The sequence below is a fragment of the Streptomyces sp. NPDC036984 genome, from assembly GCF_055607665.1.
Window position 1 is genome coordinate 57672 of sequence record NZ_JBVJRL010000006.1, and the last position, 115343, is coordinate 173014.

At 71.6% G+C, this 115343-nt stretch carries 103 protein-coding genes, 3 pseudogenes and 1 riboswitch (2 of these 107 cut by a window edge); of the genes and pseudogenes, 21 read left to right on the top strand and 85 right to left on the bottom strand.

Annotated elements, in window-relative coordinates:
• The 3 genes from ACZ7DL_RS13740 to ACZ7DL_RS13750 form a co-directional block, all read left to right on the top strand.
• Positions 1–426: the 3' portion of a glycerophosphodiester phosphodiesterase gene (locus ACZ7DL_RS13740; protein ID WP_470774153.1), read on the top strand. Its footprint begins 351 nt before the window's first position; 426 of the gene's 777 nt are visible here — the last part of the coding sequence; its start codon lies beyond the left edge, outside the window; its stop codon occupies positions 424–426.
• A 56-nt stretch (positions 427–482) separates the two neighbouring features.
• The gene (locus ACZ7DL_RS13745) at positions 483–1826 is read left to right on the top strand and encodes an MFS transporter (protein WP_470774155.1); all 1344 of its coding nucleotides are present in this window, start codon (positions 483–485) and stop codon (positions 1824–1826) included.
• Between the two features lie 266 nt (positions 1827–2092).
• A complete protein-coding gene (locus ACZ7DL_RS13750) occupies positions 2093–2467 on the top strand; it encodes an RNA polymerase-binding protein RbpA (RefSeq protein ID WP_009187548.1) in 375 nt (124 codons plus the stop codon).
• A 134-nt stretch (positions 2468–2601) separates the two neighbouring features.
• Here the strand turns inward: ACZ7DL_RS13750 and fxsA are convergent, their stop codons facing one another.
• The 4 genes from fxsA to ACZ7DL_RS13770 all read right to left on the bottom strand — a co-directional run bounded on the left by fxsA (position 2602) and on the right by ACZ7DL_RS13770 (position 6681).
• A complete protein-coding gene (gene fxsA / locus ACZ7DL_RS13755; RefSeq protein ID WP_470774157.1) occupies positions 2602–3153 on the bottom strand; it encodes an FxsA family membrane protein in 552 nt (183 codons plus the stop codon).
• A gap of 68 nt (positions 3154–3221) precedes the next feature.
• Complete coding sequence (locus tag ACZ7DL_RS13760; RefSeq protein WP_470774159.1) at positions 3222–4016, bottom strand: polyprenol monophosphomannose synthase; 795 nt, start codon at positions 4014–4016, stop codon at positions 3222–3224.
• Positions 4017–4574: 558 nt separating this feature from the next.
• Positions 4575–6188 carry an amidohydrolase gene (locus tag ACZ7DL_RS13765; RefSeq protein ID WP_470774161.1) on the bottom strand — a complete coding sequence of 538 codons (1614 nt, stop codon included), beginning with the start codon at positions 6186–6188 and terminating at the stop codon, positions 4575–4577.
• A gap of 52 nt (positions 6189–6240) precedes the next feature.
• Positions 6241–6681, bottom strand: a complete 441-nt coding sequence (locus ACZ7DL_RS13770; RefSeq protein ID WP_470774163.1) for an Lrp/AsnC family transcriptional regulator — start codon at positions 6679–6681, stop codon at positions 6241–6243.
• 232 nt (positions 6682–6913) lie between these two features.
• Here ACZ7DL_RS13770 and ACZ7DL_RS13775 point away from each other — a divergent pair, with 232 nt between their 5' ends.
• Positions 6914–7348: a hypothetical protein gene (locus ACZ7DL_RS13775; protein ID WP_470774165.1), complete on the top strand. Its 435-nt coding sequence runs from the start codon at positions 6914–6916 to the stop codon at positions 7346–7348.
• 550 nt (positions 7349–7898) lie between these two features.
• Here the strand turns inward: ACZ7DL_RS13775 and ACZ7DL_RS13780 are convergent.
• Complete coding sequence (locus tag ACZ7DL_RS13780; protein WP_470774167.1) at positions 7899–9071, bottom strand: acyl-CoA dehydrogenase family protein; 1173 nt, start codon at positions 9069–9071, stop codon at positions 7899–7901.
• A gap of 331 nt (positions 9072–9402) precedes the next feature.
• Here ACZ7DL_RS13780 and ACZ7DL_RS13785 point away from each other — a divergent pair, with 331 nt between their 5' ends.
• The gene (locus tag ACZ7DL_RS13785; protein ID WP_470774169.1) at positions 9403–10635 is read left to right on the top strand and encodes a glycoside hydrolase family 18 protein; all 1233 of its coding nucleotides are present in this window, start codon (positions 9403–9405) and stop codon (positions 10633–10635) included.
• A gap of 55 nt (positions 10636–10690) precedes the next feature.
• On the opposite strand, the gene ACZ7DL_RS13790 is transcribed toward ACZ7DL_RS13785, so the two are convergent.
• From ACZ7DL_RS13790 to ACZ7DL_RS13810, 5 genes are all read right to left on the bottom strand, one after another.
• Positions 10691–11338: a TetR/AcrR family transcriptional regulator gene (locus ACZ7DL_RS13790; protein WP_470774171.1), complete on the bottom strand. Its 648-nt coding sequence runs from the start codon at positions 11336–11338 to the stop codon at positions 10691–10693.
• A gap of 78 nt (positions 11339–11416) precedes the next feature.
• Positions 11417–11656 (bottom strand): SCO1431 family membrane protein, encoded by a 240-nt coding sequence (locus tag ACZ7DL_RS13795; RefSeq protein ID WP_470774172.1) that lies wholly within the window; start codon positions 11654–11656, stop codon positions 11417–11419.
• 5 nt (positions 11657–11661) lie between these two features.
• The gene (locus ACZ7DL_RS13800) at positions 11662–13032 is read right to left on the bottom strand and encodes a peptidase C39 family protein (RefSeq protein ID WP_470774174.1); all 1371 of its coding nucleotides are present in this window, start codon (positions 13030–13032) and stop codon (positions 11662–11664) included.
• A gap of 235 nt (positions 13033–13267) precedes the next feature.
• Positions 13268–14794, bottom strand: coding sequence for an amino acid permease (locus ACZ7DL_RS13805; protein WP_470774176.1), 1527 nt, complete (start codon positions 14792–14794; stop codon positions 13268–13270).
• Positions 14795–14850: 56 nt separating this feature from the next.
• Positions 14851–15807, bottom strand: a complete 957-nt coding sequence (locus ACZ7DL_RS13810; RefSeq protein ID WP_470774178.1) for a hypothetical protein — start codon at positions 15805–15807, stop codon at positions 14851–14853.
• 259 nt (positions 15808–16066) lie between these two features.
• Between ACZ7DL_RS13810 and ACZ7DL_RS13815 the strand changes: the two genes are divergently transcribed.
• Together ACZ7DL_RS13815 and ACZ7DL_RS13820 are read left to right on the top strand one after the other, a co-directional pair.
• Entirely contained in the window at positions 16067–16687 is a 621-nt protein-coding gene (locus ACZ7DL_RS13815; protein WP_470774570.1) for a uridine kinase family protein, read from the top strand.
• Positions 16688–17116: 429 nt separating this feature from the next.
• Positions 17117–18979 carry an AAA family ATPase gene (locus ACZ7DL_RS13820; protein ID WP_470774572.1) on the top strand — a complete coding sequence of 621 codons (1863 nt, stop codon included), beginning with the start codon at positions 17117–17119 and terminating at the stop codon, positions 18977–18979.
• An 88-nt stretch (positions 18980–19067) separates the two neighbouring features.
• Here the strand turns inward: ACZ7DL_RS13820 and ACZ7DL_RS13825 are convergent, their stop codons facing one another.
• The 9 genes from ACZ7DL_RS13825 to ACZ7DL_RS13865 form a co-directional block, all read right to left on the bottom strand.
• Positions 19068–20156: a hemolysin family protein gene (locus ACZ7DL_RS13825; protein ID WP_470774180.1), complete on the bottom strand. Its 1089-nt coding sequence runs from the start codon at positions 20154–20156 to the stop codon at positions 19068–19070.
• Positions 20153–21487: a hemolysin family protein gene (locus ACZ7DL_RS13830; protein ID WP_470774181.1), complete on the bottom strand. Its 1335-nt coding sequence runs from the start codon at positions 21485–21487 to the stop codon at positions 20153–20155. The genes ACZ7DL_RS13825 and ACZ7DL_RS13830 overlap by 4 nt, the downstream gene beginning before the upstream one ends.
• Positions 21488–21651: 164 nt before the next feature.
• Positions 21652–22119, bottom strand: a complete 468-nt coding sequence (locus ACZ7DL_RS13835) for a PH domain-containing protein (RefSeq protein ID WP_470774183.1) — start codon at positions 22117–22119, stop codon at positions 21652–21654.
• A 15-nt stretch (positions 22120–22134) separates the two neighbouring features.
• Positions 22135–22992 carry an ATP phosphoribosyltransferase gene (gene hisG, locus ACZ7DL_RS13840; protein WP_470774185.1) on the bottom strand — a complete coding sequence of 286 codons (858 nt, stop codon included), beginning with the start codon at positions 22990–22992 and terminating at the stop codon, positions 22135–22137.
• Between the two features lie 51 nt (positions 22993–23043).
• Positions 23044–23316: a phosphoribosyl-ATP diphosphatase gene (locus ACZ7DL_RS13845; protein WP_061930286.1), complete on the bottom strand. Its 273-nt coding sequence runs from the start codon at positions 23314–23316 to the stop codon at positions 23044–23046.
• Between the two features lie 34 nt (positions 23317–23350).
• A complete protein-coding gene (gene ribH / locus ACZ7DL_RS13850) occupies positions 23351–23836 on the bottom strand; it encodes a 6,7-dimethyl-8-ribityllumazine synthase (protein WP_351028309.1) in 486 nt (161 codons plus the stop codon).
• A gap of 23 nt (positions 23837–23859) precedes the next feature.
• A complete protein-coding gene (locus tag ACZ7DL_RS13855) occupies positions 23860–25149 on the bottom strand; it encodes a bifunctional 3,4-dihydroxy-2-butanone-4-phosphate synthase/GTP cyclohydrolase II (RefSeq protein WP_470774187.1) in 1290 nt (429 codons plus the stop codon).
• Complete coding sequence (locus ACZ7DL_RS13860; protein ID WP_470774189.1) at positions 25146–25787, bottom strand: nicotinamide mononucleotide transporter family protein; 642 nt, start codon at positions 25785–25787, stop codon at positions 25146–25148. Before ACZ7DL_RS13860 ends, ACZ7DL_RS13855 begins: the two co-directional genes overlap by 4 nt.
• Positions 25784–26389: a riboflavin synthase gene (locus tag ACZ7DL_RS13865; RefSeq protein WP_470774190.1), complete on the bottom strand. Its 606-nt coding sequence runs from the start codon at positions 26387–26389 to the stop codon at positions 25784–25786. Before ACZ7DL_RS13865 ends, ACZ7DL_RS13860 begins: the two co-directional genes overlap by 4 nt.
• Before the next feature lie 162 nt (positions 26390–26551).
• Positions 26552–26682, bottom strand: a riboswitch (FMN riboswitch).
• A gap of 362 nt (positions 26683–27044) precedes the next feature.
• Here ACZ7DL_RS13865 and ACZ7DL_RS13870 point away from each other — a divergent pair.
• On the top strand, positions 27045–27791 hold the full coding sequence (locus tag ACZ7DL_RS13870; protein WP_470774191.1) for an SDR family oxidoreductase: 747 nt from the start codon (positions 27045–27047) through the stop codon (positions 27789–27791).
• Between the two features lie 223 nt (positions 27792–28014).
• On the opposite strand, the gene ACZ7DL_RS13875 is transcribed toward ACZ7DL_RS13870, so the two are convergent.
• Entirely contained in the window at positions 28015–29274 is a 1260-nt protein-coding gene (locus ACZ7DL_RS13875; RefSeq protein WP_470774193.1) for an ROK family transcriptional regulator, read from the bottom strand.
• Positions 29275–29412: 138 nt separating this feature from the next.
• Between ACZ7DL_RS13875 and ACZ7DL_RS13880 the strand changes: the two genes are divergently transcribed.
• Positions 29413–30627, top strand: a complete 1215-nt coding sequence (locus tag ACZ7DL_RS13880; RefSeq protein ID WP_470774194.1) for an MFS transporter — start codon at positions 29413–29415, stop codon at positions 30625–30627.
• Here the strand turns inward: ACZ7DL_RS13880 and ACZ7DL_RS13885 are convergent.
• Positions 30587–31045 (bottom strand): acyl-CoA thioesterase, encoded by a 459-nt coding sequence (locus ACZ7DL_RS13885; RefSeq protein WP_470774196.1) that lies wholly within the window; start codon positions 31043–31045, stop codon positions 30587–30589. The genes ACZ7DL_RS13880 and ACZ7DL_RS13885 overlap by 41 nt on opposite strands.
• Before the next feature lie 214 nt (positions 31046–31259).
• Between ACZ7DL_RS13885 and ACZ7DL_RS13890 the strand changes: the two genes are divergently transcribed.
• Positions 31260–32711, top strand: coding sequence for a uracil-xanthine permease family protein (locus ACZ7DL_RS13890; protein WP_470774198.1), 1452 nt, complete (start codon positions 31260–31262; stop codon positions 32709–32711).
• 77 nt (positions 32712–32788) lie between these two features.
• Entirely contained in the window at positions 32789–33475 is a 687-nt protein-coding gene (locus ACZ7DL_RS13895; RefSeq protein WP_470774200.1) for a DUF5995 family protein, read from the top strand.
• A gap of 71 nt (positions 33476–33546) precedes the next feature.
• Here ACZ7DL_RS13895 and ACZ7DL_RS13900 read toward each other — a convergent pair whose 3' ends face one another.
• The 14 genes and pseudogenes from ACZ7DL_RS13900 to fmt all read right to left on the bottom strand — a co-directional run bounded on the left by ACZ7DL_RS13900 (position 33547) and on the right by fmt (position 49241).
• A complete protein-coding gene (locus tag ACZ7DL_RS13900) occupies positions 33547–35244 on the bottom strand; it encodes a flavin monoamine oxidase family protein (protein WP_470774202.1) in 1698 nt (565 codons plus the stop codon).
• Positions 35245–35294: 50 nt separating this feature from the next.
• Entirely contained in the window at positions 35295–36083 is a 789-nt protein-coding gene (locus ACZ7DL_RS13905) for a carbon-nitrogen hydrolase family protein (protein ID WP_470774204.1), read from the bottom strand.
• Between the two features lie 386 nt (positions 36084–36469).
• On the bottom strand, positions 36470–36850 hold the full coding sequence (locus ACZ7DL_RS13910; RefSeq protein WP_470774206.1) for a DUF742 domain-containing protein: 381 nt from the start codon (positions 36848–36850) through the stop codon (positions 36470–36472).
• A gap of 7 nt (positions 36851–36857) precedes the next feature.
• The gene (locus ACZ7DL_RS13915) at positions 36858–37295 is read right to left on the bottom strand and encodes a roadblock/LC7 domain-containing protein (RefSeq protein WP_470774207.1); all 438 of its coding nucleotides are present in this window, start codon (positions 37293–37295) and stop codon (positions 36858–36860) included.
• A complete protein-coding gene (locus ACZ7DL_RS13920) occupies positions 37285–39882 on the bottom strand; it encodes a sensor histidine kinase (protein ID WP_470774208.1) in 2598 nt (865 codons plus the stop codon). Before ACZ7DL_RS13920 ends, ACZ7DL_RS13915 begins: the two co-directional genes overlap by 11 nt.
• 16 nt (positions 39883–39898) lie before the next feature.
• Positions 39899–40219 (bottom strand): annotated as a pseudogene (locus tag ACZ7DL_RS13925) (hypothetical protein); the annotation flags it as partial.
• Positions 40220–40299: 80 nt separating this feature from the next.
• A complete protein-coding gene (locus tag ACZ7DL_RS13930) occupies positions 40300–40752 on the bottom strand; it encodes an Lrp/AsnC family transcriptional regulator (protein ID WP_121789788.1) in 453 nt (150 codons plus the stop codon).
• Positions 40753–40779: 27 nt separating this feature from the next.
• Entirely contained in the window at positions 40780–42267 is a 1488-nt protein-coding gene (locus ACZ7DL_RS13935; RefSeq protein WP_470774210.1) for an amino acid permease, read from the bottom strand.
• Between the two features lie 483 nt (positions 42268–42750).
• A complete protein-coding gene (locus tag ACZ7DL_RS13940; RefSeq protein WP_470774211.1) occupies positions 42751–44193 on the bottom strand; it encodes a GuaB1 family IMP dehydrogenase-related protein in 1443 nt (480 codons plus the stop codon).
• A gap of 132 nt (positions 44194–44325) precedes the next feature.
• Positions 44326–44655 carry a barstar family protein gene (locus ACZ7DL_RS13945; RefSeq protein ID WP_470774212.1) on the bottom strand — a complete coding sequence of 110 codons (330 nt, stop codon included), beginning with the start codon at positions 44653–44655 and terminating at the stop codon, positions 44326–44328.
• 190 nt (positions 44656–44845) lie between these two features.
• Entirely contained in the window at positions 44846–45889 is a 1044-nt protein-coding gene (locus tag ACZ7DL_RS13950) for a sugar-binding transcriptional regulator (RefSeq protein WP_470774214.1), read from the bottom strand.
• Between the two features lie 90 nt (positions 45890–45979).
• A complete protein-coding gene (gene rpe, locus ACZ7DL_RS13955) occupies positions 45980–46666 on the bottom strand; it encodes a ribulose-phosphate 3-epimerase (protein ID WP_470774215.1) in 687 nt (228 codons plus the stop codon).
• Positions 46667–46800: 134 nt separating this feature from the next.
• Positions 46801–48228, bottom strand: a complete 1428-nt coding sequence (locus ACZ7DL_RS13960; protein WP_470774217.1) for an RsmB/NOP family class I SAM-dependent RNA methyltransferase — start codon at positions 48226–48228, stop codon at positions 46801–46803.
• A gap of 80 nt (positions 48229–48308) precedes the next feature.
• The gene (gene fmt / locus ACZ7DL_RS13965; protein WP_470774220.1) at positions 48309–49241 is read right to left on the bottom strand and encodes a methionyl-tRNA formyltransferase; all 933 of its coding nucleotides are present in this window, start codon (positions 49239–49241) and stop codon (positions 48309–48311) included.
• Between the two features lie 214 nt (positions 49242–49455).
• On the opposite strand from fmt, the gene ACZ7DL_RS13970 reads away from it, so the two are divergent.
• Entirely contained in the window at positions 49456–49998 is a 543-nt protein-coding gene (locus tag ACZ7DL_RS13970) for a hypothetical protein (protein ID WP_470774223.1), read from the top strand.
• A gap of 301 nt (positions 49999–50299) precedes the next feature.
• On the opposite strand, the gene ACZ7DL_RS13975 is transcribed toward ACZ7DL_RS13970, so the two are convergent.
• The 14 genes and pseudogenes from ACZ7DL_RS13975 to pyrR form a co-directional block, all read right to left on the bottom strand.
• Positions 50300–52447, bottom strand: coding sequence for a primosomal protein N' (locus tag ACZ7DL_RS13975; protein WP_470774224.1), 2148 nt, complete (start codon positions 52445–52447; stop codon positions 50300–50302).
• Positions 52448–52707: 260 nt separating this feature from the next.
• A complete protein-coding gene (gene metK, locus ACZ7DL_RS13980) occupies positions 52708–53916 on the bottom strand; it encodes a methionine adenosyltransferase (RefSeq protein ID WP_470774225.1) in 1209 nt (402 codons plus the stop codon).
• Between the two features lie 228 nt (positions 53917–54144).
• Positions 54145–55368 (bottom strand): bifunctional phosphopantothenoylcysteine decarboxylase/phosphopantothenate--cysteine ligase CoaBC, encoded by a 1224-nt coding sequence (coaBC, locus tag ACZ7DL_RS13985; protein ID WP_470774226.1) that lies wholly within the window; start codon positions 55366–55368, stop codon positions 54145–54147.
• Positions 55369–55482: 114 nt separating this feature from the next.
• Positions 55483–55755, bottom strand: coding sequence for a DNA-directed RNA polymerase subunit omega (rpoZ, locus tag ACZ7DL_RS13990; RefSeq protein ID WP_003982715.1), 273 nt, complete (start codon positions 55753–55755; stop codon positions 55483–55485).
• Between the two features lie 53 nt (positions 55756–55808).
• Positions 55809–56399: pseudogene (gene gmk, locus ACZ7DL_RS13995) on the bottom strand (guanylate kinase); the annotation flags it as partial.
• Positions 56400–56426: 27 nt separating this feature from the next.
• Positions 56427–56750, bottom strand: coding sequence for an integration host factor (locus ACZ7DL_RS14000; protein ID WP_003977346.1), 324 nt, complete (start codon positions 56748–56750; stop codon positions 56427–56429).
• A gap of 298 nt (positions 56751–57048) precedes the next feature.
• Entirely contained in the window at positions 57049–57894 is an 846-nt protein-coding gene (gene pyrF, locus ACZ7DL_RS14005; RefSeq protein WP_470774574.1) for an orotidine-5'-phosphate decarboxylase, read from the bottom strand.
• Positions 57895–57899: 5 nt separating this feature from the next.
• Positions 57900–59006, bottom strand: a complete 1107-nt coding sequence (locus tag ACZ7DL_RS14010) for a quinone-dependent dihydroorotate dehydrogenase (protein WP_470774228.1) — start codon at positions 59004–59006, stop codon at positions 57900–57902.
• Between the two features lie 66 nt (positions 59007–59072).
• Positions 59073–62381, bottom strand: a complete 3309-nt coding sequence (gene carB, locus ACZ7DL_RS14015; RefSeq protein WP_470774229.1) for a carbamoyl-phosphate synthase large subunit — start codon at positions 62379–62381, stop codon at positions 59073–59075.
• A complete protein-coding gene (gene carA / locus ACZ7DL_RS14020; RefSeq protein ID WP_470774230.1) occupies positions 62374–63531 on the bottom strand; it encodes a glutamine-hydrolyzing carbamoyl-phosphate synthase small subunit in 1158 nt (385 codons plus the stop codon). The genes carB and carA overlap by 8 nt, the downstream gene beginning before the upstream one ends.
• Positions 63528–64088 (bottom strand): PH-like domain-containing protein, encoded by a 561-nt coding sequence (locus ACZ7DL_RS14025; protein ID WP_470774232.1) that lies wholly within the window; start codon positions 64086–64088, stop codon positions 63528–63530. The genes carA and ACZ7DL_RS14025 overlap by 4 nt, the downstream gene beginning before the upstream one ends.
• Positions 64085–65371, bottom strand: coding sequence for a dihydroorotase (locus ACZ7DL_RS14030; RefSeq protein ID WP_470774234.1), 1287 nt, complete (start codon positions 65369–65371; stop codon positions 64085–64087). The genes ACZ7DL_RS14025 and ACZ7DL_RS14030 overlap by 4 nt, the downstream gene beginning before the upstream one ends.
• Before the next feature lie 5 nt (positions 65372–65376).
• Positions 65377–66414 carry an aspartate carbamoyltransferase catalytic subunit gene (locus ACZ7DL_RS14035; protein ID WP_470774236.1) on the bottom strand — a complete coding sequence of 346 codons (1038 nt, stop codon included), beginning with the start codon at positions 66412–66414 and terminating at the stop codon, positions 65377–65379.
• Between the two features lie 90 nt (positions 66415–66504).
• Complete coding sequence (pyrR, locus tag ACZ7DL_RS14040; protein WP_470774238.1) at positions 66505–67083, bottom strand: bifunctional pyr operon transcriptional regulator/uracil phosphoribosyltransferase PyrR; 579 nt, start codon at positions 67081–67083, stop codon at positions 66505–66507.
• A 254-nt stretch (positions 67084–67337) separates the two neighbouring features.
• On the opposite strand from pyrR, the gene bldD reads away from it, so the two are divergent.
• Positions 67338–67841, top strand: coding sequence for a transcriptional regulator BldD (gene bldD / locus ACZ7DL_RS14045; protein WP_014671524.1), 504 nt, complete (start codon positions 67338–67340; stop codon positions 67839–67841).
• Positions 67842–68053: 212 nt separating this feature from the next.
• Here the strand turns inward: bldD and nusB are convergent, their stop codons facing one another.
• From nusB to ACZ7DL_RS14110, 13 genes are all read right to left on the bottom strand, one after another.
• The gene (gene nusB / locus ACZ7DL_RS14050) at positions 68054–68482 is read right to left on the bottom strand and encodes a transcription antitermination factor NusB (protein WP_470774240.1); all 429 of its coding nucleotides are present in this window, start codon (positions 68480–68482) and stop codon (positions 68054–68056) included.
• Between the two features lie 2 nt (positions 68483–68484).
• Positions 68485–69051 carry an elongation factor P gene (gene efp, locus ACZ7DL_RS14055; protein ID WP_470774241.1) on the bottom strand — a complete coding sequence of 189 codons (567 nt, stop codon included), beginning with the start codon at positions 69049–69051 and terminating at the stop codon, positions 68485–68487.
• A 49-nt stretch (positions 69052–69100) separates the two neighbouring features.
• Complete coding sequence (locus tag ACZ7DL_RS14060; RefSeq protein ID WP_470774242.1) at positions 69101–70207, bottom strand: aminopeptidase P family protein; 1107 nt, start codon at positions 70205–70207, stop codon at positions 69101–69103.
• Between the two features lie 68 nt (positions 70208–70275).
• Positions 70276–71154 carry a Pro-rich N-terminal domain-containing protein gene (locus ACZ7DL_RS14065; RefSeq protein ID WP_470774243.1) on the bottom strand — a complete coding sequence of 293 codons (879 nt, stop codon included), beginning with the start codon at positions 71152–71154 and terminating at the stop codon, positions 70276–70278.
• 300 nt (positions 71155–71454) lie between these two features.
• Positions 71455–72546: a 3-dehydroquinate synthase gene (gene aroB / locus ACZ7DL_RS14070; protein WP_470774244.1), complete on the bottom strand. Its 1092-nt coding sequence runs from the start codon at positions 72544–72546 to the stop codon at positions 71455–71457.
• Positions 72543–73025: a shikimate kinase gene (locus ACZ7DL_RS14075; protein WP_470774575.1), complete on the bottom strand. Its 483-nt coding sequence runs from the start codon at positions 73023–73025 to the stop codon at positions 72543–72545. Before ACZ7DL_RS14075 ends, aroB begins: the two co-directional genes overlap by 4 nt.
• A 32-nt stretch (positions 73026–73057) precedes the next feature.
• Positions 73058–74242, bottom strand: a complete 1185-nt coding sequence (gene aroC / locus ACZ7DL_RS14080; RefSeq protein ID WP_470774246.1) for a chorismate synthase — start codon at positions 74240–74242, stop codon at positions 73058–73060.
• A gap of 196 nt (positions 74243–74438) precedes the next feature.
• Positions 74439–75278, bottom strand: a complete 840-nt coding sequence (locus ACZ7DL_RS14085; RefSeq protein ID WP_470774248.1) for a shikimate dehydrogenase — start codon at positions 75276–75278, stop codon at positions 74439–74441.
• Positions 75259–76923 (bottom strand): endolytic transglycosylase MltG, encoded by a 1665-nt coding sequence (gene mltG / locus ACZ7DL_RS14090; protein WP_470774249.1) that lies wholly within the window; start codon positions 76921–76923, stop codon positions 75259–75261. Before mltG ends, ACZ7DL_RS14085 begins: the two co-directional genes overlap by 20 nt.
• A gap of 122 nt (positions 76924–77045) precedes the next feature.
• Positions 77046–77510 carry a Holliday junction resolvase RuvX gene (ruvX, locus tag ACZ7DL_RS14095; RefSeq protein ID WP_470774250.1) on the bottom strand — a complete coding sequence of 155 codons (465 nt, stop codon included), beginning with the start codon at positions 77508–77510 and terminating at the stop codon, positions 77046–77048.
• Positions 77511–77522: 12 nt separating this feature from the next.
• Positions 77523–80195, bottom strand: a complete 2673-nt coding sequence (gene alaS, locus ACZ7DL_RS14100; RefSeq protein WP_470774251.1) for an alanine--tRNA ligase — start codon at positions 80193–80195, stop codon at positions 77523–77525.
• Positions 80195–80542: a hypothetical protein gene (locus tag ACZ7DL_RS14105; protein WP_470774252.1), complete on the bottom strand. Its 348-nt coding sequence runs from the start codon at positions 80540–80542 to the stop codon at positions 80195–80197. Before ACZ7DL_RS14105 ends, alaS begins: the two co-directional genes overlap by 1 nt.
• Before the next feature lie 16 nt (positions 80543–80558).
• The gene (locus tag ACZ7DL_RS14110) at positions 80559–80993 is read right to left on the bottom strand and encodes a DUF948 domain-containing protein (RefSeq protein WP_470774254.1); all 435 of its coding nucleotides are present in this window, start codon (positions 80991–80993) and stop codon (positions 80559–80561) included.
• A gap of 152 nt (positions 80994–81145) precedes the next feature.
• On the opposite strand from ACZ7DL_RS14110, the gene ACZ7DL_RS14115 reads away from it, so the two are divergent.
• The gene (locus tag ACZ7DL_RS14115; RefSeq protein ID WP_470774256.1) at positions 81146–83407 is read left to right on the top strand and encodes an ATP-binding protein; all 2262 of its coding nucleotides are present in this window, start codon (positions 81146–81148) and stop codon (positions 83405–83407) included.
• A gap of 21 nt (positions 83408–83428) precedes the next feature.
• Here ACZ7DL_RS14115 and rpsD read toward each other — a convergent pair whose 3' ends face one another.
• From rpsD to ACZ7DL_RS14130, 3 genes are all read right to left on the bottom strand, one after another.
• The gene (gene rpsD, locus ACZ7DL_RS14120) at positions 83429–84043 is read right to left on the bottom strand and encodes a 30S ribosomal protein S4 (protein ID WP_066996810.1); all 615 of its coding nucleotides are present in this window, start codon (positions 84041–84043) and stop codon (positions 83429–83431) included.
• Positions 84044–84349: 306 nt separating this feature from the next.
• Entirely contained in the window at positions 84350–85705 is a 1356-nt protein-coding gene (locus ACZ7DL_RS14125; RefSeq protein WP_470774258.1) for a replication-associated recombination protein A, read from the bottom strand.
• Between the two features lie 43 nt (positions 85706–85748).
• On the bottom strand, positions 85749–86405 hold the full coding sequence (locus ACZ7DL_RS14130; RefSeq protein WP_470774259.1) for a vitamin K epoxide reductase family protein: 657 nt from the start codon (positions 86403–86405) through the stop codon (positions 85749–85751).
• Between the two features lie 312 nt (positions 86406–86717).
• Here ACZ7DL_RS14130 and ACZ7DL_RS14135 point away from each other — a divergent pair, with 312 nt between their 5' ends.
• Together ACZ7DL_RS14135 and ACZ7DL_RS14140 are read left to right on the top strand one after the other, a co-directional pair.
• The gene (locus tag ACZ7DL_RS14135) at positions 86718–86921 is read left to right on the top strand and encodes a hypothetical protein (RefSeq protein WP_470774260.1); all 204 of its coding nucleotides are present in this window, start codon (positions 86718–86720) and stop codon (positions 86919–86921) included.
• Positions 86922–86931: 10 nt separating this feature from the next.
• Complete coding sequence (locus ACZ7DL_RS14140) at positions 86932–87279, top strand: DUF1036 domain-containing protein (protein WP_470774261.1); 348 nt, start codon at positions 86932–86934, stop codon at positions 87277–87279.
• Between the two features lie 83 nt (positions 87280–87362).
• Here the strand turns inward: ACZ7DL_RS14140 and hisS are convergent, their stop codons facing one another.
• Positions 87363–88625, bottom strand: coding sequence for a histidine--tRNA ligase (hisS, locus tag ACZ7DL_RS14145; RefSeq protein WP_470774262.1), 1263 nt, complete (start codon positions 88623–88625; stop codon positions 87363–87365).
• Positions 88626–88636: 11 nt separating this feature from the next.
• Positions 88637–89353, bottom strand: coding sequence for an MBL fold metallo-hydrolase (locus tag ACZ7DL_RS14150; protein WP_470774264.1), 717 nt, complete (start codon positions 89351–89353; stop codon positions 88637–88639).
• 170 nt (positions 89354–89523) lie between these two features.
• On the opposite strand from ACZ7DL_RS14150, the gene ACZ7DL_RS14155 reads away from it, so the two are divergent.
• Positions 89524–90354, top strand: a complete 831-nt coding sequence (locus ACZ7DL_RS14155) for a peptidylprolyl isomerase (RefSeq protein ID WP_470774265.1) — start codon at positions 89524–89526, stop codon at positions 90352–90354.
• A 154-nt stretch (positions 90355–90508) separates the two neighbouring features.
• Positions 90509–91738 carry a DUF349 domain-containing protein gene (locus ACZ7DL_RS14160; protein ID WP_470774267.1) on the top strand — a complete coding sequence of 410 codons (1230 nt, stop codon included), beginning with the start codon at positions 90509–90511 and terminating at the stop codon, positions 91736–91738.
• 85 nt (positions 91739–91823) lie between these two features.
• On the opposite strand, the gene ACZ7DL_RS14165 is transcribed toward ACZ7DL_RS14160, so the two are convergent.
• The 15 genes from ACZ7DL_RS14165 to pgsA form a co-directional block, all read right to left on the bottom strand.
• A complete protein-coding gene (locus tag ACZ7DL_RS14165) occupies positions 91824–94397 on the bottom strand; it encodes a RelA/SpoT family protein (protein ID WP_470774268.1) in 2574 nt (857 codons plus the stop codon).
• Between the two features lie 247 nt (positions 94398–94644).
• On the bottom strand, positions 94645–95184 hold the full coding sequence (locus ACZ7DL_RS14170) for an adenine phosphoribosyltransferase (RefSeq protein ID WP_470774270.1): 540 nt from the start codon (positions 95182–95184) through the stop codon (positions 94645–94647).
• Positions 95181–96290 (bottom strand): protein translocase subunit SecF, encoded by a 1110-nt coding sequence (secF, locus tag ACZ7DL_RS14175; protein WP_470774272.1) that lies wholly within the window; start codon positions 96288–96290, stop codon positions 95181–95183. Before secF ends, ACZ7DL_RS14170 begins: the two co-directional genes overlap by 4 nt.
• A 3-nt stretch (positions 96291–96293) precedes the next feature.
• Positions 96294–98090 carry a protein translocase subunit SecD gene (secD, locus tag ACZ7DL_RS14180; RefSeq protein WP_470774274.1) on the bottom strand — a complete coding sequence of 599 codons (1797 nt, stop codon included), beginning with the start codon at positions 98088–98090 and terminating at the stop codon, positions 96294–96296.
• Between the two features lie 142 nt (positions 98091–98232).
• Entirely contained in the window at positions 98233–98733 is a 501-nt protein-coding gene (yajC, locus tag ACZ7DL_RS14185; RefSeq protein ID WP_470774276.1) for a preprotein translocase subunit YajC, read from the bottom strand.
• Positions 98734–98911: 178 nt separating this feature from the next.
• On the bottom strand, positions 98912–99982 hold the full coding sequence (ruvB, locus tag ACZ7DL_RS14190) for a Holliday junction branch migration DNA helicase RuvB (protein WP_470774277.1): 1071 nt from the start codon (positions 99980–99982) through the stop codon (positions 98912–98914).
• Positions 99983–100009: 27 nt separating this feature from the next.
• Positions 100010–100615 carry a Holliday junction branch migration protein RuvA gene (ruvA, locus tag ACZ7DL_RS14195; protein ID WP_470774278.1) on the bottom strand — a complete coding sequence of 202 codons (606 nt, stop codon included), beginning with the start codon at positions 100613–100615 and terminating at the stop codon, positions 100010–100012.
• Positions 100612–101151, bottom strand: coding sequence for a crossover junction endodeoxyribonuclease RuvC (gene ruvC, locus ACZ7DL_RS14200; RefSeq protein WP_470774280.1), 540 nt, complete (start codon positions 101149–101151; stop codon positions 100612–100614). Before ruvC ends, ruvA begins: the two co-directional genes overlap by 4 nt.
• A 201-nt stretch (positions 101152–101352) precedes the next feature.
• Positions 101353–102105, bottom strand: a complete 753-nt coding sequence (locus ACZ7DL_RS14205) for a YebC/PmpR family DNA-binding transcriptional regulator (protein ID WP_470774282.1) — start codon at positions 102103–102105, stop codon at positions 101353–101355.
• A 76-nt stretch (positions 102106–102181) separates the two neighbouring features.
• Positions 102182–102787 carry a pyridoxal 5'-phosphate synthase glutaminase subunit PdxT gene (gene pdxT, locus ACZ7DL_RS14210; protein ID WP_470774284.1) on the bottom strand — a complete coding sequence of 202 codons (606 nt, stop codon included), beginning with the start codon at positions 102785–102787 and terminating at the stop codon, positions 102182–102184.
• Between the two features lie 59 nt (positions 102788–102846).
• Positions 102847–103752, bottom strand: coding sequence for a pyridoxal 5'-phosphate synthase lyase subunit PdxS (pdxS, locus tag ACZ7DL_RS14215; RefSeq protein WP_201840303.1), 906 nt, complete (start codon positions 103750–103752; stop codon positions 102847–102849).
• A 114-nt stretch (positions 103753–103866) separates the two neighbouring features.
• Positions 103867–104409 carry a hypothetical protein gene (locus ACZ7DL_RS14220; protein WP_470774286.1) on the bottom strand — a complete coding sequence of 181 codons (543 nt, stop codon included), beginning with the start codon at positions 104407–104409 and terminating at the stop codon, positions 103867–103869.
• Between the two features lie 135 nt (positions 104410–104544).
• Positions 104545–105708: a glycosyltransferase family 4 protein gene (locus tag ACZ7DL_RS14225; protein ID WP_470774287.1), complete on the bottom strand. Its 1164-nt coding sequence runs from the start codon at positions 105706–105708 to the stop codon at positions 104545–104547.
• Positions 105705–106613, bottom strand: a complete 909-nt coding sequence (locus tag ACZ7DL_RS14230) for a phosphatidylinositol mannoside acyltransferase (protein ID WP_470774289.1) — start codon at positions 106611–106613, stop codon at positions 105705–105707. Before ACZ7DL_RS14230 ends, ACZ7DL_RS14225 begins: the two co-directional genes overlap by 4 nt.
• Positions 106610–107287: a phosphatidylinositol phosphate synthase gene (gene pgsA, locus ACZ7DL_RS14235; RefSeq protein ID WP_470774290.1), complete on the bottom strand. Its 678-nt coding sequence runs from the start codon at positions 107285–107287 to the stop codon at positions 106610–106612. The genes ACZ7DL_RS14230 and pgsA overlap by 4 nt, the downstream gene beginning before the upstream one ends.
• Positions 107288–107592: 305 nt before the next feature.
• Between pgsA and ACZ7DL_RS14240 the strand changes: the two genes are divergently transcribed.
• Both ACZ7DL_RS14240 and ACZ7DL_RS14245 read left to right on the top strand, forming a co-directional pair.
• Positions 107593–109794, top strand: a complete 2202-nt coding sequence (locus ACZ7DL_RS14240) for an elongation factor G-like protein EF-G2 (protein WP_470774291.1) — start codon at positions 107593–107595, stop codon at positions 109792–109794.
• Between the two features lie 201 nt (positions 109795–109995).
• A complete protein-coding gene (locus ACZ7DL_RS14245; protein WP_470774292.1) occupies positions 109996–111642 on the top strand; it encodes a hypothetical protein in 1647 nt (548 codons plus the stop codon).
• Positions 111643–111673: 31 nt separating this feature from the next.
• On the opposite strand, the gene ACZ7DL_RS14250 is transcribed toward ACZ7DL_RS14245, so the two are convergent.
• Positions 111674–112231, bottom strand: a complete 558-nt coding sequence (locus tag ACZ7DL_RS14250; protein ID WP_470774293.1) for an HIT family protein — start codon at positions 112229–112231, stop codon at positions 111674–111676.
• A gap of 67 nt (positions 112232–112298) precedes the next feature.
• Here ACZ7DL_RS14250 and ACZ7DL_RS14255 point away from each other — a divergent pair.
• A pseudogene (locus tag ACZ7DL_RS14255) lies at positions 112299–112966 on the top strand (potassium channel family protein).
• Between the two features lie 28 nt (positions 112967–112994).
• Here the strand turns inward: ACZ7DL_RS14255 and thrS are convergent.
• Both thrS and ACZ7DL_RS14265 read right to left on the bottom strand, forming a co-directional pair.
• Positions 112995–114971 carry a threonine--tRNA ligase gene (thrS, locus tag ACZ7DL_RS14260; RefSeq protein WP_470774294.1) on the bottom strand — a complete coding sequence of 659 codons (1977 nt, stop codon included), beginning with the start codon at positions 114969–114971 and terminating at the stop codon, positions 112995–112997.
• A 99-nt stretch (positions 114972–115070) separates the two neighbouring features.
• Positions 115071–115343, bottom strand: partial view of a hypothetical protein gene (locus ACZ7DL_RS14265; RefSeq protein ID WP_470774296.1) — the 3' end only. 981 nt of this gene lie beyond the right edge of the window; the window shows 273 of its 1254 coding nt (coding positions 982–1254); its start codon lies beyond the right edge, outside the window — the gene reads right to left on this strand; it ends in the stop codon at positions 115071–115073.

A 115343-nucleotide genomic window follows, 5' to 3' on the forward strand; every position in this document is an offset into this window, starting at 1 on the left:
AAGGCGGAGCCCGCGCTGCGCCCGCTGCTGGAGCTGATCGAGCGCACGGACGCCTGGGACCGGGTCTGCGTGGGCTCCTTCTCCGAGGCGCGAGTGCTGCGGGCGCAGCGACTGGCCGGTCCCCGGCTGGCCACCTCGTTCGGCACGCGCGGAGTGCTCAACCTGCGGCTGCGCTCGTGGGGGCTGCCGGCCGCGGTGCGCCGGTCGGCCGTGGCCGCGCAGGTTCCCGAGGCCCAGTCGGGCGTGCCCGTGGTCGACCACCGCTTCGTCCGCGCCGCCCACGCGCGCGGACTCCAGGTGCATGTGTGGACCGTCAACGAAGCGGAGCGGATGCACCGGCTCCTGGATCTGGGCGTGGATGGCATCATGACCGATCACATCGACATGTTGCGCAAGGTCATGGAGGACCGCGGCGTCTGGGCCTGACCGCCCGGCCGCCTCGGCCGGAGCCTTCGCAGTTGAACGGGGAAGCGAGGGCACGGGTGAGCACCGACACCGTGCGTACACAGGCGGCCGACCAGGCCGGCCTCAAGCGGGAGCAGCGCGGCTGGTACGTCTACGACTGGGCGTGCTCGGTCTATTCGACGAGCGTCCTCACGGTGTTCCTGGGCCCGTACCTCACCTCGGTCGCCGAGCACGCGGCGGACGGCGACGGCTATGTGCACCCGCTGGGCGTCCCGGTCCGCGCGGGCTCCTTCTTCGCCTACTCGGTGTCCCTGTCGGTGGTCCTGGCGGTCGTGCTCATGCCCCTGGTGGGCAGCGCGGCCGACCGCACGGGCCGCAAGAAGCCGCTGCTCGCCGCGGCGGCCTACACCGGTGCGGCGGCGACCATGGGGATGTTCTTCCTGGACGGCGACCGGTATCTGCTCGGCGGGGCGCTGCTCGTCGTGGCCAACGCGGCGCAGTCCGTCGCGATGATGCTCTACAACTCCTACCTGCCGCAGATCGCCCCGCCCGAGCAGCGCGACGCGGTCTCCTCCCGGGGCTGGGCCCTCGGGTACGCGGCGGGCTCCCTGGTCCTCGTCGCGAACCTGGTGCTGTACTCGGCGCACGACTCCTTCGGCCTCTCCTCGACCGCCGCGGTCCGCGTCTGCCTGGGCTCGGCGGGCCTGTGGTGGGGCGCCTTCACGCTCGTACCGCTGAGCAGGCTGCGCGACCGCCACACGCGCGTGGAACGCGCCACGGCGCCGGGGCTGCGCCAGCTCGCGGCGACGGTCCGCGACATGCGCCGGCACCCGCTGACGCTGGCGTTCCTGCTGGCGTACCTCGTCTACAACGACGGCATCCAGACGGTGATCACCCAGGCCTCGGTCTACGGCTCCGAGGAGCTGGGGCTCGGGCAGTCGACCCTCATCGTGGCGGTGCTGCTGGTGCAGGTACTGGCCGTGGCGGGGGCGCTGGCGATGGGCCGGCTGGCGCGGACCTACGGGGCGCAGCGGACGATCCTCGGCTCGCTGGTGGCGTGGACGATCACGCTGGCGCTGGGCTACTTCCTGCCCGCGCACACGCCCGTGTGGTTCTTCGTGCTGGCCGCCGGGATCGGCGTGGTCCTCGGCGGCAGCCAGGCGCTGTCCCGGTCGCTGTTCTCCCACCTGGTGCCGCCGGGCAAGGAGGCCGAGTACTTCTCCGCGTACGAGGTGAGCGACCGCGGAATGAGCTGGCTCGGGCCGCTGCTGTTCGGCGTGACCTACCAGCTGACCGGGAGCTACCGGTCCGCGATCGTCTCGCTCGTGGCCTTCTTCGTCCTGGGTTTCGCCCTGCTCGCCCGGGTGCCGGTTCGGCGGGCGATCGCGGAGGCGGGCAACCCGGTTCCGGAAAAGATCTAGCGCCGATTTAGCACTCGGCGTGAAAGGGCGGTAGTGTACGCCTTTGGCCTGCCAGGCGTACCGTTACTGCGCGTCAAAGATGCCGAAACGCTGGGTGACATCTGCTAGCAGATGTGACAAACCGGGCGCCTGTGGGTAGAACAAGGGGCGGCTACGACGGCGACGCATGACCCGGAACGGGAATCTTTACCGCCGACCGGACGTTGACCGGATGACGACGACAGCGACACCTGTCCTGTGGGCGACAAGCCCGGGAGGCACGATTCATGAGTGAGCGAGCTCTTCGCGGTACGCGCCTCGTGGTGACCAGCTACGAGACGGACCGCGGTATCGACCTGGCTCCGCGCCAGGCCGTGGAGTACGCATGTGAGAAGGGGCATCGCTTCGAGATGCCCTTCTCGGTCGAGGCGGAAATTCCGCCGGAGTGGGAGTGCAAGGTCTGCGGGGCCCCGGCACTCCTCGTTGACGGCGACGGCCCGGAGGAGAAGAAGGCCAAGCCCGCGCGTACCCATTGGGACATGCTGATGGAGCGACGCACCCGTGAGGAGCTCGAAGAGGTCCTCGAGGAGCGTCTGGCGGTGCTGCGTTCGGGCGCGATGAACATCGCGGTCCACCCGAGGGACAGCCGCAAGAGCGCGTAACGCGCACAACAGCACGAGTAACCGCGGGCGCCGTACGTGAAGACGTACGGCGCCCGCGGTTTCTTGCGTGCGGCCCGGACCGTGCGGCCCGGGGCGGGTCGTGCCGTTCGGCCGCCCGCCCGGGCCCGGCAGGTTCAGTGGGTGAGCGGGGGCCGCGGCTCACGCGGCTCCGAGCGGTCCTCCCTGATGACCTCGCCCTGCACCACCTTGCCGTCGGGCCGGCGGATACGCGCCTGCTGGAAGGCATCGCCCAGGCTGCCAGGGGCGGCCTGGCGCAGCCTTCTGTCCAGGGCGTTCTCCGTGAAGCGGCTCACCGCCTTCTGGACCGGCGGCAGCAGCAGGAGCAGACCCACCACGTCCGAGACCAGACCGGGGAGTATCAGCAGCAGGCCGCCGAGCATCATCAGGCCGTTGCCGCCGCCCCGGGCCGGCGAGCCGCCCTGCTGGAGCGCCTCGTTCAGGCTCTGGAAGGCGCGGCGGCCCGCCCGCTTGATGATCACGGAGCCGGCCACGAGGCCCGCGACGAGCAGCAGGAACACCGCGAGACCGCCCGCCGCGTCCGCGACCAGGGTCAGCAGCCAGATCTCCAGCACCAGCCACGCGACGATGCCCAGCGGCAGATACCTGCGCAGCCTGGAGCGCCGGCGGCGGGCGGTGTACGGAGAGGTCGGAACGCCAGTCGTCATGCTCCCAGTGTGCCTGGGCGCGGCTCAGCGCGGGATAAGGGAGTGATCAGCCGGACTCTCCACGGCTGCTAGTCGTGCTTGTCCTTGCCGGTGAGCTTGCCGAGGCGGTCCCCGACGCCCCAGGCGGTGACCCGCCACAGCGCCTCGACCACGATGTCCCGGCTCATCTTGGAGTCGCCCAGTTCACGCTCGACGAAGGTGATGGGGACCTCGACGACGTGGTAGCCGGCCTTCACCGCGCGGCGGGCCAGGTCGACCTGGAAGCAGTAGCCCTGCGAGGCGACCTCGCCGAGGCCGAGGCCCTCCAGGGTCTCGCGGCGGAAGGCGCGGAAGCCGCCGGTCACGTCCCGGATCGGCACGTCGAGCATGAGCCGCGAGTAGGTGGAGCCGCCCCGCGAGAGGAACTCCCGCGACTTGGGCCAGTTCACCACCCGGCCGCCGGGCACCCAGCGGGAGCCGAGGACCAGGTCGGCGCCCTTGAGGGCGGTGAGCAGCCGGGGCAGCTCCTCGGGCTGGTGGGAGCCGTCGGCGTCCATCTCGATCAGCACGCCGTAGTCGCGCTCGATGCCCCAGCGGAAGCCCGCGAGGTAGGCGGCGCCCAGGCCCTCCTTGCCCTTGCGGTGCAGCACCTGGACGTGGTCGTCCTCGGCGGCCAGCTCGTCGGCGAGCTTGCCGGTGCCGTCGGGGCTGTTGTCGTCCGCGATCAGTACGTGTGCCTCGGGGACGGCCCTGCGCACCCGGCCGACGATGGCCTTGATGTTCTCCGCCTCGTTGTAGGTGGGGATGATCACCAAGGCCGTGCCGAGCGGGCCGAACTGCCTCCCCTGGGCCTTGGCCGCGAGGGTCCCGTCGCCGTCGTTCACTGCTGCCCCTTCATGTCGTACGCAGGGGTCCACCATAGTGGCCGCGGCCTGGGAAGACGTGACAGCTCGTGCGTATGGTGGTGTCGATTCCACAAGAGCGGGGTAAGAGTGAGCTTTTCGGCCACTCGCCGCCGCCCTCCCGGCACCTTCGTACCACGACGGATGGGGGCCCGGCGCCCTTCGGGCCGACCTGGGACCCGCTGGCTGCGGGTCGACCGAAAGCCGTTGTCTACTGAGCGCCCGGGCCCCACCCGGGTCACACCTGGCCGACCAGCTCGAACGTTCCCTCGCGGGCGCGGGCGCTGAGCCTGGCTCCCAGTGGCGGTGCCCCGGTGCGGCACACCGTCCCTGACCCAGCGGCGCTGCGACGCGTCGTCTGAACGTCCCCCGGTCGGGCGTCCGGTGGTGGACTCGGACGAACCTACCGGCCCCCGGCCGCCGACTGTCAACAGCCGTCTGACCTGGCTCGACGGTCGCGGCGATGCGGACGGTGCGGAGGATGCGCAGGTCGGGCGGCGGGGCCGCGGCGGCCGGGGCCCGCCGCGCCACCCCGGGAGATCACTCGCCCGGCCGTACGAACACCGTGCGCCCGCCCACCACGGTGCGCAGGCAGACCGGCAGGTCGCGGCCCGGGGTCAGGTCGGGCAGGCCGGGAGTGCCGGAGCGCGGGTCGGTCGACCAGCGCGCCACCCGGTCGTCGGGGGCCTGCACGATCAGCTCGTCGGTGCGCCAGACGGCGTAGTCGGCGGGCGCGCCCGGAACCAGGACGCCCGCGTCGTCCCGTCCGACGGCCCGCCAGCCGCCGCGGGTGTGCGCGGTGAACGCGGCCCGCACGGAGATCCGGTGCTCGGGGGTGTGGTGGAAGGCGGCGGCGCGCACCGTGCCCCACGGGTCGAGCGGAGTGACCGGGCTGTCGGAGCCGAAGGCGAGCGGTACGCCGGCGCGGAGCAGCGCGGCGAACGGGTTGAGGGTACGGGCCCGCTCGGCCCCCAGACGCCGGGCGTACATGCCCTGCTCGCCGCCCCACAGCGCGTCGAAGGCGGGCTGGACGGAGGCGATCAGGCCCAGTTCGGCGAAGCCGGCGACGGTCTCGGGGGTGAGCATCTCGGCGTGCTCGACGCGGTGCCGGGCGGCGCGGATCCGGGCGAGGCCCACCTTCTCGGCGGCGGCGCGCACCCCTTCGACCACGGCGGCGACGGCGGCGTCGCCGATGGCGTGGAAGCCGGCCTGGAGACCCGCCTCGGTGCAGGCCACGACGTGCGCGGCGACGGCGTCGGCGTCCAGGTAGGCGGTGCCGGTGTGGCCGGCGTCGGCGTACGGCTCGTGCAGGCAGGCGGTGTGCGAGCCGAGGGCGCCGTCGGCGAAGAGGTCGCCCGCGGCGCCGGCCGCGCCCAGCTCGCGGGCCTTGGCCACACCTTCATCGGCCTGCTCGGCCCAGTATCCGACCACCCGCGGGCCCGGCACCTCGGCCGCGAGCCGCAGCAGGCCGGTGAAGTCGTCCTCGGAGGAGATCTGCGGGCCGCCGCACTCGTGCACGGTGCCGATGCCGAGGGAGGCGGCGTGGGCCAGGGCGGTGCGCTGGGCCTCGGCGCGCTGGGCGGGGGTGACGGCGGCGAGGGCGGCCGCGCGTACGGTGTGGTGGGCGTCCCGGGTGAGCGGGGCGTCCTCGCGCGGGACGTCGCCGGGGACCAGGTCGAGCAGGGCGGTGGTGACGACCGCCGAGTGGACGTCGATGCGGGACAGGTAGAGGGGGCGTCCGCCGGTGGCCTCGTCCAGCTCCGCGCGGGTCGGCGGGCGGCCGCCGGGCCAGCGGGCCGCGTCCCAGCCGTGGCCCAGCAGGACCCGGTCGTCGGGGCGGGCGGCGGCGAACTCGCGGATCCGCGCCAGGGCCGCCTCCAGGGAGGCGGTGCCGGACAGGTCGAGGCCGGTCAGGGCCAGGCCGGTGGCGGTGGTGTGCACATGGGCGTCGGTGAAGGCCGGGGTGACCAGGGCGCCGTCGAGGTCCACCACCTCGTCCACGCCGTCGGCGAAGGCGTCGGCGGCACCCTCGGAGCCGACCCAGGCGACCTGGCCGCGCTCCACCACCATCGCGGTGGCGAAGGGGTCGGCGGGGCTGTGCACCTCCCCGCGGCGCAGGAGGACGGTCTGGGGCTCGGCGGACTGCTCACTCATGAGGCACAGTCTCTCGCGCGCGGGGGGCGCGCCGGGCACCGGGGCGGCCGGTTCAGATCTTCGGGGGACGCGCCTCGTACGGGGTCGACAGCACCACGGTGGTGCGGGTGGAGACGCCGGCCAGCGAGCGCAGCCGGGCCAGCAGTTCCTCCAGCTCGTGCGGGGTGGCCACACGCACCTTGAGGATGTAGTTCTCGTCGCCGGCCACGCTGTGGCAGGCCTCGATCTCGGGGACGCCGGCGAGGCGGTCCGCGATGTCGTCGGGGGCGCTGGGATCGAACGGCTTCACCGAGATGAACGCGGTCAGCGGCAGCCCGACGGACTCGGGGTCGACCACCGCCGCGTAGCCGCGGATGACGCCACGCTGCTCCAGCCGGCGCACCCTCTGGTGCACGGCCGATGTGGACAGGCCCGTGGCCTTGCCCAGGTCTGTGTAGCTCATCCGCCCGTCCTTGACGAGCAGCTGCACGATCTGACGGTCCAGCTCCTCCATGCCGCCACAACCTACAGTGCACCTGATCTCCTCGGATACCCGAGAGGCGCAGGTCACTCCGCGTTCGCCGGAAAGACCACCGGGACGGGCACCTGCATGCGGCATGTGACGAACACCACACACCCCGAACAGGCTCCGTGATGTTCTCGTGATTACCGCCGAGACGGGACGGGAAGTGCTTGCTGTGGTCGAGGCCGCAGAGCCTTACGGCCCAGCCTTAGGGGGAGTTTCCATGCAGAGTGTCAATCGCCCTGTCCGGTCCGCGTCCATGAACCGGCAGCCGGTCGCCGAGCCCGAGCCGGAGGGCGTCGAACCCGACGCCTTCGACGAGGAACTGGACGCCTACGACACCTTCGAGATGTACCGGGTGATCTGCCCGGACTGCGCGCAGCCGATCGCGCTGCTGGCGGACGAGGAGTTCCTGCCGGAGCACGCGCTGTGTGCCTCGCCGTGGAACCCGTTCGGGCTCACGGTGTGCGCGGGCACGGGCCGTTCGGCGACGGACGCCCGCCCCGCGGACGAGTCCTTCGAACCGCAGGAGCAGGACACCGCCCTGCTGCTGACGCTCCCCCAGGGTCTGGACTGGCGGACGCAGCCCTTCTCGCACGTCGGCGGCCCGGGCTCACGCCCGATGCGCGTGCCGGCGATGCGCCGCCAGGCGGCCTGAGCGGCCTCACCGCATCCAGTACGTGCCCTGCACCATGGCGCGCAGGCCGCCATGGTGCAGGACCGGCGTGTCCGGATCCGCCGGTGCGGCGCCGGTCGCGAGGTCGCGGGAGAAGCGGTGCAGAGAGACGGTCCAGCCGAGGTCGACCTCGCGCGGGGCGCGCGTGCCGCCAGGTCCCAGTCCGGCACCAGAGCGCTGCGTCGGCCGCCGACACCCCCTGGACGACGGTCGGCTGACAGTACGTCAGCCGGCGCGCGGAGATCGGAGAGGGGACCGGACGTCCGTGAACTGACGCGCGATTTCGCCAGGCGGTGACCTGTCCGGCCGTCACCGCGTTACCCAGACATGACCCCCATGTACTCGGCAACCGGGCGTCAGCGCCGTGTCTTCGTGCCGCGCCCCGCAGAATCGGTTCCGCCGCCTGCGCCGCAGGACCCGCCCATCTACCGCGATCTCATGCGGACCTGGGCCGACCGGGGCCGGACCCTGCCGGGCCGCCACGACCCGGAGTGGATCAGGCTGGCAGCCCCGACGGTCCTCAGGGGGCAGTTCAGCGACCCTCGGGTCCCGCCACGTGACGGGCGATGACCATCCGCTGGATCTGGTTGGTGCCCTCCACGATCTGGAGCACCTTGGCCTCGCGCATGTAGCGCTCGGCCGGGAAGTCGGCGGTGTAGCCGTAGCCGCCGAGTATCTGCACGGCGTCCGTGGTGACCTTCATGGCCGTGTCGGTGCAGTGCAGCTTGGCCATGGCGGCCTGCTTGGCGAACGGCCTGCCCGCGTCCCGCAGCCGGGCCGCGGCGAGGTACAGCGCGCGGCCGGCCTCGATCTGGGTGGCCATGTCGGCGAGCATGAAGCGCAGCCCCTGGAAGTCGGCGATGGGCCGGCCGAACTGCCGGCGCTGGGTGGCGTAGCGCACCGCCTCGTCCAGTGCGGCCTGGGCGAGGCCGATGGCGCAGGCCGCGATGCCGAGCCGGCCGGAGTCCAGCGCCGACAGGGCGATGGTGAAGCCCTGGCCCTCTTCGCCGATGCGCCGGTCGTCGCCGACGCGGACGCCGTCGAAGTGGACCTGGGCGGTGGGCGAGCCCTTCATGCCCATCTTCTTCTCGGGGGCCGCACCGCTCAGGCCGGGCGCGTCGCCGGGCACGAGGAAGGCGGTGATCCCGCGCGGGCCGTCCTCACCGGTGCGGGCCATCACGGTGTAGAAGTCGGCGATGCCGCCGTGCGTGATCCAGGCCTTGGTGCCGGTGATCACCCACTGGTCGCCTTCCCGGACGGCCTTGGTGCGCAGGGAGGCCGCGTCGGAACCGGAGGACGGCTCGGACAGGCAGTAGGCGCCGAGCAGGCCGCCGCCGAGCATCGCGGGCAGGTGCTCGACCTGCTGCTGCTTGGTGCCGTAGGCGGCGAGCGCGTACGAGGCGAGGGTGTGGACGCTGACGCCCAGGCCGACGGTGAGCCGGGCCGCGGCCAGTTCCTCCAGGACCTGGAGGTAGACCTCGTAGGGCTGGTCTCCGCCGCCGTGCTCCGCCGCGTACGGCAGGCCCAGCAGGCCGGATTCGGAGAGCAGGGTGAAGATCTCGCGCGGGAAGCGCCCCGCGTCCTCCTCCTCCGCGGCCTTCGGCGCGATCTCGCGCTGGGCGATCTCCCGGACGAGGACGAGCAGATCCCTCGCCTCTTCCGTCGGCAGTTGGCGCTCCACCGGCTGCGGGTCGCGGTCGGACATGGCGCGGGCTCCTCCCTGTTCGGACACCGGCGGCAGGACCCGGGATGGGGGCGGCTCCGCCTGATCGTTCCGCTCTGCCAAAGGCACCCGCTCCCGGGTCTCGGAAGCTGCTGACCAGCGGCATGCGCTGTGAGTATGCCCGATCGGCGACCTCCAGTCACCAGTTAACGACCGCTCACTTCAAGATTCCAGTCGAGCCCTTCCCGGGCGGGGGAAATTGGTCCGAACCATTGACCTAGTGGTCTAGTCCTCCTACTGTGCATGACCAACGCTTTACCGCGTTCATGCCAATCGGCGCGCGTTCCCCTCTCCCCCACGAGGAGACACCCGAATGCACACTCCCCACCGCTCCCTCGTCCGGGCGCTCGTCTCGGCCGCGTGTACCGCCGCCCTCGGCGCCGGACTGCTCGCCGGCACCGGCACGGCGACCGCGGCGGCGCCGAGCGCCCCGCAGGTGACGGCCGGCTCCAAGGTCGTCGGCTACTTCACCGAATGGGGCACCTACGACCGCAAGTACTACGTCAAGAACATCGAGACCTCGGGCTCCGCGGCCGAGCTGACCCACATCAACTACGCCTTCGGCAACGTCACCGGCGGCAAGTGCGCCATGGGCGACTCCTACGCGGCCACCGACCGCGCCTACACCGCCGCCGAGTCCGTCGACGGCGTCGCCGACACCTGGGACCAGCCGCTGCGCGGCAACTTCAACCAGCTGCTGAAGCTGAAGAAGAAGCACCCCGGGCTGAGGATCCTGTGGTCCTTCGGCGGCTGGACCTGGTCCGGCGGCTTCGGCGAGGCCGCGAAGAACCCGGCCGCGTTCGCCCAGTCCTGCTACGACCTGGTGAAGAACTCCAAGTGGGCCGGCGTCTTCGACGGCATCGACATCGACTGGGAGTACCCGAACGCCTGCGGCAACACCTGCGACACCAGCGGGCGGGAGGCGTTCAAGAAGCTGATGGCCGCCCTGCGGTCGAAGTTCGGCTCCGGGAACCTGGTGACCGCGGCGATCACCGCCGACGCCACCGGCGGTGGCAAGATCGACGCGGCGGACTACGCGGGCGCCGCCCCGTACGTCGACTGGTACAACCCGATGACCTACGACTACTTCGGCGCCTGGGACACGACGGGCCCGACCGCTCCGCACTCCCCCCTGAACTCCTACTCGGGCATCCCGAAGGCGAACTACCACACCTCGGCGACCATCGCCAAGCTCAAGGGCCTCGGCATCCCCGCCACCAAGCTGCTGCTCGGCATCGGCTTCTACGGGCGCGGCTGGACCGGCGTCACCCGGACGGCGCCCGGCGGTACGGCCACGGGCCCGGCGGCCGGCACGTACGAGCAGGGCATCGACGACTACAAGGTGCTCAAGACCAAATGCCCGGCGACCGGCACGGTGGGCGGCACCGCCTACGCCAAGTGCGGCAACGACTGGTGGAGTTACGACACCCCGGCGACCATCGCCACGAAGATGACGTACAAGAACCAGCAGGGCCTGGGCGGCACCTTCTTCTGGGAGCTGAGCGGCGACACCGCGAACGGTGAGCTGATCAAGGCGATCAACTAGCCCCGCACCGGGGGGAACGGGAGCGGAGGACCACGAGCCTCCGCTCCCTCGCCGTTCAGCTCTCCCGGCGGGCGGGCGGCGGGGCCGGGTAGGCGGGGTCGAGTTCCTCGACGGCGCGCAGGGTCCCACCGAGCGTCTTCACCAGCAGCTCGCGCAGGGTGTCGCGGGAGAGCCCGGGGCGGTCGATCCAGTCCAGGGTGGCGCCCTCCACGCTGCACACCCAGGAGAGCAGGCCCATCCGGGCCAGCGGGGAGATGTCGCCGCGGCCGTAGGCCCCTTCGGCAATGGTGGCGATGATCGCTTCGCGCACGCCGTCGCGTATCGCGTGCACCTCGGCGTCGAAGCCGACGCCGCCGCTGACGATGGTGCGGTAGGCGGCCTGGTGGTGTTCGGCGTACCGCAGATAGCCGTCGATCGTGCGGTGCACACGGTCCACCGCGGGCAGCCGGAGGCCGCCGGCGGCGGAGGTGACCAGGTCGGCGACGGAGTCCTGGATGATCGCCAGGTAGTAGCCGCGCTTGGACCGGAAGTAGTAGTAGATCAGGCCCTTGGCGACCCGGGCGTGGCGGGCGATGTCGTCCATGGACAGCGCGTCGTAGGACGTGTCGGCGAACAACTTCCGCCCGATGGCGATGAGCTCGGCGCGACGCGCCACGGAGCGCTCGGTGCCGCGCACCTGGGTGGCGGCACGCTGCTGCGGCATGTTCACGGTCGACCCCGGTTTAGGCGCGGCGGGACATCCGCAGTATGTCAGAACATGCCGCACGTGTGAGCGGTCGGTTCAGAGCAGTCCGAGCTGGGTCACGAGCATCGCGAGCACCGCGACGAGGACCCAGCCCATGATGTGCTCGACGATCTTCGGGCCGTCTTCCTGGGGGCCGCCGGTGCGGACGCGGGTGGCGGTGGCGGTGTGTGCGGTCATGCTGTCACTCGCAGAGATCGAACGTACGAAAAAGGACTCCCCCGCCCATTCGTCCACCTTGCCACCCGCGACGGCGTTCGCGGCGATGAGCTTGGTCACACGCCTCAGTGCACGCCCACCGCGGCGAGCGCCTTGCACTGCTGCGGCGTCGGGTGGGCCGGGAAGTAGAGGTAGCAGACCCCTCCGGTGCCGGAGACGACCTTGCCGGAGGCGTTGTACCGCTTGGTCCTGAGCCAGATGTTCTCGAACTCCCGGCGCAGATAGACCCGCCGTACCGCCGGGTCGTCGGGCGAGGCCGGGTCGTTCGCGATCACGTCGCCGTCCGCCGTGAAACCGATCACCGTCATCAGGTGCCCGGAGGTGCCGTACCCCGCGCCGGTCAGCTCGGTCTTGAGGAAGGACTGGGACGTTATGGCCGGGATGCCGGCCGCGATCAGCGTCTCCAGGTCGGTGAGGGAGGCGAGCCGGGTGACCACGCCCTGGAGGCCCGCGAAGGTGGCCGCGTAGGCCGCGTTGAAGGGCCAGTTGCCGCAGCCCTGGTACTGGTGGTCGTAGGTGAACCGGGCCGCGTGGTCGACCTGCGGATCGGCGTAGGACGGGTCGACCCAGGACAGCTGCTCGGGGGTGAGCCGGCCGCCCCAGTACTCGATGATCATCTGCGAGGAGGTGGGGCTGCACCAGGCCTCGCCGCCGTTGTCGTACTCCGGATACTGACCCTTGTGGATCTCCTGCGAGTAGCGGGGCACGGCCAGCTCCTGGGCGAGGCCGGGGGTGGAGGCCGGGACGGTGAAGCGGTCGGGGATGTCGGAGCCCATCGCGCCGAGCCGCCAGACGGTCGGCGTGAGGTGCGTGCCGGGCCGGCGGTAGAGGGTGAGGCGCAGCCGGTACGACGTCAGGCGCAGGCCGGTGCTCGCGTCGTCGATCGCGAACGTGTCGGTCCAGACGGTGCTCCTGCCGTCGGTCTGGTCGTCCACCGAGGTCCGCTTGATGTCCTGGTCGCCCGCCGCCCAGCGGCCCATCACGTACCAGGGCGTGTCGGTGCCGTCGTGGTACGTGCCCCGCAGCTCGACCTGGAGCCAGGTGCCGTCGGGGGTGTGCGCGTTCCAGGAGGCGACGACCTCGGTCGCGGGCACGGTGAGCCGGTGCACCGGGGAGGTCCAGGTGGCGTACTCCCAAGTGGCGGTGGTGCCGGTGTGCGGATCGGTGTAGTCGCTGCGGCCGGCGGGGGCGCCGATCACGACACCGGGGCGCCGGCCGGAGACGGGCCGGGCGCCCAGGGCGGCGCCGCGGCGCCAGTCGCGGTACGTGGTCCAGGCGTGGTAATCGATCGGGCGGGCCTGCACCTGGCCGGGATCGCCGGTGCCGGCGGCGGTTCCCGGCGCCGCGGCGGCCGTGGGCGCCGCCGTGCCGGTCACCGCGGCGGCGACGGCGACGGCCAGGACGGTTCTGCGGGACGGCTGTTGGGCTCTGCTCATGGGCGCGATGACCCCCAGGTGTCCGAGTCGGGCTGGTCCGGTGCGCCAACTATGGAGCAGCTGGCAGGGCCCTGCCAGCACTTCGGCGTGTGCCGCGGGAACCAATATTGGTCTGGACCGCTGGAAGAGCGACCCCGGGGTGCGGGGCTCTGCCGCTGTGCGGCTCCGCCGCGTGGGCGCGACCGGCTCCCGCGCACCCGCCCGATCCGGACCCTGGCCCGTGGCGCCGGCTCGCTCAGACCAGGTCCATCGCCGCGACCTCGTCGGGGCGGCCGTAGCTCACCGGGCCCTGGAAGCGGCGGCGGGCCGTGGCGAACCACCACACCGTGGCGACCAGCAGGACGACGGCGAGCGCGATCGGCGCGTAGTTGAAGGAGTCGACGGTGATCGGCGAGGCCTGCGGCAGCATGAACAGGACGCTGCTGAGCACGATCCAGGTCACCGCGAGCCAGCCGACCGGCCTGCCCCAGCGGCCCAGATGCCAGGGGCCGGGCTGGAACGCGTCGCCGAGCCGCAGCCGCAGGAAGATCGGTACGGCGTAGGCGAGGAAGAGGCCGACCACGTTGACGCTGACGATGGCGGTGAACGCCGTGTGCGACCACCAGCCCGGCACCACCAGGGCCAGCGAGCAGGCGACCGCGAGCCAGACCGCCTTCACCGGCGTACGGGTGCGCAGGGATACCGAGTGCCACCAGCGGGAGCCGGGCATGGCGCCGTCCCGGGAGAAGGCGAAGATCTGCCGGGTGTTGCTGGTGAGGTTGGCGAGGCCGCAGAAGAGCATCGCGCCGATGACGATGAGCAGCATCAGCTTGGCGGTGCCCAGGCCGAGGCCGTCGATGAGGATCTGGACGGGCGGCGCGGCCGCGCCGGCCACCTTCCCGTAGTCGCCGATGCTCCAGACCAGTGCCAGCATCAGGATGAGGCCGGTGAGCGCCGAATAGCCGATGGCACGGGTGATCCCCTTCGGGGCGCTGACCGTCGCGCGGACCGTTTCCTCGGACATGTGGAAGCTGCCGTCGAACCCGGTGAAGGTCCAGCTCGTGACCAGCAGGCCGAGCATGCCGCCGTAAAGTCCGCTCGTGAAGCCGGTGTTGTTTTCGAAATGTGTGACGAAGGACGCCGGCTGATGCTGGTCGGGCATCACTATGAGTGCGCCCACGATCACGACGAGTCCGATCAGCAGCCACCACACGGAAATACGGTTCAGTACGGCGACGAGCTGGACGGTGTAGGTGTTGGCGAGTCCCTGGAGGACGATGATCAGGGTCGTGATCAAGACGGTCTGGTGCGCGGTCGGCCGGTAGGAGGACCACTGCAGCTGTACGAAGACCTGGATGAACGTGGCGGCCGCGTAGCCGGTGGCAGCCGTGCCGCCGATCTGGCCCACGAAATTCAGCCAGCCCGTGAACCAGGACCAGGCGCCCTTGTGCCGCTTGGCGAGTTTGCCCGCCGAGAAATACAGGGCACCGCTCGTCGGATAGGCGGAGGCGACTTCCGCCATGGCCGCGCCGATGAGCAGCACCATGACGGAGACACCGATCCAGCCGAACACGAGAATGCGGGGGCCGCCCGCGTTCATACCGAATCCGAAGGACGAGAAAATACCCGAGAGGACATTGATGATGGTGAAGGAGATGGCGAAATTGTCGAACGCCTGGAAGCGCCGGGTGAGCTTCCGCGGATAACCCATCGCGTGCAGGGTCGCGTCGTCGTCGAGCACGACGGCGTCCGCCGCACGGGCCCGCGCCCGGGAAGTCGACATCCGTTCCGGCACAGATCGGCCTTTCTCTCGATGGGGGGAAGGGGGGACGAGCGGGGTCAGGCGGGTCCCGGGACGGGCAGCCCGCAGACGCGCCGGGCCCGGGTGAGCTGCTCTGCGGGGTCGCCGAAGGCGCTCCAGGGCATGCGCGACGCGTACGGGCCCAGCGCCGCGAACACCGCCCGGGCCTCGAACTCGCGCTGGGCCATGACCAGCGCGTGCGCGAGGTAGGCGAGGTCCAGGACCGGGGTGAAGCGGTAACCGGCCACGGTGGGCAGCCAGTTGTGATAGATCGCCAGCGCGGTGGAGCGCCACTGGGGCTGTTCCCAGACCCGGTCGGCGAGCAGCTGGGTGGGGTTGTAGCTCTCCACCAGGGCCACCAGGGGCAGCAGCCGGAGGGCGGAGTCGACGGGCGCCCGCTGGCTGAGGAAGGCGGCCACGTCCCAGGCCGCGTTGACCGAGCCGCCGTGGCGCGTGAAGAAGAAGGACAGGAAGCGGTGGTGGGCCTCGCGGTGCCAGGGGTCCAGGGACAGGATGTGCGCGAACAGCCGCCAGGGGCCGGGCGGGGCGGTGAGCAGGCCCTGCGGGGCCGGGTCGCGCAGCCGGTGCAGCCGGGCCATGGCGAGCCTGGCCACCCAGGGGGTGGGGTCCGCGGGAGCCGCTTCGGCGGCCCGGTCGCAGGCCGTCAGCGCGATCCGCTCCAGCGCCTCGGCGCGGTCGTCGCGCGCGTCGGCGGCCCGCAGGGCGCGCTGCACCGCGACCCGGGCATACATCAGCGCGGCCTCGGGCGTCGGCTCCTCGGCCAGCCAGCGTTCCACGAGGTCGGTGCCGGCCGCCTCGGAGGCGAGTACCAGCGAGCGGTGGGCGCGCAGGGCGAAGTCGGAGCGGGTCTCGGCCAGCGCCTCGTACGCGTATCGATATCGCCCGGCCCGCACATCGACGCATACGCTCGCCAGGACGCGGTCGTCGGCCGCCGGATGCCATACATAGTGCCCTTCGAATAAGTCCGCGGCCATGCTCCCCCTGTCATCCCCGTTCGACGCATCGCGGTTGCGCAGGAGGCACCTTACTCAGCAGGAGCCACACCCGGAACGCCGAATTCGACATATCGGTCAGGGGATTCGGAATGTTTATTCACACCATTGACTGGCTGCCAGCCGATGGTTCAAGGCGCGACTTTCCCGTCCGATGGATCCCGTCGGTCCGGCCTCGATCGGCCGCCACTACACTGTCCCGCAGAAAACCCTTACACCGCACCACACCTCGGGAATCGTCATTCACGACCTCGCCGCCCGGCTGCGCGGGCTGCCCCCTTCGCTGGGACCGGTCCGGCTGATCGGCGTCGACGGACATGCCGGCTCCGGCAAGTCCACCTTCGCCGGGCGGCTCGCCGGGGCGCTGGGCGGGGCGCCGGTGCTCCATCTCGACGACCTCGCCAGCCACGAGCAGCTCTTCGCATGGACCGGCCGGCTCATGGCCCAGGTGATCGAACCGCTGGCGCGCGGCGAGAGCGCGCACTACACCCCCTACGACTGGCGGGCCCGCACCTTCGGCGCCCCGCGTCCGCTGCCGCCCGCGCCCGTCGTCCTGATCGAGGGTGTCGGCGCCGGCCGCCGGGCGCTGCGGCCGTATCTGGCCCGGCTGCTGTGGATGGAACTGCCCCGCGAGGAGTCCTGGGCACGCGGCCGGCTGCGGGACGGGGCGGAGCAACGGGAGTTCTGGGACGGCTGGGTCGCGGCGGAGCAGGCGCACTTCGCCGCCGATCCCTCACGCCCCCACGCCGATCTCCTGGTGCTGCAGGGGCCGGAGGGGTACGAGGTGCTGCCGGGACCCGGCCCGGCCTCCGGTGTGACGCAGAATATGACGCACAGTGATGGGCCGTCCGCGATGTGGTGAAGCTGTGAAGACTCTTGCGAGCCAAGTTCTCCGAGTGCCTCAACTCCGCTTGACCCGGGGGCGGTACAGGACTTACGTTCTCAATGTGCGGCTTTCGGAGCCGCCCCACCGACGCGAAGCCCCCGGTTGTTCCCCCGTGACCGGGGGCTTCGTTCTGTCCGCGGCCCGTTCTCCCGGCGCCCCGCGCACCCGCTCTCTCACCCTCGGTCACGAGAAGCCGTGCGCCCCGTCTGCTCCCACCTCGCCGAACGCCCTGTGCGGCACCCTTCGGCGGGCGGCGGTGGCGCGGGTACGATGCCCTCGGTGCGACCTCGAGCTGCTGCCTCGCGCACCGGCAACTCCGGTCCGCGGCACAGCGGTTCGACCGCGGCGGCCGTCGGGCGACTGCCCGGTGGTGAACCACGGGGGCACGGTCTGTGGGGGGACGTGATGGACTTCGGCACGCAGGGCCCCGAGGCCCCGGCCGACCTCGCCTGGCTGCGGGGTGTGGACGCCTACACGATGGGTGCCTATCCGCAGGCGGAGGAGGAGTTCCGCGCCGCGGTGCGGATGGACCCGGGCATGGCGGACGCCTGGCTCGGGCTGCACGCGCTCCGGATCGACACGACGACCGCGCTGCTGCGGATGTTCCGGCACCGTGACCGCTTCGGCGACCAGCGCGCCCGGCACCGCCGTGCCCTCAACTCCTGGTACTGGCTGGGCTGGTGGGTGCAGCCGGTGCTGGAGAGCCCGCGTGATCTGCTGCTCGCGCACGCCTCGCACTGGCTGGACGGCCGGCATGTGCCCGAGCTGGACCGCGCCCTCGCCGGGCTGCCGCCCGTCGACACCGATCCGCAGGTCCGCTTCCTGCACGCGTGCCGCGCCTATCTGGTCAAGGACTGGGAGCAGCTGGTGCGGCACACCGACCCGCTGCTGGACGATCCCATGCTCGGCATCGAGGCCGGCCTGTTCGGCGGCATGGCCCGGGTCCGGCTGGAGATGTACGGACAGGCCGAGCCGCTGCTGTCGGCGGCGCTGATGCGGTGCCGCAGCGAGCAGCCGCAGCGCAAGGAGCTGCGCTACTGGCTGGCCCGGGCCCACGAGGGCACCGGCCGCAGCGCCGCCGCGCTCCCCCTGTACCGGGCCGTGCACCGGGCCGACCCGGCCTTCATGGACACCTCCGCCCGGCTCGCCGCGATCGCCGCGGGCGACGGGTACGACGACACGGCCGACCTCGCCGCGATCACGCTGACCGGCATGGGGCAGGACACGATGGACGGGCCCGACGGGTTCGATCCGCTGTTCGGCACCGAGGGCCGGGACCTGCGGCTGCCGGAACCGGACCTGCCGACCGGGCCGCTGCCGTCGGCGGCCGATCCCTCGGTACGGCTGAAGACCGGTGTCTCCGCCTCACCGGTCCCGGCCGGGCCGACCGACCCCGCGTTACTCGAGGAGGCGCTCGCCGAGTTGGAGCGCATGGTGGGGCTCGAACCGGTGAAGCGCCAGGTCAAGGCGTTGTCGGCACAGCTGAACATGGCCCGGCTGCGGGCCGGGCAGGGGCTGCCGGTGCAGCCGCCCAAGCGGCACTTCGTCTTCTCCGGCCCGTCCGGGACCGGCAAGACCACGGTCGCGCGCATCCTGGGCCGGGTGTTCTACGCCCTCGGCCTGCTCGGCGGCGACCACCTCGTGGAGGCCCAGCGGGCCGACCTGGTCGGCGAGTATCTGGGGCAGACGGCCGTGAAGGCCAACGAGCTGATCGACTCCGCGATCGGCGGGGTGCTGTTCGTGGACGAGGCGTACTCGCTGTCCAACTCCGGATACGGCAAGGGCGACGCGTACGGGGACGAGGCGCTCCAGGTGCTGCTGAAGCGGGCCGAGGACAACCGGGACCACCTGGTGGTGATCCTGGCCGGCTATCCGGAGGGCATGGACCGCCTGCTCGCCGCCAACCCCGGCCTCTCCTCCCGCTTCACGACCCGCGTGGACTTCCCCTCCTACCGGCCGCTGGAGCTCACCGAGATCGGCAAGGTGCTCGCGGCGGAGAACGGGGATCTGTGGGACGGGGAGGCGCTGGAGGAGCTGCGTTCCATCGCCGGGCATGTGGTCGATCAGGGGTGGATCGACGAACTGGGCAACGGGCGGTTCTTGCGGACGCTGTACGAGAAGAGCTGCGCGTACCGGGATCTGCGGTTGTCGACGTACCCGGGAGCCTTGTCCCGGGAGGACCTGGCGACGCTCCGGCTGCCTGACCTGATGCAGGCGTACGGCGAGGTGCTGTCGGGGCGCGGGCCGCAGGATCCGTCGGGTATGTAGAGCGCCCGACGGGGCGCGGGGGCTGTGCCGAGTGCGGCTCCGCCACGCGGGCGCGACCAGCCCCCGCGCACCCGCGGGCGACAACGGTCTACGTGGCCAGCACTCCCTCCGGCTCCCCACTGGCCCTCGGTTCCGTGAGCCTCACGTCGGCCGTTTCCCGGTGCGCCGGATCCCGGACCTCGCCCACCAGCAGCTCCAGTACGTCCTCCAGGGCCACCAGCCCCAGCACCCTGCCGCCCGCGTCCGCCACCTGGGCCAGATGCGTGGCCGCCCGGCGCATCACCGTGAGCGCGTCGTCGAGCGGCAGCTCGGAGCGGAGCGTGGCCATCGGGCGCCAGACGTGCTGTGGGACGGCCCGGTCGGAGTCCTCCAGGTCGAGGACGTCCTTCACGTGCACGTACCCCATGAAGGGGCCCTTCTCGGTCGCCGCGACCGGGAAGCGGGAGTAGCCCGTGCGGGCCGTCAGCTCGACGATCTCCCCCGGGGTGACCGACGGGGCCACCGTGACCAGGGACTCCCGGCGCAGCAGGACGTCCGTCACCGGGCGGGAGCCCAGCTCCAGGGCGTCCTCCAGCCGCTCCCGCTCCTCGGGATCGAGCAGGCCCGCCTGACCGGAGTCCTCCAGCAGACGGTTGAGCTGCTCGGTGGTGACGACCGCCTCCACCTCGTCCTTCGGCTCGACCCGGAACAGCCGCAGGATGCCCTGGGCGCAGGCGCCGAGGGACACCGTGATCGGCCTGCACAGGCGGGCGAAGTAGACCAGGCCGGGGCTGAGCCAGAGTGCCGCCTTCTCGGGCGCCGCCATGGCGAGGTTCTTCGGGACCATCTCGCCGATGACCAGGTGGAAGAAGACCACTGCGGCCAGGGCGATGACGTACCCGAGGGGGTGGATCATGCCGTGCGGGAGGTGGATCCACTCGAAGACCGGTTCCAGCAGCTGCGCCACCGTCGGCTCGGCGACCGCGCCGAGCGTCAGGGAGCAGACGGTGATGCCGAACTGGGCGGCGGCCATCATCTGCGGCAGGCGCTCCAGGCCGTACAGCACCTGGCGGGCGCGGGCCGTGCCGAGCGGTTCGATCTGGCTTCGGCGGACGGAGACGAGGGCGAACTCGGCGCCGACGAAGAAGCCGTTGGCGAGCACGAGCAGCGCGGCGAAGACCAGTTGGAGGGCGCTCATCGGGTGGCCTCCACGACACCCGCCGCCGGGGCCGTCCTGACCAGGCGGACCCGTTCGGCGCGGTAGTGGCCGACCTGGCGGACCGAGAGCCGCCAGCCGGGCAGTTCGGTCCGGTCGCCGGGGGCGGGGATCCGGCCGAGCAGATCGGCGACCAGGCCCGCGACGGTCTCGTACGGTCCCTCGGGCACGTCGAGGCCTATGCGCTGGAGGATGTCGACGCGGCAGCTGCCGTCCACGTCCCAGGCGGGCCTGCCGTCCTCCGGCGGGGCGGGGGCCAGCTCGGGCGTGTCCTTGGCGTCGTGCTCGTCGCGGACCTCTCCGACCAGTTCCTCGACGATGTCCTCCAGGGTGACCACGCCGGCCGTGCCGCCGTACTCGTCGACGACGACCGCGATGGGCTGCTCGCTGCGCAGCCGGGCGAGCAGGGGCTGGACGGGCAGGGTCTCGGGAACGAGGAGCGCCTTGCGGGCGATGCGGCCGACCGGGGTGCGCAGCCGGTCGTGGACCGGGACGGCCAGCGCGTCCTTGAGGTGGGCCATGCCGACGATCTCGTCGATCTTCTCCCGGTAGACGGGGAAGCGGGACAGGCCCGTGGCCCGGGTGAGGTTGACCACGTCCTCGGCGGTGGCCGAGTCCTGGAGGGCGCTCACCTTCACGCGGGGGGTCATGACGTGCTGTGCGGTCAGCTCGCCCAGGGACAGGGTGCGCACGAACAGGTCGGCCGTGTCCTGCTCCAGGGCGCCGGCCCGCGCGGAGTGCCGGGCCAGGGAGACCAGCTCGCCCGGGGTGCGGGCGGAGGCCAGTTCCTCGGCGGGCTCGACGCCGAGCGCGCGGACGAGCCGGTTGGCGACCGTGTTCAGCGCGGAGATCACCGGGCGGAACAGGCGGGAGAAGTGGTGCTGGGGGCCGGCGACGAAGCGCGCGACGTGCAGCGGCCGGGACACCGCCCAGTTCTTGGGCACGAGTTCACCGATCACCATCTGGACCGCGGAGGCCAGCAGCATGCCGACGACCACGGCGACGCCGGAGGCGGCGCCCTCGGGGACGCCGAGCGCGGCGAACGGGCCGTGCAGCAGCGCGGCCAGGGCCGGCTCGGCGAGCATGCCGACGACCAGGGAGGTGATGGTGATGCCGAGCTGGGTGCCGGAGAGCTGGAAGGACAGCTCCTTCAGCGACTCCACGACCGTACGGGCGCGGGCGTCGCCGTCGGCGGCGGCCTTCTCGGCGTCCGGGCGCTCTACCGTCACCAGGCCGAACTCTGCCGCGACGAAGAAGCCGTTGGCGAGAATCAGCAGGAACGCCGCTCCGAGGAGCAGCAGGGGGATGGTCACGCTGCCACCGCCTTCCCGTGCTGTCGGGCAGGGGTGGCGCGGGTACTACAGGACGATCCGTCCATCGCCGGGGGGAGTCACTCCTCGGGTAGCAGGAACCCCTGTGCACCGGGCGGCACGCAGGGGCGGAGGCGCAGCGAAACGCCCTCCGCCCACCAGATTAATCAAGATCTGGGCTCGTGCGGCAGGGCGGACGGCTCCGAGTGGGCCTCGGCGAGCGCGCGCAGGGCCCTGGCGTCGGCGATGGCCCGCTGCTTGGCGATGCCCGGCTGGATGCCGAGCGCGGGCAGGCTGGTGCCGTCGCTGAGGTTGAGGAACACCCAGGGGTCGCCCGGCCGGAGGTTCACCTGGACGATCTCCGCCCAGGCGAGGTGCCGCTTGCCGGCGATGTTGACCACCGTGACGCCGGAGTCGTCGGCGACCACCTTCACCCGGGCCAGCCGGGCCAGGAACCAGAAGCTGAGCGCCCCGGTGAGGACGAAGCTGAGCCGCTCCCCCGGGCCGAGGTCCAGCAGCATCGCGATCCCGGAGATCACCACGAAGATCACGACACCGGCGGTGAGCAGGATGGCCCGGGTGTGGCCCGGCCGGAAGGTGACGGGGAGGTCGGGAAGGGGGGTCGGGTCGGACATCGGTCGGCGTACCCCTCAGAGGCGGCAGGCGTGGATGGCCGTGGTCAGGATGGCGCGGGCGCCGATCCCGTAGAGGTCGTCCATGATCCGCTGGGCCTCCTTGGCGGGGACCATGGCACGGACCGCGACCCAGCCCTCGTTGTGCAGCGGGGAGACGGTCGGGGACTCCAGGCCGGGGGTGAGCGCGACGGCCTTCTCCAGCTGCTCGACCCGGCAGTCGTAGTCCATCATCACGTAGGTCCGGGCGACCAGGACGCCCTGGAGGCGGCGCAGGAACTGCTGGACCTTCGGCTCAGCATCCTCGTCGGCGTCGGCGCCGGTGCGCCGGACGACGATGGCCTCGGACTTCATGATCGGCTCGCCGAAGACCTCCAGGCCCGCGTTGCGCAGGCTGGTGCCGGTCTCCACGACGTCCGCGATGACCTCGGCGACGCCCAGCTCGATCGCGGTCTCCACGGCGCCGTCCAGGTGGACGACGGAGGCGTCGACGCCGCTGTCGGCGAGGTGCCGGGCGACGATCCCCTCGTACGACGTGGCGACCGTCCGGCCCTTGAGGTCCTCGACGCCGTGCGCCGTGCCGGGCTTGGCGGCGAAGCGGAAGGTGGAGCGGGCGAAGCCCAGCGGCAGGATCTCCTCGGCCTCGGCACCGGAGTCGATCAGCAGGTCACGTCCGGTGATGCCGATGTCGAGGCGGCCGGAGGAGACGTAGATCGCGATGTCGCGGGGGCGGAGGTAGAAGAACTCGACCTCGTTCTCCGGGTCGACGATGCGCAGCTCTTTGGACTCGCGACGCTGCAGGTAGCCGGCCTCATGCAGCATCTCCGCCGCAGGGCCGGACAGTGAACCCTTGTTGGGGACGGCGATGCGCAGCATGAGGTCGGCTTCCTTTGCTCGTTCTCTACGGGGTGGTGGGCGGGATCGGGCTTACAGGTGGGCGTAGACGTCGTCCAGGGAGATCCCGCGGGCGACCATCATCACCTGGACGTGGTACAGCAGCTGCGAGATCTCCTCGGCGGCCGCTTCCCTGCCCTCGTACTCGGCGGCCATCCAGACCTCGGCGGCCTCCTCGACGACCTTCTTGCCGATGGCATGGACGCCCTTGCCGACCAGCTCTGCGGTACGGGAGGTGGCGGGATCGCCGTGGGCGGCCTTGTGCTGGAGCTCGGTGAAGAGCTCCTCGAACGTCTTCTTGGACATGGTGAGCCCCACCCTAGCCGTTGCGGCGGCTTGCCTAGTGCCAGGGTTCGGATACTGAGCGCAGCGTGGCCGCCGTCGCCACCGCGGCCGTGACCGCCTCGTGGCCCTTGTCCTCGTTGGAGCCCTCCAGGCCGGCCCGGTCCAGGGCCTGCTCCTCGGTGTCGCAGGTGAGCACGCCGAAGCCGACGGGGACGCCGGTCTCGATGGAGACCTGGGTGAGGCCCTGGGTGACGCCCTGGCACACGTAGTCGAAGTGGGGGGTGCCGCCCCGGATGACGACGCCGAGGGCGACCACGGCGTCGTAGCCGCGGCCCGCGAGGACCTTGGCGGCGACCGGGAGCTCGAAGCTGCCCGGGACCCGGATCAGGGTCGGCTCGTCGATGCCCAGGTCGTGCAGGGCGCGCAGGGCGCCGTTCACCAGTCCGTCCATCACCTTCTCGTGCCACTGCGCCGCGATGACGGCGACCCTGAGGTCGCTCGCGTTGCGTACGGACAGCTCCGGTGCACCCTTGCCGCTCACGTCTCTCCTAAGTGCTGTTCTGCTTACTGGTTGCCACAGGCCGACACGGCGGGCGCGTCGAGCCAGGGCAGGTCGTGCCCCATCCGGTCCCGCTTGGTGCGCAGGTAGCGGAGGTTGTGCTCGCCGGCCTGGACGGGCATGGGCTCGCGGCCGGCCACCCGCAGGCCGTGGCGCAGCAGCGCGTCGGTCTTGTCGGGGTTGTTGGTCATCAGCCGGACGCCGCGCACACCGAGGTCGGCGAGGATCTGCGCGCCGGCGCCGTAGTCGCGGGCGTCGGCGGGCAGGCCGAGTTCCAGGTTGGCGTCCAGGGTGTCGTGGCCCTGCTCCTGGAGCTCGTAGGCGCGCAGCTTGGACAGCAGTCCGATGCCGCGTCCCTCGTGTCCGCGCAGGTAGACGACGACTCCCCGGCCCTCGGCCTGGATGCGCTCCAGGGCGGCGTCCAGCTGGGGGCCGCAGTCGCAGCGCTGGGAGCCGAAGACGTCGCCGGTGAGGCACTCGGAGTGCATCCGGACCAGGACGTCCTCGCCGTCGCCGATCTCGCCGTGGACGAGCGCGATGTGCTCGACGCCGTCGACGGTGGACCGGTAGCCGTAGGCGGTGAAGGTGCCGTGCCGCGTGGGCAGGCGGGTCTCGGCCTCGCGGCGGACGGTGGGCTCGCTGCTGCGGCGGTAGGCGATCAGGTCCTCGATGGAGATGATCGTCAGGCCGTGCTTGCGGGCGAACGGGATCAGCTCGGGCAGCCGGAGCATCCGGCCGTCCTCGCCTGCGATCTCCACGATGGCGCCGGCCGGGCGGAGCCCTGCGAGCCGGGCGAGGTCGACGGCGGCCTCGGTGTGGCCGTTGCGGACCAGGACGCCGCCGGGCTTGGCGCGCAGCGGGAACACATGGCCGGGTCGCACCAGGTCGGTGGGCTCGGCCGCGCCGCCCGCCAGCAGCCGGAGCGTGGTGGCGCGGTCGGCGGCCGAGATGCCGGTGCTCACCCCGTGCGCGGCCGAGGCGTCCACGGAGACCGTGAACGCGGTCTTCATCGACTCGGTGTTGTCCTCGACCATCTGCGGCAGCCGCAGCCGGTCGAGTTCCTCGCCCTCCATGGGGGCGCAGATCAGGCCGCGGCACTCGCTCATCATGAAGGCGACGATCTCGGGGGTCGCCTTCTCGGCGGCGATGACGAGGTCGCCCTCGTTCTCCCGGTCCTCGTCGTCCACGACGACCACCGGGCGGCCGGCCGCGATGTCGGCGATGGCCTGCTCGACCGGGTCGAGCCGGAAGTCCTCGATGTCGTCGGTGCCGTACAGCAGCGGTGCCGAGGTCATGCCGGCACTCCTTCCAGTGCGGGCCGCGGGTCCTTGCGGGAGCGCAGCCACCAGTCGCGCATGCCCCACAGGACCAGTGCGCCGTAGATGACGTAGACGAAGCCGGAGAAGGCGTAGCCGTTGGCGAAGTTGAGGGGGACGCCGACGAGGTCGACGAGCAGCCAGGCGAACCAGAACTCGACCATGCCCTTGGCCTGGGCGTACATCGCGACGATGGTGCCGACGAAGATGTAGGCGTCGGGCCAGGGGTCCCAGGACAGGCTCGGGTAGGCCGTGAAGAGCAGGGCCACCGCGACCGTGCCGGCGGCGGCCGCCGCGAGCATCGCCGCGCGCTCGGGCCAGGTGGCGAACCGGGGGGCGATGTGGCCGTCCTCGGCGCGGCCCTTGGTGCGCTGCCACTGCCACCAGCCGTAGAGCGCGACGGCCATGACGACGGCCTGCTTGCCGGCGCTGCCGGTCAGGTGGCCGTAGAAGGCGGCGAACAGGACGAGGCCGGACAGGAACTGGACGGGCCAGGTCCACAGGGAGCGGCGCCAGCCGAGGGCGAGGGCGATGAGGCCGAGGATGTTGCCGACCATGTCCGACCAGATGATGTGCTGGCCGAAGGCGGTGAAGGCCTCGGAGTTCAACCAGCTCACCGGCCGGCCCCCTGTCCGGCCGCGAGCAGCCGCTCCACGTACTTGGCGATGACGTCCACTTCGAGGTTGACCGGGTCGCCGGGCTGCTTGTGGCCGAGCGTGGTCAGGTCGAGGGTCGTCGGGATGAGGCTGACGGTGAAGTGGTCCGGGCCGGCCTCCACGACCGTGAGGCTGATGCCGTCGACGGTGATGGAGCCCTTCTCCACGACATACCGGGAAAGGTCGGCCGGCAGCGAGATCTTGACGATCTCCCAGTTGTCGGAGGGCGTGCGCTCCAGGATCTCGCCGGTGCCGTCCACGTGCCCCTGCACGATGTGTCCGCCGAGGCGGGCGCCGACGGCCGTGGGGCGTTCGAGGTTGACCCGGGAGCCGACGGTGAGCGCGCCCAGGCTGGAGCGCTTCAGGGTCTCGGCCATGACGTCTGCGGTGAACTCGTCGCCCTCGTGCTCGACGACGGTCAGACAGACCCCGTTCACGGCGATGGAGTCGCCGTGCTGCGCGCCCTCGGTCACGACGGGGCCGCGGAGCCGGAAGCGAGAGGCGTCGCCGAGGTTCTCGACGGCGGTGACCTCACCCAGCTCTTCGACGATTCCGGTGAACACTTCCCGGGTCCTCCTGCCTCATTGGGGCACGGACTCCGGGGCCTGTCGATGACGACAGAATGTACGGATGAGCACACACCGGGGGCGTCGCCGGAACGGACGCGTCCGCACACGGACACGTCCAGATACGGCGGCGCGCACACGGATACGCATGCCCGCCCGCCGCGCACTGCCTCCCATCCGGACTTTAACCGTCGGTCCAGGAATTTCACCTGGTCAACCGGCCGCTGGAAGCGACCGGGTCGCGGACTGTAACCGCCGGTTCGGACTTTCACCGACCCCGGAGTGCGCTGCTTCTGGTACAGGGCCAGTGTGCCACGGCCGGTGCTCGCCCAGACAGGTGACGGGTGTGGGTTCGCTCACAGCACGTGCCGCGGGTATCGCGCCCGCAGCCGCCCTGGTCAACTGGGCGGCCTGGGGCGCGGGTTGACCTTGGTCCGGACCTATTGACCGTACTGGTCTAGTCCTTTTAGGGTGCGGACGGGCCCGGCGGCGGTGACGACGGCCCTTGCCCGCCGCCGGGCCGCCAGGGGGCGCGGGAGCCGCCACAAGAAGAGTCCGCGGGGGATGTCACATTTCCCGGGTGCCGTCCGGTCTCACTCGGTGCGGGGCACTCCAGAGGGGGTGCCCCGGAACCCGAGAGACGGAGAACAGCATGACCACGATCCTGGTGACCGGCGGAACCGGAACGCTCGGCCGGCTCGTCACCGAGCGGCTGCGGGCGGACGGGCACGAGGTCCGGGTGCTCAGCAGGCACACCCAGCCGTACGCCGTCGACCTGCGCGCGGGCGGGGACGGCCTGGACGCGGCCGTGGCCGGTGCGGCGACGGTCGTGCACTGCGCGAGCTCGCCCCGGGGCGGGGACGAGCAGGCGGCCCGGAATCTGATCGCGGCCGCGCGGCGGGCCGGGGTGGGCCATCTCGTGTACATCTCCATCGTCGGTGTCGACCGGGTGCCGTTCGGCTACTACCGGACCAAGTTCGCGGTGGAGCGGATGATCGAGGAGTCGGGGCTCGGCTGGACCGTGCTGCGTACGACGCAGTTCCACGATCTGCTGGTCACGCTCTTCCAGGCCCTGGGCAAGCCGCCGGTGCTGGCGGTCCCGGCGGGCGTGCCGGACCAGCCGGTCGAGGTCGCCGAGGTGGCCGAACGGCTGGCGGAGCTGGCGCTCGCGGCACCGGCCGGGCGGGTGCCGGACCTAGGCGGCCCCGAGGTCCGTACGCTCGACTCGCTGGCCCGCGCCTATCTGCGGGCGACCGGCCGGGGGCGCCCGGTGGTGCGGGTGCCTCTGTTCGGGAAGTCGTACCGCGCCTTCCGCGCGGGCGGCCACCTGGTGCCGGACCGGGCGGTGGGCAAGCTGACCTTCGAGGAGCACCTGGCGCGGCGGTTCGGACGGGGCTGAGCCGCACGAGGCCCCTACGCCCGGTCAGCTCCCAGTCTGCGCCGGCGGCACGCGGGGCCCTAGGGGGCTTCGTTTGGATCAGCCCGGGTCCGCGACGCCCGGCACGGCACCTCGCCGCGTTGTCGGACCACCCGAGTACGCCCAGTACGCGGGTGATCCTCCGCCTTGCGATGCACCGCACCATGCGCCGCGGCCTGATCCGACCTGATCCAAACGAAACCCCCTAGCGCTCCGGCGGGGCGAACAGCTCGTCCTGCGCGCGTTCCCGGGCGGTGAGCAGCGCCCCGCGCAGCACGGCCGTACCACCCAGGCCGCTCGCCCGTACCTCGGTGGCCAGGGGCGAGATACGGCGCAGCCGCTCCGCCACCAGCCCGGCGAGCACCGTTCCCCCGGCCTGGCCGATCTCCCCGCCGAGCACCACGCAGCCCGGGTCCAGGACGGCCACGACGGACGCGGCGCCGACGGCGATGCGGTCGGCCAGGGTGCCGAGGAAGCGGTGGGCGGGCGAAGCCGTCGCCGGCCCGGCGCTCCCGGCCGGCCCCCGCTCCGCCTCGGCCGCGGCGCCCCGCACCACCGCCGCCATCCCCGCCCCGTCCACCGTCTGCGGCTCCGGCAGTCCGCACTCCGCCGCCAGGGACGCGATCGCGGCCGCCCCGGCCAGCGCGTGGAATCCCCCGCCGCAGTCGGTCGCCGAGGGCAGCGCGCCGGTTCCGGGGACCGGCAGGAAACCGATCTCGCCCGTGCCGCCGGAGGCGCCGCGGCGGAGGGTGCCGTCCAGGACGACCGCGGCGCCGACGCCGTGACCGAGCCAGAGCAGGACGAAGGTGTCCCGGTCCTGGGCGACCCCCTCGCGCTGTTCGGCCAGCGCGGCCAGATTGGTCTCGTTCTCGACGGTGACCCGGGCGCCGGGCAGGCGTTCCTGAAGTGCGGCGGCCAGGCTGCGGTGCCAGGCGGGCAGCCCCGCCGAGTCACGGAGGTCGCCGGTGGCCGGGTCGATCAGGCCCGGCGCGCCGATGCCGACGGTGTGCAGCCTCCCCCACACCCGGTCGCCCTCGCGCGGGGGCGCCCCCATCGCGCCGGCCTCCTTCGCGGTCTTCTCCACCGCGGCCACCGCCTGCTCCACCGCGGGCCCGGTCCCGGTGCGCTCGTCGATCGGCACGGACGCCTCGGCGAGCACCCGGCCCACCAGGTCGGAGACCAGGACGAGGACGCCCTCGGTACGGACGTCGAGCGCGGCGAGGTGGGCGCGGTCGGCCACGATGCCGTAGAGCCGGGCGTTGGGGCCGCGCCGCTGTTCGCCGGACTCGCCGACCACCGTGATCAGCCCGGAGACCGTGAGCCGGTCGACCAGGTCGGCGACCGTCGGCCGGGACAGTCCGGTCAGCTGCTTCAACTGCCCTGCGGTGAGCGGGCCTTCCTGCTGAAGCAGCCGCAGGGCCAGCCGGTCGTTGATGGCCCGGGCGGTGCTGGGTGATGCGGGCATGACGGGAATCCTCCCAGATCGGCGGGGACCGCCCGGCCAGATGTGACGCGTACTCCGCTATCTATCAGGCAGGGTCCCTGATAGTTTACGGCGCGTTGCAGCGGAGCGGGCGGGGAACCTCCCGGGGAGGGGCAGGACATGAGGGACACGAGTCATGCGCGCGACGAGGTCAGGCGCGCCCGGTACGCCGTGGCGGCCGTGTTCGCCGTGCACGGGGCCGTGACCGGTTCGTTCGCGACGCGCGTGCCGTGGGTCCAGGAGCACACCTCGCTCGGCGCGGGCCGGCTGGGTTTCGCGCTGGCCTTCACGGCGTTCGGCGCCTCGTGCGCGATGCCGCTCGCGGGCCGGATCAGCCACCGCTACGGCAGCCGTACGGCGCTGCGCGGCCTGCTGGCGCTGTGGACGCTGTCGCTGGTGCTGCCGTCCCTCGCGCCGAACCTGGTCACCCTGTGCCTGGCGATGTTCACCTACGGCGCGACCGCGGGCATGGCCGACGTCGCGATGAACGCGCTCGGTGTCGAGGTCGAGCGGCTGCTGGAGAAGTCGGTCATGTCGGGGCTGCACGGCATGTGGAGCGCGGGCGCCCTGATCGGCTCGGCTGCCGGCACGCTCGCCGCGCATCTCGGCTCGGACGCGCGGGTGCACTTCGCCCTCGCCTCGGCCGTGCTCACCGTGCTCGGGTTCGTGGCCTGCGGCTGGGTGCTGGACCTCCAGCCCGCCGAGGACGAGGAGCCGCCCCCGCGGTTCGCGCTGCCGCCGCGCTCGGCGCTGCTCATCGGCGCGGTCGGCTTCTGCGCGGTGTTCGCGGAGGGCGCGAGCCTGGACTGGTCGGCGGTGTTCCTGCGGGACCGGCTGGACAGTTCGGCCGGGCTGGCGGCGGCCTCCACGACCGGTTTCATGCTGACCATGGCCGTGGCCCGGATCGCCGGGGACGCGGTGGTGAACCGTTTCGGTGCGGTCCGCACCGTGCGGGCCGGCGGCGTGCTGGCCGTGCTGGGCGGGCTGCTGATCGTCTTCGCCGGGCATCCGGCGGTGGCGATGGCCGGGTTCGCGCTGATGGGGCTCGGCATCGCGGTGGTCGTACCGCTGTGCTTCGCGGCGGCCGGGCACGCCGGCCCCAACCCGAGCCAGGCCATAGCGGGTGTCGCGACCATCACCTACACCTCGGGGCTGATCGCGCCGAGCCTGATCGGCGGGGTGGCCCAGGCGACCAGCCTGACGGTGTCCTTCTGCGTGGTGACGGCGCTGGCGTGCGGGCTCACGGTGTTCGCGGGCGTGCTGCGCACCGCCGAGCGCGGCAGTCGGCGGGAGGTCAGCCGGCAGGCCGCAGCAGTTCCCGACCCGCGGTCCTGAAGGTCTCGCTCCAGGGCGCAGGGCGCATGGTCGCCGGGTCCAGCCGGACCAGCACCCGGGTGCCCTGGGCGTAGGTCTCGGCGCCGTCGGCCGAGCAGAACCGGAAGCCGTAGGTGGCGCCGGTGGTGCCGAGCCGTTCCAGCCAGAGGTGGACGGCGTAGAGGCCGGGGCGGGTGACCGGCGCCTCGTAGCCGATGCGCAGTTCACGGACCGCGTTGCACGCGTCGCCGGCCGCCGCCCAGTCGCCGTCGAAGCGGACCCCGTACCCGTTCCACAGCTCGGTCCAGGCACGCTCGACCATCAGCGGGTAGCGGGCGTTGTGCAGCAGCCCGAGCGCGTCGAGGTCGTCGAAGTGGACGGTGACGGGGATCAGCCGGCCGTAGGCGACGGCGGGCGCGATCGGGGCGTGGGCGGTCACGGGTCGGGCTCCTGAACATCGCTGCTGGGACGTTTCCATACTAAGCGACCGCTCAGAACCCCTGCCCGGGAGGCCCGTCACCCCGATCACGGATCACCGCAGGTCATGTACATGAATCGCATTCACGGGCGGGACCACGCGAGCGTCGAGCGGCCGGATACCCCTGACAATGGTGCGGACCGTCTTCACGTACGTAAGAAAGCGAAACCCCACCATGGACCTCGGCGTGCGCTGGAAGCTGCACGGTGACGGGCGCACGCCCGCGCCCGGAGCGGTGGTACGCCCCGACGAACGGCTCTCCTGGCCCCGTACCGTGGGCCTGGGAGCCCAGCACGTGGTCGCGATGTTCGGCGCCTCCTTCGTAGCCCCGGTGCTGATGGGCCTGGACCCGAACCTGGCGATCATGATGTCGGGCGTGGCGACCGTGATCTTCCTGCTCGCCACCCGGGGCCGGGTGCCCAGCTACCTCGGCTGTTCCCTGTCGTTCGTGGGTGTGGCCGCCGTCATCCGCGCCCAGGGCGGTACGAGCGCGACCGTGACCGGCGCCGTCCTCGTGGTCGGTGCCGCGCTGTTCCTGGTGGGGCTCGCCGTGCAGCGCTTCGGCGCGCGGATCATCCACGCCGCCATGCCGCCGATCGTCACCGGCGCGGTCGTCATGCTGATCGGCTTCAACCTGGCCCCGGTGACCGCCTCCACCTACTGGCCGCAGGACCAGTGGACGGCCCTGCTGGTGATGCTCTTCACCGGTCTGGCGGTGGTCTGTCTGCGTGGCTTCTGGTCCCGCATCGCGATCTTCCTGGGCCTGGTCTTCGGGTACGGCATCTCCTGGGCGTTCGACCGGATCTTCGGGAAGATCCACTCGGTGGACGCGAGCGGCAAGCTCACCGACCACTGGCGGCTGGACCTCTCCGGCGTCTCCCAGGCCGACTGGATCGGCCTGCCCTCCCTCCACGGGCCGTCCTTCCAGTGGTCGGCGGTCCTGGTCGCGCTCCCGGTGGTCATCGCCCTGGTCGCCGAGAACGCGGGCCACGTCAAGGCGGTCGGCGAGATGACCGGCGACCCGCTGGACGACAAGCTCGGCACGGCGATCTCGGCGGACGGCGTCGCCTCCATGCTCTCGACGGCCGTCGGCGGCCCGCCGAACACCACCTACTCGGAGAACATCGGCGTGATGGCCGCGACCCGGGTGTACTCGACCGCCGCCTACTGGGCCGCCGCCGGCTTCGCGCTGTTCTTCGGTGTCTGCCCGAAGTTCGGCGCGATCGTGGCCGCGATCCCGGGCGGGGTGCTCGGCGGCATCACGGTCATCCTGTACGGCATGATCGGCCTGCTCGGCGCCCAGATCTGGCTCAACGCCAAGGTGGACCTGCGCAACCCGCTGAACCTGGTGCCGGCCGCCGCGGGCATCATCATCGGCGTCGGCAACGTCACCATGAAGTTCACCGACACCTTCTCGCTCAGCGGCATCGCCCTCGGCACCCTGGTCGTCATCACCGGCTACCACGCGCTGCGCGCCTTCGCCCCGGCCCACCTGAAGCAGCAGGAGCCGCTGCTGGACGAGGGCACGTCCTCCTACGACCCGGAGACGGGCACGGAGACGGGCACGGAGGCAGGCGCGGAGGCAGGCGCGGAGACGGACACGAAGACGCCGCGCGCCACGTCGTAGTCCGGCGTTCCCCCGTTCCGGCGAAGCACCGGGCCGGTCGGCGCGCCGGCCGGCCCCGGGCTGGGACCCTTCCCCTCATGGTGCAGCTGGAACACCTCACCGCCCCCGTCGACGCCGTCGTCGCGCGGATGCGCGCGCTCGACGCGGCCCTGCCCGCACGGGACGGCGTCGCCGTGTTCAACCGCGTCTACCTCGCCGTCACCGAGGAGGTCGACCGCCGCCTGGACGCCGGGGGGTTCGCGGACCCGCGCGCGGCGGCCGCGCTGGACGTGCGGTTCGCCGAGCGCTATCTGGCGGCGGTCGACGCGGCCGCAGCGGACCGGCGCCCGCCCGCCTGCTGGCGGCCTCTGTTCCAGCTCCGCCGCCATCCCGGGGTACGGCCGCTCCAGTTCGCCCTGGCGGGCATCAACGCCCACATCGGGCACGACCTGGCCCTGGCCGTGCTCGACACCTGCCGCATGCTCGGCTGCGAACCGGCTGATCTGGAAGACGAGTTCGACCGCGTGGGCGATCTCCTGGTGTCGCTGGAGGAGCGCATCCGCGAGGATCTGATGCCGGGCCCCGACCTGCTCCAGATCGCCGACCCGCTCACCCATCTGCTGGGCTCCTGGAGCCTGGAGCGGGCGCGCGACGCGACCTGGGCCGCGGCCCGGGCCCTGTGGGCGCTGCGCCACTGCGGCGAGGTCGCCGGGGAGTTCACCGAACGGCTGGACGCCGCGGTGGGGTTCGCGGGCCGGATGCTGCTGACCCCGCTCCCCGACTGAGGGCGGGCGTTGGAAAAGGCGCGGGCGGCCGGAGTCCGAGCCGGCCGCCCGCGCCTTCGTCTGCTCCCGGGTCAGTCCTCGGGAAGCTCCACCGGCGCGATCTCGTCGTAGACGTCACCCGGGCCCGGGTTCGTCGTGTCGGTCTCGCCGCCGAAGTGGTGCATGACGCCCCAGACCGCGTTCAGCGCGGTCTGCACGGCACCCTCGGCCCAGCCGGCCGTCCAGGAGATGTCGTCGCCGGCGAGGAAGATGCCCCGCTTGTCCTCGGGCAGCCGGTCCTGCATGAAGTGGGTGAACAGGCGCCGCTGGTAGCGGTAGTGGCCGGGCAGGTTGGCCTTGAACGCGCCCATGAAGTAGGGCTCGTTCTCCCAGGAGACCGTCACCGGGTTGCCGATGATGTGCTTGCGGATGTCGACCTTCGGGTAGATCTCGCCGAGCGACTTCAGCATGACCTCCATCCGCTCGTTCGCGGACAGCGGCAGCCACTTCAGGCTGTCGTCGCACCAGGTGTACGACAGGCAGATGACGGCGGGCTTGTCCGGGCCGTCGTCCAGCAGGTAGGTGCCGCGGGTCATGCGGTCGGTGAGCGTCATCGACATGACGTCCCGGCCGGTCTCCTCGTCCTTGTCCAGCCAGAACGGCCGGTCCACGGGCACGAAGAGCTTGGAGGACTCCATGTAGTGGGTGCGCTCGATCGCCGTCCAGTGGTCGATCGGGAACAGCGAGTCGTCGCAGGCGATCTTGGACAGCAGCATCCAGGACTGGGCGGTGAAGATGGCCGCCTTGTACGTGCGGATGTCGCCGTTCGCGTCCGTCACGGTGATCTGGTTGCCCGCGGTGCGGTGCAGCCGGGTCACGGCCGGGCGGGGCTCGCCGTCCACGTGCAGGGACTTCAGCGAGGTGCCGTAAGGCCAGTGGACGATCTTCTCCGGCTCGCGGTCCCACAGGCGCAGCGGCAGCTGCTGGGAGCCGCCGACGATACCGCGGTGGTGGTCGTCGGCCTCGGTGTAGACGACGCGGAGGATCTCCAGGATGGAGTTCGGGAAGTCGGTGTCCCAGCCGCCGGTGCCGAAGCCGACCTGGCCGAAGATCTCGCGGTGCCGGAAGGACTTGAAGGCCTCGGAGTCGCAGAGGAAGCCGTAGAAGGTCTGGTTGTCGAGCTTCTCGACCAGCTTCGCCCAGATCTCGCGGATGCGTGGGACGTCCCGCTCGCGCATCGCGCGGTTCATGTCGGAGAAGTCGGCGCCCTCTTCGAGGCACTTGTTCCAGGCCTCGGCGACGTCCCGGTAGACCTGGGGCAGGTCGTCGATGGTCTCGGCGTAGTGCGACTCGCCCTTGAGGTCGACGACGGTCGAGGGGGTGGCCTCGGCGAGGGGGTTCGGGAAGGGCTGGGTCTCCAGGCCGACCAGGTCGATGTAGTGCTGGAGGGCGGTGGAGGACGGCGGGAAGCGCATCGCGCCCATCTCGGCGGTCAGCGAGTCGTCGCACCCCTCGAAGCCGACCGTGCGGAGTCGGCCGCCGATCTGGTCGGCCTCGTAGACGACGGGCTTGAGACCCATCTTCATCAGCTCGTAGGCGGCCACGATGCCGGACAGACCGCCGCCGATGATCGCGACCTCGGTGCCGTGCTCGGTCGCGGGGATCTGGCCGAGGCCCGCCGGGTGGGCGAGGAAGTCGTCGTAGGCGTAGGGGAAGTCCGGGCCGAACATGGTGATCGGCGGCTGCTGCTCGTCGGTGTGCTCGACGGCATTGGGCACCGTGGACGTCATGGGGTACGGACTCCTTGCGCGGGGGTGGTTCGGGGGAAGACTCGGGTGGTTCAGACGAGGGACCCGTACAGACCGGGGCGGCGGTCCTTCAGGTACGGGTTGTTCTCGCGGGAGGCGGCCAGGAAGGCGGGGTCGGCGTCGGCGAGCACCAGCTGCTCGGCGCGGCCGGCGCGGGTGCGGGCGACACCGTCGGGACCGGCGAGGACGGAGAGGCCGACGAACTCGAACTCCCCTTCCTGCCCGGCCCGGTTGACGTAGGCGACGTACATCTGGTTCTCGAAGGCGCGCACCGGGATCATCGACTCGGCGACGAACTGGAAGGGGTGCATCTGCGCGGTCGGGACGACGAGGAGGTCGGTGCCGGCCAGGGCGTGGGCGCGGACGTTCTCCGGGAACTCGACGTCGTAGCAGATCAGCAGGCCCACGGTGAGGCCGTTCAGCTCGGCCTGCACGATGTGCTGCTCACCCGGTGTGAAGTGGTCGCGCTCGAAGCAGCCGAAGAGGTGGGTCTTGCGGTAGTTCGCGAGCCGGGTGCCGTCGGCGGAGATCAGCTGGGCGGAGTTGTAGACGGTCTCGCCGTCGCGCTCCGGGTAGCCGTAGACGACCGCCAGGCCGTGCCGCGTGGCGATCTCGGCGATCGCGTCGGCGGAGTCCCCGTCGGCGGGCTCGGCGAGGCGGGCGATGTCGTCGCCGATCGCGTACCCGGTGAGGAACATCTCCGGCGCTGCCAGCAGGCCGGCCCCAGCGGCGGCGGCCCGGCCCGCGGCCTCGTCGAGAACCTTGAGGTTCCCGGCGATCGAGCCGGGGCGGCCGGAGCTCTGGAGCAGGGCGGTGCGCATGCGGGATCCTCACCGGACAGGGGATTTTTGGGGGCCACGAAGAAGGTACGGTCGGCGCGCTCGGCCGGACAAGCAGGAGCCGTTGCGCGCCTGTGCGCGGTTCGTTGCGTGGAGGTCGGGTCGGGCGGCGATTCGTTGCGCACCCCCGGACACGGTTCCCGGCCTCCCTGAGGCGCAGGTCACGGCCGGTGCCCCACCGTGGTCCCGCGCCTACGGAGCGCTGTGCGGGCGGCTCGCCGCCGGGCGAGTGGTGATCGTGGGTCCACGCCGCCCCGAGGCCCTGCCCCGTACCTGTCCCCCGCCCCGTTCGCGCAGGTCAGGAAGGGCACGGACGACGTCAGGGCCCTGCCCCGGCGGCCGCAGGGGCGGTCGGCGGCCGGCCGGGCTCAGATCTCCCGGAGCCGCGCCACGATCTCCTTCAGCAGCGCGGGGTCGGCGGCCGGTCCGGTGGCCGGCACCCGGCGGGGCGCGTCGATGCGGACCAGCCGGGCCTCGGCCAGGTCGCCGAGCAGCACGCGGACGACGGTCAGGGGCAGGTCGGCGTCCGCGGCCAGCTCCACCACGGGACGGGGGCCGCGCCGGACCAGGTCGAGCAGCGCGGCACCGGCGTGGTCGAGGGCGGGGCCCGGACCGCCGGCGTCCAGCGCGGTGACCCGGGACATCAGGTCGATGGTGTGCCGGCCGTCGGGCCGGGTACGGCCGCGGGTCACCGTGTAGGGGCGCACCATCGGCCCGGTCTCGTCCTCGTACCAGTGCTCGTCGCTCACCGTGCGATCACGAGGTGGTGCGGGCGGCTGCGTCCAGATGGCGGCCGAGGCGGCGGACGAGCAGCGCCATCTCGTGGGCGAGCTGGCCGACGTCGGTGCGGGCCTCGCTGAGCACGGCGAGCCGGCTGCCGTGCCCGGCCGGGGTGACGAAGAGGTAGGCGTCGTCCAGCATCACCATGGTCTGGCGCACCTCGCCGAGGGCGAACCGCTCCCCCGCCGAGCGGGCCAGGCCGTGGAAGCCGGAGCAGACGGCGGCCAGGTGCTCGATGTCCCGCCGGCGCATGCCGTCCGAGCTGCTGAGCGGGAGGCCGTCGGCGGTGAGCAGCACGGCCTGCCGGACGTGCTCGGTGCGGGAGACGAGGTCGTCCAGCAGCCAGCCGAGGTCCGTACCGGGCGCTCCGGCGGGCACGGCGGTCCGCTCCGGGGTCTGCTCGTCAGCGGGCATCGTCGGTGTCCGTCCCTTCGTCGGTGGGGGTGATGGTGGCGTCCGGGGCGGCGCCGGCGGCGTCCTGGCCGGCACGCGGCGCGGGCAGGCCCTTGCGGCCCCGGTCCAGGCCGCGCTGGAAGGCGCCGAAGATCGCCCGCATCTCCTCGGCGTCGACCTGGCGCTCGGGCGGGGTGTCGCGCGGTGGCGGGTCGGCACGCAGCTCCGGGACGAGACGGGCCTGGCGGACACGGGTGGGCAGGGCGGGGGCGGGCTCCGGCGCGGCGCCGGAGGACACCGGGTCCTGCCGCTTCCGCGACGGCAGCTCCAGGACGACACCGGAGACGTCGGCGATCCCACGCTCGACGGACGCCCGGTCTCCCCGCGCTCCGCCGCCGCCGTCCCGTGAGCCACCGCGGACCGACACCGGCTCCGTCCCCGCGGACACCGACTCCGTCCCGGCCGACACCGACTCCGTCCCCGCGGACACCGGCTGTGCTCCCGTCGGCACCGACTCCGTACGCGCCTTCACCGGATCCGCCTTCGTCAACACGGGCTCGTCCCCCGCCGATACCGGCTCTGGGTCCGCGGACACGGACTCCGCCCCCGCCGGCACCACCTCCGAACGCGCCTTCACCCGATCCGGCTCCGCCGGCACCGACTCTGTGCCCACCGGCACCGGCTCTGCGCCCGCCGCCTCCGCCCCCGCCAACACCGCCGAAGGCAGTCGCACCACCGCCGTAGTCCCCCCGTAGGGGGAGTCCCGGAGGGTGACCTCGACGGCGTGGCGGGCGGCGAGGCGGCCGACGACGTAGAGGCCGAGCCGGTCGTGCCGGGTGGGGTCGAAGGCGTCGGGGTCGGTGAGGGTGCGCTGGGCGTCGGCGCGGGCCTCGGCGTCGAGGCCGAGCCCGCGGTCGTCGATCTCCAGGACGAAGCCGCTGCCGACCCACCCCGTGCGCAGCGTGACCTGGGTCTGTGGCGGCGAGAACACCGTGGCGTTCTCAAGCAGTTCGGCGATCAGATGGACGACGTCGGCGACCGCGTCCGCCGCCACGCCCACCTCGGGCATCGGCGGCACGACCACGCGCGCGTAGTCCTCGATCTCGCCGACGGCCGAGGCCACGACGTCCGCGAGCAGGACGGGCCGGCGCCAGCGGCGGCCGGGCACGGCCCCGGAGAGGATGATCAGGCTCTCGGCGTGCCGGCGCATGCGCGTGGTCAGATGGTCGATGCGGAACAGCTCGCGCAGCACGTCCGGATCCTCGGTGCGCCGCTCCAGCGTGTCGACGAGCTTCAACTGCCGGTGCACCAGCGCCTGGTTGCGGCGGGCGATGGTGAGCAGCACCGCGAACTGCCCCCGGCGCAGGGTCGCCTGCCGGACGGCGGCCTCCACGGCGGCCAGCCGAGCGGTGTTGAACGACCGGCCGACCTGCCCGATCTCGTCGTCGCGGACCTCGTCGGCGGCGAGCGGCGGCGCCTCGGCCACCGCGTCCACCTCCTCGCCCGCGCTCAGCCTGCGCATGACGTCGGGCAGTTGCTGCCGCGTCAGCACGTCGGCCGCGTCCCGCAGGGTCTCCAGGCGCCGCGAGATCCGCCGGGCGCCGCGCACCGCGAACCACAGCGACAGGGCGACGGCGGCCAGCCCGACCGCGCCCACGACGGCGGCCTTGGTCAGCTCGCGGTAGGCGAACGCCCGTCCGCGGACGGCGGAGTTCTCGGCGGCACGGGTGCACAGCTCCCGGTAGCGGACGACCCCCCGGTCGGTCGTCGACCGCCAGGTGCCGGCCGCGACGCCCCTCCCGGCCCCGCCGGCCCCGGCCCGCAGCAGCGCGTCCTCGTCCCGCACCAGCGAGCGGTGCAGGTCCCCGCGCTGGAACTCCTCGAACAGGGCGCGCGAGTCGGCGGGCAGGTCGGGCACGTAGGTCCGCTCGAAGACCCGCCGGTCCTCGATGGTCGCGGTGAGGGTGTCGTACTGCCGGTCGGTCAGCGTGCCGGCCGCCCGCGCCCCGGCGACCAGAGCGTCCTCCCGGGAGACGAACTCCCGTACCCGGACCAGTTCGATGACGACCTGTGCCTCGCGGGCGAGCTGGCCTGCCTGGAGAGCGGTGAGCGTGGACTGCACGTCGAAGCCGGGTTCCACGAGCGCGTTGTACGCGTCGACGGCCTGGTCCCAGCTGATGTCCCGGGACAGCACGCGTGCGCGCAGCCGCTCCAGCCTGCCGGTGGACGCGGCCATGGCGTCCAGGGCCTGCCGTTGCCGGTGCGTGAGCCGGTCCCGGTCGCCGTTCCGGATCGCCTCCCGCATGGCCTCGACGGCCCGGTCGGTACGGCGCTGCTGCCCCAGCAGGTTCCCGGCGGCGGCCGGGTCGAGGCGGGCGCCGAGATAGGCGGCGGACATCCGGCGCTCGATCTGGATCTGCCCGACGGCGGTGTCCACCGGGGTGCCGAAGTCGTCGTACACCCCCTGGAGCCGGACCAGCGCGCGCAGTTCGGCGGTGACGGACACCATGGCGAAGCTCCACAGGGCCATCAGGGCGACGGACGGGGCGAGCGCGAGCGCCACGATCCGCGCGCGGACGGTGCTGGGACGGCCGAGGGGCCAGCGCATGGGGTACCTGCCGGTGTTACCAGTCAGTAGAAAGTGCGGGACAACCTACGGGATCGCCGCCCCGCACCGCAACGGTGACCTGCGGTAACCCGGAGTCACCCCGGGGCAGGGCGAAGGTGGTGAGCACCGCCGCGTGGTCGGAGGGCCATTCGTTGCCCGCCACGTCCGGCCAGGGGCGCGGGCTGCCGGTGACGACGGTCGGCCATTCGTTGCCCGCCACCTCCGGCCAAGGGCGCCGGCTGCCGGTGACGACGGTCCGCGCGTCGAGCACGGTGGGTCCGCGGCGCAGCACGTGGTCGATCCGGTCCTGCGCCTCGGGCCGCCCGCTGCCGCCCTCAGGGGCGCGGGAAACTGCGCGACCAGCCGAGGACGACCCGCATCCGGCACACGACGAGGCGCCCCGAGCCGGAAGCCGCCCTACCCCGGCGCCCCGGAAGAAAAGCGGCGCAGCAGCGGCGACAGCACCAGCACCGACTTGGTCCGCTCCACGAACGGCTCGCCGGCGATCCGCTCCAGCACCCGCTCGAAGTGACGCATGTCGGAGGCGAAGACCTGGGCGATCGCGTCCGCGTCACCGGTGACGGTCGACGCGGCCACGACCTCCTGGTACCGCTCCAGCCCCCGCTGGATGGTCTCCGGAGACGTGTTGCTCCGGCAGTAGATCTCGATGTAGCCCTCGGTCTCCCAGCCGAGCGCCGCCGGATCCACCCGGACGGTGAATCCGGTGATGGCTCCGGTGGCCCTCAGCCGGTCCACGCGCCGCTTCACGGCGGGCGCGGACAGGCCGACCATCTGCCCGATGTCCGCGTAGGAGCGGCGGGCGTCCTCGGCGAGGGCGTGCACGATGCGTTCGTCGAGATCGTTCAGCACAGGGGGTGGTTCACTTCTTCGGTTCGGTCACTTCTCTGCCGTCACCGCGAGATCCTCACCGGTCGCGAGACGGGAACGGCGATAGCCGTACACGAAGTAGAACACGAGCCCGACGGCCATCCAGCATCCGAAGACGACCCAGGTGACGGTGTCGAGGCTGAACATGTTGTAGGCGCAGAACAGGAAGCCCAGCACCGGCAGTACCGGCCCGAACGGCACCCGGAACGTGCGCTCCAGTCCCGGCCGCTTGTACCGCAGGACGACGACCGCGATGTTGACCAGGGCGAAGGCGAACAGCGTGCCGATGCTGGTGGCGTCGACGAGCTTGCCCAGCGGGATGAGGGCGGCGAGCACACCGCAGAAGAGGGACACGATCACCGTGTTGAGGCGGGGAGCGCCGGTCTTCGAGTGGACCTTGCCGAGCGCCTTCGGCACCAGGCCGTCGCGGGACATCGCGAAGAGGATGCGGGTCTGGCCGTAGAGCACGGTGAGCACGACGCTCGCGATGGAGATGACGGCGCCCAGCGCGAGCAGGGTGCCCCAGAACGTCTGGCCGGTGACATCGTTCATGATCGCGGCGAGGGTGGCCTCCGAGCCGTCGAACTTCTTCCAGTTCCAGGCACCGACGGCGACACCCGCGACGAGCACGTACAGCGCGGTCACGATGATCAGCGAGAGCATGATCGCCCGCGGCAGGTCCCGCTTGGGGTCCTTCGCCTCCTCACCGGCGGTGGAGGCGGCGTCGAAGCCGATGTACGAGAAGAACAGCGTGGCACCGGCGGCGCTGACCCCGGACATGCCCAGCGGCATGAAGTCGCGGTAGTTGCCGGACTTGAAGCCCATGAAACCGACCGTGCAGAACAGCACCAGGGCGGCGATCTTCACACAGACCATGATCGTGTTGGCGCGGGCGGACTCACGGGCTCCGCCGAGCAGGAACACCATCGCCAGGAGGACGACGATCAGGGCGGGCAGGTTGATGATGCCGCCCTCGCCCGGCGCCGAGGACAGCGCGGCGGGGATGGTGACGCCGATGGTGCCGTCGAGCAGCTCGTTCAGGTACTCGCCCCAGCCGACGGCAACCGCGGCCACCGACACGCCGTACTCGAGCACGAGGCACCAGCCGCAGACCCAGGCGACCAGCTCGCCCAGCGTTGCGTACGCATACGAGTAGGAGGAGCCGGCGACCGGGATGCTGCCCGCCAGCTCGGCGTACGACAGGGCCGAGAAGAGAGCCGTGAGACCGGCGATCACGAAGGCCAGGGTGACCGCGGGGCCGGCCTCCGGAACGGCGTCGCCGAGGACGACGAAGATGCCGGTGCCGAGGGTGGCACCGATGCTGATCATGGTCAGCTGCCACAGCCCGAGGGAGCGCCGAAGCTGCCCTCCCTCGCCCTGGCCGCCCTCCGCGACCAGGCGTTCCACGGGCTTGCGACGCATCAGGCGCGCGGCGACGCCCGGGGACGCGGGGGCGGCCGATATCTGGTTCTGCGGGGGTGCGCCTTGGTCGAGCACGCGTTGGCTCCTTATCGCTGCCGGTCTGTCGGGGGTGCGGACCGGCATGACCGCCGGCCCTCGTGGAGGGGGACCGGTGAGCCTGCGAGGGCAGGCACCCACCGAGCGGGGTCCCCGCCACACCACGTACTAGCGAAGCACCCTACGAGGCAGGGCTTCACGGGCGTAATGCAGCAACCTTGCGCACCCCCGCATGATCATTGCGTTCCTCGGGCCGGAATGACAAATCGTTGCGCACGGGCTGTCGACCGTTGCACGGGCACCTCATCCGTCCCTTTCGCGGCTCTTGGCCGACGCAGCGGTGACGTGGACACGTGAGGCGGATTCGTGGGCGCTGACTCGTGGCGCGGACTCGTGACACGGATTCGTGACGCCGCCTCGTGACGCTGACTTTGACGCGGATATGCCGACGACCGGATATGCCGACGACCCCCGCCGTTCCCGGGCTCGGGAACGGCGGGGGCCGTCGGTTCGGAAGGGGGGTCAGCTCCAGCTGGCGTGCAGCGGCTTGCCCTCGGCGTAGCCGGCCGCGCTCTGGATGCCGACGATGGCCTTCTCGGCGAACTCCTCCAGCGAGCCGGCACCGGCGTAGGTGCAGGAGGAGCGGACGCCCGCGATGATCGAGTCGATCAGGTCCTCGACGCCCGGGCGGGCCGGGTCGAGGAACATGCGGGAGGTGGAGATGCCCTCCTCGAACAGCGCCTTGCGGGCGCGGTCGTACGCCGACTCGTCCGAGGTGCGGTTGGCCACGGCACGCGCGGAGGCCATCCCGAACGACTCCTTGTAGGCACGGCCGTTGGCGTCGTGGTGGAGGTCGCCCGGCGACTCGTACGTGCCCGCGAACCAGGAGCCGACCATCACGTTGGACGCGCCGGCGGCCAGCGCCATGGCGACGTCGCGCGGGTGGCGGACACCGCCGTCGGCCCACACGTGCTTGCCGTACTTCTTCGCCTCGGCGGCGCACTCCAGCACGGCGGAGAACTGCGGGCGGCCCACACCGGTCATCATGCGGGTGGTGCACATCGCGCCCGGGCCGACACCGACCTTGATGATGTCCGCGCCGGCGTCGACCAGGTCCTTCACGCCCTCGGCGGAGACGATGTTGCCCGCGGCGATCGGCACCTGCGGGTCGAGCGCGCGCACCGTCCTGATGGCGCTGATCATCGACTCCTGGTGGCCGTGCGCGGTGTCGATGACGAGCGTGTCCACGCCCGCGTCGAGCAGCTGCTTGGCCTTGCCCGCGACGTCGCCGTTGATGCCGACGGCGGCGGCGATGCGCAGCTTGCCGTTCGCGTCCACGGCCGGGGTGTACAGCGTGGCGCGCAGGGCGCCCTTGCGGGTCAGGATGCCGGCGAGCCTGCCGTCCTCGTCGACGGCCGGGGCGTAGCGGCGGTTGTGGTGGTCGAGGGTGTTGAAGGCCTCACGCGGGTCGATGTCGGCGTCCAGCAGGAGCAGGTCCTTGGACATGACGACCTCGAGCTGGGTGAAGCGGTCGACGCCGGACAGGTCGGCGTCGGTGACGACACCGACGGGCCGGTGGTTCTCGTCCACGACGACACCGGCGTTGTGCGCCCGCTTGGGCAGCAGCGCCAGGGCGTCGGCGACGGTCTGGTGCGGGGCCAGCACGATCGGGGTGTCCAGCACCAGGTGACGGCTCTTCACCCAGGAGATCACGTCGGTGACGACGTCGATCGGGATGTCCTGCGGGATGACCACGAGACCACCGCGGCGGGCCATCGTCTCGGCCATGCGGCGGCCGGCGATGGCGGTCATGTTGGCGACGACGAGCGGGATGGTGGTGCCCGTTCCGTCCGGCGAGCTGAGGTCCACGCCCTGACGCGAGCCCACCGCGGAGCGGCTCGGCACCATGAACACGTCGTCGTACGTCAGGTCGTACGCGGGCTGGATGTCATTGAGGAAACGCACGTGCTGCACATCCCAGTCGATCAGAGGTGACCCCCGGACAGGTGTGCCAGGGGGAAAGAGCACGTACTTCATTCTCCCATGACGGAACCGCTGTCATGCCCTCACAAAACATCCAGGCTGGTCGGAGCCCCCTTAGGAGGATCCTCCGAGAGCGAGGACGACGGTGAGGGCGGGCGTCCGGTCATCCGCCTCCGCGAGCACGTCCTCGGCGATCCGCCACTCGCCCGGCGCGCTGTCCGCGTACGACCGCCAGCCCCGGACGACGATCAGCAGCCCCCGTTCCACCGCGCCCTCGGGCCAGACCGTCCGGTCGCTGAGGGAGTCGGCCAGCGCGTCCCAGTTGCGCCCGAACCAGTCGGGCAGCGCGAGGGCCCGGGCCACGCGGTCCATCAGGCCGGCCTTGTCCGTGACACCGTCCAGATCCAGGGTGACCGGGTACGGGCCGCCCGGGTCCTCCGTCATCTCAGCACCGCCCGGAACGACTCGTAGTGATCATCGGTACGGAAAGGGGCCCGGCGGTCGATCAGGCCGTCCGGGTACGCGGGAGACCAACCGCGGCAGCATGCCGCGGATGCTGCCACGGCCGTCTCGTCACGCATCCCGGCGGCCGGCGTGACGCCGTCCGCCGGGTCCACGGCGCCACGCCCCGCGGTCAGACCCCGTCCGGGTCCGCACGGCTGAGCGCCGGCTTCGGCGTCGGGCCCGCCGTCATCAGGTAGTCGGCGGCCGAGGTGTCCGTCACCAGGCTGGTGACCAGCCCGGAGCGCAGCACCGCGTCGATCGCGGAGGCCTTGCGCTGCCCGCCCGCGATCGCCACGACCTCCGGGATACGGCGCAGCTGGTCGGCCTTGACCGTGATGCACCGCTCCCCCAGGTCCCGCCCGATCCGGCGCCCCTCGGAGTCGAAGAGGTGCGCCGACATCTCGGCGGCGACACCGAGCGAGGCGTAGTGCGCGCGCTCCTCGTCGCTGAGCATGTCGTGCACGGTCGAGATGCCCGGCTCCCAGGACCCGATGGAGACACAGGCGACCGTGACCTTGTCGAAGTACTCGAAGGCCCGGGCGAGCCCGGTCTGGTTGCGCAGCGCCGCCGCGGTGGCCGCGTCCGGCAGCAGCATCGGCGCGTAGATGGGGTGCGCGTCGCCGCCCGACACCTGCGCGGCCCGGCGGACGGCCTCCACCGAGCCGCGCTCGGCGGTCCCGGCGTCGTACACGCCCGTCAGCTGCACCACCGTGCACGGCGGCAGCCGGTCGAGCGCCGCCGCCATGTGGATGGTGGACCGGCCCCAGGCCAGCCCGAGCACGTCCCCCTCGTTGACGAGTTCGCCGAGCAGGTCGGCGGCGACCTCGCCGAGGTTCTCGGGGTCGGGGGTCTCCTCGGACTCGGGCGGGGACTCGACCACGACGGCGTGCCTCAGGCCGTAGCGGGCGCGGAGCGCGTCGGAGCGCTCGGCGTCCAGTTCGGCCGGCACACGGATCTCGATGCGTACGAGATCCCGTTCGAGGGCGGTCTCCAGGACCCGGGCCACCTTGAAGCGGCTGACGCCGAACTCCTCCGCGATCTGGATCTTGGATTTGCCCTCGAGGTAGAAGCGGCGGGCCATGGCCGCCGCCTGCACCAGCTCAGCGGGTCCCATCCGCATGGCTGACCGGCCCGCCGACATACCCGACACGGCGATCTCCTCACTGCTGTTCACACTCTGGATTCGCCGTTCATCCTTGCAGATTCGGGGCGACTGATCTGCCCTGATGGGCGCCGTTCACTTAACCGTTCACTTGGCTGTGGCTCAGTGGTCGCATGCCCAGGACGCCTTGGCGGTGGCGGCCTCCGCCTGCGTGCGCAGCGCGCGTACGGCCTCCGCGGGGTCCTGGGCGCCGTAGACGGCCGAGCCGGCGACGAACACATCCGCTCCCGCGTCCGCGCACCGCTCGATCGTCGAGGCCGAGACACCGCCGTCGACCTGGAGCCACAGCTGGAGGCCGTGCTTGCTGATCAGCTCACGGGTGCGGCGGATCTTGGGCAGCATGATGTCGAGGAACGCCTGGCCGCCGAAGCCGGGCTCGACCGTCATGATCAGCAGCATGTCGAGTTCCGGCAGCAGGTCCTCGAACGGCTCGATCGGCGTGGCGGGCTTGAGTGCCATGGAGGCCCGGGCGCCCTTGGCACGGATCTCCCGGGCGAGCCGCACCGGCGCCGCGGCGGCCTCCACATGGAAGGTGACGGACGAAGCCCCCGCCTCCACGTACTGCGGCGCCCAGCGGTCGGGGTCCTCGATCATCAGATGGCAGTCCAGCGGGGTCTCCGTCGCACGGGACAGGGACTCCACGACCGGCACGCCGAGCGTGAGGTTCGGGACGAAGTGGTTGTCCATGACGTCGACGTGAAGCCAGTCGGCGCCTTGGACCGCCTTGGCCTCCTCCGCCAGTCGGGCGAAGTCGGCGGACAGGATGCTGGGGTTGATCTGCGCGGCCATGACCCAAGCCTGCCATGCCCTGCCGGGGTGGGCCGAGCGGGGTTCGGGGGTGGTTGCTGCCGTGCGTGAGCTGCGGGCCGGCGGACGGCCGGTCGCGCAGTCCCCGCGCCCTGGGTCTGCTGCTGCCGGCGGCGTCAGGCAGTTCTGCGGATCAGGGCCAGGTACATCGCGTCCGTGCCGTGGAGGTGGGGCCACAGCTGCACGTCCGGCCCGTCGCCGAGGTCGGGTACGCCGGGCAGCAGCGGGCGGGCGTCGATCAGTTCCGTGTCCGGGTGCTGCTTGAGCACGTCGGCGACGACCGCGCGGGTCTCGGCGAGGTGCGGGGAGCAGGTGGCATAGCCGACGACGCCGCCGACGCGCACGGAGTCGAGGGCGGTACGCAGCAGCCCGCGCTGGAGCGGAGCGAAGTTGTCCAGGTCCTCGGGGCGGCGGCGCCAGCGGGCCTCGGGGCGGCGGCGGAGGGCGCCGAGACCGGTGCACGGCACGTCCACCAGGATCCGGTCGAAGCTGGCGGAGCGCCAGGGCGGGCGGGTGCCGTCGGCGGCGATGACCTGGTACGGCCCCGGATTGCCGTGCAGGGCCTTGGCCACCAGCCCGGCCCGGTGCGGCTGCTTCTCGGAGGCGAGCAGGACGGCCCCGCGCTCGGCGGCGAGGGCGCCGAGCAGCGCGGCCTTGCCGCCGGGCCCGGCGCATCCGTCGAGCCACTTCTCGTCGGGCCCGTCGAGCGGGGCGTTCGCCAGCGCGAGCGCGACCAGCTGGCTGCCCTCGTCCTGCACGCCGGCCCGTCCCTCGCGCACGGCGTCGACCGCGCCCGGCTCGCCGCCCTCGGCGAGCCGCACGGCGTAGGGCGACCAGCGCCCGGGTACGGCGGCGTCCTCGCGCAGCAGCTCCTCGGTGGTGGCCCGGCCGGGCCGGGCGACGAGCGTCACCTCGGGCCGCTCGTTGTCCGCCGCCAGCAGTTCCTCGATGCCGGCCCGGCCGCCGCCGAGGGAGTCCCAGAGCGCGGAGACGACCCACCGGGGGTGCGAGTGCACGACGGCGAGATGGTCCTCGGGATCCTCGTCGTACGGCGGCGCGACCTTCTCGATCCACCCCTGGAGGTCGTCCTGCGCGATCTTGCGGAGCACGGCGTTGACGAACTTGGCCCGCCCGTCCCCGAGTACCACCCGCGCCAGCTCCACCGAGGCCGAGACGGCGGCGTGCGTCGGGATCCGCGTGCCGAGCAACTGGTGCGCGCCCAGGCTCAGCACGTCGAGCACCGGCGGGTCGACCTCACGCAGCGGCCGGTCGACACAGGCGGAGATGACGGCGTCGTACGTGCCCTGCCGGCGCAGCGTGCCGTACACCAGCTCGGTGGCGAGCGCGGCGTCCCGGGCGTCGAACTTGTCCGGTCCCTCCTTCTCGCGCGCCTTCCGCAGCAGCGGCGGCAGCACGAGGTTGGCGTACGCGTCCCGCTCGTCCACCGCCCGCAGCGCCTCGAAGGCCAGGATGCGGACGGGGTCCTTCTGGGGACGGCGGTAAGGCTTGGCGGGCCTGCGCGGCCGCCGGGACTGCTCGCTCACGAAAAAGGTGCTCCGGATGTGATGAAGGGGGTGCGGTTCCCAGCCTACGTCGGCCCACCGTCACCCCCGCCGTCCGGGGTTCAGCCGCCGAGCGTCTCGGCCTCGCCGATGCGCACCCCGCGGGCCCAGTCGGCCGCCCGCATCGGCTTCTTGCCCTGCGCCTGCACCCAGAGCAGCTCGACGGCGTACGAACCGGTGCCCACGTGCACGTTGTTCTTGCCCACGGCGAGCCGGCCCGGCGCGAGGTCGGTCCGCTCGGGCACAGGCGTGACCTGGATCAGCTTGAGCCGCTCCCCGCGGAAGACGGTCCAGGCACCGGGCGCCGGGGTGCAGCCGCGCACGATCCGGTCGACGCGCAGCGCGGGCGCCGACCAGTCCACCTGGGCGTCCTCGACGGTGATCTTCGGCGCGACGGTGACGCCCTCGGCGGGCTGCGGCACGGCGTTCAGGGTGCCGTCCTCGATGCCGTCCATGGTCGCGGCGAGCAGCCCGGCGCCCGCGAAGGCGAGCCGGGTGAGCAGGTCGCCGCTGGTGTCGGTGGGACGGACCGCCTCGGTCACGGTCCCGTAGACGGGCCCGGAGTCGAGGCCCTCCTCGATGAGGAAGGTGGACGCCCCGGTGATCTCGTCGCCCGCCATGATGGCGTGCTGCACGGGCGCGGCACCGCGCCAGGCGGGCAGCAGCGAGAAGTGCAGGTTGACCCAGCCGTGGGCGGGGATGTCCAGGGCGGCCTTCGGCAGCAGCGCGCCGTAGGCGACGACCGGGCAGCAGTCCGGCGCGATCTCCCTCAGCCGGTCCAGGAACTCCGGGTCCCGGGGCTTGAGGGGCTTCAGCACCTCGATCCCGGCCTCCTCCGCCCGCTCGGCCACGGGCGACGCGACCAGCCTGCGCCCGCGCCCGGCCGGCGCGTCGGGCCGCGTGACGACGGCGGCCACCTCGTGCCGCCCGGAGGCGAGCAGGGCATCCAGGGCGGGAACGGCGACCTCGGGGGTACCGGCGAAGACGAGCTTCATGGGCGGGATCGGGCCTCTCGGGCGGGGGTCGGGCGGGCAGCGCACCAGTCTATGACCATGGGCGGCGCGCATGCGGGTGGGCGGCGTACGCATATGCCTGCACGCCCCCAGCCCGTGACCAGCGGAGCGTCAGCGCGTTGGTCAAGGAAGAGTTGACCACATCGGGCCCTTTCGCGGCCCAATTCCTTTCAACGCCGGTTCGAGAGGCTTGTTCATGGCCGACCACGCAACCCACGACGCCCAGGCCCGGGCCAGCCTGCACTTGCTGGTGCGGGACATCGAGAGGGTCCGCCGGCAGGTGGACGCGCTGCGCACGCTCACCGCCCAGTTGGGCAACGTCTATCGCCCGCGCCGCTCCGGCCCGTCCACGGGCTTCGTCGTCTACGGACGCGCCCCCGCCCCGACGGTCCGCCTCGCCCAGGAACTCCGGGACAGTGTCGAAACCCTGGTCACGGCCGCCGTGGACTTCGACCGCTCACTCGGCTTCTCGTGGGACGCGGTGGGCTCGGCGCTCGGGGTCACCAAGCAGGCGGTGCACCGCCGGTACGGCGCCCGCCGCGCCGCGGCCCAGGCGGCGGCGGAGGCGGAGCGGGCGCCGGAGCCGTCCGGCACCCGCACGATCAACGTGAACACGGGTCTGCCGACGGTGCCGACGGTCCCCGCGGCCCGCTCCATGCCGACCCAGCCGACCGCGGGCAGCCCGACGCTGCGCGACGACGCCCGCCCGACGGCCTTCCCCGGCCCACGCAACGGCTGACCGACCTTCACCCCCGCCCTCCCGGCCCCCCTCCGGGAGGGCGCACACATGGCACCACGCTGCAGACGGCGAGGCGCCGGACACCACCCGACAGCGCGGGGCACCTCCATGGCTCCCGGGCACCCCGACCGTGCCGGGCACCCGACCGCGTCGAGCACCCGCGGCAGTGCCTGGGACCTCCAACGGCGCCAGGCACCCCGACCGTCCCGGGCACCTCCAACAGCCGCGGCCGTTCCCGAACCTGCCGGGCCCCCGACAGCCCCGGCACTCCCGGCCACGCCACGCGCCGCTGAGCGGTGGCTCAGCCGATGTCGGGTGGGTCGATCCGTACCCGTATCGCCTCCCCGCTGCCCCGGGCCATGCGGGCGGCCTGTGCGGTCTTCAGTGCGGCGGCCAGCGCGGCACCGCTGCCGGGCGGCACCCGGACGAGCGCGCGCTCCCAGTGCTCGCCGGGCGGCGGCGCGCCGGGTCTGCGGGGGCGGCCGGGCGGCGGGGGCGGCAGCGGCACCGGCCCCAGGACCTCGGCGTCCGGCGGCAGTTCCACCGCCGCCAGGAACTCGGCGACGGCCGTGGGCGGTCCGGACACGGCCGCCATCCGGGACACCGGCGGGAAGCCCAGCTCGGCCCGCTCGGCCAGCTCGCGCACGGCATGCCCGACGGGGTCCCAGCGCACCAGTGCCTGTACGGGCCGCAGGGTCGGCTCGGCCACCACGACCACCGTGCCCCCCTCGCCCTGCGGCCGCACCAGCGCTCCCGCCGCGATCCACCGGCGCAGCGCGTCCTCCCCGGCCCGCAGGTCGGGCCGTACGAGCATGGCCCAGCCGTCCAGCAGCAGCGCCGCCGCGTAGCCGCCCTCGGCGACCGGTTCGGCGCCCGGCGTGCTCACCACCAGCGCGGGCGTGCCCGGCACGGTGTCCAGCACATGCTCGCGCCCCGAGGTGCGCACCGGTACGGCAGGGAAGGCGCGCCCCAGTTCCTCGGCGGTGCGGCGCGCGCCGACGACCTGGGCGCGGAGCCGGAAGCCGCCGCACTCGGGGCAGTGCCAGGCACTCTCCTCGCGCCCGCACCAGTCGCATCGCACCACACTCCCGTCCTGTCCTTGCAGCGGACCGGAACAGTGCCGGCAGCGCGCGGGCGCGCGGCACTGGGCGCAGGCCAAGCGGGGCGCGTAACCGCGCCGGGGCACCTGCACCAGCACCGGCCCCTGCCGCAGCCCCTCGCGGGCCACCTGCCAGGCGAGCGTGGGCAGCCGGGCGGCGCGGGCGGCCTCGTCGCGCGCGAGGTCGCCGTCGCCCACCGTCCGGACGAGCGGCGCGGCCCGCCGCACCTGCTCCCGCGCGGCGACCAGCGGCCGGGCCCAGCCGCTCTCGACGAGCTGGGCGGCCTCCACGGTGCAGCTCCAACCCCCCAGCAGAAAACCGCACTTGTCCAGCGCGGCCCGCAGCAGAAGAACATCCCGGGCATGCGGCTGCGGTGCGTGCGGCTCACTGTGGCTGTCGTCGCCGTCGTCCCAGATGGCGACGAGTCCCAGATCGCACACGGGCGCGAACATGGCCGCCCGCGTCCCGACGACGGCACGCACGGATCCGCGCCGCACCGCCAGCCACTGCGCGTACCGCTTCTCGGGTCCGGCGTCGGCGGTGAGCAGCGCATGCCGGCCCGTGCCGAGCAGCGCGGTCAGCGCGGCGTCCACGCGCGCGGCGGCCCGCCCGTCCGGTACGACGACGAGGGCGCCGCGCCCGGAGGCGAGGGTGGCGGCGACGGCCCGGGCCAGCTCCTCGCTCCACAGCGGTCCGGGCAGCGCGTTCCACACGGCCCGGGGCGAGCCTCCGGAGGCCAGCGCATCGAGGAAGGCGCCCCCGCGTTCGTACCGGCTCCAGGAGCCGGTGTCCGGCGCCTCGGGCGGGGGCAGCGGCGCCGGGGACGGCCGCTGCTCGGCGCGGGCGCTGCGCGGCGGCACGGCCAGCTGGAGCACATCGGCGAGGCTCCCCGCGTACCGGTCGGCGACGGCCCGCGCGAGACCGAGCAGTTCCTCGCTCAGCACCCGCTCCGGCGACACGACCTGGGCGAGCGCGGCCAGCGGCCCCGAGTAGTCGGACTCGGCCCGCCGCTCGACCAGGAAGCCGTCGATGAGCCCGCCGCCCTCCCGGCGCCCTTCGCGCACCCGGTGCCGCCCGGCCCCGAACCGCACGCGCACCCGTACGCCCGGCTGCGCCTCCGCGTCCATCTCCTCGGGCACCGCGTAGTCGAAGTACCGGTCGAGGTGCAGCACGCCCTTGTCGACCAGCACCCGCGCGACGGGCAGCTCCTCGGCGAGGGCGGCCCCCCGCCAGGTACGCGGCTTGGCCCGGGGCGGCCTGGCCTGGCGCACGCTCTCGCGAATGAGCGCGAGCTGCTCCGGCGGCGCCCCCTCGGCCCCGCCCGCCCCCGGCTCGTTCTCGCTGCTCACGCTTGCATTCTTACCAAACGCCACCGACAACACCGCCGGACGCCCGCAACCCCCGGGCCGTCCGCGCCCGGGAGGGTACCGCGCGGCTCGTGGTGGTCGGGCGGCGCAGCACCGCCGGACGCGAGAGCGCCGAGCGACCGTGTCCGGCGCCGCCCCCGGTCGGCGGCCGACGGCTGATCACGGGCATGCGACCGCCTCGGAACACGCCGAGGCCCGGCTCCCGAGAGGGAAGCCGGGCCTCGGCGAAAAAAAGGGTGGTCTTACATGCCCACGGCGGCGCGCAGGGCCTCCACGCGGTCCGTGCGCTCCCAGGTGAAGTCGGGCAGCTCGCGGCCGAAGTGGCCGTACGCCGCCGTCTGGGAGTAGATCGGGCGAAGCAGGTCGAGGTCGCGGATGATCGCGGCCGGGCGGAGGTCGAAGACCTCCTCGATCGCCTTCTCGATCTTCTCGTGGTCGACCTTGGCGGTGCCGAAGGTCTCCACGAAGAGACCGACGGGCTCGGCCTTGCCGATCGCGTAGGCGACCTGGACCTCGCAGCGGGAGGCCAGGCCCGCCGCCACGACGTTCTTGGCGACCCAGCGCATCGCGTACGCCGCCGAGCGGTCCACCTTGGACGGGTCCTTGCCGGAGAAGGCGCCGCCGCCGTGGCGGGCCATGCCGCCGTAAGTGTCGATGATGATCTTGCGGCCGGTCAGGCCGGCGTCGCCCATCGGGCCGCCGATCTCGAAGCGGCCGGTCGGGTTGACCAGCAGGCGGTAGCCCTCGGTCTCCAGCTTGATGCCCTCGTCCAGGAGCGCCTTCAGCTCCGGCTCCACGACGAACTCGCGGATGTCGGGGGCGAGCAGCGACTCCAGGTCGATGTCGGAGGCGTGCTGGGAGGAGACGACCACCGTGTCGAGGCGGACGGCCTTGTCGCCGTCGTACTCGATGGTGACCTGCGTCTTGCCGTCCGGGCGCAGGTAGGGGATGGTGCCGTTCTTGCGGACGTCGGAGAGGCGCTTGGACAGCCGGTGCGCCAGGAAGATCGGCAGCGGCATCAGGGTCGGCGTCTCGTCGGAGGCGTAGCCGAACATCAGGCCCTGGTCGCCCGCGCCCTGCCGGTCCAGCTCGTCGTCGTCACCCTCGACCCGGGTCTCGTACGCCGTGTCGACACCCTGCGCGATGTCCGGGGACTGCGAGCCGATCGACACCGACACGCCGCAGGAGGCGCCGTCGAAGCCCTTCTTGGAGGAGTCGTAGCCGATCTCCAGGATCTTCTCCCGGACCAGCTGCGGGATCGGCGCGTAGGCCTTGGTCGTGACCTCGCCGGCCACGTGCACCAGACCGGTCGTGATGAGGGTCTCGACGGCGACGCGGGACGTGGGGTCCTCGCGCAGCAGCGCGTCGAGGATGGTGTCGCTGATCTGGTCAGCGATCTTGTCGGGGTGACCCTCGGTCACGGACTCCGAGGTGAACAGGCGACGGGACACAACGCTCCCTGTGGTTGCAGCGGCTGCTGGCTGATCATTTGCGGGCGGCACGGGGCTGCGCCCGGTGCCGACCGTGAAACAGTTTATCGGTCGCACTCGGCCGATGGGCCACTGTCTCGCCTCTCGGGAGCGCTGTGACCTGCGGCACGGGCATTCTGCACAATGCCGAGCGGCGTTGGCCAGGGGCGCCACGCCGGATTTGAGTGTGGCGTGAACCTGACGTCGGCATCACCCGATCGTGCCCGGACGCTGGCCCAGCCTCCGAACGACCAGGTCCCAGACCGTGTCGGCCAAGGCCTCCTTGGGGCCATACGGAACCGGGGTTTCGCTGCCGTCGGCGCCCAGCACCACGGCCTCGTTCTCCTCGGACCCGAAGGTCTTCCGCTCCCCCACCTCGTTGACAACGAGCAGGTCACAGCCCTTGCGGGCGAGCTTGGTGCGGCCGTTGGCCAGGACGTCGTCGGTCTCCGCGGCGAAGCCCACGATCACCTGTCCGGAGCGCGCCCGGTCGGCGGAGACCTCGGCGAGGACGTCGGGATTCCGCACCAGGACGATCGGGTCGGGGTCCTGGCCGTCCTTCTTCTTGATCTTCCCGGCGGCGTAGGCGGCTGGCCGGAAATCGGCGACGGCTGCGGCCATGACCACGGCGTCGGCGTCCGCGGCGGCCTTGAGGACGGCTTCGCGCAGCTGTACGGCGGTGCCGACCTGGACGACGTCGACGCCCGCAGGGTCGGGCAAACCGGTGTTGGCAGCGATCAACGTCACCCGGGCACCGCGGGCCGCGGCGGTGCGGGCGAGTGCGTAGCCCTGCTTGCCGGAGGAGCGGTTGCCGAGGAAGCGGACCGGGTCGAGGGGTTCGCGGGTGCCGCCGGCGGAGACGACGACGTGCCGTCCTGCGAGGTCGGGGTCGGTGACACCGCGGGCCAGCACCCGGCGGCAGACCTCGAAGATCTCCGCCGGGTCGGGCAGCCGGCCCTTGCCGGTGTCGACGCCGGTGAGGCGGCCGACGGCGGGCTCGATGACGACGGCGCCGCGGCGGCGCAGCGTGGCCACGTTCTCCTGGGTGGCCGGGTGCTCCCACATCTCGGTGTGCATCGCGGGGGCGAAGACCACCGGGCAGCGGGCGGTGAGGAGCGTGTTCGTCAGCAGGTCGTCGGCGAGACCGTGGGCGGCCTTGGCGAGCATGTCGGCGGTGGCCGGGGCCACGACCACCAGGTCGGCGTGCTGGCCGATGCGGACGTGCGGGACCTCGTGGACGTCGTCCCAGACGTCGGTGGAGACCGGGTTGCCGGACAGGGCCGACCAGGTGGCGGCGCCGACGAAGTGCAGCGCGGACGCGGTGGGCACCACGCGGACGTCGTGACCCGACTCCGTGAACCTTCTCAACAGCTCACAGGCCTTGTAGGCGGCGATGCCGCCACTGACCCCCAGCACGACCCTCGGCTTGTCCACCGTGTCTCCCCGGACTCGAAAACGTACGACGAAACCGTACGACCCCATGACACACCACAGGCCCGGCAGCATGACTGCCGGGCCTGTGGATAAGTCAATCTCAATCTGACAGTACTACTGCGCCGGGCCCTCGACGGCCTCGGAGGTCAGCAGACCGGCGTTGATCTCGCGCAGGGCGATCGAGAGCGGCTTCTCGTGGACGTGGGTGTCGACGAGCGGACCGACGTACTCGAGGAGGCCCTCACCGAGCTGCGAGTAGTACGCGTTGATCTGGCGGGCACGCTTGGCCGCGTAGATCACGAGGCTGTACTTCGAGTCGGTGGCCTCGAGAAGCTCGTCGATCGGCGGGTTGATGATGCCCTCGGGCGCGGTGATGGAAGAGGACACGCTCTACCTTCCGATGGATGGAAAAGAATCAATGATCGTGATCACAGTCACGATCACACAACGTCCATCAAGGCTAGCAGCTCACGGGCCACGTCCTCGACGGAGGTGTTGACCAAGGTCACATCGAACTCCGGCTCGGCCGCCAGCTCGGTCCTGGCCGCCTCCAGGCGGCGCTCGATGACCTCGGGCGGCTCGGTTCCCCGGCCGGTGAGCCTGCGCACCAGCTCCTCCCAGGAGGGCGGAGCCAGGAACACCAGCTGAGCGTCGGACATGGACTCGCGGACCTGCCGGGCGCCCTGGAGGTCGATCTCCAGCAGGACGGGCTCGCCGTTCTCAAGCCGCTCCAGCACGGCCGCGCGGGGCGTGCCGTAGCGGTTCCCGGCGAACTCGGCCCACTCCAGCAGCTCGCCGTTGGCGATCAGCTTGTCCATCTCCTCGTCGGTGACGAAGAAGTAGTGGACTCCGTGCTGCTCGCCGGGGCGCGGCGTGCGGGTGGTCGCCGACACCGAGAGCCAGACTTCGGGGTGTTCCTTGCGCATATGGGCGACGACCGTGCTCTTGCCGACCCCCGAGGGGCCGGAGAGCACGGTCAGCCGCGGACGTTCACTCATGCAGCGATTATTCCAGCAATCCCGGAGTGCCCGGGACTCCCGGTCCGTCGGAAGACGGACTCAGGAGCCGGTGCTGCCGAACTCACGCTCCAGGGAAGCGATCTGGTTGGACCCGAGACCACGCACGCGGCGGCTCTCGGAGATACCCAGACGCTCCATGATCTGCTTGGCGCGGACCTTGCCCACGCCCGGCAGGGACTCCAGCAGCGCCGAGACCTTCATCTTGCCGATGACGTCGTTTTCCTGGCCCTGCTTGATGACCTCGTGCAGGGAGGCGCCGGAGTGCTTGAGTCGATTCTTGACCTCGGCCCGCTCCCGGCGAGCCGCGGCGGCCTTTTCGAGCGCGGCTGCGCGCTGTTCAGGGGTAAGGGGCGGAAGAGCCACGCCTACGTCACCTCGGATGTCGAACTGTCGGATACGGACCGGTGAGGAACCTAGTCGCCCCACACCTGGGGAGCTACGAGCAACACGCTGCCCGTTCTCCCCCACTGCCTGAAGGGCGTGGGAGGTGCCCCCACTGCTCGGAGACTAGCGGGCAAGTCCGCCAGAGTCAGCGAGAACAGCGGAAAAGTCCTGGTCAGCCTCCGTCAGGCCAGACATTTCAGACATACTGCCCTCGATTTGAGCATGTATTCAAGCTCAAGTCGGCGCGATACCGCTCAGCCGAGCACGCAGCCGGGGGTCAGGCACCCGCGACGGCCGCCTGGATCTCCGCCGCGAACCGCTCCGCCGCCGCGCGCAGCGCGCTGACGTCGGGACCGTGACGTAGAACACCTCGGCTGACGTTGGGCACGACGTTGCGGACGGCCGCCCCGAAGACTCCCGGAAGATCGGCCGGGGTCGCTCCCTGGGCGCCGATGCCGGGCGCGAGGAGCGGTCCGTTGATGTCCAGGTCGTACGAGGACAGGTCGCCCAGCGTCGCGCCGACGACCGCGCCGAAGGAGCCCAGCGGCTCCTCCCCCGCGTTCTCGGCCGCCAGGTGGCCCAGCATGGTCGCGCCGATGGTCCGGCCGTCCCCGCGGACCGCGTGCTGCACCTCGCCGCCCTCCGGGTTCGAGGTCAGTGCCAGCACGAACAGGCCGGCGCCGCTCTCCCGGGCCAGCGCGACGGCCGGGCTCAGCGAGCCGTAGCCGAGGTACGGCGAGACGGTCAGGGCGTCGGAGAACAGCGGGGCGTCCGGGCGCAGGAACGCCTCGGCGTAGGCGGCCATGGTCGAGCCGATGTCGCCGCGCTTGGCGTCCATCACGACCAGGGCACCGGCCGCGCGGGCCTCCCGGACCGAGGTCTCCAGGACGGCGAGGCCGCGCGAGCCGAACCGCTCGAAGAAGGCGCTCTGCGGCTTCAGGACGGCCACCCGGTCGGCCATGGCCTCCACGACGGTCCGGCTGAAGCGCTCCAGGCCGGCGATGTCGTCGTCCAGGCCCCACTCGGCGAGCAGGGAGGCGTGCGGGTCGATGCCGACGCACAGCGGGCCGCGCTCGTCCATGGCGCGGCGCAGCCGGGCTCCGAAGGGCTCCAGGGGGCTCATGCCGGTCATCGGGCGTTCCTCACGTCGGCGCCGACCGCGTCGGCGAGGGTGGCGTACGGGCTGGTGCGCAGGCGGGCGGCGAGACCCTTGTGGACGGCTCGGCACCAGAAGGGGCCCTCATAGATGAAGGCGCTGTACCCCTGGACCAGCGTGGCACCGGCCAGGATGCGCTGCCAGGCGTCCTCGGCGGTCTCGATGCCGCCGACACCCACCAGGGTGATCCGGTCGCCCACGCGCGCGTACAGGCGGCGCAGGACCTCCAGGGAGCGTGCCTTGAGCGGGGCGCCGGACAGGCCGCCGGTCTCCTTCACCAGCGTGGGAGCGGAGCGCAGGCCGAGGCCCTCGCGCGCGATGGTGGTGTTGGTGGCGATGATGCCGTCCAGGCCCAGCTCCACGGCGAGGTCGGCGACGGCGTCGATGTCCTCGTCGGCGAGGTCGGGCGCGATCTTCACCAGCAGCGGGACGCGCCGGTTCGCGACCGTGCGGTCGGCGGCCTCGCGCACGGCGCTGAGCAGCGGGCGCAGGTGATCGACCGCCTGGAGGTTGCGCAGGCCGGGGGTGTTGGGCGAGGAGACGTTGACGACCAGGTAGTCCGCGTAGGGCGCGAGCCGCTCGGCCGACTTCACGTAGTCGGCGACGGCCTCCGCCTCCGGGACGACCTTGGTCTTGCCGATGTTGACGCCGACGACCGTCCGGAAGACGGGCTCGCGGGTCGCGAGGCGGGCCGCCACGGCGAGCGAGCCGTCGTTGTTGAAGCCCATGCGGTTGATCAGCGCCCGGTCCGCGACCAGGCGGAACAGCCGCTTCTTGGGGTTGCCGGGCTGCGGCTCCCCCGTCACCGTGCCGATCTCGACATGGTCGAAGCCCAGCATCGACATGCCGTCGATCGCGACGGCGTTCTTGTCGAAGCCGGCCGCGAGGCCGAAGGGGCCGTGCATGCGCAGCCCGAAGGCCTCGGTGCGCAGCTCCTTGTAGCGGGGCGCGAGCGCGGCCGCGACGAAGGTGCGCAGCACCGGGATGCGGACGGCCAGGCGGATCCAGCGGAAGGCCAGGTAGTGGGCCTTCTCGGGGTCCATCCGTGTGAAAACGAGACGGAAGAACAGCTTGTACATCTCGGAAAGTCCTCAGGGTCCTCACGAAGAGGGGGACACCGTTTCCGGTGTCCCCCTCAAGGGCTGCTAGTCGCGGGCCGCGGTCAGGTGTTCCGCGTGTTCCTGGAGCGAGCGGACGCCCACGTCACCGTGGTTGAGGGCGTCGATGCCCTGGACGGCCGCCGCGAGCGCCTGGACGGTCGTCAGGCACGGCACGGAGCGGGCCACCGCGGCCGTACGGATGTCGTAGCCGTCGAGGCGGCCGCCGGTGCCGTACGGGGTGTTGACGATGAGGTCGACCTCGCCGTCGTGGATGAGCTGGACGATGGTCTTCTCGCCGTTCGGACCGGTGCCCTCGGACTGCTTGCGCACGACCGTGGCGTTGATGCCGTTGCGCTTGAGGACCTCGGCGGTGCCGGAGGTGGCGAGCAGTTCGAAGCCGTGCGCGACCAGCTCGCGGGCCGGGAAGATCATCGAGCGCTTGTCGCGGTTGGCGACCGAGATGAACGCGCGGCCCTTGGTGGGCAGCGGGCCGTAGGCGCCGGCCTGCGACTTGGCGTACGCCGTGCCGAAGACGGAGTCGATGCCCATGACCTCACCGGTGGAGCGCATCTCCGGGCCGAGGATCGTGTCGACGCCGCGGCCGTGGATGTCGCGGAACCGCGACCACGGCATGACGGCCTCCTTGACGGAGATCGGCGCGTCCAGCGGCAGCTCGCCGCCGTCGCCGGTCCTCGGCAGCAGGCCCTCGGCGCGCAGCTCGGCGATGGTCGCGCCGAGCGAGATGCGGGCGGCGGCCTTGGCGAGCGGCACCGCGGTCGCCTTCGAGGTGAAGGGGACCGTACGGGAGGCGCGCGGGTTGGCCTCCAGGACGTAGAGGATGTCGCCGGCCATCGCGAACTGGATGTTGATCAGGCCGCGCACGCCGACGCCCTTGGCGATGGCCTCGGTGGAGGCGCGCAGGCGCTTGATGTCGAAGCCGCCCAGCGTGATCGGAGGCAGGGCGCACGCCGAGTCGCCGGAGTGGATGCCGGCCTCCTCGATGTGCTCCATGACGCCGCCGAGGTACAGCTCCTCGCCGTCGTAGAGCGCGTCGACGTCGATCTCGATGGCGTCGTCCAGGAAGCGGTCGACGAGGACCGGCCGGGAGGGGCTGATCTCGGTCGACTCGGCGATGTAGGAGGCGAGGCGGGTCTCGTCGTAGACGATCTCCATGCCGCGCCCGCCGAGGACGTACGACGGCCGGACCAGGACCGGGTAGCCGATCTCGTCGGCGATGGCCTTGGCCTCCGCGAAGGTGGTGGCCGTGCCGTGCTTCGGGGCCGGCAGGCCCGCCTCCGCGAGGACCCGCCCGAAGGCGCCGCGGTCCTCGGCCGCGTGGATGGCCTCGGGGGACGTGCCGACGATCGGTACGCCGTTGTCCTTCAGGGCCTGCGACAGGCCGAGCGGGGTCTGGCCGCCGAGCTGGACGATGACGCCCGCGATCGGGCCGGCCTGCTGCTCTGCGTGGACGATCTCCAGCACGTCTTCCAGCGTCAGCGGCTCGAAGTACAGGCGGTCGGAGGTGTCGTAGTCCGTGGAGACGGTCTCCGGGTTGCAGTTGACCATCACGGTCTCGTACCCGGCGTCGGACAGCGCGAAGGAGGCGTGGACGCAGGAGTAGTCGAACTCGATGCCCTGGCCGATGCGGTTCGGGCCGGAGCCCAGGATGATCACCGCGGGCTTCTCGCGCCGGGCGACCTCGGTCTCCTCGTCGTAGGAGGAGTAGAAGTACGGCGTCCTGGCGGCGAACTCGGCGGCGCAGGTGTCGACCGTCTTGTAGACCGGGCGGATGCCGAGGGCGTGCCGGACCTCGCGGACGACGTCCTCGCGCAGGCCGCGGATCTCGGCGACCTGCTGGTCGGAGAAGCCGTGCCGCTTGGCCTCGGCGAGCAGCTCGCGGGTCAGCTCGGGGGCCTCGGCCAGCTCGTCCGCGATCTCCTTGATCAGGAAGAGCTGGTCCACGAACCAGGGGTCGATCTTCGTGTACTCGAAGACCTCCTCCGGGGTGGCGCCCGCGCGGATGGCCTGCATGACCGTGTTGATCCGGCCGTCGGTGGGCCGCACGGCCTCGCGCAGCAGGGTCTCCTTGTCGCCCGGCTCGCCGACGAAGGTGAACTGGCTGCCCTTCTTCTCCAGCGAGCGCAGCGCCTTCTGGAAGGCCTCGGGGAAGTTGCGGCCGATGGCCATGGCCTCGCCGACCGACTTCATGGTGGTGGTCAGCGTGGAGTCGGCCTGCGGGAACTTCTCGAAGGCGAAGCGCGGGGCCTTGACGACCACGTAGTCGAGCGTGGGCTCGAAGGAGGCCGGGGTCTCCTGCGTGATGTCGTTCGGGATCTCGTCGAGCGTGTAGCCGACGGCCAGCTTGGCGGCGATCTTGGCGATCGGGAAGCCGGTCGCCTTGGAGGCGAGCGCCGAGGAGCGCGACACGCGCGGGTTCATCTCGATGACGATCACGCGACCGTCCTCGGGGTCGACCGCGAACTGGATGTTGCAGCCGCCGGTGTCGACGCCGACCTCGCGGATGACGGCGATGCCGATGTCGCGCAGGATCTGGTACTCGCGGTCGGTCAGCGTCATCGCGGGCGCGACGGTGATCGAGTCACCGGTGTGCACGCCCATGGGGTCGAAGTTCTCGATGGAGCAGACGACCACGACGTTGTCGTGCTTGTCGCGCATCAGCTCCAGCTCGTACTCCTTCCAGCCGAGGATGGACTCCTCCAGGAGCACCTCGGTGGTCGGGGAGAGCGTGAGGCCCTGGCCGGCGATGCGGCGCAGCTCCTCCTCGTCGTGGGCGAAGCCGGAGCCGGCGCCGCCCATGGTGAAGGAGGGGCGGACCACGACCGGGTAGCCGCCGAGGGTCTCGACGCCCTTGAGGACGTCGTCCATGGAGTGGCAGATGACCGAGCGGGCGGACTCGCCGTGCCCGATCTTGCGGCGGACCTCCTCCACGACCTCCTTGAACTGGTCGCGGTCCTCGCCCTTGTGGATCGCCTCGGGCTTGGCGCCGATCAGCTCGACGCCGTACTTCTCCAGCACGCCGTTCTCGTGCAGCGAGATGGCGGTGTTCAGGGCCGTCTGGCCGCCCAGGGTGGGCAGCAGGGCGTCGGGGCGCTCCTTGGCGATGATCTTCTCGACGAACTCGGGCGTGATCGGCTCGACGTAGGTGGCGTCGGCGATCTCCGGGTCGGTCATGATCGTCGCCGGGTTGGAGTTGACGAGGATCACGCGCAGGCCCTCGGCCTTGAGCACGCGGCACGCCTGGGTGCCGGAGTAGTCGAACTCGGCGGCCTGGCCGATGACGATCGGGCCGGAGCCGATGACCAGGACGGACTGGATATCGGTGCGCTTAGGCACGCTGGCCCTCCATCAGGGAAACGAAGCGGTCGAACAGGTAGGCGGCGTCGTGCGGACCCGCTGCCGCTTCCGGGTGGTACTGGACGGAGAAGGCGGGCTGGTCGAGCAGCTGGAGCCCCTCCACGACGTCGTCGTTCAGGCAGACGTGCGAGACCTCGGCGCGGCCGAACCTGGTCTCGCTCACCTTGTCGAGCGGCGCGTCCACTGCGAAACCGTGATTGTGCGCGGTGACCTCGACCTTGCCGGTCGTACGGTCCTGGACCGGCTGGTTGATGCCCCGGTGGCCGTACTTCAGCTTGTAGGTGCCGAAGCCGAGGGCGCGGCCGAGGATCTGGTTGCCGAAGCAGATGCCGAACAGGGGCGTCTTGCGCTCCAGGACGGCGGTCATGAGCGCGACCGGGCCGTCGGCGGTCGCCGGGTCGCCGGGGCCGTTGGAGAAGAAGACACCGTCCGGGTTGACGGCGTAGATCTCGTCGGCCGTGGCGGTGGCGGGCAGGACGTGCACCTCGATGCCGCGCTCGGCCATGCGGTGCGGGGTCATGCCCTTGATCCCGAGGTCGATCGCGGCGACCGTGAAGCGCTTCTCGCCGATCGCCGGGACGACGTACGCCTCCTTGGTCGCGACCTCCTCGTAGAGGCTCGCGCCCTTCATGTGCGGCTGGGCCTGCACGCGCTCCAGCAGCTCCGTCTCGGGGGCTACGCCCTCGCCGGAGAAGATGCCGGCGCGCATGGAGCCGCGCTCGCGCAGATGGCGGGTGAGGGCGCGGGTGTCGATGCCGGAGATGCCGACGACGCCCTGCCGCTCCAACTCGTCGTCCAGGGAGCGCTTGGCCCGCCAGTTGGACGGCACGCGCGCGGGGTCGCGCACGACGTAGCCGGAGACCCAGATGCGGCTCGACTCGTCGTCCTCGTCGTTCCAGCCCGTGTTGCCGATCTGCGGGGCGGTCGCGACGACGATCTGGCGGTCGTACGACGGGTCGGTGAGGGTCTCCTGGTAGCCGGTCATGCCGGTGGAGAACACGGCTTCGCCGAAGGTCTCCCCCACGGCCCCGTAGGCGCGGCCGCGGAAGATGCGGCCGTCCTCCAGGACGAGTACGGCGGGAAGCACCTTGTTCCTCTGAGAGGAGCTTCCCCTTGTGGAGGTCGTCATCGTGCGCCTTCCGTGTCGTTGATCATCTGGTTCAGGGTGTCGACCCATTCGGTGTGCTCGGCCGCGTGGTCGGAGCGGAAGCCGGAGTCGATCAGTTTGTCGCCGAGTGCCCAGGTCACCACCAGCAGCCCGCCCTCGGTGAGGACCTTGCCGGCGATGCCCTTGTCCAGCCGGGCGCCGCGCAGCGCGGCCGCGGGGACGAAGAAGTCGGTCGCTCCGGGGCGCTCGACCTCCAGGCCCGCGTCGGTCAGGGTGAGCTCGGCCCGGCTGCGGGTGCCCAGGCCGTGGGCCACGATGCGGTCCAGCCACTGCCCGGCGGTGGTGGAGCCGTGGTAGCGACCGCTCATGCTCAGTCTGGCCGGGCCGGTCTCGTCCGGCGCGCTGGGCAGCGCGGGCAGGTCGCCCTGGAGCGTGCCGCGCCACTTCCAGCCCTCGCGCATCAGCCAGTAGACGAGCGCGATGAAGAGGGCCAGTCCGACGAGCCAGCCGATACGGGCCGGCCAGTCGGTGACGTCGGCCGACCGCTTGGCCTCGGCCAGCAGGATTACAGGTGTCACGTGAGCTTCCCGTCGACGAGCGTGGCCTTGCCCCGCAACCACGTGTGTGTCACACGGCCCGGCAGCTCACGGCCCTCGTACGGAGTGTTGCGGCTGCGCGAGGCGAAGCCCGCGGGGTCCACCTGGCCACGGTATGCCGTGTCGACGAGGGTGAGGTTTGCGGGCTCACCAGCCGAGACGGGACGGCCGTGCCCGGTGGCCTGTCCGATCTGCGCGGGCTTGAAGGACATGCGGTCGGCGACGCCGGCCCAGTCCAGCAAACCCGTGTCGACCATGGTCTCCTGGATCACTGACAAAGCGGTCTCCAGGCCGACCATGCCCATGGCGGCGGCGGCCCACTCGCAGTCCTTGTCCTCGTGCGGGTGCGGGGCGTGGTCGGTGGCGACGATGTCGATCGTGCCGTCGGCGAGCGCCTCGCGCAGGGCCAGCACGTCGCGCTCGGTGCGCAGCGGCGGGTTGACCTTGTAGACCGGGTTGTACGTCCGCACCAGCTCGTCGGTGAGGAGCAGGTGGTGCGGGGTGACCTCGGCGGTGACCTGGATGCCCCGGGACTTGGCCCAGCGGACGATCTCGACGCTGCCTGCGGTCGACAGGTGGCAGATGTGGACGCGGGAGCCGACGTGCTCGGCGAGCAGCACGTCCCGCGCGATGACCGACTCCTCGGCGACGGCCGGCCAGCCGCCCAGGCCCAGCTCGGCGGAGACGACGCCCTCGTTCATCTGGGCGCCCTCGGTGAGCCGCGGCTCCTGCGCGTGCTGGGCGACCACACCGCCGAAGGCCTTCACGTACTCCAGCGCGCGGCGCATGATCACGGCGTCGTCCACGCACTTGCCGTCGTCGGAGAAGACGGTGACGCCGGCGGCGGACTCGTGCATGGCGCCCAGCTCGGCGAGCTTCTTGCCCTCCAGGCCGACGGTGACCGCGCCGATGGGCTGCACGTCGCAGTAGCCGTGCTCCCTGCCGAGCCGCCAGACCTGCTCGACCACGCCGGCGGTGTCGGCGACCGGGAAGGTGTTGGCCATGGCGAAGACGGCCGTGTAGCCGCCGCTCGCCGCCGCGCGGGTGCCGGTGAGCACGGTCTCGGAGTCCTCGCGGCCCGGCTCGCGCAGGTGGGTGTGGAGATCGACCAGGCCCGGCAGCAGCACCTTGCCGTCGGCCTCGACGACCTCGGCGCCCTCGGCGCTGAGACCGGTACCGACCTCGGCGATGGTCTCGCCGTCGATCAGCACGTCCTGCGGCTCGCCGCCGAGCACCTTCGCACCACGGATCAGGATCTTGCTCATGGGTCTTACTTCTCCTCGGAACCGGTGGAGCCAGAAGGGTGCGCGAAGCGCTCGTCGGAAGGGTGGTGGGAGACGGGCGGGCGGGTGTGGGTGACCGCGGGCTCGTTGCCGCCCAGCAGCAGGTACAGCACGGCCATCCGGGTGGAGACGCCGTTGGCGACCTGCTCGACGGCGGTGCAGCGGTCGGAGTCGGCGACCTCGGCGGTGATCTCCATGCCGCGGACCATCGGGCCGGGGTGCATCACGATGGCGTGCTCGGGCAGCTTGGCCATGCGGTCGCCGTCGAGGCCGTAGCGCCGCGAGTACTCGCGCTCGGTCGGGAAGAAGGCCGCGTTCATCCGCTCGCGCTGGACGCGCAGCATCATCACCGCGTCGCACTTGGGCAGCGTGCTGTCGAGGTCGTACGAGACCGCGCAGGGCCAGGTCTCGATGCCGACCGGGAGCAGGGTGGGCGGGGCGACCAGGGTGACCTCGGCGCCGAGCGTGTGCAGCAGGTCGACGTTGGAGCGGGCGACCCGGCTGTGCAGGACGTCGCCGACGATGGTGATCCGCTTGCCGGACAGGTCCTGGCCGAGCCCGGCGTCGCGGCCGATCAGCCGGCGGCGCATGGTGAAGGCATCCAGCAGGGCCTGGGTGGGGTGCTGGTGGGTGCCGTCGCCGGCGTTGATGACGGCCGCGTCGATCCAGCCGGAGTTGGCGAGGCGGTACGGGGCTCCGGAGGCGCCGTGCCGGATGACGACGGCGTCGACGCCCATGGCCTCCAGGGTCTGGGCGGTGTCCTTCAGGGACTCGCCCTTCGAGACCGACGAGCCCTTGGCGGAGAAGTTGATGACGTCCGCCGACAGCCGCTTCTCGGCGGCCTCGAAGGAGATACGCGTACGCGTGGAGTCCTCGAAGAAAAGGTTGACGATCGTCCGGCCGCGCAGGGTCGGCAGCTTCTTGATCGGCCGGTCGGCGACCCGGGCCATCTCCTCGGCGGTGTCGAGGATCAGGATGGCGTCGTCGCGGGTGAGGTCGGCGGCCGAGATGAGATGACGCTGCATCTGTCAGGCTCCGTAAGGCAGTTCAATCGGGAGAATCGGGGCAATCCGGTGCATGCGTGGGCACGCCGAAGCGGCCCTGCGCCTGACTTGCTACTGGCCGGTCTTCACGCCGAGCAGCACGGTGTCGCGACCGTCCTCCTCGGCGAGCTGGACCTTGACCGTCTCCCGCAGCGACGTGGGGAGGTTCTTGCCGACGTAGTCGGCGCGGATGGGCAGTTCGCGGTGGCCTCGGTCGACCAGGACCGCCAGCTGCACCGCGCGGGGGCGCCCGAGGTCGTTCAGGGCGTCGAGGGCGGCGCGGATGGTGCGGCCGGAGAAGAGCACGTCGTCGACGAGGACGACCAGCTTGCCGTCGAGGCCGTCACCGGGGATCTCGGTGCGGGCCAGCGCACGCGGCGGGTGCATGCGCAGGTCGTCGCGGTACATGGTGATGTCGAGCGAGCCGACCGGCATGGTGCGGTCGGTGATCTGCTCCAGCTTGGCGGCGAGCCGCTGGGCGAGGAAGACACCTCTGGTCGGAATGCCGAGGAGCACCACGTCGTCGGCGCCCTTGGCGCGCTCGACGATCTCATGGGCGATGCGGGTCAGCACCCGCGCGATGTCGGGGCCCTCCAGAACGGGCCGCGCATCGGACGCCTGCGGATGCGCGTGCGAATCGTGCTTGTCCATACGAAACGGACCTCCTTCTCCGCCTCACGGGACGGACCTTAAAGGACGTCGGAATTGCGCCATCCACGGTAGCAGGTCTCCGGGTGACCCCCGATCACCCCCTTGGCCTAACCGGCCATCCCTGGCACGGAAGAGTCGGTGTGGACCATTCGGCTTGACGCGCAAGAGTCACGCTGCGTAACCTCACAGTGAGTTACCAACCGCGCGGCACGGAAACACCGCCCGCCGCGTCGACACAGTGTCCGGGGAGCTATATGTCCAGCGAATACGCCAAACAGCTCGGGGCCAAGCTCCGGGCCATCCGCACCCAGCAGGGCCTTTCTCTCCACGGTGTCGAGGAGAAGTCCCAGGGTCGCTGGAAGGCCGTGGTGGTCGGTTCGTACGAGCGCGGCGACCGCGCCGTGACCGTGCAGCGCCTGGCCGAGCTGGCCGATTTCTATGGCGTCCCTGTGCAGGAGCTCCTGCCGGGCACCACGCCGGGCGGCGCCGCCGAGCCGCCGCCGAAGCTGGTCCTGGACCTGGAGCGGCTGGCCACCGTGCCGGCCGAGAAGGCGGGCCCCCTCCAGCGGTACGCGGCGACGATCCAGTCCCAGCGCGGTGACTACAACGGCAAGGTGCTCTCGATCCGCCAGGACGACCTGCGCACACTCGCCGTCATCTACGACCAGTCCCCCTCGGTCCTCACCGAGCAGTTGATCAGCTGGGGCGTCCTGGACGCGGACGCGCGCCGCGCGGTGGCCACCCACGAAGAGGCCTGAGGGCTCCACGGACTCAGCAGAAACGTGCCGCCGGGGTGGCCGGAACTCTACGGTTCCGGCCACCCCGGCGGCTTTTTCACGGCTGCTCCGGCTTCCTCGCGGCGCAGGGGCCCGCCAACGCCAAAGGGGCGCGGGGAACTGCGTGAGCAACCACGGACGACCCGCAGGTCACCCGTGGCCGCCGCAGTCCCACGGCGCCCCTCTGTGGTCGGCTAAGCGCGGCGAAGCGTTGGCTTGAGCTCCTTCAGCCGGCCCAGCAGGCCGTTGACGAACGAGGGCGACTCGTCGGTCGAGAACTCCTTCGCCAGCTGCACCATCTCGTCCAGCACGACGGCGTCCGGGGTCTCGTCGACCCAGATCAGCTCGTACGCACCCAGCCGCAGGATGTTGCGGTCCACGACCGGCATGCGGTCGAGCGTCCAGCCCACCGCGTACTGGGCGATCAGCTCGTCGATGCGCTTCGCATGCTGCGCGTAGCCCTCGACCAGCTGCATCGTGTACTCGCTGACCGGCGGCTGCCGGGTGTCGGACCGGGACAGCCGGATCCAGTCCGCGAGGACCGTCAGGACGTCGGCGTCGCGCTGGTCGCCCTCGAAGAGGATCTGGAAGGCGCGCTTGCGGGCCGTGTTGCGGGCAGCCACGGTTAGCTGTTCACCCGGCCGAGGTAGTCGCTGGTGCGGGTGTCGACCTTGATCTTCTCACCGGTGGTGATGAAGAGCGGGACCTGGATCTGGTGGCCGGTCTCCAGGGTGGCGGGCTTGGTGCCACCGGTGGAGCGGTCGCCCTGGACGCCCGGCTCGGTCTCGGCGACCGTCAGCTCGACGGCGGCCGGCAGCTCCACGAAGAGCACCTCGCCCTCGTGCTGGGCGACGGTGGCGGTGAAGCCCTCGATGAGGAAGTTGGCGGCGTCGCCGACGGCCTTGCGGTCGACCATCAGCTGGTCGTAGGTCTGCATGTCCATGAAGACGAAGTAGTCGCCGTCCATGTACGAGAACTGCATGTCGCGCTTGTCGACAGTGGCGGTCTCGACCTTGACGCCGGCGTTGAAGGTCTTGTCGACCACCTTGCCGGACAGTACGTTCTTCAGCTTGGTGCGCACGAAGGCGGGGCCCTTGCCGGGCTTGACGTGCTGGAACTCGACGACGGACCAGAGCTGGCCGCCTTCGAGCTTGAGCACCATGCCGTTCTTGAGGTCGTTCGTGGAAGCCACGGTTGCGGAATCTCCTGGACTGACGTACGACCCCGGCGCACGCACCTGCCTAGAGGGCGAGCAGCTCCTTGGTCGTGATGGTGAGTAGCTCGGGTCCGCCGTCCGCCTCGGGGCGTACGACGAGCGTGTCATCGATCCGGACACCGCCCCGGCCCGGGAGGTGGACCCCCGGTTCGACGGTGACCGGCACGCAAGCGTCCAGTTTACCCATGGCCGCGGGCGCCAACTGCGGGTCCTCGTCGATTTCGAGTCCGACGCCGTGTCCGGTCAGCGGAGGCAGGGCTTCCGCGAAGCCCGCGGAGTCCAGCACCTGGCGTGCCGCGCGGTCCACGTCACGGTAGGCGGCGCCGGGGGCCAGGGCCTCGCGTCCGGCGCGCTGGGCGGCGAAGACCAGGTCGTACAGCTGGACCTGCCAGTCCGCCGGCGAGGTGCCGATGACGAAGGTACGGCCGATCTCACAGCGGTAGCCGCGGTAGGTGGCCCCGAGGCAGACGGAGAGGAAGTCGCCCTCCTCCACCCGCCGGTCGGTGGGCCGGTGGCCGCGGCGACCGGCGTGCGGCCCGGTGGCCACGGAGGTGGGGAAGGCCGGCCCGTCGGCGCCGTGGTCGACCAGACGGCGCTCCAGCTCCAGGGCGAGGTGCCGTTCGGTGCGGCCGACCAGGATGGACTCCAGCAGCTCGCCGAGGGCCTGGTCGGCGATCTCGGCGCCGATACGCAGGCAGGAGATCTCCTCCTCGTCCTTGACGACCCTGAGCTGCTCCACGGCCGCACCGAGGTCGGTGAGGCGGAGCCCGGGGGCGACCGAGGCCAGCGCCCGGTGGCGGGCAACGGTGAGGTGGTGCTCCTCGACCGCCAGGGAATCGGCACCCTGGGCCACGGCGAGACCGGCCGCGGCCACCACGGGGTCACCGGCGGACGAGGAGAGGATGTGCAGCCGCAGGTTCTCGTCGGGCCGGCCCTCGGACGGGCGGTCCTCGGGCGGGCCGGCGCAGACGAGCAGGTCCTCGCGGTTGCCGAGGATCAGGACGGCACCCTGCGGTACCGCCGCCGCGAGGTAGCGCACGTTGGCGGGGCGGGTGACGAGCGCTGCCGCGGTACCGGCCGCGTTGAAGTGTTCCCTCAGCCGGGATCGGCGGTTCGCGTACACCTCTGACATGAGATGAGCGTAGGAGTTTTGTGCCGTTTGTGCCGGTTCTGGGGGGCCGAGTGGGGCCTCGCCCCGGATTACCAGCTCGGCGGGCTCGCTATCGCACGCGCCAGGACCTCGTCCAGGACCCGGGCCGTCCCGGGGACGTCCAGCTGGGAGTTGTCGATGATCGGCAGCCCCGAGCCGTACCAGCCGGCCATGCGGCCGTGGATGCGGGCCACCTCCTCGTCGCTGAGGCGGCGGTTGCCGGTGCGTTCGGCGTTGCGCTCCAGGACGATGTCCAGGCCGGGCAGGAGGACGACCGGGAGCAGGCCGGGGCCCACATGCCGCTTCCAGCCGCCGAGCCCGACGACCGGGCGGTCGGGGAAGACGGCGTCGTCCAGGATGCAGGAGATGCCGTTGGCGAGGAAGTTACGGGCGGCGAACCCACAGGTGCGGCGGGCCAGCCGGTACTGGGCCTCGGAGTTGTCGTTCCAGCCGGACTGGGGGTCGGCGAAGCCGGAGCGGACCCATTCGCGGACGTCGTCCAGGCTGATGTGGGCGGTGGGGACACGGCGGTGGTCCGCCCAGTACTTGGCGACGCTGGTCTTGCCCGCGCCGGCCGGGCCGATGAGGAGGACGGCGAGGGTGGTGGCCGTCGGGTCCGGGACCGCGACCGCGGCGGGCGGCGCCGCGGGCACGCCGACCGGGCCGCCGGGTGGCAGCGGCACATGGCCGGTGGTATCGGGGGCCGCGGGAACCGACGTGTGCTGCGGCGGCGAGGGCGGCGGCACCTGCCCGGCGGGGGCGGGGGGCTGCTGCGGGGCCGGGAAGCCCGGCGGCGGGGGGACGGGGGCGGGCCCCTGGAAGACACCCGGGTGCGGGCCCGGGTGGTGTGCGGCCGACGCCCAGCCGGCGTGCGGCCCCTGCCCCGGCTGGTGGGGCGGCGGCAGCGGAGACCCCACTGCGTGCTGCATCCGTTGCCACTCCGTCTCGTCGTCTTCGGTTCGAACGCCTCCGGGGGCGCCGCCGTGTCCGACAGGCGGCCACCGCCGCGTGGCGGCCCCACAGCTCACCCGCGGCAGGCGGACGGCGCCGGCAGCCGGGGGCGTGCCCCGCCGCCTACCGAACGGTACCGTCCCCGGCCGTCGTTTGGTGAAACGGCCGGGGGCGGTCTGAAGTGCCCGTTCCGCCAAGGAGAATCGGTCGTGGGCATCGGACGCCGGGACCGGTCGGCGGGAATCGGACGGACGGAGCGGCGCGGAGCGGTCCCCGGCTTACTGGGCGACCTCGCCGTAGGCGGCGAGCAGTACGGCCGGGTCCGGGCCCTCCAGGACGGTCGGCTTGGCCAGGCCGTCCAGGACGATGAAGCGCAGCAGGTCGCCGCGGGACTTCTTGTCGACCTTCATGGTCTCCACCAGCTTGGGCCACTGGTCGTAGCGGTAGTGCAGCGGCAGGCCGACGGACTCCAGGATGCTGCGGTGGCGGTCGGCCGTCGCGTCGTCCAGCCGGCCCGCAAGGCGGCCCAGTTCGGCGGCGAAGTGCATGCCGACCGCGACCGCGGCACCGTGGCGCCACTTGTACCGCTCGTTCTTCTCGATCGCGTGGCCGAGCGTGTGACCGTAGTTGAGGATCTCCCGGAGGCCCGACTCCTTCAGGTCCGAGGAGACGACCTCCGCCTTGACCCGGATCGACCGCTCGATCAGCTCGGCCGTGTGCGGGCCGGCCGGCGTCCGGGCGGCCTCGGGGTCGGCCTCGATCAGGTCCAGGATCACCGGGTCGGCGATGAAGCCCGCCTTGATGACCTCGGCCAGGCCGGAGACGTAGTCGTGGACCGGGAGGGAGTCCAGCGCGGCCAGATCGCACAGGACACCGGCCGGCGGGTGGAAGGCACCCACCAGGTTCTTGCCCTCGGCGGTGTTGATACCGGTCTTGCCGCCGACCGCCGCGTCCACCATCGCCAGCACGGTGGTCGGGACGGCGATCCAGCGCACCCCGCGCAGCCAGGTCGCGGCCACGAAACCGGCCAGGTCCGTGGTCGCGCCGCCGCCGACACCGACGATGACGTCGGTGCGGGTGAAGCCGGACTGGCCGAGCGCCTTCCAGCAGTAGGCGGCGACCTCGGCGGTCTTGGCCTCCTCCGCGTTCGGCACCTGGATCGCGACGGCCTCGTACCCCTGCCCGGCCAGGTCGGCGCGCAGCGCGTCACCGGTCTCGGCCAGCGCCTCCGGGTGGATCACCGCGACCCGCTTGGCCCGGTCCCCGATCAGCCCGGCCAACTCGCCCAGGAGCTGCCGGCCGACCAGCACCTCGTACGGGTCGGTGCCCGCGGTGCCGGCGACCTGGATCCGGGTGACTGCCTCACTCATGCTTGCTTCAACTCCAGTGCATCGAGCGCCGCCTGCGTGACCTCTTCGGGAGTACGCCCGTCGGTCGCCACGACGGCGGTGGCGACCTCCTCGTACAGATGCCGCCGCGCCTCCATCAGCTCGCGCCACTGCTTGCGCGGGTTGACCGCCAGCAGCGGCCGGGCCACGTTGAGCCCGGTGCGTCTGACGGCCTCCTCGACCTCCATCGAGAGGTAGACCACCCGGTGCCCGGCGAGCAGCGCACGGGTGTCCGGGTCGAGGACGGCCCCGCCGCCGAGGGCGACGACACCCTCGTGCTCGGCGAGCGCGGCCCTGACCGCCTGCTTCTCCAGCGCCCGGAAGGCGGCCTCGCCCTCGTCCACGAAGATCTCGGCGATGGTGCGGCCCTCGGCCGTGACGATGTCGTCGTCGGTGTCCCGGTAACCGACGCCCAGGTGCTCGGCGAGCAGCCGGCCGACGGTGGACTTGCCGACCCCCATGGGGCCGACCAGGACGACCGCTGGCACGGCGCTCACCTGATCGCGAGGTTGTCGAGGTAGGACCGCACGTTGCGGCGGGTCTCGGGGACGGAGTCGCCGCCGAACTTCTCGGCGACCGCGTCGGCGAGCACCAGCGCCACCATGGCCTCCGCCACGATCCCGGCCGCCGGGACCGCGCAGACGTCGGACCGCTGGTGGTGGGCCTGGGCGGGCTCGCCGGTGGAGACGTCCACCGTCCTGAGCGCCCGGGGCACCGTCGCGATCGGCTTCATGGCCGCGCGGACGCGCAGCAGCTCACCCGTGGTCAGGCCGCCCTCGGTACCGCCGGAACGGCCGGAAGCCCGCTTGACACCCTCGGGGGTGGTGAGGATCTCGTCGTGGGCCTGCGAACCGGGCACCCGGGCCAGGTCGAAGCCGTCGCCGACCTCGACGCCCTTGATCGCCTGGATGCCCATGAGGGCGGCGGCCAGCCGCGCGTCCAGCCGGCGGTCCCAGTGCACGTGCGAGCCGAGGCCGACCGGCACGTCGTAGGCCAGCACCTCCACCACGCCGCCGAGCGTGTCGCCGTCCTTGTGGGCCTGGTCGATCTCCGCGACCATCGCCTTCGAGGCGTCCTCGTCCAGGCAGCGCACCGGGTCGGCGTCCAGCTTCTCGACGTCGGCGGGGGTGGGGTAGACCCCGTAGGGGGCCTTGGCCGCGGCCAGCTCCACCACGTGGGAGACGATCTCGATACCGGCCGTCTCCTTCAGGTACGACCGGGCGACCGCGCCGAGCGCCACCCGGGCCGCGGTCTCCCGGGCCGAGGCGCGCTCAAGGATCGGACGGGCCTCGTCGAAGCCGTACTTCTGCATGCCCGCGAGGTCGGCGTGGCCGGGGCGGGGACGGGTCAGCGGCGCGTTGCGGGCCAGCCCCGCGAGCACCTCGGGGTCGACCGGGTCGGCGGCCATGACCTGCTCCCACTTCGGCCACTCGGTGTTCCCCACCATGATCGCCACCGGGGAGCCCATGGTCAGACCGTGCCGGACACCGCCGAGGAAGGTGACCTCGTCCCGCTCGAACTTCATCCGCGCACCGCGGCCATAGCCGAGCCGCCGCCGCGCCAGGTGATCCGCCACCATCTCCGTGGTGATCGGCACGCCGGCGGGAAGACCCTCCAGCGTCGCGACAAGTGCGGGACCGTGGGACTCCCCCGCGGTCAGCCAACGCAGCCTGCTCAACGGTGCTCCTCAGTGCTCGCGCCCGGTACTGCCCTGCGTACGCGCTTGCGCGCGTACGGCGACGGCGCTGCCGGGTGCGCGACCCCGGTACGCCTCCTACGATCCTCCCACGTCCGGGGGCGAGAACCGGCCGCCGGTCCAGCAGGCGGACGCGTGCTGGACGTCAGCGGACCGCGAGCGCCTTCCCACCGGCGCGTCAGCGGGCCGCGAGCGCCTTCTCGCCGGCGCGGCGCATGGCCTCCAGCGGGCCCGGAGCCCGTCCGGTCATCTGCTCGAACTGGAGGACCGCCTGGTGGACCAGCAGGTCGAGGCCGCTGACCACGGCACCGCCGAACATGGACCAGCGGGCCGCCAGCTCGGTGGGCCAGGGATCGTAGAGCACGTCGAAGAGGGTGGCCGGGCGTTCGGGTACGGCGGCTGCGAGGGCGTCGGTCGTCCCGGCGGGCGTGGTGGCGATCACCAGCGGGGCGTGCAGCGCCTGGCCGGCGTCGGCCCAGTCCGCCGTACGGACCTCCACGTCGAGGCGTTCGCCCCACTGCCGCATCTCGGCGGCGCGGGCCTCGCTGCGGACGTAGGCGACGACCTCCCCGGTGCAGATCCGGGCCAGCGCGGCGAGCGCGGAGGAGGCGGTGGCGCCGGCGCCGAGGATGGCGGCGGAGTCGACCTGCTCGATGCCGTGCTCGCGCAACGCGGCCACCATGCCGGGGATGTCCGTGTTGTCGCCGAGCCGGCGTCCGTCCTCGGTGAAGACGAGCGTGTTGACCGCGTCCACTGAGGCGGCGGTGTCGCTGATCTCGTCCACCAGCGGGATGACCGCCCGCTTCAGCGGCATGGTCAGCGACAGCCCCGCCCACTCCGGACCGAGCTTGTCCAGGAAGCCGGGCAGCGCGGCCTCGTCGACGTCGAAGCTGTCGTACGACCAGTCGGTGAGTCCGGCCGCCTCGTACGCGGCCCGGTGCAGCACCGGGGAGAGGGAGTGGGCGATCGGCGAACCGAGCACGGCGGCACGGCGGCCGTCAGTTGCCCGCGTTGGCATTGAACTTGTCCTTGAGCTCTTGGAATTCTGCGTAGGTCTTGGCGAACTCGGTGTTGTTCGTGCCGTCGGTCGCCACGAAGTAGATCCAGCCGTCGTGCGTCGGATTGAGTGTCGCCTTGAGCGCGTCCTCGCCGGGGTTGCCGATCGGGCCGGGCGGAAGCCCCTTGTGGGTGTACGTGTTGTACGGGTTCCGGTTGCTGTTGATCTCCTTCTCGGAGATGTGGATGTTGCTCGTGCCCTTGAGGTAGTTGTAGGTCGAGTCGAACTGGAGCAGCCGGTTGGTCTCGGTGTTGGTGGGCTTGAGGCGGTTGTAGACCACCTCCGCCATCTTGCGGAAGTCGTCGTGCGTCTTGCCCTCGGCCTGGACCAGGCTCGCGACCGTGACCAGCTCGAACGCGTTGTTCAGGCCGAATTCCCTGGCCTTGTCGTCGAGACCGTAGGCGGCGTACTTCTGCTTGGCCTGGGTCACCATCTGCTTCAGGACGGCTTCGGGCTTCATGCCCTTGGCGGCCGGGTAGTTGCCCGGGAAGAGGAAGCCCTCCAGCGGATCGATGATGTCGCTGTTGCGTACCGCCCACGTCGGCAGGCCGAGGTTCTTGTACTGCTTCTGAGCGACCTTCTTGGTGGTGCCGGACGACAGGTGCAGCTGCTTGTCGATGGCCGCGTAGACGCCGGAATTCCGCTCGCCGGGGGTGACCACCACGTTGTTCTGGCTGCGCGGGTCCAGCATCAGCTTGACGGCGCTGGCGGCGGACATCTCCTTCTTCAGGAGGTACGCGCCGGCCTGGATCCCGTCGGCGCCCGGCGTCTGCTCCTGCGCGTGGACGAAAGCCGCGGCGCTCTTGACGACACCGGCGTCCTTCAGCTTCTGGCCGATCTCCCAGCCGCCCGCGCCCTTGGGGATCTCGACGGTGACCTGCTCGTTGGTCCCCTCGCCCGCGAAGTCCGGGGCCGGGGCGAAACGATTTTGGTAGAACTTGTAGCCGAAGTAGCCCACTCCGCCGAGGCCGCCGCCGAACACCAGGACGACCACCATGCAGGCGCAGCCGGTGCGCTTCTTCTTGCCCTTGACGGGCTTGCGGCCCTTGCCCCGCCGGTCGCGCCGGCTCTGGAGCTCGTGCTCCTCGTCGTCCTCGCCGCCGCCTCCCGCGAAGACGGCGTGCTCCTCCTCGCCCGCCGCCTCCGGCTCGGGCTCCGCCGGCCCGGGGCGCCGGCGGCCGGGCGGCTCCGGCGGCGGGTAGGCGTCCTCGGTGCCGTAGAGGTCGGGCTGCTCGCCACCGTAGGCCACGGGCTGCTGGCCGTACGGGTCGCCGGGGTCGGCGGCGTACGGCACATGGCCGTGGGTGCCGGTCGCGTCCCAGCCGCCCTGGTGGAACTGCTGCTGGGTGTGGCCGGCGAACTGCTGGTCGTACTGCGGCTGACCGGGCCCGTCGTAGTGCTGCTGCTGCTGCCGCCCGATGTGCCCGGACTGCTGCTCCTGGTTCCAGTCGCCGTACTGCGGCGCCTGCGGATAGTGCTCTGGCTGGCCGCCGTAGGGGGACTGCTGACCCGCCTGGGTCTGCTGTCCTCCCCATCCGCCGTCCCCGTACAACGGGTCCTCCGGATGCCACGGTTCGGAGCCTGGGCCCCGGCCATACTCAGTCATCGATCCCCTAGAGCCGCGAGGCCAACGGTCGCGCGGCCGGTGGGCCGGCTTCCGTTCCGCCTCTTGCTGTGCCCCGGCTGTTCGAACACCGGCGCATCGCGCGGAACGTTACCGTATCGCGATCAGATGACCACTTCGACGCCCTCGCCGGGTGCTTTACCTGACACCCGTTCGGATTCCAGGGCCTGCTGGAGAATCACGACGGCGGCCGCCTGGTCGATGACGGCGCGGCCCTTCTTCGACCTCACGCCCGAGGCCCGCAGCCCCTGACTGGCCGTCACGGTCGTCATCCGCTCGTCCACCAGGCGGACCGGCACCGGCTCGATGCCCTTGGCCAGCTCCTGGGCGAAGGCGCGGACCTTGACCGCGGCCGGGCCCTCGCCCCCTTTGAGGGAGCGAGGGAGGCCGACGACGACCTCGATCGGTTCGTACTCCTCCACCAGTTGACGCAACCGGCGGTGGGCGGCGGGGATGTCCCGGCCGGGGACGGTCTCCACCGGGGTGGCGAGGATCCCGTCGGGGTCGCACGAGGCGACCCCGATCCGGGCGTCCCCGACGTCGATCGCAAGCCGACGTCCTCTGCGCATGGTCCGGCCGTCCTACTTCGCGGTCTCGGCGACGAGCCGCTCGACGGCGTCGACGGCCTCGCCGACGGCGGCCGGGTTCTGGCCGCCGCCCTGGGCGACGTCCGGCTTGCCGCCACCGCCGCCGCCGAGGGTCTTGGCGGCCGTACGGACCAGGTCACCGGCCTTGAGACCGCGCTCGCGGGCGGCGTCGTTGGTGGCGATGACCGTCAGCGGCTTGCCGTTGTTCACCGTGAACAGGGCGACCACGGCGGCCCGGCCGCCCTGGATGCGGCCGCGTACGTCGAGGACCAGCTTGCGCAGGTCGTCCGGGGTGGTGCCGTCCGGGACCCGGCCGGTGACAAGAGCGATGCCCCGCACGTCCTTGGCGGACTCGGCGAGACCGGCGGCGGCCTGGAGCACCTTCTCGGCGCGGAACTTCTCGATCTCCTTCTCGGCGTCCTTCAGCTTGCCGAGCATGGCGGAGACCTTCTCCGGCAGCTCCTCCGGGCGGCCCTTGAGCAGCTCGGTGAGCTGGTTGACGACCGTGTGCTCACGGGCGAGGAAGTGGTAGGCGTCCACGCCGACGAGGGCCTCGATACGGCGCACACCGGAGCCGATGGAGGACTCGCCGAGCAGCTTCACCAGGCCCAGCTGGGCGGTGTTGTGCACGTGCGTGCCGCCGCACAGCTCCTTGGAGAAGTCGCCGATGGTCACGACCCGGACCCGCTCGCCGTACTTCTCGCCGAACTCGGCGATGGCGCCCTGCTTCCTGGCGTCGTCGATGCCCATGACCTCGGCGCGTACGTCGAGGTCGCGGGCGAGCACCTCGTTGATCTTCTGCTCGACGTCGGTCATCACGGCCGTCGGGACGGCGGACGGGGAGCCGAAGTCGAAGCGGAAGCGGCCCGGCTGGTTCTCCGAGCCGGCCTGGGCGGCCGTCGGGCCGAGGGCGTCGCGCAGGGCCTGGTGGGTCAGGTGGGTGGCCGAGTGGGCACGGGCGATGGCCGTGCGGCGGCGGGCGTCGATGGAGGCGTGGGCCTTGGCCCCGACGGTCACCTCGCCGACCTGGACGACGCCCTTGTGGACGTACACGCCCGGCACCGGCTTCTGGCAGTCGCGGACCTCGATGACGGCACCGGAGTCGACCTTGATCTTGCCGGTGTCGCCGATCTGGCCGCCGCCCTCGGCGTAGAACGGGGTGCGGTCGAGGACGACCTCGACCTCGTCGCCCTCGGTGGCGGCCGGGGAGGAGACGCCGTCGACCAGGATGCCGACGATCGTGGACTCGCCCTCGGTGTCCGTGTAGCCGATGAAGTCGGTCTCGCCGGCGCTGTCGGCGATCTCGCGGTAGGCGCCCATGTCGGCGTGGCCGGTCTTCTTGGCCTGGGCGTCGGCCTTGGCGCGCTCCCGCTGCTCCTTCATCAGGCGGCGGAAGCCGTCCTCGTCCACGGACAGGCCCTGCTCGGCGGCCATCTCCAGGGTGAGGTCGATCGGGAAGCCCCAGGTGTCGTGGAGCAGGAACGCCTTGTCGCCGGGCAGCACGGTGGAGCCGGCCTGCTTGGTCTCGGTGACGGCGGTGTCGAGGATGTTGGTGCCGGCCTTGAGCGTCTTGAGGAAGGCATTCTCCTCGGCGAGGGCGACCTTCTCGATGCGCTCGCGGTCGGTGATCAGCTCGGGGTACTGCTGGCCCATCATGCCGATCACGGTGTCGACCAGGTCCTTGACGACCGGGCCGGTGGCACCGAGCAGGCGCATGTTGCGGATGGCGCGGCGCATGATGCGGCGCAGCACATAGCCACGGCCCTCGTTGCCCGGGGTGACGCCGTCGCCGATGAGCATGGTGGCGGTGCGCATGTGGTCGGTGACGACACGCAGGGCCACGTCCGAGGCGTGGGCGTCGCCGTAGCGGACGCCGGTCAGCTCGGTGGCCTTGTCGATGACGGCCATCGAGGTGTCGATCTCGTACATGTTCTGCACGCCCTGCAGAATCATGGCGAGCCGTTCGAGGCCGAGGCCGGTGTCGATGTTCTTGCTCGGCAGGTCCCCGAGGATCTCGAAGTTGTCCTTGCCGATGCCCTCGCCGCGCTCGTACTGCATGAAGACGAGGTTCCAGATCTCCACGTACCGCTCGTCGTTGACGGCGGGGCCGCCCTCGACGCCGAAGTCGGGGCCGCGGTCGTAGTTGATCTCGGAGCAGGGGCCGCACGGGCCGGGGACGCCCATGGACCAGTAGTTGTCCTTCATGCCGAGGCGCTGGATGCGCTCCTTCGGCACGCCGACGACCTCGTGCCAGATGCGCTCGGCCTCGTCGTCGTCCTTGTAGACGGTGATCCACAGGCGCTCCGGCTCCAGGCCGTAACCGCCCTTGTCCTGGGGCGTGGTGAGCAGCTCCCAGGCGAACTTGATGGCGCCTTCCTTGAAGTAGTCGCCGAAGGAGAAGTTGCCGCACATCTGGAAGAACGTGCCGTGGCGCGTGGTCTTGCCGACCTCTTCGATGTCGGGCGTGCGCACGCACTTCTGCACGCTGGTGGCGCGCGGGAACGGCGGCTTGACCTCACCCAGGAAGTAGGGCTTGAAGGGCACCATGCCGGCGGGGACGAGGAGCAGAGTCGGGTCGTCCGCGATGAGCGACGCCGAAGGGACGACGGTGTGCCCGCGCTCCTCGAAGAAGCTCAGCCAGCGGCGGCGAATCTCGGCCGACTCCATCAGTGGTCCTCATTCCGGTTGTACGAGTACGTCGTGGGTTCGACGTACTTCGGCTTGCTGCGGTTGTTCTCGATGGCGGCGAACCGCCGGGCGGCGGGGAGTTCCGGGCTCTCCTGGATGCCGAGCGCCTCCTCCAGCTCGGCCTCCCGCTGCGCCATGTTGTCCCGGACGTCGAGCGCGAAGCCGACCGCGCGGTCCTTCAGCCGCTGACCGGTCTCCAGGGCCTTGTTCGCCGCGGTGGCGGCCAGGCTCTCCGGGGTCAGCTGCTTCAGCTTGCGGTTGACCTTGGTGGTGGCCCACACTCCGGCGGCGACACCGGTGGTGAACCAGAACGTACGGCGGAACATCGCTCGGTCTCAGTCCTTACTTCCGCTTGCGTCGTGCGGCGGGGACCGTCCGGCCCACGATCACGGTACGCCGGGGCGACTTTGCGGGCACGTCCTCCTTGCGGCCGCCCAGCGCCCGGCGGACGCCGTAGCCGAAGGCCGCGACCTTGACCAGCGGGCCGCCGAAGGTGGAGGCGACGGTGCTCGACAGCGCCGAGGCGTTCGAGGTGACCTCCTGGACGTCGGTGGCGATCGCGTCGACCCGGTCGATCTGGGTCTGCGCGGACCGTACGGCCTGGGAGGCGTCGGCGAGCAGCGGCACCGCCTGGTCGGTCACGTCCGCGACGAGCTTGGTGGTCGCCTTGAGCGTCTGGGCCAGCCTCGCCAGTGCAACCGCGAGGAAGGAGACCAGGATCGCCCAGAAGACGGCCACCAGGATCCCGGCCACCTCTCCACCGGACACTGTGCGCACCCGCTCCCTGAAACGTGCCTGAGCATCGAAAAAGTAGTGCCCCGAGCCTATCGCGCCGGGGCAAAGGCTCCGTACCGGATTAGCTGTCGGCGGGCGCGAGTTGCGGGAAGCGATTGTACGGAATGCACACACTTCAGTACGCTCCGTGTCCTATGCGAGGTCCTTACAGCCCCGGTTCCTGGACGGAGGGCGATCCGCCCCTCGAACTCACCGCTTTCGTCGGGCGCACGGCCGAGCTGGCCGAACTGACGGCGGCGCTCGGCCAGGGCCGCCTGGTGACCGTGACCGGCGTGGGCGGGGTCGGCAAGTCCCGGCTGGCCGAGCGGGTGGCGGCGGGGTGGGCGTCCGGCGCCGCGGCGGGTGGCGTGCCCGCGGCGCGCCGGGGGCGGGTGGAGCTGGCGCCCGTGCGTGATCCGCAGTTCGTGGAGTACGCGGTCGCGGAGGCGCTGGGGCTGACCGACCACACGGCCCGGACGCCCCGGGAGATGCTGCGGGACCACCTGTCCGGCCGCCGGGCCCTGCTGGTGCTGGACGGGTTCGAGCACTTGGTGGACGCCTGTGCCGAGCTGGTGGCGGAGCTGCTGCGCAAGCTGCCGGAGCTGCGGGTGCTGGCCGTGGGCCGGCGGCCGCTGGGCCTGGCGGGCGAGCGGCTGTACCCGCTGGCGCCGCTCGGCGAGGACGAGGCGGTGGAGCTGTTCACGGACCGGGCCCGGACGCAGGGCACGCCGGTGGCCGACGGCGCCGAGGTGCGTGAGATGTGCCGCCGGCTGGAGGGGATCCCGCTGGCGCTGGAACTGGCCGCCGGGCGGCTGCGGGCCCTGTCCCCGGCCCAGCTCCTGCAGCGGCTGGACGACCGGTTCCGGCTGCTGACGGGCGGCGGCCGGGACGCCCTCCCCCGGCACCAGACGCTGCGCACGGCGATCGGTTGGAGCCACGAGCTGTGCACGCCCGCCGAGCGGCTGCTGTGGGCACGGCTGTCGGTGTTCGCGGGGACCTTCGACCTGGAGGCGGCCGAGTACCTGTGCAGCGGGGAGGGGCTGCCCGCGGAGGAGGTCCTGGATGTGCTGTCGGAGTTGCTCGCCCAGTCGGTCATCGCCCGCGAGGAGGCCCCGACGGGCCCGCGCTACCGGATGCTGGACACCGTCCGGGCCTACGGCGCCGAGTGGCTGGAGGCGACCGGGGACGCGGGCCGGCTGCGCAGACGGCACCGCGACTGGTACCTGGGCCTGGCGACCTGGTGCGAGCTGGAGTGGTTCTCGCCCCGGCAGCGGGAGGTGGCCGCGCGGGTCGAGGCCGAGCTGCCGAATCTGCGGATCGCGCTGGAGTTCTGTATGACCGAGCCGGAGGAGGCCCATCTGGGCCAGCATCTGGCCGGTTCGCTGTGGTTCTGCTGGGTGGGCTGCGGCCGGCTCGCGGAGGGACGGCGCTGGCTGGAGCGCAGCGTGGGGCTGGAGTCCGCGTACGAGCGGTCCCGGCTGAAGGCGCTGTGGGTGCTCGGCTATGTGGCGATCCTCCAGGGCGACACCGTGCCGGCGCTGCGGGCGCTGCGGGCCTGCCGGGAGCAGGCGGAACGCTCGGCCGACCCGACGGCGGTGGCGTACGCCGAGCACCGCACCGGCTGTCTGGCCCTGGTCACGGATGACATGGCCCGCGCAGAAACGCTGCTGCGGTCGGCGCTGCACCGCTACCAGGAGATCGGCGAGCTGAACAGCAACGTCCTGATGGGCCAGGTGGAGCTGGCGATGGCCCGGGCGTTCCAGGGGGATCTGGCGGACGCGGTGCGGCTGTGCGAGGACGTGCGCCGGGTGTGCGAGGACCACGGGGAGCGGTGGGCGCGGTCGTACGCGCTGTATGTGCTGGCGTACGCGGCCTGGCTGGACGGGGATCCGGCGGGCGCGCGGGAGCTGCTGGCGGACTGCCTGCGTAACGCGCACGCCTTCCATGACCTGCTGGGCTCGGTGCTGACGATCGAGCTGCTGGCGCTGGTGACGGTGACGCAGGGGGATGCGGCGGAGGCGGCGGTGCTCCAGGGCGCCGCGGGGCGGCTGTGGCCCTCGGTGGGGCTGCGGCTGTTCGGTTCGGCGTACTACAACGCCCCGCACGAGCAGTGCGAGGCGGCCGCACGGCAGGCGCTCGGGGAGGCCCGGTACGCGGAGTGCCTGCGGGAGGGTGCCGGGCTGGACCGGGAGGCGGCGGTGGCCCGGGCGCTGCGGGACCGGGAAGCAAGGCCGCTGGGGGCGCTTCCGGCGCCGCGCGGGCCGTTGGCCGGGCGGGCCGGCGAGGCCGGGAGGCGGGACGAGCCCGGGGCGGAGGGCGAAGCCGGAAGGCAGGGGGAAACCGGGAAATGCGGTGGGACCGGGAAACGCGAACCCGCCGCCTCGCCCACCCGGAAGGGCGGGGAGACGGCGGGCTGAGGTGCTACGCCGGGGCTGGGGTCAGCGGGCGTAGTACTCGACGACGAGCTGCTCGTCGCAGATCACCGGGATCTCCTTGCGGTTCGGCTCGCGGTCCAGGCGGAACGCCAGGGCCTTGAGGTTCACCTGGAGGTAGCGCGGGGTCTCGCCATCGGGAGCGAAGCCACCCTCACGGGCGATCTGGAAGAGCGTCTTGTCCTTGGAGCGGTCGCGAACCTGCACGACGTCGTCCGGGCGGACGCGGAAGGACGGCTTGTCGACCTTCTGGCCGTTGACCTGGATGTGGCCGTGGACGACCATCTGGCGGGCCTGGTAGATCGTGCGGGCGATGCCCGAACGCAGGACCAGCGCGTCGAGACGGCGCTCGAGCTCGATGATCAGGGCCTCACCGGTCTTGCCCTGGACCTTGGAGGCACGCTCGTAGGCGCGGACGAGCTGACGCTCGGACACGTCGTACTGCGCACGCAGGCGCTGCTTCTCCAGCAGACGGACCTTGTAGTCCGAGTTCTGCTTGCGGCCACGGCCGTGCTCGCCCGGCGGGTAGGGGCGGGCCTCGAAGTACTTGACGGCCTTCGGGGTCAGCGCGATGCCGAGGGCACGCGACTTCTTGACCTTGGGGCGGGACTGATTCGCCACTTGTGTGTCTCTTTTCCTGTGTTTCCGGCTTGTCAGGGTTACGGAGGTCGCATCCGCAGCCGGGAAAACCCGTCGGGTCCGCGAGGGACCTGCCGGGCAGCCGCTTCCCTGGTCTGGGCACATACGTGCAGCACGCGAGTGGCCCACCGACCGATCCCGAGGTTCCGGGTGGTGGTGGGCTGCCCGCGACACCGTTCGACGGTGCGCGACGCTCCCTGGAGTCGGTCCGCTGGGGACCGGATCTCCGGCTGACCGTCCCGCTCTGACAGCACGGGACACAGCACTTCGAAGCAGTTTACAGGGCGCTCAGGACCTCTTGCGACCGAGGTGTCTGCGGGTCCACTCCACGGCGTCCGCGTATCTGGCCTCCGCTCCGTGCCGGCCCGGCGCGTAGTACTCGCGGTCCTTCAGGGCGTCCGGGGCGTACTGCTGCCGGGCGATGCCCTCGGGCAGGTCGTGCGGGTACACATACCCCTGGGCGTGGCCGAGCTTGGCGGCGCCCTGGTAGTGCCCGTCGCGCAGATGCGGCGGCACCGGGCCGGCCAGGCCCTTGCGTACGTCCTCCAGGGCGGCGCCGATGGCGGTGGTCGCCGAGTTGGACTTGGGGGCGAGGGCCAGGGCGATCGTGGCGTGGCTGAGGGTGAGGGCGGCCTCCGGGAAGCCGATCATGGCCACGGCCTGGGCGGCGGCGACCGCGATGGGCAGGGCGTTCGGGTCGGCCAGGCCGATGTCCTCGCTCGCGGAGATCATCAGGCGGCGGGCGATGAACCGGGGGTCCTCGCCGGCCTCGATCATGCGGGCCAGGTAGTGCAGGGCCGCGTCGACGTCGGAGCCGCGGATGGACTTGATGAGGGCGCTGGCGACGTCGTAGTGCTGGTCGCCGTCGCGGTCGTACTTCAGCGCGGCCCGGTCGACCGTCTGCTCCAGCGTCCGGAGGCTGATCTCGCTCTCGCCCTGGTCCAGGGCGGACCCGGCGGCGGCCTCCAGGGCGGTCAGGGCCCGCCGGGCGTCGCCGCCGGCGATCCGCAGCAGGTGGTCCTCGGTGTCCTCGGGGAGGCCGACGGCGTCCTTCAGCCCGCGCTCGTCGGCGAGGGCGCGCCGGAGCAGTCCGCGGATGTCGTCGTCGGTGAGCGGTTCCAGGGTGAGCAGGAGGGAGCGGGAGAGCAGCGGGGAGATCACCGAGAAGTACGGGTTCTCCGTGGTGGCCGCGATCAGGGTCACCCAGCGGTTCTCCACCGCCGGGAGCAGGGAGTCCTGCTGGGCCTTGCTGAAGCGGTGGATCTCGTCCAGGAAGAGGACGGTCTCCTTGCCGAAGCCGCCGCTGGCGCGGCGGGCGCCGTCGATGACCGCGCGGACCTCCTTGACGCCCGCGGTGATCGCGGACAGCTCCACGAACCGCTTGTCGGTCGCCTTCGAGACGACGTACGCCAGGGTGGTCTTGCCGGTGCCGGGCGGGCCCCAGAGGATCACCGAGGACGGTCCGGCGGGGCCGCCGGAGCCCTCGCCGACCAGGCGGCGCAGGGGCGATCCGGGCTTCAGCAGATGCTGCTGGCCCACGACCTCGTCGAGCGTGCGCGGGCGCATGCGCACCGCCAGGGGACTGGCCGCCGGGTCCTTCTCCTGGCGTTCTTCTGCTGCGGCGGTGAAGAGGTCGGGTTCCACGCTGAAACCCTAGAACACCGCACCGACAATCCCATCCGGGCGGTCAGCTGGTCCAGAAGTCCCACCAGCGGGTGAGGACCAGCATGCCGATGACGCCGACGTGCAGGACCGGCAGCACCCAGGTGAACTCGCCGAAGAAGGACTTCAGCCCGCGCGGGGACGGCAGGAAGTCGTTGCGGATGTTGAACGAGGTCACGTACCAGAACATGGTGATCGTGGCGATCCAGGCCAGCGAGCACCACAGGCACAGCGCGTTGATCCGGTACAGGGACTGGTACTGCAGCCAGGTGCAGAACGCGACGCCGAAGAGGGTGCCGAAGTTGAAGGTCAGCCAGTACCAGCGCGGGAACCGGGCGCGGGCCAGCAGGCTCATGCCGACGCAGATGACGATGCCGTAGCACACCAGGCCGAGCATCGGGTTGGGGAAGCCGAAGGCGGCGGCCTGCTTGCTCTCCATGACGCTGCCGCAGGAGACCACCGGGTTGAGGCTGCAGCCGGGGGTGAAGGTCTTTCCGGCGGCCTTGGCTTCCAGCAGCTTGAACTTGTCGATCGTGATGACCCAGGCGGCCAGCAGACCGGCCGCGCCGGTGATCACCAGCAGGATGGCAAAAGCACGGCTGCCGGCCACCGCGCGCGGGGCGTCGGCGGCACGCTCCGGACCGGGCTCCGCGGAGACGCCTTTGACTGTCATCTTGCTCATCACGCCGATTCCGTCTGCTCGAGAGTCGGACCTTCTTCGGGCAGGGGCCATTGTGCCGCACACGCGGCCCCGTCCACCGTTCGCTGGACATAAGAAGGTACGCACGGTCGTCCCGGAGCGTTCGGTTCCCGCCGTGGCCGTATGCCGGAGCGGCTGGGTGCCCGGCGGTCCTCGCGACAGGGCCCCGGCCTTCGGACGTGGTCCCGGCACTCCACACGATTCACTCGGACGAGTCGAGAGCGCGTCCCCGCCGGTACGACCGCCCTCCCGGCCGGGAATGTGTCCGCCGTACCACCGCGATTGGAGAAGTGCATGTCACAGGAGAATCCCGTCGAGACGCACCCGACGACGGACGCCGACGAAGAGCTGCTGGAGCGCGTGCTGGCCGCGGGCGGGGCGGCGGCCGCGTCCGAGCACGAGGAGAGCATGAGCGAGGTGCGCCCGGCACAGGGGTCCGGCGTTCCCGCTCGGCTCGACGGCCGCCCCGCCGCCCGCAGGAAGCCGGAATCGGAGTAGGAGTGACACCATGGCGCTGACCTTCAGGAACAACTACCACCAAACCATCTGGGCGATGGTCGAGCGGCACCAGCCCAACTGCTCCGACGGCAGCAACTGGCTGAAGGAGGGCTGGTGGCGCATCGACCCGGGGCAGTCCGCGGTCGTCTTCGCCGGCAGCGCCGTCGGCGTGAACCCGATCTGGTACGGCTACGCGTACGCGTCGGACGGGACGGAATGGCGCGACCAGTACCAGGAGCTGGTCCCCAGCCACGTCTTCGAATGGTGCGCGAACACGGCCGACACCAGCTCACGGCAGATCCTCATGCACGAGATCGTCGTGAGCAAGCCCAACCACACGCACAACTTCAACGCCTAGCAGGCACGGGCCGGGGTCAGGGCTCGCGCGGACGGACGGATGGGGCGGAGAGCCGGGCACGCCCGCTCCCCGCCCCGACCGCCTCAGCCCAGCCGGGACTCCAGCTCCGCCACGATCTCGTTGACGCCGATGGCCGTCTGCTCGCCGGACGCCATGTCCTTGAGCTGGACGACGCCCTCGGCGAGGTCGCGCTCGCCGGCCACGACCGCGTAGCGGGCCCCGCTGCGGTTGGCGTTCTTCATGGCGCCCTTCAGCCCCTTGCCGCCGTACGCGAAGTCCGCCGCGATGCCCACCTTGCGCAACTCGGTGACCTTCGCGAACAGCACCCGGCGGGCCTCCTCGCCGAGCGGCACCGCGTAGACGCTGGTCGAGGACGGGATGTCCAGCTCCACACCCTCGGCCTCCAGGGCCAGCACCGTACGGTCCACGCCGAGGGCCCAGCCGACGGACGGCAGCGCGGGGCCGCCGATCATCTCGGACAGGCCGTCGTAGCGGCCGCCGCCGCCCACGGCGGACTGGGAGCCCAGACCGTCGTGCACGAACTCGAACGTGGTGCGGGTGTAGTAGTCCAGGCCGCGCACCAGCTTCGGGTCGTCCTCGAAGGCCACGCCCGCCGCCGTGATCAGGGCACGGACCTCCTCGTGGTACGCCTTGCAGGCGTCGCAGAGGTAGTCGCGCAGCAGCGGGGCGTCCCCGAGCTGCTTCTGGACCGACTCCCGCTTGTCGTCCAGGACGCGCAGCGGGTTGATGTCGACCCGGCGGCGCGTGTCCTCGTCCAGGTCCAGGCCGCGCAGGAACTCCTGGAGCGCGGCCCGGTACACCGGCCGGCACTCCTTGTCGCCCAGGCTGTTCAGCAGGATGCGGAAGTTCCTGAGGCCCAGCGAGCGGTAGGCCTGGTCGGCCAGGATGATCAGCTCGGCGTCCAGCGCCGGGTCCTCGGCGCCGATCGCCTCGGCGCCGACCTGGGAGAAGTGGCGGTAACGGCCCTTCTGGGGGCGCTCGTAGCGGTAGTACGAGCCCGAGTACCAGAGCTTGACCGGGAGGTTGCCCGACTTGTGCAGGCTGGCCTCCAGGGCCGCGCGCAGCACGGAGGCGGTGCCCTCGGGGCGCAGTGCGAGCCTGTCGCCGCCCTTGGTCTCGAAGGCGTACATCTCCTTGGTCACGATGTCGGTGGACTCGCCGACACCGCGCGCGAACAGCTCGACGTTCTCGAAGCCGGGTGTCTCGATGTAGCCGTAGCCGGAGTTGCGCAGCGGTGCGGCGATCGCCTCACGGACGGCCAGGTACGTGGCGGAGTCCGGCGGGATCAGGTCGTACGTGCCCTTGGGGGCCTTGAAGGTGCTCACGGAAGGTCTCGTCACATTCCTCGTCGGGGAGCGTCCGCGCTGCCGCGCTCCTGGCGGCCTGCGGCCACTTGCCGCAGATACGGGTTGGTGGCGCGCTCCTGGCCGATGGTCGTCTGGGGGCCGTGGCCGGACAGCACCACGGTCGAGTCGTCGAGCGGCAGGCACACGCGGGCCAGCGAGTCGAGCATCTCGGCCATGTCACCGCCGGGCAGGTCGGTGCGTCCGATGGAGCCGGCGAAGAGCAGATCGCCCGAGAAGAAGACCGACGGGATGTCCGCGGTCTCGGGCATCTGGAAGGTCACCGACCCCTTGGTATGGCCCGGCGCGTGCGCGACGGAGAACTCCAGCCCGGCCAGCTCCAACTGCGCGCCGTCGGTCAGCTCCTTGACGTCGTCCGGCTCCCCCACGGTCAGCTCGCCCAGCAGCGGCATGCCGATGGAGCGGCCGAGCGCCTTCCCGGGGTCGCTCATCATGTACCGGTCCTCGGGGTGGATCCAGGCCGGTACGTCGTGCGCACCGCAGACGGGGACGACGGAGGCCACGTGGTCGATGTGGCCGTGGGTGAGGACGACGGCGACGGGCTTGAGCCGATGCTTCTTCAGCGTTTCCTCGACGCCTTCGGCGGCCTGGTGGCCGGGGTCGATGATCACGCACTCCTCACCGGCGGCGGGGGCGACGAGATAACAGTTCGTCCCCCAGGCCCCGGCGGGGAACCCGGCAATGAGCACGATCGTCCTTCGTTGTGTCGACTGCAAGCGGCTTCAGCTGTTGTCAGAGCCTACCGGCGCTGCCGTTTCCTCAGCGAACCCATATACGGTACGGGGCTACACGCAGCGGTCGGATCACGAGGACGCAACGCGTACCGCCCGACACACGACACGCATGAGGAGAAAACCCGGTGGTCAGCCAGGAGCAGCGGCGGCGTCAGCTCGCCCGGGAGAAGTTCTTGCGGCAGCAGCAGCGGCGCACCCAGGCACGGCGCAAGGCCCGCCTGCGCAACTCCGTGATCGCGTCGGTACTCGGCGTGGTCGTGATCGGCAGCGTCGCCCTGTACACGACCGGCGTGCTGAAGGACGACGACAAGAAGGCCAACGCGAGCGCCGAGACCACGCCGAGCGCCACGCCGACCAGCAAGGCCCCGGACCCGTGCGAGAAGGCGGCGGCCGGCTCGGTGAAGAAGCTGAGCTGGAAGAAGGAGCCGGCGATGACGATCGACACGTCGGCGACGTACACGATGAAGCTCGCGACGACCTGCGGTGACATCGGCATCGACCTGAAGACGTCGGCCGCCCCGCACACGGTGAACTCGTTCGCCTTCCTCGCGGGCAAGGGCTACTTCGACCACACCAAGTGCCACCGGCTCACCGTCGAGGGGATCTTCGTGCTCCAGTGCGGCGACCCGCAGGGCACCGGTATGGGCGGCCCCGGCTACACGCTCCCGGACGAGAACCTGAAGGACAAGAGCCTGAAGGCCAACACGTACCCGGCGGGGACGGTCGCGATGGCCAACACCGGCCAGAAGCACACCGGCGGCAGCCAGTTCTTCCTCGTCTACAAGGACAGCCCCCTGCCGCCCCAGTACACCCCGTTCGGCACGGTCGACGCGGCGGGCATGAAGGTGCTGAAGAAGGTCGCCGACGCCGGCGCGCAGGCGGCCGACCCGACCACCGGCAACACCGCTCCCAACGCCACCGTGGTGATCGACAAGGCGACCGTCACGAAGTCCTGACGACGCCGTACGTCCGAGAACGGCCAACTGCGGAATTTCGGTCGCGCTGGATGCGGACAGGCAACCCGCTGGTCGCCTATGTTGGCCGTGACGAAACTGTGGACGATGCCCGGGGGGCTGACGCCCCCCGCAGGCATCATGTGGAGGAGGCGCTGTGAGCAGCGACCCGTGGGGCCGCGTCGACGAGACGGGGACCGTGTACGTGCGTACGGCCGACGGCGAGAAGGTCGTCGGTTCCTGGCAGGCCGGCTCCCCTGAGGAGGCGCTGGCCTACTTCGAGCGCAAGTACGAGGGCCTGGTTGTCGAGATCGGCCTCCTCGAGAAGCGAGTGCAGACCACCGACCTGTCGGCGAAGGACGCCCAGGTCGCCATCGGCCATCTGCGCGAGCAGGTGGACGCGCACCACGCGGTCGGCGACCTGGACGCGCTGCGGGGCCGGCTGGACAAGCTCGTGGCGACCGTCGAGGCGCGCCGCGAGGAGCGCAAGGCGCAGCGGGCCAAGCAGTCCGACGAGGCCCGCAAGTCCAAGGAGGACCTGGTCGCGGAGGCCGAGCAGCTGGCGCAGTCCGACCAGTGGCGGGCCGCGGGGGAGCGGCTGCGGGCGCTGGTGGACACCTGGAAGGGGCTGCCGCGCCTGGACCGCAAGTCCGACGACGAGCTGTGGCACCGCTTCTCGCACGCCCGGTCGGCGTTCTCCAAGCGCCGCAAGGCGCACTTCGCGCAGCTGGACGCGCAGCGTGAGGAGGCCCGCCGGATCAAGGAGCGGCTGGTCGCCGAGGCCGAGGCGCTGTCGGGTTCGACGGACTGGGGTCCGACGGCCGCCCGGTACCGGGAGCTGATGGCGGAGTGGAAGGCCGCGGGCCGCGCCCAGCGTGAGCACGAGGACGACCTGTGGAACCGCTTCCGCGGTGCCCAGGACGTGTTCTTCGCGGCGCGCAGTTCGGTGTTCGCCGAGCGGGACGCGGAGCAGTCGGAGAACCTGAAGCTGAAGGAGGAGCTGGCCGAGGAGGCCGAGAAACTCCTGCCCATCGGCGACCTGAAGGCCGCCCGTGCCGCCTTCCGCTCGATCAACGAGCGCTGGGAGGCCATCGGTCACGTCCCGCGGGACGCGCGGCCGAAGGTCGAGGGCCGGATGCACGTCGTCGAGCGGGCGATCCAGGAGGCCGAGGAGGCCGAGTGGCGCCGCACGAACCCGGAGGCACGCGCGCGTGCCGAGGGTCTGACCGGTCAGCTCCAGGCCGCCGTGGACAAGCTCCGGGCCCAGATCGAGCAGGCGCGCGCCCAGGGCAACAACGCCAAGGCCGACAAGCTGGAGCGTGAGCTGGAGGGCCGCCAGGCGCTGCTGGACCAGGCTCTGAAGGGCCTTCAGGAGTTCGGCGGCTGAACACCTCACCGCGCATGTGAGAGGGCCCCGTACGCGCGTACGGGGCCCTTTGCGTGGCCCGCCGGTGCGGGCCCGCACGCGGGCTCTACGACCGAGTGCGTCCCGAGGTCACGCGATAGACGTCGTACACGCCCTCCACGCCCCGGACGGCCTTCAGGACATGGCCGAGGTGCTTGGGGTCGCCCATCTCGAACGTGAACCGGGAGGTGGCCACCCGGTCGCGGGACGTCTGGACGGCCGCGGAGAGGATGTTGACGTGCTGGTCGGACAGCACGCGCGTGACGTCCGACAGCAGGCGGGAGCGGTCCAGCGCCTCGACCTGGATGGCCACCAGGAAGACCGAGGACTGGGTGGGCGCCCACTCGACGTCGAGGATCCGCTCCGGCTCCCGGGACAGTGAATCGACGTTGACGCAGTCGCTGCGGTGAACCGATACACCGCTACCGCGCGTGACGAAACCGATGATCGGGTCGCCGGGCACGGGCGTACAGCAGCGGGCCAGCTTGACCCACACGTCGTCGACGCCCTTGACGACGACGCCGGGGTCGGCGCTGGAGCGGCGCTTGCGGCCGCGGCTGCGGGACGGCGGGACCGTCTCGTCGATCTCATCGGTGGCGGCCTCCTCGCCGCCGAGGGCCTGCACGAGCTTCTGCACGATGTGCTGCGCGGAGACATGGCCCTCGCCGATCGCCGCGTACAACGCGGAGATGTCCGAGTACCGCATCTCGTGCGCGAGCGTGACGAGGGAGTCGCCGGTGAGAATGCGCTGGATCGGCAGGTTCTGCTTGCGCATGGCCCGCACGATGGCGTCCTTGCCGTGCTCGATCGCCTCGTCCCGGCGCTCCTTGGAGAACCAGGCCCGGATCTTGTTGCGCGCCCGGGGCGACTTGACGAAGCCGAGCCAGTCGCGGGACGGACCGGCGCCGGGTGCCTTGGAGGTGAAGACCTCCACCAGGTCGCCGTTGTCCAGGGTGGATTCGAGCGGTACGAGGCGGCCGTTGACCCGCGCCCCTATGGTGCGGTGGCCGACCTCGGTGTGGACGGCGTACGCGAAGTCCACCGGGGTCGCGCCGGCGGGCAGCGCGATGACGTCGCCCTTGGGGGTGAAGACGAAGACCTCGTTGCGGGACAGGTCGAAGCGCAGGGACTCCAGGAACTCACTGGGGTCCTCGGTCTCCTTCTGCCAGTCCAGCAGCTGCCGCAGCCACGCCATGTCGTTGATGGCGTCCTTGTCCTTGCCGGACGCCTTCGGCACGTCGGTGCGGACCTTGGAGGCGCCGGCGACGGCCTCCTGCTTGTACTTCCAGTGCGCCGCGATGCCGTACTCGGCGCGGCGGTGCATGTCGAAGGTGCGGATCTGGAGCTCGACCGGCTTGCCGTTGGGCCCGATGACCGTCGTGTGCAGCGACTGGTACATGTTGAACTTGGGCATCGCGATGTAGTCCTTGAACCGGCCGGGGACCGGGTTCCATCGCGCGTGTACCGTGCCGAGCGCCGCGTAGCAGTCGCGGACCGTGTCCACGAGGACACGGATGCCCACCAGGTCGTAGATCTCGGCGAAGTCGCGGCCCCGCACGATCATCTTCTGGTAGACGCTGTAGTAGTGCTTCGGGCGGCCGGTGACGGTCGCCTTGATCCGGGCGGCCCGCAGGTCGGCCTGGACCTCGTCGGTCACTATGGCCAGATACTCGTCACGCTTCGGCGCCCGCTCGGCCACCAGCCGTACGATCTCGTCGTACATCTTGGGATAGAGGATCGCGAACGCGAGGTCCTCCAGCTCCCACTTGATGGTGTTCATGCCGAGGCGGTGGGCGAGCGGAGCGTAGATCTCCAGCGTCTCGCGCGCCTTCTTCTCCTGCTTCTCGCGCTTGAGGTAGCGCATGGTGCGCATGTTGTGCAGGCGGTCGGCGAGCTTGATGACCAGGACGCGCGGGTCCTTGGCCATGGCGACGACCATCTTGCGCACGGTCTCGGCCTGCGCGGCCTCGCCGAACTTGACCTTGTCCAGCTTGGTGACGCCGTCCACGAGCAGGGCGACGGTGTCGCCGAAGTCGCGGCGCAGCTGGTCGAGGCCGTACTCGGTGTCCTCGACGGTGTCGTGCAGCAGCCCGGCCATCAGGGTGGCCGGGTCCATGCCCAGCTCGGCGAGGATGGTGGTGACGGCGAGCGGATGCGTGATGTACGGGTCGCCGCTCTTGCGCTTCTGACCGCGGTGCCAGCGCTCGGCGACCTGGTAGGCCCGCTCGATCTGGCGCAGGGTGGCGTTCTCGATCTTGGGGTCGTTGCTGCGCACTATCCGCAGCAGCGGCTCCAGCACCGGGTTGTACGGGTTCGCGCGCTGGACGCCGAGGCGGGCGAGGCGGGCCCGGACGCGGTTGGAGGAGCCGGTGCGGCCGGGCTGGACGGCCGGCGGGCGCACCACGGGCGGCTGTACCGGGCGCTCGGGTGCCTGCGGTCCGCCCGCCCGGGCGGAGTCGGCAGCGGGCGACGGCTTGGGACGCGAGGACTCGGCGCTCTTCTCGACGGGCGCGGACTGGGCGCGCTCGACCGTCCCGCGGGTGTCGTTCTTCACCTGCGAAGCGCTCGGCGCGGGCTTCGCCGCTGCAGCCGAGGCGGGCTCGGGCTTGGCGGCGGTCAGTGGCTGGGCCTCGTCTGGCAAGAGGGCTCCTCGTGCGCGATCCGGGTCCCCCGGTCAGGCTCCGGAGACCCCATGGTAGCGATCCTGCGACCGGTCATCGTCTCCAGACTGCTGTGAGGACCGTGTACCCATGCAACGCACGAGGCAGCCGCGGGATTCCATCAGGTGTCCTCGGAGGGTTCTCCGGTGTGCGGCAGGTGTCCGTACGCCGACGGCCGCCCCGGTGTTCCCGGGGCGGCCGTCGCGCTGTGCGGATCCGTCAGACCTGTCAGACCTGGAGGAGGGCCTCAAGCGGAGCCCCGCCGAGGGCCTGCTCCAGGCGGGCCCGGCCGCTCAGGAAGCCCAGCTCCATCAGGACCGCGAGGCCGCAGACCTCGGCGCCCGCGCGCTGGATGAGCTGGATCGCGGCCTCGGCGGTACCGCCTGTGGCCAGGACGTCGTCCACGATGAGGACGCGGTCGCCGGCGGCCAGGTCCTCCGCGTGCACCTCGATCTCCGCCGAGCCGTACTCCAGGTCGTAGGCCTGGCGCAGGGTGGCCCCGGGCAGCTTGCCGGCCTTGCGGACCGGGATGAAGCCCAGGCCCGCGCGGACGGCGACCGGGGCGCCGAGGATGAAGCCCCGGGCCTCCAGCCCGACGATCTTGGTGGCGCCGGTGTCCGTGGCGATGTCGGCCAGCGCGTCTGTGAGGGCGGTGAAGGCCGCCGGGTCGGCCAGGAGCGGGGTGATGTCCTTGAACATCACGCCCGGCTCCGGGTAGTCGGCGACGTCGCGGATGCGGCTGAGCAGCAGCTCCTGGATGCCGGTCATCGGCGCTTCCCCGAGGTCCGGCCGCGGCCCCGGCCGCGGGAGGCGGGCTGGTTGCGCGGGCCCACGACGGCGGGGGCGGCGTCGTCGGAGTCGTCACCGGCGGTGGCGCGGGCCTCCGTGGGGTCCTCGTCCGCCGTGGCCTGGGCGCGTTTGGCCAGTACCCGCTTGGTGAGGGCCTTCATCGCCGGCTCGCGCTCCTTGAGGTCGGCGACGAGCGGCGTGGCGATGAAGATCGAGGAGTAGGCACCGGCCGCCAGGCCGACGAACAGCGACAGGGAGATGTCGTTGAGCGTGCCCGCGCCGAGGAAGCCGCCGCCGATGAAGAGCAGACCGGCGACCGGCAGCAGGGCGACGACCGTCGTGTTGATGGAGCGGACCAGCGTGCCGTTGATCGACCGGTTGGCGATGTCGCCGTAGGTGAAGCGGGTCTGCTTGGTGATGTCCTTCGTCTGCTCCTTGAGGCTGTCGAAGACGACGACCGTGTCGTAGAGCGAGTAACCGAGGATGGTCAGCAGACCGATGACCGTGCCGGGCGTGACCTCGAAGCCGACCAGGGCGTAGATACCGGTCGTGATGGTGATGTCGTGGATCAGCGCGACGAGCGCCGCGATGGCCATGCGCCACTCGAAGGCGATCGCCAGGTAGATCACCACGAGGACCATGAAGATCGCCAGGCCCTCCCAGGCCTTGTTGGCGATCTGCTCGCCCCAGCTCGGGCCGACCAGGTCGGCGGCGAGCTTCTCCGGGTCGAGGTTCAGGTCCTCGGCCAGCTCCTGCTTGATGCGGTCGGACTGGTCGGTGTCGATGCCGGCGATCTGGATGCGCAGGCTGCCGTTGCCGAGCTTCTGCACGATCGCCTGATGGGCGGAGGCGTCCTCGGCGTACTCCTCCGCCTTGGCCACCGACGTGCTCATCTTCGTGGGCGTCGTGAAGACGGCGCCGCCCTGGAACTCGATGCCCATGTTCAGGCCGCGCACCGCCAGGCCGACGATGGCCGTGATGGTGATCAGAATCGAGATGCCGTACCAGATCTTGCGCTTGCCGACGAAGTCGTAAGAGATCTCGCCGCGGTGCAGTCGAGCGCCGAGGTTACCGAGTTTCGACATCGCTCACGCCTCCTTCGGGTCGACAGGGCCGGCGACGGGGCCGGCGGGACGGCGGGTGCGGCGCAGCGGCGGCTTGGCACCCAGGCTCTTCGGGTCGAGGCCGGACCACTTGTGGCCGTTCGCGAAGAACTTCCGGCGGGCGAGGAGCGTCATCAGCGGCTTGGTGAAGAGGAAGACGACGACCACGTCGAGCAGGGTGGTCAGGCCCAGCGTGAAGGCGAAGCCCTGCACCTTGCCGACGGTGACGATGAACAGCACGGCGGCGGCGAGGAACGACACGAAGTCGGAGACGAGGATGGTGCGCCGGGCGCGCGGCCAGGCCCGCTCGACGGCGGGGCGCAGCGAGCGGCCCTCGCGGATCTCGTCCCGGATGCGTTCGAAGTACACGATGAACGAGTCCGCGGTGATGCCGATGGCGACGATGGCGCCGCAGACGGCCGGCAGGTTCAGCGCGAAATTGATGGCCGGGCCGAGCAGCGTCATGATCAGGTAGGTGAGGATCGCGGAGACCAGCAGCGAGGCCATGGCGACGACCGACAGGCCTCGGTAGTAGACCACCAGGTAGATCACGACCAGCGCGAGACCGATGGCGCCGGCGAGCAGACCGGCGCGCAGCTGCTCACCGCCGAGCGCGGCGGTGACGGTGGTGACGGACTGCTCCTGGAAGGACAGCGGCAGGGCGCCGTACGACAGCATGTTGGCGAGGTTCTGCGCCTCCTCCTGCTTGAAGCTGCCGGAGATCTCCGCCTGGCCGCCGGTGATGGCCTGCTGCACGAACGGGCTGGAGACGACCTCGCCGTCGAGGACGATGCCGAACTCGTTCTGCGGCCGCTGGTTCTTGGCCAGCTCGCCGGTGATGTCGGCGAACTTCTTGGCACCGCCGCCGGTGAAGGTCATCTGCACCTGCCAGCCGGAAGCTCCCTGGGTGTCGAAGACGGCCTGCGCCTTCTTCACCTCGGTGCCGTCCACGGCGGCCGGGCCGAGCAGGTACTTGAACCAGGCGCCGTCGATCTCGCCGCACGCCACGGTGGGCTGGCCGGGCTTGGCGTCCTTGCCGGCCTTGGCGCGGTCGGTGGGCTTGGTGCAGTCCAGGGCCGCGTACTGGGCCTGGAGCTTCTTGGAGTCCGTGGTCGAGCCGCTGCCCGACGACGCCGACGGGGTGGCCGACGGCGTGCCGCTGCCGGAGGCGGAGCTGCTCGGCGAGGGGGTGGAGCCGGCCTTCTTCAGCGCGTCGGTGACGGCGCGGCCCTGGGAGGTCGCCGTGGCCGTGGGGGACGCGGTGCCGGACGAGGACGCTTCCTCCTCGGAGGAGGCGCTCGAGGACGGGCTCGTGCTCGGCTTCGGCGAGGAGCTGCCGCTGGAGGAGGCGCTCGGCGAGGGGCTCTTCCCGGCCGGGCCGCTGGGCTCGCTGGCCAGGACCGGCCGGAAGTACAGCTTGGCGGTGGTGCCGACCTGTGCCTGGGCCTCCTTGGAGTTGGTGCCCTTGGGGATGTTGACGATGATGTTGTCGTTCCCCTGGGTCTGCACCTCCGCCTCGGAGACGCCCAGTCCGTTGACACGGCGGTTCATGATGTCGACCGCGGTGTCCATGTTGGCCTTGTTGATCGCGGACCCCTGGTCGGCCTTCGCCTTGAGCGTGATGCTCGTGCCTCCGGCGAGGTCGATGCCGAGACGCGGGGTGGTGTGCCCGGAGAGGAACATCCCTCCGGTGAGCGCCACGATGGCGATCAGGATGAGGGCCAGCGAGCGCCCTGGCTTGCTCTGGGCGCTCGCGCTTCGGCCCCTCTTAGGTGCTGCCACCTTCTCGTACTCCCTCTCGGGCCGCCCCGCGCCCGGTCGGCGCGGTCGGCCATGACATGGTGTCGGGCTCCCGTGCGGGAAACAGACGCGCCCGGGATGCGCGGGGCGCCATCATGCCGCCGCCGCGTCTCCCGGGGCGTGACTACTTCGCGTCGGAGTCGCCGTCGGTCTTCTTCGGCTCGTCCTCCGCCTTGGCCTCGGCGGCACCGGCCGCGTCGGCGTCCCCGGCGGCGTCCTTCTTGCCGAGGTCGATCTTGTCGTCGGAGGCGGCGGCAGCGGCGGATCCGTCGGTCTCGTCGGTCCCGGTGAGGGAGGAGGCGTCGTCCGGGACGACGTCGGCGTCGGACTTCAGGTCGTGCTCGATGCCGTGGACGATGCGGTTGTACTCGTCGTCCGTGAGGACGGCGCCGATGGCGTTCTTGGCGAAGAGGAGGTCGACGCCCGGTCCGGCGTCGAGGAGGACCGTGTCCTCATTGACCTCCTTGACCGTCGCGTACATCCCCCCGATCGTGCGGACACCGGAGCCGGGCTGCATCTCGTTCCGCATCTGGGCAGCCTGCTGCTGCTTCTTCTTGGCCGAGCGCGTCATCAGGAACATGGCCGCGATGAGCACGATGAAGGGGAGAAGGGTATAGGCATTCACGGGACGGGGTTTCCTTCGCGCGACCGCGACGGAGAGCGGCCTTTGTGATGGGGGTGTGGTCGGCGCCACCCGCAAGGGCGGCATCGGCGGAGTCTAAGCGAGTCCGCTCGCATGGAACAACGCTCAGCATGGCACCTGGGTTCCTGCCCTGGCCATCGCCCTCACCGAGCGGCGGCCATCACGCCCCGAACAGGTCCTGTTGTCCGTTTCCCCCGGCTGCCGAGCGCGGCGGGGTGAGGCCGAGATGGGCCCATGCCGCGGGGGTTGCGACCCGGCCGCGCGGGGTGCGGGCGAGCAGGCCCTCCCGGACCAGGAAGGGTTCGGCGACCTCCTCCACGGTCTCCCGCTCCTCCCCCACCGCGACGGCGAGGGTGGACAGGCCGACCGGTCCGCCGCCGAACAGCTTCAGCAGCGCTTGCAGGACCGCGCGGTCGAGCCGGTCGAGGCCGCGCGTGTCGACCTCGTAGACGGCGAGGGCGGCGGCGGCGATCTCGCGGGTGATCAGCCCGTCGGCCTTGACCTGCGCGTAGTCCCGGACGCGGCGCAGCAGGCGGTTGGCGATACGGGGCGTGCCGCGGGAGCGGCCGGCGATCTCGGCGGCGCCGTCCGGCTCGATCTCGACGTCCAGCAGGTGCGCCGAGCGGTGGACGACGCGCTCCAGCTCGTGCGGTTCGTAGAACTCCATGTGCGCGGTGAAGCCGAAGCGGTCGCGCAGCGGCGGGGGCAGCAGGCCCGCGCGAGTGGTGGCGCCGACCAGGGTGAACGGCGGCAGCTCCAGCGGGATCGCGGTGGCGCCGGGGCCCTTGCCGACGATGACGTCGACGCGGAAGTCCTCCATCGCCATGTACAGCATCTCCTCGGCGGGCCGGGACATGCGGTGGATCTCGTCCAGGAAGAGCACCTCGCCCTCCTGGAGCGAGGAGAGGATCGCGGCGAGGTCGCCGGCGTGCTGGATGGCCGGGCCCGAGGTGATGCGGATCGGGGCGCCCATCTCGGCCGCGATGATCATCGACAAGGTGGTCTTGCCGAGGCCGGGCGCGCCGGAGAGCAGCACATGGTCGGCGGTGGCGCCACGCGCGCGGGCGGCGCGCAGGACGAGGTCGAGCTGTTCGCGGACCTTCTCCTGGCCGATGAACTCACCGAGGTCCTTGGGGCGCAGGGCGGCCTCGACGGCCTGGTCCTCCCCGTCGGCGGACGCACCGACGAGCCGCTCGGGAGCGGGGGTGTCGGTCGTGTCGTCCCAGTTCACGAGGTTCTCCTAGCGGGGTGGCGCAGGTCAGCGGGCGCGGTTCAGGGTCTGGAGGGCGGCCTTCAGCAGCTGCCCCACCTGGGGGGTGCCGTCGACGGCCTCGGCCTGCGGCGCCACGGCGGTCACGGCCTCGTCGGCCTCCCGGGTGGCGTAGCCGAGGCCGATGAGGGCCGCGTGCAGCTGGTCGCGCCAGCCCTGGCTGACGGGCGCGCCGACGGCCGGGGCGCCGACGGGCTCGCCGAGCCGGTCCTTCAGCTCCAGCAGGAGTTTCTGGGCGCCCTTCTTGCCGATGCCGGGCACGGCGGTGAGGGCCTTCTCGTCGCCGGTGGCGACCGCCCGGCGCAGCGCGTCCGGGGTGTGCACGGCGAGCATCGCCTGCGCCAGGCGCGGGCCGACGCCGCTCGCGGTCTGGAGCAGCTCGAAGACCTGGCGTTCGTCGTCGTCGGCGAAGCCGTACAGGGTGAGCGAGTCCTCGCGGACCACGAGGGAGGTGTGCAGCTTGGCCGGCTGGCCGATGCGCAGCGCCGACAGGGTGTTCGGCGTGCACTGGACGGCCATGCCGACGCCGCCGACCTCGACGACCGCTGCGTCGGGGGCGAGCGCGGCGACCGTGCCGCTGACGAAGGCGATCATGCCGTACGGCCTTTCGTTGCGTGGGCTGTGTGCCGGGCGACTGCCTGCTGGAGCCGGTTCTGGGCGGGGGCGCGCCAGATGTGGCAGATGGCGAGCGCGAGGGCGTCGGCCGCGTCGGCGGGCTTGGGCGGCGCGGCGAGCCGGAGCAGCCGGGTCACCATCGCTCCGACCTGCGCCTTGTCGGCGCGGCCGCTGCCGGTGATGGCGGCCTTGACCTCGCTGGGGGTGTGCAGGGCGACGGGGATGCCGCGCCGGGCGGCGCACAGCATGGCGACGGCGCTGGCCTGGGCGGTGCCCATGACCGTGCGCACGTTGTGCTGGCTGAAGACGCGTTCGACGGCGACGAACTCGGGCCGGTGCTCGTCCAGCCACTGCTCGATGCCCTGTTCCACGGCGAGCAGCCGGTGGCTCAGCTCGGCGTCCACCGGGGTGCGGACGACGCCGACGCCGACCATGGTGAGCGGCCGGCCCGCGACTCCCTCGACGACGCCGATACCGCACCGGGTCAGCCCTGGGTCCACCCCCAGTACGCGCACGCGCCCCTCCCCTCCATGGCGGCTGAACCGCCGCCGCTCTCGCGGACCTGGCTGATCACCGCCGTGGTTCCTCGATCGACGGTGCGGTCCGTGGGCATTGATCCACGGCCGACGCCAGGCTAACGGCTGCCACTGACAACGACGGCGGGCCGGTGGGACGTGTCCCACCGGCCCGCCGTCATTCCGCTTGCCCGCGGAGCGTCAGGCGTCGACCTTCTCCATGATCTCGTCGCTCACGTCGAAGTTGGCGAAGACGTTCTGCACGTCGTCGCTGTCCTCGAGCGCGTCGATGAGCTTGAAGATCTTCTTGGCGCCCTCCTCGTCCAGCTCGACCTGCATGGTCGGGACGAAGTTGGCCTCGGCGGACTCGTAGTCGATGCCGGCGTCCTGGAGGGCGGTGCGGACGGCGACGAGGTCGGTCGGCTCGCTGAGCACCTCGAAGTTCTCGCCGAGGTCGTTGACCTCTTCGGCGCCGGCGTCCAGGACGGCACCGAGCACGTCGTCCTCGGTCAGCTCGCCCTTGGGGACGATCACGACGCCCTTGCGGTTGAACAGGTACGACACCGAGCCCGGGTCGGCCATGTTGCCGCCGTTGCGGGTCATGGCGACGCGGACCTCGGAGGCGGCGCGGTTGCGGTTGTCGGTGAGACACTCGATGAGCACCGCGACGCCGTTCGGGCCGTAGCCCTCGTACATGATCGTCTCGTAGTCGGCGCCGCCGGCCTCCAGGCCCGCGCCGCGCTTGACCGCCGAGTCGATGTTCTTGTTCGGGACCGACGACTTCTTCGCCTTCTGGATGGCGTCGTACAGCGTCGGGTTGCCGTCCGGGTCGGCACCACCCATCCGGGCCGCGACCTCGATGTTCTTGATCAGCTTCGCGAAGAGCTTGCCGCGCTTGGCGTCGATCACGGCCTTCTTGTGCTTCGTCGTGGCCCATTTAGAGTGGCCGGACATCTGCCTGTCTCCTTCGCGTAACCCATCCTGTACGAACTCCCCCAGGCCTGAACGGCTGGGGGGACCCCCAGAGATCCTACAAGGACTCCGGTGCCCGGTTCGCGCGCACCATGTCGACGAACAGCGCGTGCACGCGGTGGTCGCCGGTCAGTTCGGGGTGGAAGGAGGTGGCGAGCGCGTTGCCCTGGCGGACGGCGACGATGTGGCCGTCGTGCTCGGCGAGCACCTCGGCTCCGGCGCCCACGGACTCCACCCAGGGAGCGCGGATGAAGACGCCCTCCACGGGATCGCCCGGGATGCCCTGCACGTCGAGCGCGGCCTCGAACGACTCGTTCTGCCGCCCGAAGGCGTTGCGGCGCACGATCATGTCGATGCCGCCGATGGTCTCCTGGCCCGAGCGCGGGTCGAGGATCTTGTCGGCGAGCATGATCATGCCGGCGCAGGTGCCGTAGACGGGCATGCCGTCCCGCACGCGCGCGCGGAGGGGCTCCATCAGACCGAACAGGACGGCCAGCTTGGAGATGGTGGTGGACTCGCCGCCGGGCAGGACGAGGCCGTCGACCTCGGCGAGTTCCTCGGGGCGCCGCACCGGCCTGGCCACGGCGTCGGCCGCGGCCAGGGCGATGAGGTGCTCCCGTACGTCGCCCTGGAGGGCCAGGACGCCTATGACAGGAGTGTTCATGAAGTCAGTACCTGGTTTTCCGTACTCGGGTGGCGGTACCGGGTGTCCGTAGCCGGTGATTACCAGCCGCGGTTCGCGTAGCGCTCGGTCTCGGGGAGGGTGTCGCAGTTGATGCCGACCATGGCCTCGCCGAGGTTGCGGGACGCGTCCGCGATGATCTTCGGGTCGTCGTAGAAGGTGGTGGCCTTCACGATCGCGGCGGCGCGCTTGGCCGGGTCGCCGGACTTGAAGATGCCGGAGCCGACGAAGACGCCCTCGGCGCCGAGCTGACGCATCAGGGCGGCGTCGGCCGGGGTGGCCACGCCACCGGCGGAGAAGAGGACCACCGGGAGCTTGCCCAGCTCGGCGACCTCCTTGACCAGCTCGTACGGGGCGCGCAGCTCCTTGGCGGCGGCGTACAGCTCGTGGTTGTCGAAGCCACGCAGCTTGGCGATCTCGTTCTTGATCTGGCGCAGGTGACGGACGGCCTCGACCACGTTGCCGGTGCCGGCCTCGCCCTTGGAGCGGATCATCGCGGCGCCCTCGGCGATGCGGCGCAGGGCCTCGCCCAGGTTGGTCGCACCACAGACGAAGGGGGTGGTGAAGGACCACTTGTCGGAGTGGTTGACCTCGTCGGCCGGGGTGAGCACCTCGGACTCGTCGATGTAGTCGACGCCGAGGGACTGGAGCACCTGGGCCTCGACGAAGTGGCCGATGCGGGACTTGGCCATGACCGGGATCGAGACGGCGTCGATGATGCCCTCGATCATGTCCGGGTCGGACATGCGGGCCACGCCGCCGTCCTTGCGGATGTCGGCCGGGACCCGCTCCAGGGCCATGACGGCGACGGCGCCCGCGTCCTCGGCGATCTTCGCCTGCTCCGGCGTGACGACGTCCATGATCACGCCGCCCTTGAGCTGCTCGGCCATGCCGCGCTTCACGCGGGCGGTGCCGGTCTCGGGAGCCTGGTTCTCAATGGTGGACACGGGTGACCTCACTGAAGTGAAAGAGGGTTTCTGCTTCGACGAGGAAACGCGAGTGGACCAGGCCACAGCAAGGGCCAATGGCAAGCCGGTGGATCCTTTTGGTCCACGTGGGGTTCAGCCGACCCGCTCCACCAGGGCCGCGGGCGGCTCGTCGTCCATCTCGAAGGCCAGCGGGAAGGGGGCGTGGCCGGCCAGCCGGAACCAGCGGACCTTGCGGTGCTCGCGGAGCCTGCGGGCGGCGCCCACGGTGTCGTTGTGGAAGCGGCGGGCCATCGGCACCCGGCGGACGGCCTCGGCCAGCTCACGCGTCGCCTCCTCGCCGCCGGGGGCCTCCCGGACGGCCTCCACCTGCGCCGGGTCCTCGAAGACCGCCCGCAGCGCCTGGCTCAGCTCGCTCTCGGCGACCTCCCGGTGCTCCTCCTCGGCCTGCCGGGCCGCGTGCGCGGCCTCGTACAGCACGATCGAGGCGGCCGGGTCCAGCACGCCCGAGGTCGCCAGTTCCTGGGTCACGGAGGCCCGCCGCAGCAGCTGGGCGTCGAGCGCGGCCCGGGCGGCGTCCATCCGCACGTGCAGCCGGTCCAGCCGCCCGGCCGTCCAGCTCAGGTACACGCCGATGGCGAGGAGTGCGACGAGGATCCAGATGAGGGTTGCGGTCACGGCCGAAGGCTATCGGCTGGTCCCGCACGCTCCCCGCGTCAGCCCCGGGCCGACCCGCACGCTCCCCGCGTCAGCCCCGGGCCGACCCGCACGCTCCCCGCGTCAGCCCCGGGCCGACCCGCACGCTCCCCGACGTCAGTCCCGGGCCAGCCCGAACCGCGCCCGCAGCCCCGTGCTGCGCTCGTCCGCGCCGACCGCCGCCGCGCCGGCGGTGACCGTCTCGTAGACGGACAGGATGTCCGCGCCGACCGTCGACCAGTCGAACCGCCGTACATGCGCGCTGCCGCGCTCGCGCAGCTCCGTCCGGCGGGCCGGGTCCGCCAGCAGCCGTACGGCCGCCTCGGCGAGCGCGTCGGCGTCCTCGTTGGCGAACACCTCGCCGGCCTCGCCCTGGTCGAGGACCTGCACGAAGGCGTCCAGGTCGGAGGCGAGGACGGGCGCGCCCGCCGACATCGCCTCGACCAGGATGATGCCGAAGCTCTCGCCGCCGGTGTTGGGGGCGACGTACAGGTCGACGCTGCGCAGGAAGCGCGCCTTGTCCTCGTCGCTGATCATGCCGAGGAACTCCACGCGGGCGCGCAGCTCCTTCGGCAGGTCCGCCACGGCCGCTTCCTCGTCGCCCCGGCCCGCCACCAGCAGACGGGTCTGCGGGCGGGCCGCCAGGATCTTCGGCAGGGCCTTCATGAGGACGGGCAGGCCCTTGCGGGGCTCGTCGATACGGCCGATGAAGCCGATCGTCTCGCCCTGCCACTCCGCCTTGGGCTCGGCCGTGGCGAAGAAGTCCACGTCGACGCCGTTGGGGATCACGACCGCGTCCCCGCCCAGGTGCTCGACCAGCGTGCGGCGGGCGTACTCGCTGACCGCGATCCGCGCGCTGATCTTCTCCAGGGCGGCCTGCAGGATCGCGTACGCGGCGATCATCGCGCGCGAACGCGGGTTGGACGTGTGGAAGGTGGCGACGATGGGGCCCTGTGCCGCCCAGCAGGTCAGCAGGCCCAGCGAGGGCGAGGTCGGCTCGTGGATGTGCACCACGTCGAAGGCGCCGTCGTGCAGCCAGCGGCGCACCCGCGCGGCGGACAGGAACCCGAAGTTCAGCCGGGCCACCGAGCCGTTGTACGGCACCGGGACCGCACGGCCGGCCGAGACGACGTACGGCGGCAGGGGCGTGTCGTCGTCGGCGGGGGCGAGGACGGACACCTCGTGGCCGAGCCGGATGAAGTACTCGGCGAGGTCGCGGATGTGGAACTGGACGCCACCGGGCACGTCCCAGGAGTACGGGCAGACGATCCCGATTCTCACGAGGGTCCCTTCGCGGGGTCGAGGTCGGCGAGCCACAGCCGCTGGAGCATGTGCCAGTCCTCCGGATGATCGGCGATGCCGGTGGCGAAGGCGTCGGCCAGCGCCTGTGTCATGACAGACGTCTTCTCGGCCCGGGTGCCTGACTCCGGTACCTCGATCGGGGGGTGGACGCGGCCCTTCATGACGGGCGAGTCGTCGTACCAGAGGGTGACGGGCAGCAGCAGGGCGCCGGTCTGCTGGGCGAGCAGGGCCGGTCCGGCCGGCATGCGGGCCGTCTCGCCGAAGAAGTCGACCTGGACGCCGGAGGCGGACAGGTCACGGTCGGCGACCAGGCAGACCAGGCCGCCGTCGCGCAGCCTGCGGGCCAGGGTGCCGAACGCGGAGCCGCCGCTGTGCGGCAGGACCTCCATGCCGAGGCCCTCCCGGTAGGCGACGAAGCGGTCGTAGAGCGTCTCGGGCTTCAGGCGCTCGGCGACCGTCGTGAACGGCGTCTCCAGCTTGGTGGTGACCCACGCTCCGGCCAGGTCCCAGTTGGCCAGGTGCGGCAGGGCGAGGATCACGCCCCGGCCGGAGGCGAGGCCGTCGGTGAGGAAGTGGAGGTCCTTGGCTTCGAAGCCCGCCCGCACCCGCTCGGCGCTCCAGGCCGGGAGCCGGAAGGATTCCATCCAGTAGCGCAGGTACGAGCGCATGCCCGCGCGGGAGAGCTCGGCGAGGCGCTCGGGGCCGGCGTCGGGCACCACGCGCGCGTAGTTCGCCTCCAGCCGCTGGACGCCCTTGCCTCGCTGCTTCCAGGCGAGGTCGGCGATGGCGCGGCCGAGGCGGACCGCGACGGGTTCGGGGAGCTTCTTCACGGTGCTCCAGCCGAGGCCGTACAGCGTGTCGCTCAGCCGTTCCGCGGCGCTCACTTCGCCGCCTCGCTCCCCTGGGCCGCATCCTCCCGGCCTGCTGCCGCCTCGGCCTCCGCGGACTCGCGGCGGACGGTGACGACCCGCTGGATCAGCGTGACGAGGCTGCCCACGGCGACGATCCACAGCGCGATCGGCAGCAGCCACTGGATACCCGGTACGCCGAACTTGTGCAGACCCGCGAAACCTGCCGCGACCAGCGAGATCACCAGCCGCTCGGCGCGCTCGACGAGCCCGTTGACGGCGACCGGCAGCCCGATCGACTCGCCGCGCGCCTTGGTGTACGACACCACCTGGCCGCTGGCCAGGCAGAAGATCGACACCGCGCACAGGGCGTCGTTGTGCCCCTGGCCCGCGTACCAGAGCGCGAAGCCGCCGAAGATCGCGCCGTCGGCGACCCGGTCCAGGGTGGAGTCCAGGAATGCGCCCCAGCGGCTGGAGCGGCCCATCTGGCGGGCCATGTTGCCGTCGACCAGGTCGGAGAAGACGAACAAGGTGATCACGATCGTGCCCCAGAAGAATTCACCCCGGGGGTAGAAGACCAGCGCGCCCGCGACCACACCGGCCGTGCCGATGAGCGTGACCGTGTCGGGGCTCACGCCCCGGCGGATGAGAAACGCGGCGAACGGCGTGAGGACACGCGTGAAGAATGCACGCGCGTACTTGTTCAGCATGGCCTTCCCGACGGTTGTGTGCCGCGGCCCCTGGTGACCGCCGGCTGGCCCATCGTAGCCACGCGCGCGTGTGCGTGACGGGCGGGCACCCGCAGCTCGTGGCGCGAAGCCGGTGCACGCCGCCGCGCACGGAGCGTGAGGGGAGCGATCGGTACCGGTCCGTACCCTTCGTGGTCCTTCGTATGGACGCCACGTGACGGGAGTGGAAAGCTCGAATAACCGCGGGCGTCGCCGGAGCCGCCAGTGCACGCGGATCCCGCGTGTCCGCGCCCACAGTGACCTCACCGTGCACGGGAGGCAGGATCATGGGCGACAAGGCACAGACACACCACCCCGGAGCCGCCGGCAGGGCTCTGTCGGCCGACCACCCCGCGTCCGTACGGAACGTGGTGCTGGTCGGCCACTCCGGCTCGGGAAAGACGACTCTGGTGGAGGCCCTCGCGCTGACCGCGGGGGCGGTGAACCGGGCGGGCCGCAAGGAGGACGGCAGCACCGTCTCGGACTACGACGACATCGAGCACCGGCAGCAGCGCTCCGTACAGCTGTCCCTGGCGCCGGTCGAATGGGACGGCATCAAGATCAACCTGCTGGACACGCCCGGCTACGCCGACTTCGTCGGGGAGCTGCGGGCCGGTCTGCGCGCGGCCGACGCGGCCCTGTTCGTCGTCTCGGCCTCGGACGGCGTGGACGGCTCGACCCGGATGGTGTGGGAGGAGTGCGCGGCCGTCGGCATGCCCCGGGCGATCGTGATCACGCACCTGGAGTCCGCGCGCGCCGACTTCGAGGAGATGACCCGGATCTGCGCGGAGGCCTTCGGCGGGGACGACCCCGACGCCGTCCTGCCGCTGTACCTGCCGCTGCGCGGGCCCGAGGGCCCCGACGGGCACGCGCCCGTGACCGGGCTGATCGGGCTGCTGACGCAGAAGCTCTTCGACTACTCGACCGGGGAGCGCAAGGAGTCCGAGCCCGGCGAGGACCAGCTGCCGGACATCGAGGAGGCCCGCAACCGGCTCATCGAGGGGATCATCTCGGAGAGCGAGGACGAGACCCTCATGGACCGCTATCTGGGCGGCGAGCAGGTCGATCTCAAGACGCTCGTCGAGGACCTGGAGCGGGCCGTGGCGCGCGGGGCGTTCTTCCCGGTGCTGGCCGCCGCCCCCGCCGCCGAGGGCGCCAAACAGGGGCTCGGCACGGTCGAGCTGCTGGAGCTGATCACCGGTGGGTTCCCGACCCCGTTCGAGCACCCGCTGCCCGGGGTGACCACCATCGACGGCAAGCCCCGGGAGCTGAAGCCGTGCGACACCGCCGGCCCGCTGGTCGCCGAGGTCGTCAAGACCTCCTCCGACCCCTACGTCGGCCGGATCTCGCTGGTCCGCGTCTTCTCCGGCACCCTGCGCCCGGACCAGACGGTGCATGTCTCCGGGCACGGCCTCGCCGACCGCGGGCACGAGGACCACGACGTCGACGAGAAGATCGGTGCCCTGTCCATGCCGTTCGGCAAGCAGCAGCGCCCGGCGACCCACGCCGTCGCCGGCGACCTGGTGTGCGTGGCCAAGCTGAGCCGCGCCGAGACCGGCGACACCCTCTCCGCCAAGGACGATCCGCTCCTGATGGAGCCCTGGCAGATGCCCGACCCGCTGCTGCCCCTCGCCATCCACGCGCACAGCAAGGCCGACGAGGACAAGCTGTCGCAGGGGCTGGCCCGGCTGGTGGCCGAGGACCCGACGATGCGCCTGGAGCAGAACCAGGACACCCACCAGGTGGTCCTGTGGTGTCTGGGCGAGGCCCACGCGGACGTCGCCCTGGAGCGGCTGCGCAGCCGCTACGGCGTCCAGGTCGACGTGGTCCCGCACAAGGTCTCCCTGCGGGAGACGTTCGCGACCAAGGCCGGCGGGCGCGGCCGGCACGTCAAGCAGTCCGGCGGTCACGGCCAGTACGCCATCTGCGAGATCGAGGTGGAGCCGCTGCCGGGCGGCTCGGGCATCGAGTTCGTGGACAAGGTGGTCGGCGGCGCGGTGCCCCGCCAGTTCATCCCGTCCGTCGAGAAGGGGGTACGGGCGCAGGCCGCCAAGGGGGTCGCCGCCGGCTATCCCCTGGTGGACGTGCGGGTCACGCTGGTGGACGGCAAGGCGCACTCGGTGGACTCCTCCGACGCCGCCTTCCAGACGGCGGGCGCGCTCGCGCTGCGCGAGGCCGCGGCGGACGCGCGGATCCATCTGCTGGAGCCGGTCGCCGAGGTGACCGTGCTGGTCGGCGACGACTACGTGGGCGCCGTGATGAGCGACCTGTCCGGGCGCCGCGGCCGGCTGCTCGGCACCGAACAGGTGGGTACGGGACGGACGTTGATCCGTGCCGAGGTGCCCGAGTTCGAGATCGGCCGGTACGCCGTCGACCTGCGCTCGCTCTCGCACGGCACGGCCCGCTTCGACCGGAGCTACGCCCGGCACGAGCCGATGCCGCCGCAGATCGCCGAACGGATCCGTGAACAGGCCGGGGACGAGGGGTAGTACGACGGGTACCGGCCCGGCGCGCGGGCGGGCGGCTTCGGCCGTCCGCCCGCGGGCTGTCGGTGCCGGCGGATACGCTGATCACCTGATCACGTCGTGCCGCAGTCGTCCGGAATCGGCACGGCGAGCGGTCCAACAGGTGTGCGGGGCAGGGAAGTCGGGAAGGCCGCAGGAACGGCACCGGCGGCGATGGGGGCGGGAATGTCGTTTGGAACGGAGTGGGACGGGCCGCAGGTGCCCGTCTCGGGCGACGAGGGGCAGGCTGCGACCTCCGCGCTGGCGTCCGCCGCGTACCGGGACAGCCCGATCGAGGAGATCAAGAAGGCCGACAACGAGTGGCACCAGTCGACCGTCAAGGCCGGCAGGCTCAAGCTGTTCCGGCCCAATCTCGGGGAGGCGTTCTCCCGGGCCGTGGTCGACCGGATGCTCGCCCCCGGCCGCGCCGCGCTGATCCAGTCCTTCGGCACCGAGCCCCAGTTCGTCGTGGAGCACTGCCTGGCGGCGAACAACATCCGCCGGGAGCGTGACAACCGCCTGACCGCCATCACCGTCGTCTGCGGCCTGCTCTTCCTGCCCGGCATGCTGGTCTGGCTGCTCGTCTTCCAGCTGCGCACCTTCGTCGCCAAGCGCGACGACAAGCGGGCCGGGACGCTGGCCACCGCGCTCCTGCTGGGCGTCGGCCTGCTCGCCGCACTGTTCCTGATCAAAATGCCGTTCACCGGCTTCTGGGCGTTGTACGGCCGGGCGGCCGTCGTCGTCCCCGTGCTCGGCTGGTTCTGGGCGAAGCAGATCTGCGAGCGCACCGCGAAGGACCTGCGGGCCCGCTGGGACGGCCTGCTCTCCGGCACCAGCGTCGGCGCCAAGGTCCCCGAGGCCGTGCCGCGGGGCCCCGGTCAGACCGCCGCCGAGGACCTGCGGCTGTCCCTGGCCCGGCTCAGCGCCGAACAGCAGTCCAACTCCGTCTTCTACGCTGGTCCCAAGGGCATACTCGGCATGGGCACCCGCTGGGGCGCCTGGCAGCTCGCCGAGGACCTGGTGCCCGCCGACGCCGGCCGGGAGATCCACCCCTTCCGCAGCTGGGACGTCATACGCGCGATCCACGACCAGCTGGCCCTGCTGGAGCGCGGCCCGCTCCACACCGGCGGCTTCCCCAAGCCGTCGATACGGCACTGGATCGTCACCCCGATCGGCGAGAAGGCCACCGCCGTGACCCGGCCCGAGGGCACCGACGTCGAAGCCTTCCAGGTCAAGCCGCACGCCATACAGGACATCTGCAACAAGCAGCAGTTCGGCAGCGGCGACCGGCACTACCTGGGCGTGCAGTGGACGCTGTGGGACGGCCAGCTGGTCATCACCATGCTGATCACTGTGACCGTGCTGCACGAGACCCTGCGCATCGAGGTCACCGGGCACGCGCTGGGACCGGTGAACCCGCTGTTCACCACGAAGCCGGCGGCGCCGACCAAGGAGGTCGCCAAGTCCTTCAAGCCGTGGGAGAACCGCACGATCAAGCTGCCGCTGGTCAGCACCGACGAGGTCGTACGGCTCGCCGTGCGCGCCCCGCTGACCTGGTACCCGCCGGCGCTCAAGTGGCTCGGCGGCTCGCTCGGGCTGCCCGAGCCGTTCGGCCTGCGGCACGCCTGGGCCGACCAGCCGTGGCGGCACCGGTTCATGGCCGACGACGCGCTGCGCGCGGCCACTCCGGTGCTGCGCGTGGTGCACTCGGCCGCGATCAGGGTGCTGCAGGAGAACGGGGTGGACACGGAGAAGTTCGGCGCCCGCTCGGCGTTCCTCAGCGGCAACGTCCAGGACCCGACGCCGCGGAAGGCCGACGTGTACGACGCGTGAGCGGTGCCCTCGGCCGAGGGCACCGCGGGATCTACGCCGGCCACGCCTCCGCGAGCATCTTCCGGGTATCGGCCAGCAGCTGCGGCAGCACCTTGGTATGGCCGACCACCGGCATGAAGTTCGTGTCGCCGCCCCAGCGGGGGACGATGTGCTGGTGCAGATGGGCGGCGATGCCGGCGCCCGCGACCCCGCCCTGGTTCATGCCGATGTTGAAGCCGTGCGCCCCGGACGCCGCGCGCAGGGCCGTCATCGCCTGCTTGGTCAGCTCCGCCAGCTCCGCGGTCTCCGGCCCGGTCAGATCCGTGTAGTCGGCCACGTGCCGGTAGGGCACGGTCATCAAATGGCCGCCGTTGTACGGGTAGAGGTTGAGGACCGCGTACACCTGCTCACCGCGCCGGACGATCAGCCCGTCCTCGTCGGACTTGGCCGGGATGGAGCAGAAGGGGCAGCCGTCGTCGGCCCCCGGACCGGTCGGCTTGTTCTCGCCCTGGATGTAGGCCATCCGGTGGGGCGTCCACAGGCGCTGGAACGCGTCCTGCGTCCCCACTCCGATCTGCTGCTCCGGCTCACTCGTCATGCTAGGCAGCATATGGCTTCGCCCGATACCGGCGTGTCGCCGGGGCTGCGGGAAGGCGGTCTCCGGCCAAGCTTGGCCGGTGGACGACGACAGCCGTACGGCACGCTGGGAGAGCGGGGTGGCCCTCCCGCTGGGTCTCGCCTCCCTGCTCTACCTCGCTTCCTACGCGGTGCGGGTCCTGGTACCCGGTCTGCCCGGCCGGTCCGCATCACGCTTCGGTCGGCACAGCTGCTCGCCTGGGTGCTGTTCGTGGTCGACTACCTGGTGCGCTGGCGGCTCAGCGGTACGGGGCTGCGGTTCGTGCCGCGGCACTGGCTGGACACGGTGGTCGTGCTGCCGCCGCTGATGCGGCCGGTGCGGATCGTGCGGACGTACGAGGCCGTGCAGCGCCGGCACGGTCGTCCCCGGCTGCCCCTCCACGCGCGCGTGATCGTGTACGCGGGTCTCTCGGCGGTGCTGCTGGGCTTCGCCGGCGCGCTCGTGGTGTACCAGCAGGAGCACGCGGCCCCGCACGCCACGATCCGGACGTTCGGCGACTCGGTGTGGTGGACCTGCTCGACCCTGGCGACGGTCGGATACGGCGATGTGGCGCCGGTGACGCCGTGGGGGCGGACCGTCGCCGTGGGTCTGATGGCCTGCGGTCTCGCCCTGCTCGGCGCGGTGACGGGGTCGTTCTCGTCGCTGCTGCTCCAGCGGTTCACCGGGGAGGGGGACGGGGAGGGCGTGCGTAGGCCCCCGGGACCGTGATCCCGGGGGCCTACGACACTCGGCCGGCTCAGACCTGGGTCCGCTCCTCCACGACCTTCGCGATCTTGGCGATGGCCTCGTCGAACGGAATGCCGTTCTCCTGCGAGCCGTCGCGGTAGCGGAAGGACACCGAGCCGTTCGACATGTCCTCGTCGCCCGCGATGACCATGAAGGGCACCTTCTGCTTCTGGGCGTTGCGGATCTTCTTCTGCATGCGGTCCGAGGAAGAGTCCACCTCGACGCGCAGGCCCTTCTTGCGGGCCGCGGCGGCGAACTTCTCCAGGTACTCCACGTGCGCGTCGCCGATCGGGATACCGAGCGCCTGGACGGGGGCCAGCCACGCCGGGAAGGCGCCCGCGTAGTGCTCCAGGAGGACGGCGAAGAACCGCTCGATGGAGCCGAACAGCGCGCGGTGGATCATGACCGGGCGCTGCTTGGAGCCGTCCGGGCCGGTGTACTCCAGGTTGAAGCGCTCGGGCAGGTTGAAGTCGAGTTGGATGGTCGACATCTGCCAGGTCCGGCCGATCGCGTCCTTGGCCTGGACGGAGATCTTCGGGCCGTAGAAGGCGGCGCCGCCCGGGTCGGGCACGAGGGGCAGGCCCTGCTTCTCGGCGACCTGGCGCAGGGTCTCGGTCGCCTCCTCCCAGACCTCGTCGGAGCCGACGAACTTCTCCGGGTCCTTGGTGGACAGCTCCAGGTAGAAGTCGGTCAGGCCGTAGTCGCGCAGCAGGCCGAGGACGAAGGTGAGCGTCTTGTCCAGCTCCTCGGACATCTGCTCACGGGTGCAGTAGATGTGCGCGTCGTCCTGGGTGAAGCCGCGGGCGCGGGTCAGGCCGTGCACGACGCCCGACTTCTCGTACCGGTACACGGTCCCGAACTCGAAGAAACGCAGCGGCAGTTCGCGGTAGGAGCGGCCGCGCGCGTCGAAGATCAGGTTGTGCATCGGGCAGTTCATGGGCTTGAGGTAGTAGTCCACGCCCTCGTCGAGCTGCATGGGCGGGTACATGCCCTCGGCGTACCAGTCCAGGTGGCCGGACGTCTCGAAGAGCTTCCCCTTCGTCGCGTGCGGGGTGTAGACGAACTCGTAGCCCTCTTCCTCGTGGCGGCGCCGCGAGTAGTCCTCCATGACCCGGCGGATGATGCCGCCCTTGGGGTGGAAGACGGCGAGGCCGGAGCCGATCTGCTCGGGGATGGAGAAGAGGTCCAGCTCGGTGCCGAGCTTGCGGTGGTCGCGCTTCTCGGCCTCGGCGAGGAAGTCGAGGTGCGCCTTCAGCTCGTCCTTGGACGGCCAGGCGGTGCCGTAGATGCGCTGGAGCATCGGGTTCTTCTCGCTGCCGCGCCAGTAGGCGGCCGCGTTGCGCATCAGCTTGAACGCCGGGATGAGGCGGGTGGTGGGCAGGTGCGGACCGCGGCAGAGGTCCTTCCAGCACAGCTCGCCGGTCTTGGCGTCCAGGTTGTCGTAGATCGTCAGCTCGCCGGCGCCGACCTCGACGTCCGCGCCGTCGTCGTGCGACGCCGAGCCCTTGAGGCCGATCAGCTCCAGCTTGTACGGCTCGTCCGCCAGCTCCTCGCGGGCGGCCTCGTCGCTGACGACGCGGCGGGAGAAGCGCTGCCCGCGCTTCTGGATCTCCTGCATCTTCTTCTCGACGGCCTTGAGATCCTCGGGCGTGAACGGCTTCTCCACGTCGAAGTCGTAGTAGAAGCCGTCCTTGACGGGCGGGCCGATGCCCAGCTTGGCCTCGGGGAACAGCTCCTGCACGGCCTGCGCCATGACGTGCGCGGTGGAGTGGCGCAGGATGTTCAGGCCGTCCTCGGACGAGATCTCGACGCCCTCGACCTCGTCACCGTCGGACAGCTCGTACGCGAGGTCCTTCAGCTCGCCGCCCACGCGCGCGGCGATGATCGAGCGCTCGCCCGCGAAGAGGTCGGCGGCCGTAGTGCCCGTCGTCACCACGCGTTCTTCCCGCTCGGAATCGCGTTGGATGATCACACGGACGTCTGACACCGGTCTCTCCTGACTGAAGGTGGGGTGCGGCGCCATACCAGGAGCGCGCGCTCAGGCGATCGTACCGACCCCACGGCACCGACCGCTAAACGGTCACGCTCAGTCCCCGTCCCCGTACGGTCCCGGCTCCCCGTCTCCGCACGCCTCCTCGAAGAAGGCCTCTTCCCCGTCGGTCTCGTGGAGGGACTTCATCAGCCGGTCCCGTTCGGCATCGTCGACCTGCACGGGGACGACTCCGAAGGCGCCGGTGAGCCGGCGGAAGCCGCCCCGGCGCTCCAGTCGGCCGTGCACGCGGACGGGGAGGCCGACGAGGTGGGCGTGGCCGGCGATGCGGTAGTCCTCCTCGCCCAGGGTGACGCGCAGGTGCGGGAC

Coding starts and splice junctions, on each gene's coding strand:
- ACZ7DL_RS13750 (WP_009187548.1), top strand. CDS start 2,093: ATGAGTGAGCGAGCTCTTCGCGGTACGCGCCTCGTGGTGACCAGCTAC.
- fxsA (WP_470774157.1), bottom strand. CDS start 3,153: ATGACGACTGGCGTTCCGACCTCTCCGTACACCGCCCGCCGCCGGCGC.
- ACZ7DL_RS13765 (WP_470774161.1), bottom strand. CDS start 6,188: ATGAGTGAGCAGTCCGCCGAGCCCCAGACCGTCCTCCTGCGCCGCGGG.
- ACZ7DL_RS13770 (WP_470774163.1), bottom strand. CDS start 6,681: ATGGAGGAGCTGGACCGTCAGATCGTGCAGCTGCTCGTCAAGGACGGG.
- ACZ7DL_RS13775 (WP_470774165.1), top strand. CDS start 6,914: ATGCAGAGTGTCAATCGCCCTGTCCGGTCCGCGTCCATGAACCGGCAG.
- ACZ7DL_RS13780 (WP_470774167.1), bottom strand. CDS start 9,071: ATGTCCGACCGCGACCCGCAGCCGGTGGAGCGCCAACTGCCGACGGAA.
- ACZ7DL_RS13785 (WP_470774169.1), top strand. CDS start 9,403: ATGCACACTCCCCACCGCTCCCTCGTCCGGGCGCTCGTCTCGGCCGCG.
- ACZ7DL_RS13790 (WP_470774171.1), bottom strand. CDS start 11,338: ATGCCGCAGCAGCGTGCCGCCACCCAGGTGCGCGGCACCGAGCGCTCC.
- ACZ7DL_RS13800 (WP_470774174.1), bottom strand. CDS start 13,032: ATGAGCAGAGCCCAACAGCCGTCCCGCAGAACCGTCCTGGCCGTCGCC.
- ACZ7DL_RS13805 (WP_470774176.1), bottom strand. CDS start 14,794: ATGTCGACTTCCCGGGCGCGGGCCCGTGCGGCGGACGCCGTCGTGCTC.
- ACZ7DL_RS13810 (WP_470774178.1), bottom strand. CDS start 15,807: ATGGCCGCGGACTTATTCGAAGGGCACTATGTATGGCATCCGGCGGCC.
- ACZ7DL_RS13820 (WP_470774572.1), top strand. CDS start 17,117: ATGGACTTCGGCACGCAGGGCCCCGAGGCCCCGGCCGACCTCGCCTGG.
- ACZ7DL_RS13825 (WP_470774180.1), bottom strand. CDS start 20,156: ATGAGCGCCCTCCAACTGGTCTTCGCCGCGCTGCTCGTGCTCGCCAAC.
- ACZ7DL_RS13835 (WP_470774183.1), bottom strand. CDS start 22,119: ATGTCCGACCCGACCCCCCTTCCCGACCTCCCCGTCACCTTCCGGCCG.
- hisG (WP_470774185.1), bottom strand. CDS start 22,992: ATGCTGCGCATCGCCGTCCCCAACAAGGGTTCACTGTCCGGCCCTGCG.
- ACZ7DL_RS13845 (WP_061930286.1), bottom strand. CDS start 23,316: ATGTCCAAGAAGACGTTCGAGGAGCTCTTCACCGAGCTCCAGCACAAG.
- ACZ7DL_RS13855 (WP_470774187.1), bottom strand. CDS start 25,149: ATGACCTCGGCACCGCTGCTGTACGGCACCGACGACATCGAGGACTTC.
- ACZ7DL_RS13870 (WP_470774191.1), top strand. CDS start 27,045: ATGACCACGATCCTGGTGACCGGCGGAACCGGAACGCTCGGCCGGCTC.
- ACZ7DL_RS13875 (WP_470774193.1), bottom strand. CDS start 29,274: ATGCCCGCATCACCCAGCACCGCCCGGGCCATCAACGACCGGCTGGCC.
- ACZ7DL_RS13880 (WP_470774194.1), top strand. CDS start 29,413: ATGAGGGACACGAGTCATGCGCGCGACGAGGTCAGGCGCGCCCGGTAC.
- ACZ7DL_RS13890 (WP_470774198.1), top strand. CDS start 31,260: ATGGACCTCGGCGTGCGCTGGAAGCTGCACGGTGACGGGCGCACGCCC.
- ACZ7DL_RS13895 (WP_470774200.1), top strand. CDS start 32,789: ATGGTGCAGCTGGAACACCTCACCGCCCCCGTCGACGCCGTCGTCGCG.
- ACZ7DL_RS13900 (WP_470774202.1), bottom strand. CDS start 35,244: ATGACGTCCACGGTGCCCAATGCCGTCGAGCACACCGACGAGCAGCAG.
- ACZ7DL_RS13905 (WP_470774204.1), bottom strand. CDS start 36,083: ATGCGCACCGCCCTGCTCCAGAGCTCCGGCCGCCCCGGCTCGATCGCC.
- ACZ7DL_RS13915 (WP_470774207.1), bottom strand. CDS start 37,295: ATGCCCGCTGACGAGCAGACCCCGGAGCGGACCGCCGTGCCCGCCGGA.
- ACZ7DL_RS13920 (WP_470774208.1), bottom strand. CDS start 39,882: ATGCGCTGGCCCCTCGGCCGTCCCAGCACCGTCCGCGCGCGGATCGTG.
- ACZ7DL_RS13945 (WP_470774212.1), bottom strand. CDS start 44,655: ATGACGGAGGACCCGGGCGGCCCGTACCCGGTCACCCTGGATCTGGAC.
- rpe (WP_470774215.1), bottom strand. CDS start 46,666: ATGGCCGCGCAGATCAACCCCAGCATCCTGTCCGCCGACTTCGCCCGA.
- fmt (WP_470774220.1), bottom strand. CDS start 49,241: ATGAAGCTCGTCTTCGCCGGTACCCCCGAGGTCGCCGTTCCCGCCCTG.
- ACZ7DL_RS13970 (WP_470774223.1), top strand. CDS start 49,456: ATGGCCGACCACGCAACCCACGACGCCCAGGCCCGGGCCAGCCTGCAC.
- pyrF (WP_470774574.1), bottom strand. CDS start 57,894: ATGAGCCCCCTGGAGCCCTTCGGAGCCCGGCTGCGCCGCGCCATGGAC.
- ACZ7DL_RS14010 (WP_470774228.1), bottom strand. CDS start 59,006: ATGTACAAGCTGTTCTTCCGTCTCGTTTTCACACGGATGGACCCCGAG.
- carA (WP_470774230.1), bottom strand. CDS start 63,531: ATGACGACCTCCACAAGGGGAAGCTCCTCTCAGAGGAACAAGGTGCTT.
- ACZ7DL_RS14030 (WP_470774234.1), bottom strand. CDS start 65,371: ATGAGCAAGATCCTGATCCGTGGTGCGAAGGTGCTCGGCGGCGAGCCG.
- ACZ7DL_RS14035 (WP_470774236.1), bottom strand. CDS start 66,414: ATGCAGCGTCATCTCATCTCGGCCGCCGACCTCACCCGCGACGACGCC.
- pyrR (WP_470774238.1), bottom strand. CDS start 67,083: ATGGACAAGCACGATTCGCACGCGCATCCGCAGGCGTCCGATGCGCGG.
- bldD (WP_014671524.1), top strand. CDS start 67,338: ATGTCCAGCGAATACGCCAAACAGCTCGGGGCCAAGCTCCGGGCCATC.
- ACZ7DL_RS14060 (WP_470774242.1), bottom strand. CDS start 70,207: ATGTCAGAGGTGTACGCGAACCGCCGATCCCGGCTGAGGGAACACTTC.
- ACZ7DL_RS14065 (WP_470774243.1), bottom strand. CDS start 71,154: ATGCAGCACGCAGTGGGGTCTCCGCTGCCGCCGCCCCACCAGCCGGGG.
- aroB (WP_470774244.1), bottom strand. CDS start 72,546: ATGAGTGAGGCAGTCACCCGGATCCAGGTCGCCGGCACCGCGGGCACC.
- ACZ7DL_RS14075 (WP_470774575.1), bottom strand. CDS start 73,025: ATGGGGGTCGGCAAGTCCACCGTCGGCCGGCTGCTCGCCGAGCACCTG.
- ACZ7DL_RS14085 (WP_470774248.1), bottom strand. CDS start 75,278: ATGCCAACGCGGGCAACTGACGGCCGCCGTGCCGCCGTGCTCGGTTCG.
- mltG (WP_470774249.1), bottom strand. CDS start 76,923: ATGACTGAGTATGGCCGGGGCCCAGGCTCCGAACCGTGGCATCCGGAG.
- ruvX (WP_470774250.1), bottom strand. CDS start 77,510: ATGCGCAGAGGACGTCGGCTTGCGATCGACGTCGGGGACGCCCGGATC.
- alaS (WP_470774251.1), bottom strand. CDS start 80,195: ATGGAGTCGGCCGAGATTCGCCGCCGCTGGCTGAGCTTCTTCGAGGAG.
- ACZ7DL_RS14105 (WP_470774252.1), bottom strand. CDS start 80,542: ATGTTCCGCCGTACGTTCTGGTTCACCACCGGTGTCGCCGCCGGAGTG.
- ACZ7DL_RS14115 (WP_470774256.1), top strand. CDS start 81,146: ATGCGAGGTCCTTACAGCCCCGGTTCCTGGACGGAGGGCGATCCGCCC.
- ACZ7DL_RS14130 (WP_470774259.1), bottom strand. CDS start 86,405: ATGAGCAAGATGACAGTCAAAGGCGTCTCCGCGGAGCCCGGTCCGGAG.
- ACZ7DL_RS14135 (WP_470774260.1), top strand. CDS start 86,718: ATGTCACAGGAGAATCCCGTCGAGACGCACCCGACGACGGACGCCGAC.
- ACZ7DL_RS14140 (WP_470774261.1), top strand. CDS start 86,932: ATGGCGCTGACCTTCAGGAACAACTACCACCAAACCATCTGGGCGATG.
- ACZ7DL_RS14170 (WP_470774270.1), bottom strand. CDS start 95,184: ATGACCGGCATCCAGGAGCTGCTGCTCAGCCGCATCCGCGACGTCGCC.
- secF (WP_470774272.1), bottom strand. CDS start 96,290: ATGTCGAAACTCGGTAACCTCGGCGCTCGACTGCACCGCGGCGAGATC.
- ruvA (WP_470774278.1), bottom strand. CDS start 100,615: ATGATCGCCTTCGTCAGCGGCACGGTCGCCGCGCTCGCCCCCGACGCA.
- ACZ7DL_RS14205 (WP_470774282.1), bottom strand. CDS start 102,105: ATGTCCGGCCACTCTAAATGGGCCACGACGAAGCACAAGAAGGCCGTG.
- pdxT (WP_470774284.1), bottom strand. CDS start 102,787: ATGAACACTCCTGTCATAGGCGTCCTGGCCCTCCAGGGCGACGTACGG.
- pgsA (WP_470774290.1), bottom strand. CDS start 107,287: ATGCTGAACAAGTACGCGCGTGCATTCTTCACGCGTGTCCTCACGCCG.
- ACZ7DL_RS14240 (WP_470774291.1), top strand. CDS start 107,593: ATGGGCGACAAGGCACAGACACACCACCCCGGAGCCGCCGGCAGGGCT.
- ACZ7DL_RS14245 (WP_470774292.1), top strand. CDS start 109,996: ATGTCGTTTGGAACGGAGTGGGACGGGCCGCAGGTGCCCGTCTCGGGC.
- ACZ7DL_RS14250 (WP_470774293.1), bottom strand. CDS start 112,231: ATGCTGCCTAGCATGACGAGTGAGCCGGAGCAGCAGATCGGAGTGGGG.